This is a genomic window from Vibrio sp. C8, assembly GCF_054051265.1.
The window spans coordinates 115,343-230,685 of the sequence record NZ_JBPAOE010000011.1 but is presented as its reverse complement, the minus strand read 5'-3'; the positions used below and the strand labels follow the sequence as shown (position 1 = coordinate 230,685).

The 115,343-nt window shown below is 43.5% G+C and carries 106 protein-coding genes, 2 tRNA genes, 1 other RNA gene and 1 pseudogene (2 of these 110 running past the window's edge); 41 read left to right on the top strand and 69 right to left on the bottom strand.

All coding sequences use genetic code 11. The annotated features are described in order from the left end of the window. On the top strand, positions 1–468 hold the end of the coding sequence (gene ahpF / locus ACRQQK_RS07100) for an alkyl hydroperoxide reductase subunit F (RefSeq protein ID WP_457510605.1). Its footprint begins 1,101 nt before the window's first position; the window shows 468 of its 1,569 coding nt (coding positions 1,102–1,569); its start codon lies beyond the left edge, outside the window; its stop codon occupies positions 466–468. A gap of 102 nt (positions 469–570) precedes the next feature. Here ahpF and ACRQQK_RS07095 read toward each other — a convergent pair whose 3' ends face one another. The 5 genes from ACRQQK_RS07095 to dsrO form a co-directional block, all read right to left on the bottom strand. Next, a complete protein-coding gene (locus ACRQQK_RS07095; RefSeq protein ID WP_457510604.1) occupies positions 571–1,623 on the bottom strand; it encodes a c-type cytochrome in 1,053 nt (350 codons plus the stop codon). Positions 1,624–1,632: 9 nt separating this feature from the next. Then, the gene (locus tag ACRQQK_RS07090) at positions 1,633–2,211 is read right to left on the bottom strand and encodes a c-type cytochrome (protein WP_457511100.1); all 579 of its coding nucleotides are present in this window, start codon (positions 2,209–2,211) and stop codon (positions 1,633–1,635) included. 183 nt (positions 2,212–2,394) lie between these two features. Continuing rightward, positions 2,395–5,487 (bottom strand): molybdopterin-dependent oxidoreductase, encoded by a 3,093-nt coding sequence (locus tag ACRQQK_RS07085; protein WP_457510603.1) that lies wholly within the window; start codon positions 5,485–5,487, stop codon positions 2,395–2,397. A 16-nt stretch (positions 5,488–5,503) separates the two neighbouring features. Continuing rightward, a complete protein-coding gene (gene nrfD / locus ACRQQK_RS07080) occupies positions 5,504–6,598 on the bottom strand; it encodes an NrfD/PsrC family molybdoenzyme membrane anchor subunit (RefSeq protein ID WP_457510602.1) in 1,095 nt (364 codons plus the stop codon). Further along, positions 6,595–7,362 (bottom strand): sulfate reduction electron transfer complex DsrMKJOP subunit DsrO, encoded by a 768-nt coding sequence (gene dsrO, locus ACRQQK_RS07075; RefSeq protein WP_457510601.1) that lies wholly within the window; start codon positions 7,360–7,362, stop codon positions 6,595–6,597. The genes nrfD and dsrO overlap by 4 nt, the downstream gene beginning before the upstream one ends. A gap of 175 nt (positions 7,363–7,537) precedes the next feature. Here dsrO and ACRQQK_RS07070 point away from each other — a divergent pair, with 175 nt between their 5' ends. From ACRQQK_RS07070 to ACRQQK_RS07040, 7 genes are all read left to right on the top strand, one after another. Next, positions 7,538–9,325, top strand: a complete 1,788-nt coding sequence (locus tag ACRQQK_RS07070) for a sensor histidine kinase (protein WP_457511099.1) — start codon at positions 7,538–7,540, stop codon at positions 9,323–9,325. Between the two features lie 22 nt (positions 9,326–9,347). Continuing rightward, positions 9,348–9,965, top strand: a complete 618-nt coding sequence (locus tag ACRQQK_RS07065; protein WP_457510600.1) for a response regulator transcription factor — start codon at positions 9,348–9,350, stop codon at positions 9,963–9,965. A gap of 146 nt (positions 9,966–10,111) precedes the next feature. Then, a complete protein-coding gene (locus ACRQQK_RS07060; RefSeq protein WP_457510599.1) occupies positions 10,112–10,834 on the top strand; it encodes an AzlC family ABC transporter permease in 723 nt (240 codons plus the stop codon). Beyond that, positions 10,824–11,141 carry an AzlD family protein gene (locus ACRQQK_RS07055; RefSeq protein WP_102942637.1) on the top strand — a complete coding sequence of 106 codons (318 nt, stop codon included), beginning with the start codon at positions 10,824–10,826 and terminating at the stop codon, positions 11,139–11,141. The genes ACRQQK_RS07060 and ACRQQK_RS07055 overlap by 11 nt, the downstream gene beginning before the upstream one ends. Before the next feature lie 101 nt (positions 11,142–11,242). Further along, entirely contained in the window at positions 11,243–12,079 is an 837-nt protein-coding gene (locus ACRQQK_RS07050; RefSeq protein WP_457510598.1) for a helix-turn-helix domain-containing protein, read from the top strand. Positions 12,080–12,101: 22 nt separating this feature from the next. Next, positions 12,102–12,716 carry a LysE family translocator gene (locus tag ACRQQK_RS07045; protein ID WP_102963428.1) on the top strand — a complete coding sequence of 205 codons (615 nt, stop codon included), beginning with the start codon at positions 12,102–12,104 and terminating at the stop codon, positions 12,714–12,716. Between the two features lie 245 nt (positions 12,717–12,961). Continuing rightward, on the top strand, positions 12,962–14,842 hold the full coding sequence (locus tag ACRQQK_RS07040; RefSeq protein WP_457510597.1) for a methyl-accepting chemotaxis protein: 1,881 nt from the start codon (positions 12,962–12,964) through the stop codon (positions 14,840–14,842). Between the two features lie 165 nt (positions 14,843–15,007). Here the strand turns inward: ACRQQK_RS07040 and arsB are convergent. The 4 genes and pseudogenes from arsB to ACRQQK_RS07020 all read right to left on the bottom strand — a co-directional run bounded on the left by arsB (position 15,008) and on the right by ACRQQK_RS07020 (position 18,617). Further along, positions 15,008–16,073: pseudogene (gene arsB / locus ACRQQK_RS07035) on the bottom strand (ACR3 family arsenite efflux transporter). Positions 16,074–16,122: 49 nt separating this feature from the next. Continuing rightward, entirely contained in the window at positions 16,123–16,461 is a 339-nt protein-coding gene (locus ACRQQK_RS07030; RefSeq protein ID WP_457510596.1) for a metalloregulator ArsR/SmtB family transcription factor, read from the bottom strand. 125 nt (positions 16,462–16,586) lie between these two features. After that, positions 16,587–17,810, bottom strand: a complete 1,224-nt coding sequence (locus ACRQQK_RS07025) for an aldose 1-epimerase family protein (protein WP_457510595.1) — start codon at positions 17,808–17,810, stop codon at positions 16,587–16,589. A gap of 342 nt (positions 17,811–18,152) precedes the next feature. Further along, on the bottom strand, positions 18,153–18,617 hold the full coding sequence (locus ACRQQK_RS07020) for an HPP family protein (protein WP_457510594.1): 465 nt from the start codon (positions 18,615–18,617) through the stop codon (positions 18,153–18,155). A 98-nt stretch (positions 18,618–18,715) separates the two neighbouring features. On the opposite strand from ACRQQK_RS07020, the gene ACRQQK_RS07015 reads away from it, so the two are divergent. Further along, complete coding sequence (locus tag ACRQQK_RS07015) at positions 18,716–19,294, top strand: TetR/AcrR family transcriptional regulator (RefSeq protein ID WP_457510593.1); 579 nt, start codon at positions 18,716–18,718, stop codon at positions 19,292–19,294. Between the two features lie 74 nt (positions 19,295–19,368). Here ACRQQK_RS07015 and ffs read toward each other — a convergent pair. Together ffs and ACRQQK_RS07005 are read right to left on the bottom strand one after the other, a co-directional pair. Next, an RNA gene (ffs, locus tag ACRQQK_RS07010) (signal recognition particle sRNA small type) lies at positions 19,369–19,465 on the bottom strand. Positions 19,466–19,611: 146 nt separating this feature from the next. Continuing rightward, the gene (locus ACRQQK_RS07005) at positions 19,612–21,618 is read right to left on the bottom strand and encodes a diguanylate cyclase domain-containing protein (RefSeq protein WP_457510592.1); all 2,007 of its coding nucleotides are present in this window, start codon (positions 21,616–21,618) and stop codon (positions 19,612–19,614) included. Between the two features lie 337 nt (positions 21,619–21,955). On the opposite strand from ACRQQK_RS07005, the gene ACRQQK_RS07000 reads away from it, so the two are divergent. After that, entirely contained in the window at positions 21,956–22,258 is a 303-nt protein-coding gene (locus ACRQQK_RS07000) for an MGMT family protein (RefSeq protein ID WP_457510591.1), read from the top strand. Between the two features lie 39 nt (positions 22,259–22,297). Here the strand turns inward: ACRQQK_RS07000 and ACRQQK_RS06995 are convergent, their stop codons facing one another. Further along, the gene (locus ACRQQK_RS06995) at positions 22,298–22,732 is read right to left on the bottom strand and encodes a YbaY family lipoprotein (protein ID WP_457510590.1); all 435 of its coding nucleotides are present in this window, start codon (positions 22,730–22,732) and stop codon (positions 22,298–22,300) included. Between the two features lie 267 nt (positions 22,733–22,999). Here ACRQQK_RS06995 and tesB point away from each other — a divergent pair, with 267 nt between their 5' ends. After that, positions 23,000–23,860 (top strand): acyl-CoA thioesterase II, encoded by an 861-nt coding sequence (gene tesB / locus ACRQQK_RS06990; RefSeq protein WP_457510589.1) that lies wholly within the window; start codon positions 23,000–23,002, stop codon positions 23,858–23,860. A gap of 207 nt (positions 23,861–24,067) precedes the next feature. Here tesB and ACRQQK_RS06985 read toward each other — a convergent pair whose 3' ends face one another. Further along, on the bottom strand, positions 24,068–24,532 hold the full coding sequence (locus tag ACRQQK_RS06985; protein ID WP_457510588.1) for an Lrp/AsnC family transcriptional regulator: 465 nt from the start codon (positions 24,530–24,532) through the stop codon (positions 24,068–24,070). 119 nt (positions 24,533–24,651) lie between these two features. Between ACRQQK_RS06985 and ACRQQK_RS06980 the strand changes: the two genes are divergently transcribed. Both ACRQQK_RS06980 and ACRQQK_RS06975 read left to right on the top strand, forming a co-directional pair. Beyond that, the gene (locus tag ACRQQK_RS06980) at positions 24,652–25,719 is read left to right on the top strand and encodes a PLP-dependent cysteine synthase family protein (protein ID WP_457510587.1); all 1,068 of its coding nucleotides are present in this window, start codon (positions 24,652–24,654) and stop codon (positions 25,717–25,719) included. A 97-nt stretch (positions 25,720–25,816) separates the two neighbouring features. After that, entirely contained in the window at positions 25,817–26,284 is a 468-nt protein-coding gene (locus tag ACRQQK_RS06975; protein ID WP_457510586.1) for an AraC family transcriptional regulator, read from the top strand. 100 nt (positions 26,285–26,384) lie between these two features. Here ACRQQK_RS06975 and ACRQQK_RS06970 read toward each other — a convergent pair whose 3' ends face one another. Both ACRQQK_RS06970 and ACRQQK_RS06965 read right to left on the bottom strand, forming a co-directional pair. Beyond that, complete coding sequence (locus tag ACRQQK_RS06970) at positions 26,385–26,702, bottom strand: DUF1244 domain-containing protein (RefSeq protein ID WP_457510585.1); 318 nt, start codon at positions 26,700–26,702, stop codon at positions 26,385–26,387. Positions 26,703–26,840: 138 nt separating this feature from the next. After that, positions 26,841–27,713: a Tim44 domain-containing protein gene (locus ACRQQK_RS06965; RefSeq protein WP_042483481.1), complete on the bottom strand. Its 873-nt coding sequence runs from the start codon at positions 27,711–27,713 to the stop codon at positions 26,841–26,843. A gap of 272 nt (positions 27,714–27,985) precedes the next feature. Between ACRQQK_RS06965 and ACRQQK_RS06960 the strand changes: the two genes are divergently transcribed. The 3 genes from ACRQQK_RS06960 (at position 27,986) to ACRQQK_RS06950 (ending at position 31,644) form a co-directional block, all read left to right on the top strand. Then, entirely contained in the window at positions 27,986–28,582 is a 597-nt protein-coding gene (locus tag ACRQQK_RS06960; RefSeq protein ID WP_457511098.1) for a TetR/AcrR family transcriptional regulator, read from the top strand. A gap of 15 nt (positions 28,583–28,597) precedes the next feature. Next, positions 28,598–30,469: an MFS transporter gene (locus ACRQQK_RS06955; RefSeq protein ID WP_457510584.1), complete on the top strand. Its 1,872-nt coding sequence runs from the start codon at positions 28,598–28,600 to the stop codon at positions 30,467–30,469. Positions 30,470–30,717: 248 nt separating this feature from the next. Continuing rightward, a complete protein-coding gene (locus tag ACRQQK_RS06950) occupies positions 30,718–31,644 on the top strand; it encodes a YeiH family protein (protein ID WP_457510583.1) in 927 nt (308 codons plus the stop codon). On the opposite strand, the gene ACRQQK_RS06945 is transcribed toward ACRQQK_RS06950, so the two are convergent. From ACRQQK_RS06945 to ACRQQK_RS06915, 7 genes are all read right to left on the bottom strand, one after another. Then, positions 31,627–31,800: a hypothetical protein gene (locus tag ACRQQK_RS06945; protein WP_457510582.1), complete on the bottom strand. Its 174-nt coding sequence runs from the start codon at positions 31,798–31,800 to the stop codon at positions 31,627–31,629. The genes ACRQQK_RS06950 and ACRQQK_RS06945 overlap by 18 nt on opposite strands. A 191-nt stretch (positions 31,801–31,991) precedes the next feature. Then, a complete protein-coding gene (gene menE / locus ACRQQK_RS06940; protein ID WP_457510581.1) occupies positions 31,992–33,419 on the bottom strand; it encodes an o-succinylbenzoate--CoA ligase in 1,428 nt (475 codons plus the stop codon). Next, positions 33,416–34,411, bottom strand: a complete 996-nt coding sequence (menC, locus tag ACRQQK_RS06935; RefSeq protein WP_457510580.1) for an o-succinylbenzoate synthase — start codon at positions 34,409–34,411, stop codon at positions 33,416–33,418. Before menC ends, menE begins: the two co-directional genes overlap by 4 nt. 109 nt (positions 34,412–34,520) lie before the next feature. Further along, positions 34,521–35,387, bottom strand: a complete 867-nt coding sequence (gene menB / locus ACRQQK_RS06930; protein ID WP_042483502.1) for a 1,4-dihydroxy-2-naphthoyl-CoA synthase — start codon at positions 35,385–35,387, stop codon at positions 34,521–34,523. Then, entirely contained in the window at positions 35,380–36,204 is an 825-nt protein-coding gene (gene menH, locus ACRQQK_RS06925) for a 2-succinyl-6-hydroxy-2,4-cyclohexadiene-1-carboxylate synthase (RefSeq protein ID WP_457510579.1), read from the bottom strand. The genes menB and menH overlap by 8 nt, the downstream gene beginning before the upstream one ends. Continuing rightward, complete coding sequence (menD, locus tag ACRQQK_RS06920; RefSeq protein ID WP_457510578.1) at positions 36,194–37,906, bottom strand: 2-succinyl-5-enolpyruvyl-6-hydroxy-3-cyclohexene-1-carboxylic-acid synthase; 1,713 nt, start codon at positions 37,904–37,906, stop codon at positions 36,194–36,196. Before menD ends, menH begins: the two co-directional genes overlap by 11 nt. Continuing rightward, complete coding sequence (locus ACRQQK_RS06915) at positions 37,903–39,210, bottom strand: isochorismate synthase (RefSeq protein ID WP_457510577.1); 1,308 nt, start codon at positions 39,208–39,210, stop codon at positions 37,903–37,905. The genes menD and ACRQQK_RS06915 overlap by 4 nt, the downstream gene beginning before the upstream one ends. Before the next feature lie 215 nt (positions 39,211–39,425). Between ACRQQK_RS06915 and ACRQQK_RS06910 the strand changes: the two genes are divergently transcribed. The 3 genes from ACRQQK_RS06910 (at position 39,426) to ACRQQK_RS06900 (ending at position 42,765) form a co-directional block, all read left to right on the top strand. After that, a complete protein-coding gene (locus ACRQQK_RS06910) occupies positions 39,426–40,640 on the top strand; it encodes a pyridoxal phosphate-dependent aminotransferase (RefSeq protein ID WP_457510576.1) in 1,215 nt (404 codons plus the stop codon). Positions 40,641–40,768: 128 nt separating this feature from the next. Continuing rightward, the gene (yfbR, locus tag ACRQQK_RS06905) at positions 40,769–41,353 is read left to right on the top strand and encodes a 5'-deoxynucleotidase (RefSeq protein WP_457510575.1); all 585 of its coding nucleotides are present in this window, start codon (positions 40,769–40,771) and stop codon (positions 41,351–41,353) included. 38 nt (positions 41,354–41,391) lie between these two features. Beyond that, entirely contained in the window at positions 41,392–42,765 is a 1,374-nt protein-coding gene (locus ACRQQK_RS06900; RefSeq protein ID WP_457510574.1) for an anti-phage deoxyguanosine triphosphatase, read from the top strand. Between the two features lie 7 nt (positions 42,766–42,772). On the opposite strand, the gene ACRQQK_RS06895 is transcribed toward ACRQQK_RS06900, so the two are convergent. Next, positions 42,773–43,375, bottom strand: coding sequence for a tRNA-uridine aminocarboxypropyltransferase (locus ACRQQK_RS06895; protein WP_457510573.1), 603 nt, complete (start codon positions 43,373–43,375; stop codon positions 42,773–42,775). A 3-nt stretch (positions 43,376–43,378) separates the two neighbouring features. On the opposite strand from ACRQQK_RS06895, the gene rrtA reads away from it, so the two are divergent. Further along, positions 43,379–43,933 carry a rhombosortase gene (rrtA, locus tag ACRQQK_RS06890; protein ID WP_457510572.1) on the top strand — a complete coding sequence of 185 codons (555 nt, stop codon included), beginning with the start codon at positions 43,379–43,381 and terminating at the stop codon, positions 43,931–43,933. Positions 43,934–43,977: 44 nt separating this feature from the next. Here the strand turns inward: rrtA and ACRQQK_RS06885 are convergent, their stop codons facing one another. Both ACRQQK_RS06885 and sohB read right to left on the bottom strand, forming a co-directional pair. Continuing rightward, positions 43,978–44,397, bottom strand: a complete 420-nt coding sequence (locus ACRQQK_RS06885) for a DUF3319 domain-containing protein (RefSeq protein WP_457510571.1) — start codon at positions 44,395–44,397, stop codon at positions 43,978–43,980. 287 nt (positions 44,398–44,684) lie between these two features. Next, positions 44,685–45,743: a protease SohB gene (gene sohB, locus ACRQQK_RS06880; RefSeq protein WP_457510570.1), complete on the bottom strand. Its 1,059-nt coding sequence runs from the start codon at positions 45,741–45,743 to the stop codon at positions 44,685–44,687. An 89-nt stretch (positions 45,744–45,832) separates the two neighbouring features. Here sohB and ACRQQK_RS06875 point away from each other — a divergent pair, with 89 nt between their 5' ends. From ACRQQK_RS06875 to ACRQQK_RS06860, 4 genes are all read left to right on the top strand, one after another. Beyond that, the gene (locus ACRQQK_RS06875) at positions 45,833–46,576 is read left to right on the top strand and encodes a YciK family oxidoreductase (protein WP_102952835.1); all 744 of its coding nucleotides are present in this window, start codon (positions 45,833–45,835) and stop codon (positions 46,574–46,576) included. Positions 46,577–46,704: 128 nt separating this feature from the next. Continuing rightward, positions 46,705–47,391 carry a translesion DNA synthesis-associated protein ImuA gene (gene imuA, locus ACRQQK_RS06870; RefSeq protein WP_457510569.1) on the top strand — a complete coding sequence of 229 codons (687 nt, stop codon included), beginning with the start codon at positions 46,705–46,707 and terminating at the stop codon, positions 47,389–47,391. 2 nt (positions 47,392–47,393) lie between these two features. Next, complete coding sequence (locus ACRQQK_RS06865) at positions 47,394–48,791, top strand: Y-family DNA polymerase (RefSeq protein WP_457510568.1); 1,398 nt, start codon at positions 47,394–47,396, stop codon at positions 48,789–48,791. A 61-nt stretch (positions 48,792–48,852) separates the two neighbouring features. Then, complete coding sequence (locus ACRQQK_RS06860) at positions 48,853–51,924, top strand: error-prone DNA polymerase (RefSeq protein WP_457510567.1); 3,072 nt, start codon at positions 48,853–48,855, stop codon at positions 51,922–51,924. Positions 51,925–52,016: 92 nt separating this feature from the next. Here ACRQQK_RS06860 and ACRQQK_RS06855 read toward each other — a convergent pair whose 3' ends face one another. Together ACRQQK_RS06855 and mlc are read right to left on the bottom strand one after the other, a co-directional pair. Continuing rightward, on the bottom strand, positions 52,017–52,958 hold the full coding sequence (locus tag ACRQQK_RS06855; RefSeq protein WP_457510566.1) for a chemotaxis protein CheV: 942 nt from the start codon (positions 52,956–52,958) through the stop codon (positions 52,017–52,019). Positions 52,959–53,044: 86 nt separating this feature from the next. Beyond that, positions 53,045–54,262: a sugar metabolism global transcriptional regulator Mlc gene (gene mlc, locus ACRQQK_RS06850; protein ID WP_457510565.1), complete on the bottom strand. Its 1,218-nt coding sequence runs from the start codon at positions 54,260–54,262 to the stop codon at positions 53,045–53,047. Between the two features lie 336 nt (positions 54,263–54,598). Between mlc and pyk the strand changes: the two genes are divergently transcribed. Beyond that, positions 54,599–56,044 carry a pyruvate kinase gene (pyk, locus tag ACRQQK_RS06845; RefSeq protein WP_457510564.1) on the top strand — a complete coding sequence of 482 codons (1,446 nt, stop codon included), beginning with the start codon at positions 54,599–54,601 and terminating at the stop codon, positions 56,042–56,044. Positions 56,045–56,093: 49 nt separating this feature from the next. Here pyk and ACRQQK_RS06840 read toward each other — a convergent pair whose 3' ends face one another. Continuing rightward, positions 56,094–57,284, bottom strand: a complete 1,191-nt coding sequence (locus ACRQQK_RS06840) for a patatin-like phospholipase family protein (protein ID WP_457510563.1) — start codon at positions 57,282–57,284, stop codon at positions 56,094–56,096. 18 nt (positions 57,285–57,302) lie between these two features. Further along, positions 57,303–57,392, bottom strand: coding sequence for a cytochrome bd-I oxidase subunit CydH (gene cydH / locus ACRQQK_RS06835; protein WP_457510562.1), 90 nt, complete (start codon positions 57,390–57,392; stop codon positions 57,303–57,305). A gap of 680 nt (positions 57,393–58,072) precedes the next feature. Here cydH and ACRQQK_RS06830 point away from each other — a divergent pair. Further along, a complete protein-coding gene (locus ACRQQK_RS06830) occupies positions 58,073–59,533 on the top strand; it encodes a sodium-dependent transporter (RefSeq protein ID WP_457510561.1) in 1,461 nt (486 codons plus the stop codon). After that, positions 59,533–59,625: a MetS family NSS transporter small subunit gene (locus ACRQQK_RS06825; RefSeq protein ID WP_146029080.1), complete on the top strand. Its 93-nt coding sequence runs from the start codon at positions 59,533–59,535 to the stop codon at positions 59,623–59,625. The genes ACRQQK_RS06830 and ACRQQK_RS06825 overlap by 1 nt, the downstream gene beginning before the upstream one ends. Before the next feature lie 72 nt (positions 59,626–59,697). On the opposite strand, the gene ACRQQK_RS06820 is transcribed toward ACRQQK_RS06825, so the two are convergent. From ACRQQK_RS06820 to yceD, 16 genes are all read right to left on the bottom strand, one after another. Continuing rightward, positions 59,698–60,414, bottom strand: a complete 717-nt coding sequence (locus tag ACRQQK_RS06820; RefSeq protein WP_457510560.1) for an SDR family oxidoreductase — start codon at positions 60,412–60,414, stop codon at positions 59,698–59,700. A gap of 143 nt (positions 60,415–60,557) precedes the next feature. Then, complete coding sequence (locus tag ACRQQK_RS06815) at positions 60,558–60,962, bottom strand: hypothetical protein (protein WP_457510559.1); 405 nt, start codon at positions 60,960–60,962, stop codon at positions 60,558–60,560. A gap of 163 nt (positions 60,963–61,125) precedes the next feature. Beyond that, on the bottom strand, positions 61,126–62,556 hold the full coding sequence (gene ptsG / locus ACRQQK_RS06810; protein ID WP_457510558.1) for a PTS glucose transporter subunit IIBC: 1,431 nt from the start codon (positions 62,554–62,556) through the stop codon (positions 61,126–61,128). A gap of 444 nt (positions 62,557–63,000) precedes the next feature. After that, on the bottom strand, positions 63,001–63,768 hold the full coding sequence (locus tag ACRQQK_RS06805; RefSeq protein WP_457510557.1) for a TatD family hydrolase: 768 nt from the start codon (positions 63,766–63,768) through the stop codon (positions 63,001–63,003). Continuing rightward, complete coding sequence (gene holB, locus ACRQQK_RS06800) at positions 63,759–64,724, bottom strand: DNA polymerase III subunit delta' (RefSeq protein ID WP_457510556.1); 966 nt, start codon at positions 64,722–64,724, stop codon at positions 63,759–63,761. Before holB ends, ACRQQK_RS06805 begins: the two co-directional genes overlap by 10 nt. Positions 64,725–64,736: 12 nt before the next feature. Continuing rightward, the gene (gene tmk, locus ACRQQK_RS06795; protein ID WP_457510555.1) at positions 64,737–65,366 is read right to left on the bottom strand and encodes a dTMP kinase; all 630 of its coding nucleotides are present in this window, start codon (positions 65,364–65,366) and stop codon (positions 64,737–64,739) included. Next, a complete protein-coding gene (gene mltG, locus ACRQQK_RS06790) occupies positions 65,366–66,379 on the bottom strand; it encodes an endolytic transglycosylase MltG (RefSeq protein WP_457510554.1) in 1,014 nt (337 codons plus the stop codon). Before mltG ends, tmk begins: the two co-directional genes overlap by 1 nt. Beyond that, a complete protein-coding gene (gene pabC, locus ACRQQK_RS06785; RefSeq protein WP_457510553.1) occupies positions 66,376–67,179 on the bottom strand; it encodes an aminodeoxychorismate lyase in 804 nt (267 codons plus the stop codon). The genes mltG and pabC overlap by 4 nt, the downstream gene beginning before the upstream one ends. A gap of 79 nt (positions 67,180–67,258) precedes the next feature. Next, on the bottom strand, positions 67,259–68,503 hold the full coding sequence (gene fabF, locus ACRQQK_RS06780) for a beta-ketoacyl-ACP synthase II (protein WP_457510552.1): 1,245 nt from the start codon (positions 68,501–68,503) through the stop codon (positions 67,259–67,261). Between the two features lie 91 nt (positions 68,504–68,594). Beyond that, on the bottom strand, positions 68,595–68,828 hold the full coding sequence (acpP, locus tag ACRQQK_RS06775; protein ID WP_014204679.1) for an acyl carrier protein: 234 nt from the start codon (positions 68,826–68,828) through the stop codon (positions 68,595–68,597). A 232-nt stretch (positions 68,829–69,060) separates the two neighbouring features. Then, positions 69,061–69,795 (bottom strand): 3-oxoacyl-ACP reductase FabG, encoded by a 735-nt coding sequence (gene fabG / locus ACRQQK_RS06770; RefSeq protein ID WP_457511097.1) that lies wholly within the window; start codon positions 69,793–69,795, stop codon positions 69,061–69,063. A gap of 27 nt (positions 69,796–69,822) precedes the next feature. Beyond that, positions 69,823–70,746, bottom strand: coding sequence for an ACP S-malonyltransferase (fabD, locus tag ACRQQK_RS06765; protein ID WP_457510551.1), 924 nt, complete (start codon positions 70,744–70,746; stop codon positions 69,823–69,825). A 101-nt stretch (positions 70,747–70,847) separates the two neighbouring features. Further along, entirely contained in the window at positions 70,848–71,798 is a 951-nt protein-coding gene (locus tag ACRQQK_RS06760) for a beta-ketoacyl-ACP synthase III (RefSeq protein WP_457510550.1), read from the bottom strand. A 5-nt stretch (positions 71,799–71,803) separates the two neighbouring features. After that, positions 71,804–72,829, bottom strand: a complete 1,026-nt coding sequence (gene plsX / locus ACRQQK_RS06755) for a phosphate acyltransferase PlsX (protein WP_042483596.1) — start codon at positions 72,827–72,829, stop codon at positions 71,804–71,806. 9 nt (positions 72,830–72,838) lie between these two features. Beyond that, positions 72,839–73,009 (bottom strand): 50S ribosomal protein L32, encoded by a 171-nt coding sequence (gene rpmF / locus ACRQQK_RS06750; protein ID WP_167412096.1) that lies wholly within the window; start codon positions 73,007–73,009, stop codon positions 72,839–72,841. Positions 73,010–73,042: 33 nt separating this feature from the next. Further along, positions 73,043–73,567 (bottom strand): 23S rRNA accumulation protein YceD, encoded by a 525-nt coding sequence (gene yceD / locus ACRQQK_RS06745; RefSeq protein WP_457510549.1) that lies wholly within the window; start codon positions 73,565–73,567, stop codon positions 73,043–73,045. A gap of 146 nt (positions 73,568–73,713) precedes the next feature. Here yceD and ACRQQK_RS06740 point away from each other — a divergent pair, with 146 nt between their 5' ends. After that, complete coding sequence (locus ACRQQK_RS06740) at positions 73,714–74,295, top strand: Maf family protein (RefSeq protein WP_457510548.1); 582 nt, start codon at positions 73,714–73,716, stop codon at positions 74,293–74,295. A 51-nt stretch (positions 74,296–74,346) separates the two neighbouring features. Here ACRQQK_RS06740 and rluC read toward each other — a convergent pair whose 3' ends face one another. Then, positions 74,347–75,297 carry a 23S rRNA pseudouridine(955/2504/2580) synthase RluC gene (gene rluC / locus ACRQQK_RS06735; RefSeq protein WP_457510547.1) on the bottom strand — a complete coding sequence of 317 codons (951 nt, stop codon included), beginning with the start codon at positions 75,295–75,297 and terminating at the stop codon, positions 74,347–74,349. 604 nt (positions 75,298–75,901) lie between these two features. Here rluC and rne point away from each other — a divergent pair. From rne to ACRQQK_RS06720, 3 genes are all read left to right on the top strand, one after another. Further along, positions 75,902–78,916 carry a ribonuclease E gene (rne, locus tag ACRQQK_RS06730; protein WP_457510546.1) on the top strand — a complete coding sequence of 1,005 codons (3,015 nt, stop codon included), beginning with the start codon at positions 75,902–75,904 and terminating at the stop codon, positions 78,914–78,916. A 256-nt stretch (positions 78,917–79,172) separates the two neighbouring features. Beyond that, positions 79,173–80,732: a SulP family inorganic anion transporter gene (locus ACRQQK_RS06725; RefSeq protein ID WP_457510545.1), complete on the top strand. Its 1,560-nt coding sequence runs from the start codon at positions 79,173–79,175 to the stop codon at positions 80,730–80,732. Positions 80,733–80,888: 156 nt separating this feature from the next. Beyond that, positions 80,889–81,764, top strand: coding sequence for a multidrug transporter (locus tag ACRQQK_RS06720; protein WP_457510544.1), 876 nt, complete (start codon positions 80,889–80,891; stop codon positions 81,762–81,764). A 94-nt stretch (positions 81,765–81,858) separates the two neighbouring features. Here ACRQQK_RS06720 and adhE read toward each other — a convergent pair whose 3' ends face one another. Beyond that, complete coding sequence (gene adhE, locus ACRQQK_RS06715) at positions 81,859–84,555, bottom strand: bifunctional acetaldehyde-CoA/alcohol dehydrogenase (protein ID WP_457510543.1); 2,697 nt, start codon at positions 84,553–84,555, stop codon at positions 81,859–81,861. A gap of 631 nt (positions 84,556–85,186) precedes the next feature. Between adhE and ACRQQK_RS06710 the strand changes: the two genes are divergently transcribed. Next, the gene (locus ACRQQK_RS06710) at positions 85,187–85,822 is read left to right on the top strand and encodes a YchE family NAAT transporter (RefSeq protein WP_102940779.1); all 636 of its coding nucleotides are present in this window, start codon (positions 85,187–85,189) and stop codon (positions 85,820–85,822) included. 53 nt (positions 85,823–85,875) lie between these two features. After that, positions 85,876–86,733: an ion transporter gene (locus ACRQQK_RS06705; protein WP_457510542.1), complete on the top strand. Its 858-nt coding sequence runs from the start codon at positions 85,876–85,878 to the stop codon at positions 86,731–86,733. A 74-nt stretch (positions 86,734–86,807) separates the two neighbouring features. Here the strand turns inward: ACRQQK_RS06705 and ACRQQK_RS06700 are convergent, their stop codons facing one another. From ACRQQK_RS06700 to yejK, 4 genes are all read right to left on the bottom strand, one after another. Next, positions 86,808–88,334 (bottom strand): diguanylate cyclase domain-containing protein, encoded by a 1,527-nt coding sequence (locus ACRQQK_RS06700; RefSeq protein WP_457510541.1) that lies wholly within the window; start codon positions 88,332–88,334, stop codon positions 86,808–86,810. A gap of 286 nt (positions 88,335–88,620) precedes the next feature. Next, on the bottom strand, positions 88,621–89,733 hold the full coding sequence (gene asd / locus ACRQQK_RS06695; RefSeq protein ID WP_457510540.1) for an aspartate-semialdehyde dehydrogenase: 1,113 nt from the start codon (positions 89,731–89,733) through the stop codon (positions 88,621–88,623). Positions 89,734–90,281: 548 nt separating this feature from the next. Continuing rightward, positions 90,282–91,538, bottom strand: a complete 1,257-nt coding sequence (locus tag ACRQQK_RS06690; protein WP_457510539.1) for an Hpt domain-containing protein — start codon at positions 91,536–91,538, stop codon at positions 90,282–90,284. Positions 91,539–91,688: 150 nt separating this feature from the next. Beyond that, complete coding sequence (yejK, locus tag ACRQQK_RS06685; protein WP_457510538.1) at positions 91,689–92,690, bottom strand: nucleoid-associated protein YejK; 1,002 nt, start codon at positions 92,688–92,690, stop codon at positions 91,689–91,691. Positions 92,691–92,774: 84 nt separating this feature from the next. Between yejK and ACRQQK_RS06680 the strand changes: the two genes are divergently transcribed. The 4 genes from ACRQQK_RS06680 (at position 92,775) to ACRQQK_RS06665 (ending at position 95,317) form a co-directional block, all read left to right on the top strand. Continuing rightward, positions 92,775–92,990 (top strand): YejL family protein, encoded by a 216-nt coding sequence (locus ACRQQK_RS06680; protein WP_042483648.1) that lies wholly within the window; start codon positions 92,775–92,777, stop codon positions 92,988–92,990. A gap of 34 nt (positions 92,991–93,024) precedes the next feature. Then, positions 93,025–94,827 (top strand): DUF3413 domain-containing protein, encoded by a 1,803-nt coding sequence (locus tag ACRQQK_RS06675; protein WP_457510537.1) that lies wholly within the window; start codon positions 93,025–93,027, stop codon positions 94,825–94,827. Between the two features lie 63 nt (positions 94,828–94,890). Next, positions 94,891–94,967, top strand: a tRNA-Pro gene (locus tag ACRQQK_RS06670). A 259-nt stretch (positions 94,968–95,226) separates the two neighbouring features. Beyond that, positions 95,227–95,317, top strand: a tRNA-Ser gene (locus ACRQQK_RS06665). Positions 95,318–95,490: 173 nt separating this feature from the next. Here ACRQQK_RS06665 and ACRQQK_RS06660 read toward each other — a convergent pair. Continuing rightward, positions 95,491–97,131 carry a response regulator gene (locus ACRQQK_RS06660; RefSeq protein WP_457510536.1) on the bottom strand — a complete coding sequence of 547 codons (1,641 nt, stop codon included), beginning with the start codon at positions 97,129–97,131 and terminating at the stop codon, positions 95,491–95,493. Positions 97,132–97,599: 468 nt separating this feature from the next. On the opposite strand from ACRQQK_RS06660, the gene ACRQQK_RS06655 reads away from it, so the two are divergent. After that, entirely contained in the window at positions 97,600–98,793 is a 1,194-nt protein-coding gene (locus tag ACRQQK_RS06655; RefSeq protein ID WP_457510535.1) for an amino acid aminotransferase, read from the top strand. Between the two features lie 61 nt (positions 98,794–98,854). Here the strand turns inward: ACRQQK_RS06655 and ACRQQK_RS06650 are convergent, their stop codons facing one another. From ACRQQK_RS06650 to ACRQQK_RS06640, 3 genes are all read right to left on the bottom strand, one after another. After that, positions 98,855–99,775 (bottom strand): histone deacetylase family protein, encoded by a 921-nt coding sequence (locus ACRQQK_RS06650; protein WP_457510534.1) that lies wholly within the window; start codon positions 99,773–99,775, stop codon positions 98,855–98,857. Between the two features lie 70 nt (positions 99,776–99,845). Beyond that, a complete protein-coding gene (locus ACRQQK_RS06645; RefSeq protein WP_457510533.1) occupies positions 99,846–101,795 on the bottom strand; it encodes a DNA topoisomerase III in 1,950 nt (649 codons plus the stop codon). A gap of 88 nt (positions 101,796–101,883) precedes the next feature. Continuing rightward, positions 101,884–102,219, bottom strand: a complete 336-nt coding sequence (locus tag ACRQQK_RS06640) for a Grx4 family monothiol glutaredoxin (RefSeq protein WP_167413375.1) — start codon at positions 102,217–102,219, stop codon at positions 101,884–101,886. A gap of 360 nt (positions 102,220–102,579) precedes the next feature. Between ACRQQK_RS06640 and sodB the strand changes: the two genes are divergently transcribed. The 3 genes from sodB (at position 102,580) to ACRQQK_RS06625 (ending at position 104,676) form a co-directional block, all read left to right on the top strand. Beyond that, a complete protein-coding gene (gene sodB / locus ACRQQK_RS06635) occupies positions 102,580–103,164 on the top strand; it encodes a superoxide dismutase [Fe] (RefSeq protein ID WP_042483784.1) in 585 nt (194 codons plus the stop codon). 141 nt (positions 103,165–103,305) lie between these two features. Next, positions 103,306–103,809, top strand: coding sequence for a VC2046/SO_2500 family protein (locus ACRQQK_RS06630; protein ID WP_042483787.1), 504 nt, complete (start codon positions 103,306–103,308; stop codon positions 103,807–103,809). 198 nt (positions 103,810–104,007) lie between these two features. Further along, positions 104,008–104,676 (top strand): SDR family oxidoreductase, encoded by a 669-nt coding sequence (locus ACRQQK_RS06625; protein WP_457510532.1) that lies wholly within the window; start codon positions 104,008–104,010, stop codon positions 104,674–104,676. 41 nt (positions 104,677–104,717) lie between these two features. Here the strand turns inward: ACRQQK_RS06625 and ACRQQK_RS06620 are convergent, their stop codons facing one another. The 14 genes from ACRQQK_RS06620 to ACRQQK_RS06555 form a co-directional block, all read right to left on the bottom strand. After that, positions 104,718–105,479, bottom strand: coding sequence for an MlaA family lipoprotein (locus ACRQQK_RS06620; RefSeq protein ID WP_457511096.1), 762 nt, complete (start codon positions 105,477–105,479; stop codon positions 104,718–104,720). A gap of 75 nt (positions 105,480–105,554) precedes the next feature. Further along, entirely contained in the window at positions 105,555–106,772 is a 1,218-nt protein-coding gene (gene ccmI, locus ACRQQK_RS06615; RefSeq protein ID WP_457510531.1) for a c-type cytochrome biogenesis protein CcmI, read from the bottom strand. Next, positions 106,772–107,248, bottom strand: a complete 477-nt coding sequence (locus ACRQQK_RS06610) for a cytochrome c-type biogenesis protein (RefSeq protein ID WP_457510530.1) — start codon at positions 107,246–107,248, stop codon at positions 106,772–106,774. The genes ccmI and ACRQQK_RS06610 overlap by 1 nt, the downstream gene beginning before the upstream one ends. Next, positions 107,245–107,799, bottom strand: coding sequence for a DsbE family thiol:disulfide interchange protein (locus ACRQQK_RS06605; RefSeq protein ID WP_457510529.1), 555 nt, complete (start codon positions 107,797–107,799; stop codon positions 107,245–107,247). Before ACRQQK_RS06605 ends, ACRQQK_RS06610 begins: the two co-directional genes overlap by 4 nt. Beyond that, positions 107,800–109,755 (bottom strand): heme lyase CcmF/NrfE family subunit, encoded by a 1,956-nt coding sequence (locus ACRQQK_RS06600; protein WP_457510528.1) that lies wholly within the window; start codon positions 109,753–109,755, stop codon positions 107,800–107,802. After that, complete coding sequence (gene ccmE / locus ACRQQK_RS06595; RefSeq protein ID WP_457510527.1) at positions 109,752–110,234, bottom strand: cytochrome c maturation protein CcmE; 483 nt, start codon at positions 110,232–110,234, stop codon at positions 109,752–109,754. Before ccmE ends, ACRQQK_RS06600 begins: the two co-directional genes overlap by 4 nt. Continuing rightward, the gene (ccmD, locus tag ACRQQK_RS06590; protein ID WP_457510526.1) at positions 110,231–110,437 is read right to left on the bottom strand and encodes a heme exporter protein CcmD; all 207 of its coding nucleotides are present in this window, start codon (positions 110,435–110,437) and stop codon (positions 110,231–110,233) included. The genes ccmE and ccmD overlap by 4 nt, the downstream gene beginning before the upstream one ends. Positions 110,438–110,439: 2 nt before the next feature. Then, entirely contained in the window at positions 110,440–111,186 is a 747-nt protein-coding gene (locus tag ACRQQK_RS06585; protein WP_457510525.1) for a heme ABC transporter permease, read from the bottom strand. An 89-nt stretch (positions 111,187–111,275) separates the two neighbouring features. Continuing rightward, the gene (ccmB, locus tag ACRQQK_RS06580; RefSeq protein WP_042483816.1) at positions 111,276–111,944 is read right to left on the bottom strand and encodes a heme exporter protein CcmB; all 669 of its coding nucleotides are present in this window, start codon (positions 111,942–111,944) and stop codon (positions 111,276–111,278) included. After that, positions 111,944–112,564, bottom strand: a complete 621-nt coding sequence (gene ccmA, locus ACRQQK_RS06575) for a cytochrome c biogenesis heme-transporting ATPase CcmA (RefSeq protein ID WP_457510524.1) — start codon at positions 112,562–112,564, stop codon at positions 111,944–111,946. Before ccmA ends, ccmB begins: the two co-directional genes overlap by 1 nt. Before the next feature lie 210 nt (positions 112,565–112,774). Beyond that, entirely contained in the window at positions 112,775–113,281 is a 507-nt protein-coding gene (locus ACRQQK_RS06570) for a DUF2802 domain-containing protein (protein ID WP_457510523.1), read from the bottom strand. Next, positions 113,281–113,775 carry a chemotaxis protein CheW gene (locus ACRQQK_RS06565; RefSeq protein WP_042483825.1) on the bottom strand — a complete coding sequence of 165 codons (495 nt, stop codon included), beginning with the start codon at positions 113,773–113,775 and terminating at the stop codon, positions 113,281–113,283. The genes ACRQQK_RS06570 and ACRQQK_RS06565 overlap by 1 nt, the downstream gene beginning before the upstream one ends. Positions 113,776–113,825: 50 nt before the next feature. Further along, complete coding sequence (locus ACRQQK_RS06560) at positions 113,826–114,821, bottom strand: chemotaxis protein CheW (RefSeq protein WP_457510522.1); 996 nt, start codon at positions 114,819–114,821, stop codon at positions 113,826–113,828. After that, positions 114,811–115,343 carry the 3' portion of a ParA family protein gene (locus ACRQQK_RS06555; RefSeq protein ID WP_457510521.1) on the bottom strand. Its footprint extends 247 nt past the window's final position, so 533 of the gene's 780 nt are visible here — the last part of the coding sequence; the start codon falls outside the window, past its right edge; the stop codon is at positions 114,811–114,813. The genes ACRQQK_RS06560 and ACRQQK_RS06555 overlap by 11 nt, the downstream gene beginning before the upstream one ends.

The window sequence follows — 115,343 nt, the reverse complement described above, 5'->3', positions numbered from 1 at the left end:
GGTATCGAAGCGGCAATTGACCTAGCAGGTATCGTTGAACATGTGACGGTTCTTGAGTTCGCTGACACACTACGTGCTGACCAAGTGTTAATCAACAAGGCAAACTCTTTGCCAAACGTTGAAATCATCACAATGGCACAAACAACCGAGGTAATCGGTGACGGTAAACGCGTAACAAGTTTGAAATACAAAGATCGCAATACAGACGAAATCAAAGAGATTGAACTGTCAGGTATCTTTGTACAAATTGGCCTTGTACCAAACACTGAATGGTTAAAGGATTCTGATGTGGAGTTGTCTGCTCGTGGTGAAATCGAAGTAGGCAGCCGCGGCGAAACTAGCATGGAAGGTGTCTTTGCTGCTGGTGACGCAACCACTGTACCTTACAAGCAAATCATTATTGCTATGGGCGAAGGTGCAAAAGCGAGTCTAGGTGCGTTTGATTACCTGATTCGCAAACAAGCTTAAATCATACATTTTATCTCCTATTAACGACAAAGGGCTCTACTTCGGTAGAGCCCTTTTTTTCGGTTTTAGCAGCAACAGTGACGAGTGCCATCGCTGTATTTGTTACTTCACAACTGCCGAAGGAAAAGCATTGCTACCTAGCGTGTATCCATTCACCGATTTGCCGTAGAACCCATCATGAGCATGGTACTTTTTGCGGTTGTCTTCGAGACTGCCCTTGTATCTTGGGTCTTGTGGCCGCTCTTGGCTATTCACATAAGCGGATACATCCCAAGCTTCTTGTACAGTTAACTGAACGCTTTTACCCAATGGCATATTTTCATAAATGAAGTAAGCCGCAGTATTAATACGGTGCATGCCCGCGCCCCAGTTATACGCATTTTTGCCCCACAGAGGCGGAATATAAGAATGCCCCTCACTATCCGAGACGCCTTGTCCATCTTTCATATGGCAAGCGGCGCAATTGTCTGCATACACCTGCATTCCGCGCTCAAGTGAAGGTTCCAGTTCAGGATTTGCGATCTTTGGATAACCTCGTCCTACTAAGCTGCCACGTTTATCAACCGGAAGAGCCTGAGCGATAACGTCTGGCATGGGAAACGATTCAGCCTTACCACCAATTTGCAACTGCTTTTCGTCTAAAGCTGGTACTGGTTCATTTTCAAGACCATGCTGATCCATCAAACCACCCATGGCTAACCAATAAGCATAAGCACTCAACGCAACCAATTCCGGAGAATCATAGGCTGGCGGTTTACCGTTCATCGAATAAGTAAAACATCCTTGAATTCGATCTGCGTAGCTGTTTACGCGATCATTCTTTTTACGGTATGCAGGATAAGCCATATACGCAGCCCACAAAGGCGCTGAGTTTGCCTTGCGACCCGCTTCCATATGACAGTTCACACAGTTCTGGTCATTGCCAACGTACTTGCCACGCATCTGCTGTGAATTGACGAACAATGAGTAACCGAGTTTAACCTTCTCTCCAAATTCATCATTGGTGATAGTGGTTAAATCTCTTGGAACAAGATATTCGGCTTGACTGTTTTTCTTTGCCGCAGGTAATTCAGCCTGACGGTCAGGCAACTCAGTATTTGCTTTTGCCGATACAGAAAGCATGCTGAACGCCAACAATGAATAAATGACTTTCATAGCAAACTCCTAGTATCGAAATGACGCAAAGTAGAACGACAAATTTTCTATTTCATCGTCTGTTAGCTTTTGGGAAATGGTAGACATCATATTGAGTGGGTCGCCACTGCGGGAACCCTTCTTCCAATCATGAAGTTGCTTCTTCAGATAATAAGCATGCTGACTTGCTAAGCGGGGGAACTGCCCCACGCCCATACCACTGGCGGCATGACAAGTGGCGCACGCGGGTATATTTCTGTCCCAATCCCCTTGATAAATCAGTTTTCGATAAGGGTTGTTGATATCTGCTTGAGAACCGCGCTGTTCGAGATTGGTAAACTCATAACTAGGCAATGACGCATAGTACTCGGTCACTTCTTTACGAATTTGAGGATCACTCAGCTCTTTTGCCATTGGGCTCATCAGGGGATCTTTACGTTCACCGGATAAGAACAGCTGAATTTGGCTATCCAGATATTCCGCACTTAACCCTGCAAGCATCGGAGCAATATTTGGCTGACCTTTCCCATCCTGCCCATGACAACTGGTACAGACGCCAGCTTTAGCTGGCATTTCCACCGCCTGAATACTGGCTGAGGCCACCAGCATGGGCAAAGCGGCCCATAGTTGTAAATTTGACATGCTGACTCACTATTTCTACTTCTATTATCACTCCTACTATTGTCAGTATTATTAGTAAGTCGACTATTGTGGATTTCCACATAACGACAGAAAACACCGCCTCTATCACTACGACTAAAGGCGGTGTTGCAAGTCACTAAGTACTTTGTTTTATGCTTTATAAATCCGAGCTGGCAGTGATTGACGTGCAGCAGCACCCACCACCCAGTCAAGCAAAACGCCTTTGCCTTCTCGGGTTGGATCAATCATGCCAATATCGTTGATGTTAACACCATCGCTGGTCTTCATTTTTACAGGCTGTTGCTTGTTGCCAATCCAGTGAGCACGTTCGCCCAATTCGGTATGACCAAAGCCGTGCTCGAAACCCAATGTCCTCGGTTGAATACCATCAAGCACCATTGCTGTCGCCTTAATTTGAGCGCTCGGCGTTTCCACAACAAAAAGATCTCCAGTTTCAATACCCGCATCTTGTGCATCCTTCGGATGGATATAGACCGGATTGGTTCCTTTTATCGAATGCAGACGTGGTGACAAGTTCGAAACCGCACTGTGAATGTTCGATTTAAAGTTGGTGAGTGACATTGGCCATTCGCTCTTAGGATACTTCTCCTCCATAGGCGTACCGTCACTGAGTTTTTGCGGATGCCAGCTCGGGCAGCCAGTGTACATTTCGCCGGTCATGGTATTACGCGAAGTACCCACCTTTTCATTCCAAATCGCCACCGGACGGTTCCACTTATACTTCATTTCTTCGCCTTTATAGGCTTCCGTTGCGTTCTCAAATCTTCCTCCACGGGCAAAAATAAACGCAACTCTCTTCATCTCTTCAGGTGTTAACACTTTCTGCATCGCTGGCAGTAATCTTTCCAATCCAGACCAAGCAATGTCTTCCGCAGAAACCTCAGGCACGCCACCTTTGACATAAGCTAAGTTGGCCGCCGAACGTAAGTAAAAATCTTCGGCGCTATGAATGGCATGCCACTGCCCTTTTGCATCTTTAACGGCGTTTTCACCAAAGCCGCCCAGATGCATTTTCTTCGCTACATCGATCAAGAAATTTTCCAGACAGATTGGACGACCATCCGCTGTTATCTCGGTGCGAGGCTCAACAATTGGCCAACGTGCAGTGACTGCTTTTACCGGCACACCATGCCACGGACCTGCCATCCCCCAGCTTTCATACGTCACAGTATCTGGAACCAGATAGTCAGACAGCGATGTGGTTTCGTTGATAAAGGCATCCACAGACACAATCAAACCCAACTGATTCGGATCTTTTAGCTTATCTTCCAATAAGGTTTTTAGCCCCGGAACACCATAAAGTGGGTTCGCTATATGGTTTATCCACGCTTTTATGCGATAAGGGTAACCATCCACAGCGGCGGATAAATGTTCTGTTAAAAGCGGAGCGGATATAGGATACCAAGGCGCTCGTGTTGGGTATGGCGATTGGCCTGCTGCCACTCTTCGCTTGTATTCACTGGTTTTCTGATAAGGAAACTTGCTTCGTGATAGGAAAATACCTTTCGGGCCAACTTTACCTTCAAACTTGGTGAAATCGTAGCGAGGTCCATCCTCAGAAGTCGGGTAACCACCCGCTTTCGCCATCGCGCCACCTTTGAGGTTGATGTTCCCCACCAGCGCATTCAACATTAAAATAGTGATCGAATTATAGAAACCATTGCTATGCATATTGCCGCCGTGAGTATCGACAACCGCTTTCGTGCCATAGCTGGTAAAACGCTTAGCCAGTGCAATAATGTCTTCTTGAGCAATCCCGCATTGTTGGCTGTAAAAGTCCAAATCATATTTGAACGCCTCTTCTTTCAAACGTTGTAAAGAGGACTTCACCTTAACGAATACGCTTCCAAGCTTGACCTCTGTTTCAACAAGCAAAGCCGCAGTGTCATTCTGAGTATGTAAAGCGAACTCACCACTTGTTGCGTTAACAATCACATAAGGGTCAGTGTCTGAACGAGGCTCGCCCGTAAACGGTAAACCCATATCCGAAGCGCGAAGAAAGCTGCCGTTTCTAGGATGAGTTTCGTCACTGATGACTAAGTGAGTCGCGTTGCACCAGTGAGCGTTACCCGCCTTTTTCATTGCCTCAACACCCGGCTGGGCAAGAAAGCTTTGATTGTAACGTTGGTTTTCGATAATCCATTGAATCATCCCCAGTACTAAAGCTGAGTCAGTGCCCGGATTGATAGGCAGCCAGTTATTTCTGTCTGCGGCAGCAAGACTGGATGAACCAGCAGGCAAACTCGGCGTCACTATGGTGTATTCCAACTTGCCGCTGGTTCTGGCCTGCGCTAACTGACGCGCCTGACGCTTAAACGGATTACCCGCCTGAGCAGGCGACATTCCAATAAAAATCACATACTCCGCATTATCAAAATCAGGTTTTAGATGGGCATATTTGTCTAAATCATTGAGCAGAGCACCGCTGCCAGCACGAAACGCGTAACCACAGTACGAACCATGATGGCCAAAGTTACGAGTACCGAAACTGTTGAAAGCAAAGCGCTTGATGATATCGTCACGCCCTTCATTCGAGGCATTAGTAACCAGCAACTGGTTGGCTTTAGGACCGTATTCAGGATTCTCTGGATCAAGCGGTGTTTTTACATCACGTATCGCTCGCAAGCCATCCACATGTCCCTCACCGAAGAGGTCGCCGCCTTCGATAATCTCTTCCAGCAGTTGTTCGTAACTGATAGGAATCCAACGACCTTCGCCGCGTTTGCCCACTCGTTTTAAAGGCTGAGTAATACGATATGGGCTATTTCGAATCTCCAACATACCATTGCCACGCGCGCACGCTGTAGAGCGCCCTTCCAAGCCCGCTTCACCAGCCAAACTCAAATAAGCATCTTTAACCGGCGTCTCAAATGGAATCGCATTTTGGTGCGACAACGGGTGATACGGATTGCCACTGATACGTAAAATCTCATCAGTATTATTATCGATACGTACCCGCAAACCGCACAAAGTCCAACAACCAAAACACATTGAAGGCGCTACTCGCTGGTTTGGATTGGGAATCAAATTCCCCTTTGCGTTGACCGTGTATTCAGCTTCAAGTGAATTACCATGATGAATGTTCTTAGTTGGGCTGCCAGCTTTACCTTCAACCACGCCTTCGACAATATGTTTGGTTGTGGTCGCATAACCTGCTGCAAACGCACCTACACCACCAACGGCGAGGCCAGACTTCAAAAACTGACGACGTTTATTATCCATAGAACTGTTCCTCTAATTATTGCTGAGTAGATGTGAGTCGTGGGGCTCTGGATGAAACTAACTCGCTGGCAAGCAGAGCAAGAGCCAGCCATAGACCGAACATCCCTACAATGCCCAGTAAGCCATCAGATCCTAATGAGAGCTGATATGGAATCGGTCCAATATCGTACTTGGCAATGGTCTGAACCTGCATCATGGTGACCCAACGTACAACCCATGCAGCACCAAGAGCCAACAACGCCAGCACTAGCAAACCTGTTTTGCTGTAATGCTCATGCAGACAAAACATGCTCCAGACAACGCTCAGTAGCATCAAAACTGAAATCATTACCAGCTGATGCACCCACTCATTGCTGAGGTATAGCGAAAACGTCTGATTATTCGACGCCCAAATCGGTACAAGCACTAGGGAAAGAACGCTGCTCAATGAGACCACTTTTTTTAGCAGATTGAGATCAAAGGACGTCAGTGAATATTGCTTACTTTTGTTTGGAAAAAGCAGCCAGACAAACAGCGTAAAACCCACAGCTCCTAAGAAGGCGGAAACAAACCAAAACAATGGCGATGCAGGCTGATTCCATAAAGGGCGAGAATGTACCGCCATAATCTCAGCGCCGGTATACACCGCAATGGTTAATCCAGAAAGAGCGGTGAGCAGAGACACTACCAACATGTGCTTGGAAGAGATCTGCCATTGACCCAGCGTCAGTTTGGAAACCCATCTGAACACTTTTCCTTGGCTATCACTTAATTTCATCAAGTCATTACGCAAGTACAACCAAGCCGTGATTATCGCCATGCCGGAAAACACAGGTAACAACAGAGAACCTAACGACATCCATGACCATGGTGTGAAATATAGGTAGAAATGCCATGCTCTACCCGGCTGATGAAGATCGCCAGTCAGTGCAAGCGGGCCGACTACGGCACCAATCGCCATAGTGAGTACCAACGCAGCACGCAGACGATGGCTACTTTGCTGATCAAACTTTAACGCAATCACAAACAGTATCGCTGCTGCATAGGCCGAACCGATGTAGAAGAAATACTGAACGGCCCATGGCAGCCAAGCAACAGCCTGAGGTTGAACGAGAACTTCGGTAATGTTCATGCTGGTTCTCCTTGCGGTTCAAAAATCGCAGATTGCCCTTGCAATGGATGAACAAACCTTTCGTTCATACCGATGTAGAACACATGCGGGCGAGTATCTTCATTCGGCTTTAGAACCTTGAGCTCATCGCCATGCTCTGCAATTAACTGACTAACGTGACTGTTCGGGTCATTGATGTCGCCAATCACCCGTGCACCACCTACACAGGTTTCCACGCAAGCAGGCAATAATCCTTTTTCAAGACGATGAGCACAGAAGGTGCATTTATCAGCGGTCAAAGTGTCATGGTTGATGACGCGTGCATCATAAGGACAAGCCTGAACGCAGTAAGCACAGGCAACACAACGGCTGTTATCGACCATCACAATGCCATCGTCACGCTGAAAGGTGGCTTGTACCGGACAAACCGCAACGCAAGGTGGATTGTCGCAGTGGTTACACAAACGGGGCAAGGTAAACGCTTTTACGTTTTGCGTTGAAGAGGAGCCATCTTCCAGAGTCACTTCGTATTGTTTTACTGTGGTTCTGAACTGACCAATCGGCATTTGGTTTTCCACACTGCAAGCAACCGTACACGCCTGACAACCGACGCACTTACGCAAATCAATCACCATGGCGTAACGCTTACCGGTTTGACCTTTTCTGTCTGGCGACTGGTTATTTCGTATCACGGTACTTGCTGTTGCTGTTCCAACACCCGTGATTGGAATCAAAGCCGCGCCAGCAGTAACGGCACTCATGAAGCGTCTTTTGCTCGTATCCATCACTCACCTGCTAATTTATAAGGGGTCTGCGTTTATTGTCAGAAAAGCCCCCACTTGCCGATATAGTGGATTTCCACATACCCAGATCAAAGTTGATCTAAAACAAATGTAGCTAGCAGTAAGATGCTGTTATCCTTAGCCATATAAGGATTTCAAACGGACAATTCAGGCGATGATGAGAACGGGTATACAGCACATTGCAGCTCTGCTATTGGCAAGTATCTCTCTGCTGTTTTCTGCGTTCAGCTTTGGGCAATCAACAGAGAAAAACTCTGTTGATATTGGTGTGTTAGCCATACGAGGCAACTTGTACTCACAGCAGCGTTGGCAACCGACAATGGATTGGCTGAGCCAACAAATTCCTGATAGCGACTTTATCCTTCATCCTCTGGATCTAGAGAGTATGGCAACCGCCGTTCAGAATCAGAGCATGGATTTTATCCTGACCAATCCCGGTCAAGCGGTTCGTTTGGGCAGACAGTTTGAACTGTCGTGGTTAGCCACCCTCAACAGCGGTCTAACCGGTCACTTTAATCACACCATTGGCTCAGCCGTAGTGGTGCAAAAAGACGCTCCGTATTTCAAAATCGAAGAGTTAGCAGGAAAACCGATGGCTGCGGTTTCAGAACGCGCGTTCGGGGGGTATCTGACGCTGCGCTATCAAGTATTAGAAATGGGAATCAACCCGAATGACTTCTTCGCCAATGTTCGTTTTCTGGGCTTTCCGATCGACGCCAATCTCTACCAACTGCGAGACAAGATTGTTGACGCAGCAATAGTTCCAGTGTGCCTACTCGAATCCATGCAACAAGAAGGATTATTGGAAGCCAATGCTTATCGAGTGATCAATGCGCAGACACCAGATGATTTTCCCTGTCAGGTATCGACTCGTCTTTATCCAAACTGGTCGTTTGCAAAAACCGAGCGAGCATCTTCTAAACTGGCAAAACAGGTCACTCGCGCATTACTGGCAATGCCATCGGACAGCCAAGCGGCTATTGCTGCCGGAGCCTCTGGCTGGACATCTCCCGCCAGCCTTTTATCCATTGATAAACTTTATCAGGCGTTAGACCTCCACCCATTTCAAGAACCTTGGTGGAAAGAAGCCTTTCGTTGGCTGCGATTTCATCAGGAATGGGCATGGGCAGTATTTGTATTTGTCATCGTTTTGAACGCTTATCACTTTTGGCTTGAATACCGTTTCAGCAAAAGTAAGCAGGCTCTGTTACAGACACAATCTCGACTTAAAGAAAAAAGTGAACAGCTTGAACACTCTCAGCGCGTAGCCATTGTCGATGAACTGGGAAGCAGCCTTGCACATGAAATCAACCAACCTCTCGCTGCAATACGAAATTACAGCGAAGGTGGCTTATTGAGACTTTCTAAGCAAAGACCGAATGACGATATCGTGCCGGTCTTTCATAAAATTCAAAAAGAGGTGGATAGAGCGGATGCCATTATTCATCGTTTACGCAACCTCATTAAGAAGCGCAGCATCGAAAAACAACCGAACAATGTAGAAGATCTGATAAGCGACACTCTAGAGTTAATGCATTACCAATTACAGAAACACTCGGTTTTACTGGTGCGCCACACGGAAGGTGACGTTATTGCCGCAGACATTGATTCCGTGGGAATGCAGCAAGTGTTCGTCAACTTGTTAAATAACGCCATTGATGCCTGTATCAGCTTCCAACAACGCCATAAAACTGAAGACTATCAAGCGACAATTACTGTAGTAACTGAGTATCATCAGGACAGCCTGCTGGTTAAGATCACAGACAATGGCACGGGTTTAGCGGGAAATGAAGTAAACGACGCCTTCTTTACAACCAAAGAGAACGGACTTGGCCTAGGGTTAGCCATATGCCGAGATGTTATGGAAACCCACCATGGTCAGATTCAGTTGCAGTCTATAAAACCTCACGGCTGTATGGTTACGCTTTCGCTGCCCTATTTTTAATGGATCATCAGGAATATCACTAATGAATCACATCAATGCACAACTTCCTGTTTATGTCGTCGACGATGACGAGTCCGTCCGTGATTCGCTCGCCTTTATGCTTGAAGAACACGATTTTAAAGTGACTACATTTGCGGACGGCCAACTGTTTCTGGATTCTGTCGACATCACCAAACCAGGCTGTGTGATATTGGACAGCCGAATGCCACAACTTCGAGGTCAGCAGGTTCATCAAATCCTTAATGAAGCAAACAGTCCTTTAGCGATCATTTACCTCACTGGCCATGGTGATATCCCAATGGCAGTCGACGCTTTGCAAGAAGGCGCAATTCATTTTTTTCAAAAGCCCGTAAAAGGTGACGAACTGGTCCAAGCCATCATTGATGGACAAGCCCAATCTGCGGCCAAACTCGACTGGGTTGATGCCAAGGCTTGTTACGACTCGCTAACCAAACGTGAAAAAGACATACTCAGACTGATTATTTCAGGCAAACGCAACATCCGTATTGCTGACGAACTTTGTATTGCAATGCGCACCGTTGAAGTACACAGAGCAAGCCTGTTAAAGAAATTCTCGGCTCATACTGTTGCGGAGCTCGCCTATATCTATGGAAAGCTGACAAATAATATTAAAGAGTAACCCAAGTATCCGCTGACTTCGTCTCGTAATCCAGTTCCCCACACGCGGTTGTTTTTATTTTGTTAATGGATTGAAAAAGTTCCTTACAACCTCAACATAAGAAATCATAAGCATAATTGCCTTCTTTGTAAGCTAAGGAACTTCTTTTGTCTGAAACGGATTTAAACGATATCAAGTTTACTGCGCATCACTTTTATTCCGGTGTCCGCAAGTTTCTTCCCATCTCACTCTTTGTTGCTATCTTTGGTGCCGCTTTCGGGTTGGCTGCTTCACAAACGGGTTTAGACAACGTTTCAACCGTATTGATGAGTGCGACGGTTTTCGCGGGTGCCTCTCAGTTTGGTAGTTTGGATTTATGGGGTATTGAAGTGCCTATTCTTCCGCTGGTCGTCACTGTTTTTGCTATCAACGCCAGACATCTGTTAATGGGTGCCTCTCTCTACCCTTGGTTAAAACATCTCAATCCGCTAAAACGCTATGGCGTAATGATGGTGGCATCCGATTCCAACTGGGCGATGTCTTTGCAGGCCTTTAATCGCAGAGAATATGGCAAAGCGTTGGGCATATTGCTTGGTGGCGGGTTAACCATGTGGGTTTTCTGGATCGCAGGCACTTGGCTTGGTTTGTACTTCGGTAGTTCTATCAGCGACCCAAAAGCATTTGGTCTCGATATGGTGATGTCGTGCTTCTTGCTCACCATGGTTCTGGAAGGTAAGAAAGATCAACGTACGATGATCATTTGGGGTGGCGCTGCCGTAGCGTCGGTTTTAGCTTATTGGTATCTACCTGAAAACAGCCATGTTTTTGCAGGCGCCTTAGTCGGTGGTTTACTGGGAATTACTCTGAAGGAAGAAAAACATGAGCATTGATACCGCAGGTTCTGGCACTCTACTAATCATTCTTATTATGGCACTGGTCACTCTCGTCACTCGCTGGGGTGGCGTGTTTGTCATGAGTTTTGTGCCAATTAATCACAAAGTACAACAGTTCATTGCGGCGATGTCTGGCTCAGTGTTGGTTGCGATTATTGCGCCTCTGTTTATACAAGGTGATATGGGAGCAAAACTCGCTCTGGCGATGACAGCGATATTCGCTTTAACAACCAAAAGACCGTTAACCGCAATAGCCTTAGGCATTGCAATGGCAGCAGTAACAAGACAAATGGATATTTATTAAGTTTGATGTCCAAGAACAATAATGAGCAATTTTGTTCAAGTTTTCGATTCAGCGAGTAACTATACTGGGAACTATAGGAATCACACGTTAAGGGAATCGTTTTGAGTGCCAAACAAGAAAATCGCTTTCAGTTCAGCAGTAGTCAAAAGCAACTAGTCACCGCACTAGAAGCGACTATGAGCGATTTTTCTTATACCAAACATGCACATGAGGAGTATTCCCTTGGCGTTACTCTGAAAGGTCGCCAAGATTTTTTCTGCCAAAACGCTTTCCATAAAAGCCCAGCAGGCGGAGTACTGCTGTTCAATCCTGAAGATGTGCACGACGGTCATTCCGGTGTTAGTGAAAGCCTTGAATATGTCATGCTCTATATTCATCCCGATGAGTTTAAGCCGCTTTTTCAAGCGTTAGGTTACGGAAAAGAGGCGACGTTAAGAGTAGACCGTCCGTTACTCAATGATCCCGTGCTAAGACACCAAATTCTGGCAATGCACCAACTCGTCAGTGAGTCAAACCACTCGACTATCGAGTTTGAAAGCGGGCTATTTCATATCGCGCATTCTTTAGTACGCAAAGCTGGAAAACTCAATCATGATTTCCATACACCTTTGTCGAAAAAAGATAGCCTGTTAACCAGAGCAAAAGATTTCATCATCGACCATATTGACCAAGATATTTCCATTGATGATGTGGCTCAAGCCGCGGCTATGTCGAAATATCATTTTATTCGCTTATTTCATCGTCAGTTCGGTATTACCCCTCATCAATACGTGCTGAACTGCCGAATTAATGCTGCGCGTAAATATTTAGAGACTGGCTTACCTTCCAGCCATGTCGCACAACTATCGGGCTTTGCCGATAACAGTCATCTCAATCGTCATTTTAAAAGAACATTTGGCATGACACCTAAACAATACCAGCTACAACTCTGTTCTTAATTCCATACACTTGGAGCTTTCAATGTTAGAAATTCTCGCTTATGCCATTGGTGTAATGTACACCCCTGGCCCAATTAACCTATTAGGCCTACACAGTGGATTAAATGGTAAAACTCGTGAACATATTGGTTTTTTCGCAGGCGTGGGATGTGCCATGTTGATCCTTTTTATATTTCTCGGTTTCCTTGGGCTTAAATTTATTAATCCTTCCCTACTGCCATACATCAGTCTAATTGGTTGTATTTACATTGTTTATATTGCGTGGAAAGTGTTTCGTGCAAATATCAATATTACGGACAATAAAGCAAACGTGTCTGTATTGAATTTTAATAACGGGTTGTTTATGCAACTGCTTAACCCGAAAGCACTGGTTGCCACTATGCCAATTTCAACCATTCAATTTCCTGCGGCGGGTATTAGTGGCAGTGCGATTGTCATTTGGTCTGCATGCTTAGCCCTTCTTGCCTTTGGCGCACCGGGCAGTTATTCCTTGGCTGGCATGGTGATGGGGAAACGCATTGAAAACCCAATGTATTTCAAAATCTTCAATTTTCTGATGTCCGCGTTATTAATTTTTGTTGCTGTAAGCATTGGTTATGAGCATGTTTATCGTTCGCTACTAACATCACATTATTAACAAATTGTTTTCACTCGTTGGCTTTTTCTGATCTTGCTGATTTCTATTTAAGTTCTATATATACACACCATAAGCCCCTTGTTTCACATAAGGTTTAGCTCTTAAATTGACCCAAAATATGTTTTAGGAAAACTCTATAAACTTTGCCTACCGAATTAATGACAAAAAATATATAGTCGGCACAAATAGATTATCCATACATTGTGTATATATTTAAAGATTGCAAATTGCCAAATGAGGGGATCATGAATAGATTCAAATTACAGACTATCGGCACATTGAGTCTGCTCATTGCCGCTATTGTGATACTGATAGCAGCGTTAGATTACCGAGCTTTTAGAAATGAAAGCATTCATCAACATAAAGAATTATTGCGCGAACACAACGCAACAATTGAAGCCACTCTAAATGCCAAGTTTGAAAGTTACCGCAGTGAATTGGCAGCACTTAGCACCTTTGAAGGTGATACAGAAGGAGGCAGCTTAGCCTCACATGTTATCCGCCAGCTAAAAACGTTGCAGCGCGTTCAACAAGATGTCAGTGAATCCGTGTCAATTTTGACCAGTGATGGCAGCTTATTCAGTTCTGATGGTGAAAAACTGCCTTTCAACGCTAAAGAGATGAACCGCTCTTACTACAATGCCGTGTTTAACCAAGGCAAAGAGTTCTACGTCTCTGAACCATTTAAATCTGCGACTACAGGAAACCTAGTTATTGCGGTTATTTACAAGCTGAATAATGAAACTGCAATTACAGCTAATGTCAAAGCAAATGCTGTATTAGGTACCTTTGCAGATAAAAAAGACATGTTCCTTTATGCTCACGACGGTTCAATTTTACACTCTCCTTACCCTGAGCTTATTGGTAAAAATATCTTTGATGAGCGTCCACGATATAAAGAGTTCAGTGAGTCAAATCCAGAGCTAGGCTACACCGCAGTAGTGAGAGGAAAGGACGTTGATTTTACTGCTTTCTGGACTCACCTTGAAGTAAGCGGCTGGAACTTTGTTACCTTCACACCGAACAGTGAAATTGAACAAGGTGCGAACGACCAGCTTATTTACGCTGCAATAACCGGATTAATCTGTATTGTTTTGGCCAGCGGCGTATTGATGATGATCATCAATAAATTAGTGTTAAGGCCCGTCGGTGGAGCTCCTGATGAAATCGCAGCGCTAATGGAAGAGATGGCCACGGGTAATCTTTCGCACAACTTTACTAAAACGGGTAAAGAAACGGGTATTTACCTCTCTCTTATCAACCTATCGGCTCAGTTGTCCACATTGATCAAAAACTCGTTGAGCATTTCAGAAAATGTCTCCTCTGCAGCGCAAGAGCTGAACGTTGTGATGAATGAAACACAAAACAACGCTCAAGATGAATTGCAACAAATGGAGCAGGTATCGACTGCGATCAACGAGCTGTCTTCTACTTCGCAAGAAGTGAGCAACAAAGCCGTCATGGCAGAAGATGAAGCTAGAAAAACTCAAGGTAGCGTAGTAAGCGGTAAACAAACGCTCGAACAAAACATCGTCTTGACCGATAAGATCAGCCAATCGGTGACCAACACAGCAAGCATTGTCAGTGAGCTCAGCCAGTTGGTTTTGGAAATCGGCAGTGTTACTGAAGTTATCAATAACATCTCTGAACAGACTAACTTGCTCGCCCTAAATGCGGCAATTGAAGCTGCACGTGCTGGTGAACAAGGTCGCGGCTTCTCAGTTGTCGCCGATGAAGTCAGGGTTCTTGCTACTCGTACTCAAGAATCAACGGTCAGCATTCAGAAGATAATTGAAAGATTGCGTGGGCAGTCTGAAAAAGCCAACAAGAACATGATGGAAAACGTTGATTTAATCGAAGACTCCGTCGCTCTGGCAGATCAAATCAAAGCAGCATTTGAAGAAATCGCAGCGGCTTCACAGTCAATTTCTGATATCAACACTTTGGTTGCCACCGCATCCCAACAACAGTTTGCGGTAACCGAAGAAATTTCTCAGTCCATCACCAACACATTTGATTTGGTGAACCGAAATGTTTCCGCTATCCATCAAACTCTGCAAGCTTCAACAGAACTTGCACAGTTAGCTGAAGCTCAAACGAATGAACTGGAATATTTCAAAGTCTAGTTAAACACTCGCTCCTCTTTCTAAGTTCTTGGGAAGAGGAGTGTTTTCTATCTTCCCCCTCCAAACAGGCGGGTAACAATTTGCACCGTGTGTCACGTGAAGCAAGAACTCGATACATCTCTGACTCTGCGTAACTACTCAGACCGTAAGTCCCTGCTAGGTTACTTAAGAATAGTATTTCCGCTTCATTCTTAGGGCTACGTTAACTAATGCGATTAGCACAGGAACCTCTACTAACGGACCAATAACACCAGCAAAAGCTTGATCAGAGTTTAAGCCGAACACTGCGATGGAAACAGCGATAGCAAGTTCGAAGTTATTCCCAGATGAAGTAAAGGCGATTGATGCGTTCTGATCGTAAGGAATACCTAATCGTTTTCCTAAGTAAAAACTAGCAAAAAACATCACCATAAAATAAATGATAAGTGGCACTGCTATTCTGAAAACGTCCATTGGCAACTCAATGATCATCTCGCCCTTTAGACTGAACATCAGCACTATAGTCGCCAAAAGCGCAATAAGTGTAATTGGTGAAATGCGAGGAATAAACACATCGTTGTACCACTGCTCACCTTTTGCAGATACCAACAACTTACGGCTTAAGAAACCAGCTAGGAATGGGATACCTAAGTAAATGAGTACACTCTGAGCAATATCCAGAATCGTCACATCCACAACAAAACTTTCCAGTCCAAAGTAAGGTGGTAAGACAGTTATAAACAACCACGCCATAAAGCTGTAAGTCACAATTTGAAATGCACTATTCAAAGCAACTAACGTCGCTCCATATTCTTTGCTACCGCCGCTGATATCATTCCACACCAAAACCATCGCAATACAGCGAGCGAGGCCAATAAGGATTACCCCTACCATATAGCCCGGCTGATCTCTCAGGAAAATGATGGCAAGGGTAAACATCAAAATCGGTCCGATGACCCAGTTCATAACTAATGAAAGTGTTATTGCTCTCTTGTCGCGAGTCACTTCTCCCAACAGGCTGTAATTCACTTTTGCTAAAGGTGGATACATCATTAAGATAAGGCCAATAGCCAAAGGAATATTCGTTGAACCCACAGACATAGTCTCGTTCCACTCAGCAACTTGAGGGAACAATACTCCAACGCCTACGCCGACAGCCATCGCAAGAAAAATCCACAGCGTTAAATACCGGTCCAAAAAACTCATTTTTTTGGGAGGCACTGGCCTCCTCACAACCTACGATGTTACTCATAGAATCCCCTTCAAATTAAACTAATTTGTAAATATGTTTTGTACCGATATTAGCTAACCGTGCCATTTGAACATGGCTTACTTTTGATACTGTCCAGCTCTAGCTCAATTAGCGATAAATTGTTTTGCAACGTAAGCTCCAACACTTGTTTAACCCAAGGTTCTATATTTGGATTAACTCGGTAATAAACCCACTTTCCTCGACGTTCATCAAGAACGAGGTCATGTTTTCGCAACTCTGCAAGATGTCGTGAGACTTTCGGTTGACTAAGATTAAGCGCTTTCATCAGGTCACATACACACAACTCCCCCAGCTTCTGCATCAAAAGCATAGATTTAAGGCGAGTTTCTTCTGAAAGTGCTTTGTAGAGAGAGATTGGATAAGACATAAAAAGATTTCAGCTTCCATTACATACGAAATATCATATATGTGATTTTCCATATATGTCAATTTTAAAAGCTAGATAGCAGAGAGGATACGAACTCCCCTCTGCATCAATGGAAGCACTATGGCTTACTGAACTTTAGTTAGATCGACAATTGGCTCATGCACTTGTTTCACTGCTTTACCATCAAGAAGTTTATTCACTCCTTCAACCGCACTATCCACTTCTGCTGAAGAAGACAATACGGTATACGTTAGATCAAAATGTTTGCTTTCTCCTGCATGAATCGTCGGGACTAGGCCCAGAGGACGTTGGAACTTGGTGTTGTATGCGTAACTGGTACCAGGTTCAATTCCCGTAACATAACCTTGCTGTAAAGTATCTGTGTTTTTCCAAATCGTCAGAACTGGCAACTGGCTGGTATTGTATTGCATTGATACACCTAGGTTGCCAGCCTTGTTATGTAACACAGCTAACGTGTTTCCGCTCTTATCTGCGACAGGTTTTAGATTGTAAACCATCTCATCATACCCTTTAGTTGGGCCTAGGTAAGTTTGCCAATCTTTCAAGCCTTTATCTGCGTAGCTATTAAAGGGAGAAATTTCACTGGCAGCGGCATACACTTTTGCACCTTTTTCCAAAATTGGGCTACCAAAGTTAGAGTGATAAATAATTTGGTATTCATCGTCGTAATCAGATTTGTTGGTCAAAGTATCATTGAGCGAGAAACTGTTCTCTCCCGGAGTGATAGAAAACGACGTTTTCGTAACCAATTCGGCTTTTTTAAATGTCCTTTCCGAAATTTCACCTTCGACAGTAATAGTATGTGGAGCCTCATCGCCAATAATAACTTTAATTGTTGAACTAGGGGTATTTTGAGCCCGTCCATGCAAGCTGAGCAGTTGACCGTTTTCATCTACCCCAGGGTGGCCCGTCCACTCATACCCACATCGCACCATCATTTCGTTGAAGCCATCCAACCAACCTAACCCGTTACGACTTTCTAAATCAATGTAGACCGGATTAACAATTTCTTTTACTGGTGAATCCCAACCTAACACTCGCTTTCCGTTTTTCTTAACATCAAAAATACCCATACCTCTGGTTGGTACTAAGGTCACTTCTAGCTCACCATTCTTTATGACAATAACGTCAACGCCTTCTTGCTTACCGCCGTGTAAGCGCACTTTTTCTATGCTAAAAGGGATAGTTCCAAAACCAAGTTTTTGGTTGGTAATTTCCCAATTCTCAACATAAGTATGCGTTGCAGTATCTGTTAGGGTAAATTCTGCTGCAGTAGCATAAAGCGGTGCAACCAAAGTAAGAGCTGCAATAAGCGGTTTGATTTTCATAGTTTGATCCTTTAAATAATTTTTCTGACATTTAAGCTGAATCGTTTCAGCTATCAAAATTGCAGACAAAAGGTTGAGGATCAAAGTGCTGAACAAATAGATGTGATTCAGTTCATTGAACTGGTTATTTTTTAACCTATTAATGTTTGATGAATCACGTTCAGCATTAACTGATTGATTTGTAAATAGTAATACAGCAGCGACAAATGCTGCCGTCAGTTCTCATGTTTTCTTTATCTTTTTGTGTAGGAATGAGCAGAATGGAACAAAGGTGAGTCCATTCAAAAACAGAACACGATCTCACCTAAACTTCAGATTTGGTTACCCTTGCACTATTGGCTATCAAAACTGGGAGTTATTTAAAATCCATCTCTGCCTTACAATACCAACGCTTTTGCCAACCAATACAATGACGACAGCCCCAATCAAAACTGGACTAATCAAAAATCCCCAGCTTTGTCCCGACAACATAATTAGCAGTGGATTAGCGCCAGCTGGTGGATGCGTTGTTTTCGTTACCAGCATCAGACTAACCGCAATTCCTGTGGCCAAGGCCAAACATATTGGCGATACGCCAACATACTGAACAAAAAACACCCCAACAAAAGCTGTTAACAAATGTCCTAGAATCACATTTTTTGGCTGAGCCAATGGACTATCTGGAACACCAAACACCAGCACCGTGGTAGCACCAAATGGTGCCATCAATAAAGCGATGTCGTAAAAAGTATGCTCAAAATAAGACAATGTACCGATAGCAATACTTGCTCCAACCCCTGCAATAATTGACAAAATAATACTGTTCATACGTAATTGCTCTCCTTTTAGTAGACCACTCTGTCTACATTTATAAAATAGACAGAGTGGTCTACTTATGTCAACATAGTTTTCAAAGGAGCGTGCATATGAGTAAAAAACGTCAGATATTAGTCGATACAGCGTTAGAGCTTTTTTATCGAAACGGAATCAACAGCATAGGGATCAATGAAATTCTGAAATCCGCGGGTGTGGCGAAAAGAACGTTGTATACGGATTTTGATAGCAAAGAGGCGCTGATATTAGCGGCTTTACACCAACGTCATGAACGTTTTATTGACTGGCTAGAAAGCAAGCTTTCCGATTCAGACTCCGATGCCCGTGTCATCGAAAACTTATTCAAGTCGTTAGCCAGTTGGTTTGATAATCAAGAACCTGCGTTGGGAGAATTCAGAGGGTGTTTTTTTATAAATACATCCGCAGAATTTAGCGATACTAGTTGTGAAATTTCTCGTTTCTGTAACCAGCACAAACTGCAAGTACGCCAAGTAATTCAAAGGCATCTTCGCAGTAAAGACCCGATATTATTAGAATCAATATGTGTGCTAAAAGAAGGTGCTATTACCACCGCATATATGAGTGGTGACAACCATACTGTGATAGCCCATTGCCTTGAGGTATTGAGAGTCCTTCAAGAACGCTTTAATCCGAAAATTGAAAGTAAATGAGAGATAAACTTCTATTCAGTCTAGTTACGTTAGATAGAGGATAAAAAAGAAATTAGCGGGTTTTAGATGGGTGGAAGCCCCAGCCACATCCCGGCACACACGTCATTCGCTGTGGCTGCTTCCTTCCGGATCTGACCAGGTTTACGAACTAGTGTTGCGGGAGGACCAGGGCCCCCATAGAGCATCTTTGGTTCGTGCCAAAGAGTGGGAAGGATTATCAAGCATCGACTTCATCATTGCAAGCCTAAATCCTAGTAATGTCTTTGATTGTGAACCAATTGGACATCAATTAAACAAATCGAATGAATCTGATTCGTTTATCGATGCCTTATTCGAATCGGTGTTACTACATTTCTTTGATGTTTTGTCTCATACATCGCTTGATCGGTTTGGTGCAACACCTCTTGCAGAGACATATAGCTATCTCGATCTGTTGAAACGCCCACAGCCACTGTCACATCGAAACTCACATCACGCTCAACATCAACAAACACGAAACGTTGCAGATAAGCTTGAATATCTTCCAACTGGTCACGTTTTATATTGCCAACTAAAATGAACTCATCACCACCAATTCGATAAGTGTGCCCTTGCCACACTTGTTGGATTCTGTGCGCGAGTTGCTTAAGCACCTTGTCACCAATTTCGTGTCCATAATTGTCGTTGATTTGCTTGAAATGATTCAGGTCGAGATAAACAACGGATGTTTTACCTGCTATCCCTCTACTGTATCGACGATAGAGAGCTCTACGATTACGCAGTTTGGTTAAATTATCGGTGTTTGATTGTTTGTGTAGATATAAAGCAACGATAACTAATAGGCCAAATGCGGTCGCAAATAACCATTGACTGTGACGAGTAAAGCGCTTTTCTACCACTAAGGTTGCTCGCCAATCGGGCTGATAATCATACGTTTTTATGATTTTCTGCGTATCCATCATTTTAATCGCGCGGCTAAACAGCGATGCTAAAGTTTCGCCCAAAGGCGTTTTGGTAAAACCGATAGCCACATCAAACTTATAGAAGCCACCAATCATTGAATCCTCAACAAAAGGTAACAACTGATCGGATTCACGTAAAAAGAGATTAAAATTACCTCGGCTCATAACAATGTAGTCAACTTGCTGTGTCAGCAGCCCTTCGATTTGTTCTTCTTGCGTGAGGAATGTATGCAGTTCTTTATATGGAAGCATTCGATGCAGTAAATCTGCAAAGAAGTCGTCTTTGATTACGCCAATACGTTCTGCGATTAGTTCAGACACATTGCTGTATACAAAATCCTTATAACCTTCTCTTTTGATCATCACGGCTTCAGGATGGTAGTAGCTTTCACTAAAATTAACGATACGTTTACGCTGCTCGGTGATTGTCAGTGGGGCAATAATATCAATGTGTTGTTGGCGAATATCGTTGTACATGCTCTCCCATGTTTCGTTCGCTTTGCTGGCTAACTCACACTTCAACAGCAAAATGTCGCAAGCACGAAAAACTGTATCGGCACTGATACCACTTACTCCTCCATTCTGATGATAAATGGCATAAGGTCTGACGTTTTCCAACTTCACTTTCAAGGGGCGCTGAATGTTCAAGCCACTGTCTATCACAGCTTGGCGTAAAGCATGCTTACGAATATCAAATTGATATTTTTGAATAGATTCACGAAGCAACTTCTGCACTCGTGCGGAATGAACGTAAAGTTCGATTTCAAGCAGTAATTCTTTGTTTTCACCTTTTGGTGTCACGATAGATACAGGCTGAATAGATATTCTGTCGTTAAGAAGTTGAGCATCGAACCCCGCTAATAGCATGGGCTTTAGTTGATTTATCGCATCTACCACACCATCAACTTTGTTATTTTTAAGTAGCGATGTCGCTTCCACTGAGCCGTAGTAATCTATCAACTCAATATTGGGATAATTTTGATGAATGAGCTCTCCATAAATAGTACCCGCAGGTACCCCTACTTTATTCATATCTTCCAAATGATGGTTGGTTTTACTAAATAGATAGGTGTATTCAATGTTGGTCGGGCGAGAAAAATCGAAACGCTCAGCACGCTCAGGGGTATAAGTCACATTAGCTGCGAAGTCACTGATCCCGGCTTCAACAGATTTTAGAATGGCGTCAAAGCTCGAATAATTCACATATTCAATATCAATATTAAAGCGGTATGCAACGTCATCAAAAATGACGCGCGAAACTACATCGTCAGCTTCAGTCGCGACGAAATAGACTTTATGTGAATCATTTGTATTAGCGGCAAGTACTTGCGAAGAACACAAAAGCACCAACAACCAACCGCAAATGAGCATGGCTCTGGACATAGACGTTGTTATTAATAATTCTTATTTTTTGTATCGAATAATAGTATCGAAACTGACTTTGATTGCATAAAGCTTTTTGCAATCCGTACGGCATATTTTTGCACTAGATTTGATTTTAATCGCTGTCTTTTCGTTCAACCTGATCATAAGAACAGCGCAAAATAGAATCCGTTAACCAAGTCGTCACGGACAAGTAGTTTACCTAAGCTACCAATACAAAGTCGGGTACCGCAGTATTTGCATTCACTAACATTGCAGTACTAAACAGAAAAGTTGAAAATAACCCCCCCACTCCTTAAACCGATCCTTGATAAATCTAGACTAGGACTGACTCAGTATGGACCAATTTCTATCACATATCTTCACCGTAATTTATCGAATCCCCGAAGGGAAAGTTTCTACCTATGGTGAGATAGCGAAAATGGCTGGTTATCCCGGATATGCACGACATGTGGGTAAAGCGCTCGGCAACCTCCCTAAAGAAAGTAAATTGCCTTGGTTTAGAGTCATTAACAGCAAAGGTGAGATCTCGCTGACAGGACCGGATTGGGAACGGCAAAGAGAGCATTTAGTCGCAGAAGGTATTGCCGTAAACAGCAACGGAAAAATATCTCTTAAAAAATACAAATGGCAGCCCTAAAGCTGCCATTCTATTCACGTATTTAAAATTACAGTAGGCTTATTTCGCACCTACACCGATTAATCGCAAATCAACATGTGTCGTCGCGTTATCATCGGTAATAACTGCATATTGAGTATCAGTAATAAAGCGCAGTTTACCGTTCACTTCAATGCGAGCAGAAACACTGTAACGATGTTTTTCTTGAATCTTAGTGCTGTCGTATGCCAGATCAAAACTCAAAGGGACCTGGTGACCATTGGTAATAAATTGCTGCTTTGCAATCACCACTGCTGCAGTATCCATTTTCGATACATCTTGCAATACAACCGTGACTTGTGCGTCATCTGGTAAGGCAATTCGCTCACGGTAAGCGACCGTGCCAGTGATAGACTGGATTTTTTGTTGTGGCTTTGACGCCTCAGAACTTTGGCAACCGACCATAAATATAGACCCCACCACCAACGATGCTACCAATAGTATTACTTTTTTCATTTTGCCTCTCTTATAAGGTCTTTCGACCAAGCTAATTTCATACAAATCAGTATAGATTCAGTATCCTAGGCTGTCATATTGCTTCAGTTACCACTAATATACTTAGTACTCATTCAATAGCTGTGTTTTTAAATCAACACGTTAACTGCATATTAGCCGACATAGGTTATGGCAGTCACGTCATTAGGTCAGCTATTGACAAACAATTGACTCGATAAACAAACTAATAGCGTCAGACAAAGAATCATAAGAAAAGGGTAACAAGCTATGAGTAAACCTCTGCAAGAGTTATTGAACTTGCTGCAATTAGAAAAATTGGAAGAAGGCTTATTTCGTGGAGAAAGCGAGAACTTAGGATTACCCCAAGTCTATGGTGGACAAGTGATAGGGCAAGCGCTCTCTGCTGCGCATTACACCGTTGATCCTGATCGTACTGTTCACTCATTCCATAGCTATTTCCTATATCCGGGTGATTCAGAAAAACCAATTATCTATGATGTTGAAAACCTTCGTGATGGCAGAAGCTTCAGTACCCGAAGAGTTAAAGCAATCCAGAACGGACGACCTATTTTCTATCTCACCGCTTCTTATCATGGAGAAGCTGAAGGTTTTGAGCACCAGAACACCATGCCGGAAATCCCAGGGCCAGAAAACTTTGCTTCAGAATCCGAACTAGCCGCTCAGATAGCCCATCTGCTTCCTGAAAAGGTTCAAAAAATGCTGTGTGGTGAAAAACCAATTGAAATTCGTCCTGTTACGGTTATCAATCCTCTCAAACCACAAAAAGCAGAGCCTAAACAATATCTGTGGATGAAAGCCAACGGCCAGATGCCGAACAATCAGCTTATTCATCAATACATCTTGGGTTATGCCTCTGATTGGGGATTTTTAGTTACGGCGTTGCACCCGCATCAGCTCACACTACTTACACCTAAGTTCCAAGTGGCAACCATCGACCATTCTATCTGGTATCACCGACCATTTAAGATGGATGAATGGCTGTTGTTTGCCATTGAAAGCCCAACCGCAAGCAACACTCGAGGCTTAGTGCGTGGCGAAATCTACAATCAACAAGGCCATTTAGTCGCCACTGCTGTTCAAGAAGGCGTAATGCGATTTAAACAATAATTCCTTCTTTACTCTCCCCTTAGGTTAAGGATTACAGTAGTGGTATATCCTTAACCTAATCGGAGGAAATTATGGGCTGTTGTAACCAACCACCGAAAGGTGGTTCGACTGAAATCAAACCGTTACTTAAAGCGTTTGGCGTGATGCTGTCCGTTATTTTGCTCATTGCTTGGATATTCGGTTAACTATCTCCAGGATTGAGCAAGATCAATGGCCTAACGGTAGTTCAGTGGTGTATTTCAACGATTCCATAGCAAATGTTGAAGTCACGTTGTTAAGACCTGCAACACTGTTGACCAGTTTTTTATAGAACTGGTCATAGTCTTTCATGTCTTTGACCAACACTTTCATCATGTAGTCGTACTCCCCCGCCATACGATAAAACTCCATCACTTCTGGGAATTCTTCCACGGTTGCGACAAACTTCCGATACCACTCATGGGAATGATCGCTGGTTTGAACCAAAACAAACACGGTAAAACATAGGCCCAGTGATTCTGGATTCAGCAAAGCGACGCGCTTAGAAATGATGCCTGATTCTTCCAACTTCTTGAGACGTTTCCAACATGGCGTGGTCGTTAAGTTCACCGCTTCTGCCAAATCATTCAGTGAAACCGTACTGTCCTGCTGCAATATTGCCAATATTTTGCGGTCAACCTTATCCAAAGCCATACAAACACCCACTTAGAGAGAATTATTTTCTCCAAAATTAAACAAACACGAAAAAATTAGCAAAGTTTTTCTCCAGATAAATCGCTAGATTATGAATATAAACTTTAGGGAGAAAAAACATGTGTACCGATCATCAATGGATAAATAGTGCAATTCGAAAAATCGAAGCTGACTATCAACGTTCTGCTGACACTCATTTAATCAAACTTGATTTACCGTGTTTACAGGGTATTGATATATATCTGAAAGATGAAAGTACCCACCCAACTGGTTCCCTAAAGCACCGCCTTGCCCGCTCGCTCTTTCTCTATGCCATTTGTAACGGTTGGATTGGTCCAGAGACCCCAATTATTGAATCCTCTTCTGGCAGTACTGCTGTTTCAGAAGCGTACTTTGCTCGCTTGCTCGGTTTGCCTTTTATCGCCGTCATGCCGAAGTGCACGGCGATTAAAAAAATCGAGCAAATAGAGTTTTACGGCGGTAAGGCACATTTAGTCGACCGTTCTGATCAGATCTATGCAGAATCTCGCCGCCTAGCAGCAGAGCTGAATGGTCATTACATGGATCAATTTACCTATGCCGAAAGAGCAACAGACTGGCGTGGTAACAGCAATATCGCAGATAGCATCTATAGCCAGATGAAAATGGAAGACCACCCTGTACCAACATGGATTGTGATGAGTCCGGGAACTGGCGGCACTTCCGCAACTATCGGGCGTTTTATTCGCTATCAACAATACGACACTAAATTGTGCGTTGTAGACCCGCAGAACTCGGTGTTCTTCGATTTCTATAAAACCCGTAACCCAGACATCAAACTAGATTGCGGCAGCAAAATTGAGGGCATAGGTCGCCCACGTGTAGAACCTAGTTTTATTCCCAATGTCGTCGATGAAATGCTACAGATCCCCGACGCAGCAAGTGTCGCAACCGTTCACTGGTTAGAAGGTATTCTTGGCAGAAAAGCCGGTGCATCAACCGGAACCAACCTCTATGGTGCATTGCAGCTTGCCTGTGAAATGAAACGCAAAGGTGAAACGGGTTCTATAGTGACTTTGTTGTGTGACAGCGGAGAACGTTATCTTGATACCTATTACAACGCCGATTGGGTAGTGAAAAACATTGGCGATCTTTCTCCATACTTAGCAAAACTAGAAATTTTCTCTAGATCCGGTGAACTGGAATAATAACTTTCTCATAGCGTGAATTAAGACCCGAGAGACAGATTTATTGTCACTTTTCTTTTATAGTCTTGTTGAATAAAGAAAAGTCGGGAGAACCACAGTGCAAGTGCGAATTGTTGAATTTACGCCGAGAAAAGTAGCCATTTATACTCATCAAGGAGCTCCTGAGCAGTTGATGAAGAGTGTAGAAAATTTCGTAGCATGGCGTAAAGAAACGGGGTTGTCCCCTATCGCAACCAGTGACACCTTCGGTATTCCACACAGTGACCCTAACGAAACGGACAACAAAAATTTCCGTTTTGATATCGCAGGAAGTGTTGAAGAAGACATTCCTGACAACCGTTTCGGAGTGGTGAACGGAGTCCTTGAAGGTGGCAAATGTGCCGTACTAAGACACTACGGCAGTTTGGATCTGATCAGCCAAACAGTCTATAAGCTGTATAGAAACTGGTTACCCACCAGCGGCGAACAGCCAAGTGGCAAACCTTGTTTTTTCCATTACCTAAATATTGCTCCAGACACCGACAAAAACGCTTTGCAAACCGATGTTTACTTACCACTAAAGTAACCTGTATTGCTGCAAAGCTGAGATACAATAAAGCCGCCATTGTATTTGTACTGTTACTCAAGAACAGACAACACTGGCGGCTTTTTATTCGCTTAAGTTTCTATTTTTTCTGCTTTGCTTCAAACGCAGCGAGTTGCTCTGGTGTTGCTGGCAGTTGGTGATTTGCTTTCCACTCATCATAAGTCATGCCGTATACACGCTCACGAGCATCATCAATCGACAAGCCTTTACCTGCATTTTCCGCTTCAGCTTTATACCACTTACAGAAGCAGTTGCGGCAGAAACCAGCAAGTATCATTAAATCAATGTTTTGTACGTCTTTATTTTCATCAAGGTGCGCCAATAGACGACGAAACACTGCCGCATCAAGTTTGTCTTGTTCTTCTTGGCTTAGGTTTTTGTATTTGAATTCAGCCATGATATTTCCCTTTATTGTTTGACTTTACTACTCAACATTACGTTGTCTGGTTAGATTGTTGCTTATCATGCCAATAAAAAAACGCCCAAGACAAGCTCGGGCGTTATATAAAAGCAATTTTGTGACTTAATTGATTGATTAAGCTTGAATACCAACAATTAACCAAGGTGCATTTGGCACTGTCAGATCGCGCTCAAGGTGCCAGATATCTTCGATATTCTCTTCGATACCTTCTACAGTGTCACGGTAGCGACCGCTAAACTGAAGGCTAAGTTGAGCTTTGTCTGCATCGTAGTCTGCGCGAACAATTTCAGCATCTACATACATTACGTCTGTGTGTTGCTCACCTTCCAGTTTCGCACGCTCTTCTTTCAGATCAGCGAATAGACTTGGTGATACATACTCTTCAATAGTTTCAAGCTGATTGAAGTTCCAAGCGCCTTGAAGAATACGGTAGTGCTCGCGAGAGCCACTGATGAAAGCCGCTTGATCAAAACCCGGTGGGTAGTTGTGCGGTACATCACTTGTTGCTGTCGTACCGAAGCCGCCCGCTGCTTGTGGCTGCTCAAAGTTATGTACGTTTGGTTGCTCATGCATGTTGCGGTTTACACCGCCGAAAGCTGGCTGCTGTTGATTCTGGTTCATGCTGCCCTGTTTTGCTGCCAGCATGCTGCGCAAGAACTTAAATGCGAAGTAAGCAATCAAACCCATGATAAGAATATCTAGGAACTGAATACCCTCAAACGCTCCACCGAAGAATGCAGCTAATAAACCACCTGCTAGCAAACCACCTAACAGACCGCCCATCAGACCTTTTTTGCCTGAGGTTTGCGCAGCTTTAGAAGTATCTTTGTTGATGGTACTTGTGTTTTGGCTTTGCTGCTTAGGAGCAGGAGCTGTTTTAAAACTCTTACCAAATGACTTACCGCCACCAAACTTTTTGGCTTCAGCTATCGGTGAGACAGCGACAGAAACCATCAGCAGTGCGATCAGCGAGAACAGACGTTTCATACTTATCCTTCACGTTATATTTGTACGAGGGTGCAATAGTGTTTATACCCAAACTCATTGGAGTGCAGTAAGGCGACTATCTGTAGCCAACACTGCTACGGCTTCAATGAAGACGGGTTTACCTATATTTGTAACACATCATATCCACTTCACTCAGACAATAAAACGCTTTTACAGTGAGGACTTGTATCAGAATATTGCAAACCTAATGTTTGACGCCCCAGACCATGCTTATTAGAATATCGAACGTTGTTCATTATTCTATTCCGGCTATGGCGAGACGAAACGATCACACACGAGAGGAATTGATCACTCTCACACTCAGTTCCGTAAAGGATTTTTTAACTGAACATTCCTATCACGAACTCAGTTTGCGTAAAGTAGCAAACATGATTGGTTATGTACCAAGCACATTAGTCAATGTGTTCGGCAGCTATAACTTATTGTTACTTCATGTGGTTGCTCAGACTCTAGATGAACTGGCTCTGGAAGCGAATGAAGTGGTCAGCCAGTGTCACGATTCTGAACAAGCCCTCTACGAACTTGCCTATTGTTACCACGATTTCGCGCAGAGAAACCCTCACCGTTGGCAACTAATTTTCGAGCATAAGATGAACGGTGAAGCTCTCCCAGAATGGCAATCTGAACGCATTGATAACATGACCAGTATGCTGGAAGATTTGCTTACAATATTTGCACCTCAGCGCTCTCCTCGCGAAGTATTACAAGCAAGCCGTGTGCTTTGGGCTGGTGTGCATGGTATTACCTTGCTGAGCGTCGACGACAAATTTTTCGCAGACGAACCGATTGATGGCAAGAAGCTGATCCAGAATCTACTCTCTAACTACTTGAGTAAATGGTCACACTAATAATAAGGACATAGGATGTCACAACATCACACACCGTTGCTCAGTCAGCGACGTTTTCTTCCGTATTTTGTGACGCAGTTTTTTGGCGCTTTCAATGACAACATTTTCAAAAATGTTTTGCTGCTCTTCGTCGCCTTTTCAGGCAGTGCCATTCTGCCCATTTCAAGTCATCTGTTTATCAATTTAGCGGCAGGATTATTTATTCTTCCGTTTTTTCTTTTTTCAGCTTCCGCTGGAGTGCTGGCGGATAAATATGAAAAATCATGGTTTATCCGTAAGGTCAAACTGATTGAAATCGCCATTATGTGTTTGGGCGCAATCGGCTTTATTACAGAAAGCTACCTTGTGCTGCTATTGATGCTGTTTTTGATGGGTACACAATCTGCGTTCTTTGGCCCTGTAAAATATGCGTTGCTACCTCAACAACTTAAAGCCAACGAACTGGTCTCTGGTAATGCTCTGGTAGAGGCAGGAACTTTCCTTGCCATATTAATCGGTACAATTGGCGCAGGCGTTATCGCCTCGCTTGACCACGCAAAATACATTGCTGCAGGTTGTGTGGTTCTGTTTTCACTTTGTGGTTATCTGGCAAGCCGCTTCATACCACAAGCACCTGCGGGTAACCCGCACATTCATTTTACTTGGCGCCCTATCCGTCAGACTCGCCACACTCTAGCCATTGCCAAAAGCGATCGCACCATATTGCTATGTATTATGGCAATCAGCTGGTTTTGGTTCCTCGGCGCAACTTATTTAACTCAGTTTCCAAACTTCACTAAGCTCCACCTCAATGGCACTGAGAGTGCGGTTTCTTTCTTGCTTGCCCTGTTCTCGATAGGGATTGCTATCGGTTCATTAAGCTGTGACAAATTGTCAAATCACCGAATTGAAATTGGTATCGTACCTATCGGCAGCTTAGGCATTACCGTGTTCGGCTATTTGATGGCGACCTGCATTCCAGAATCACTGCCTATCTTTCATCAGCTTAGCGAGTTCGTTCTTTATCAACCCCTCTGGCCTTTGTTCTGCTATTTACTGCTATTAGGCGCTTCTGGTGGTGTATTTATTGTGCCGCTTTATGCATTAATGCAACAACGCGCCCAAGAGACTCAACGAGCACAAGTTATCGCAGCGCTCAACATCTATAACTCGTTATTTATGGTTGGCAGCGCCATTCTTGGAATTGTGTGCTTGTCTGTATTAGAACTTTCTATAATCCAGCTATTTGTCGTTATCTCGGTGATCAACCTATTAACGTCGGTATTTGTGTTCTTACAAGTCCCTATATTTGCTGTCCGTTTTTTGGTTTGGGCACTTACCCATACTCTCTATCGTGTGAAACACAAAAATCTCAATCACATTCCCGAACACGGCGGTGCGTTGCTCGTCTGTAATCACGTTAGCTATATGGATGCTTTGCTCCTCAGCGCGGCCAGCCCTCGCCTGATTCGTTTTGTGATGGAAGAAGACTATGCAAACCTGCCTGTTTTAAGAGGCTTTTTAAAGCGCGCTGGTGTGATCCCTATCTGTGCTCGCAACAGACGTTCCATACTCCGAGCGTTCAATGATGTTGAACAGGCTTTGAATGAAGGTCATCTGGTGTGTATCTTCCCTGAAGGCCGTTTGACGGCAGACGGTGAAATGAATGAGTTTATGAGAGGGTTAGACATCATCTTAAAACGCAGCCCTGTTCCAGTAATACCCATAGCGTTGAAAGGATTGTGGGGCAGTTACTTTAGCCGATGTAAAGGTCGTGCCTGTAAAGGATTACCGAGTCGGTTCTGGTCACGCCTAGAAATAGAAGCTGGCTCGCCAGTAGCTTCAGAGCATGCGTCCTCAGCGGTAATGTTCGAAAAAGTCGCTCAATTGCGCGGAGATTGGCGATAAGCTCTGGGTCTATCAAATAATATCTTATTGGAAGGCTTCTTTTGAGAAGCCTTCATTGCATCGCCTAACACTGAAAACGCCACTGTTCAGTTTATCTAAACATATGTTCAATACATTAAGATTTTCTGACCAACCACTTCTCGTTACAATGCCCCTCCAAACGGTTCAAATCCCCCCGTTTAGCAAAATCGTGCTGAAAGGCGGGACTTAAAAACATTGTCTGTGAATGTAGTTGTAAGGTAGTCACTATGAACATCAAACCTATTCACCTTCCATTTTGGCTAGGTGGCGCACTTTGCCTTTCTCCTTGGATTACATCTCCAAGCGCTTTGGTTATGGGTTTTTTGATTGCTTCCTTAGGCTGGGTTCCCGCGCACATTCCTATCGCAAAGCTCACCAAGAAACTGTTGGCTTACTCTATCGTTGGCTTAGGTTTTGGCATTCCTCTGCAACAAGCGTTAACTGTCACCAGTGACGGTATTGGCCTTATTCTGGCAACCATCTGCGGCACACTCGTTATAGGTACTTTTGTTGCCAAAGCAATGGGACTTGAAAAGAAAACTGGGCATTTAATCGCTTCTGGTACCGCAATTTGTGGTGGAAGTGCGATTGCAGCCGTAGCGCCAGCAATTAATGCCGATGATGACCAAACTGGCTTAGCTTTGGGTACTGTTTTTGTACTGAATTCTATCGCGCTGTTTATCTTTCCGATGATCGGGCACGCGTTATCACTCGACCAACATACGTTTGGTACTTGGGCAGCGATTGCAATTCATGATACTTCTTCTGTTGTTGGTGCCGCTTCAGCCTACGGAGAAGAAGCACTTAAAACAGCAACCACACTTAAATTGGCGCGAGCGCTTTGGATTGTACCAGTGGCATTGTTGAGTGCTTGGATGTTCAAGAGCCATTCACGTAAGCTCGCTATCCCTTACTTCATTCTTTTCTACTGTCTGGCAATTGGGTTCAGTGACTTATTTCCACAGTGGCAACAAATCTATCAAGGTGTGTTTTCGATTGCTAAACAGGCTCTGGTGATCTGTCTGTTTCTGATTGGTTGCAGTATTTCACCTGCACGTTTGAAAGCGTCGGGACCTAAGCCACTGCTGTTTGGTGTGATTCTTTGGGTTACGATATCGGTGTCGTCTTTGAGCTGGTTACTTCTGACGGCTTAATGGCTCATGCTTGGTGGTAAACGGTTTAACCGCAAGGCTGAATAATACGACTAATAAGAACGCACTCAGCTCCGCCACCGAGCGTACCCAGCCGTTTTGTGTAAGAGCAATCAATAGTTGCAGTGCGATGGTGACAATAAAAAGCCCTTTGAACATAACAGCCCCTTGAATATAGACACTATAGTCTTAAATTCTCAAAAATCTGGGTCTATTATGCTCATGAGTTATAAGAAGAGAAATTCTGTTTTGGACTAACTCATAACCACAGCTTTTAACTTACGGTTGTAAGTTCACAAACGTTCGGTTATGAGTTCACAGACTCCTGATCTTCAGTTCACAAGTGCCGTTCATAGCGGAATGTATTGGTTCTGATGATCCTTCAACCAATCTTTAACCGCTTTGCGAGAGACTTTTATCCCTGTTTCTAACAGTTCGTCCGGCATCTGAAAATACGCGACCGGCCACTTGAATTTTTCAAGTTTGCCACTGCACAACATATCGCCATGCGGCTTTTCGAACAGCTTTTGACAGCGAATCACCGCTACCGGACGAGCGCCGTACTCTACATCCGTTACCGGAACAACCATCGCAAGTTGAATGTCTGGATGTTGATTCAACACGCTTTCAATCTCTTCACAGTGAATGTTTTCTCCACCAGAGATAAATAAGTTGTCAGCACGACCAATAATCACTAATTCATCACCTGTCCACTGCCCCAAATCTTTACTGTCAAACCACCCTTGTTCATCCACTATCGGTGTCATTGAGCCCTGAAAGAAGTAACCCTGAGCAAGCGTATTTCCGCCGATATAAACACGTTTGCCTTCTAACTTAACTTTCCTCTGAGAAAGTACCTTACCAGTCGTAGCCGTTTCATCAACTCGCTTCGCCGTCACTGTGGAGGCGGCTTCCGACATCCCATAACCAAGCCAGGTTTCAATCCCCAATGCCGCGGCTTGCTGGCTAAGCTGATGTGGAATATGGCTTCCTCCAAGCAGCACATGGCTAAGAGTGAGTACCTGCTTACTATCCAACAAGCGCTTTAATTGTGTGGGGACTAAGGAAGCGTGAGTGACATCTTGGATATCTTGAACAAGCTCTCCCGTACCGATTTTCAAACAAGCTCCTGAGCATAGCCAACGATATACAATCGCTAATCCAGAAACATGGTACATAGGCAGACTTAGCAACCAAGAATCACCGGTTTGAAAGCGAAATACTTCGAGTAACCCCTGCGCCGAGGCAAGATGTTGACTGTGATTATGGGCGACGGCTTTAGGTTTGCCTGTGGAACCTGACGTAAAAATGATGCTGGCTAAATTTTCAGCCTTGTATTGAGAGTGAAGAGAAACAGAATTAGTGTTGCAAAGATGAGCGTCAAACTCGATGAACGCTATTTTTCTCTCAATGTGTTGAAAGTCTTCAGCTCGACATTGAGCGCTATCCGCCAACCACAAATAAGCCGTTTGAGATGGTGTGTAGAGGGTATCTAGTTTGTCCGTCAGCTGAGAAATCGTTTGAGGCATCGCAAAAGCGCACACTACCCCAGATTGTTGGGCAGCCAAAAACCACATAAGCATCTGTATGTGATTCTTTCCCACTAAGGTTAGTACTTCACCCGCTTTGATTCCCTTTGATAGTAGAGACGCTTGGTATTGGTCTACATGATGGCTAAGTTGCTGCCACGTCAACCGCTGCTCTCTACCCCGTGGGTCATAAAAGCAAAGTGCCACCTTATCTGGGTGACACTGTTGATAATGTTGCCAAGGGGTCATGCTGTCTCCGATGACCAGATAAGCTCTTGGTCTTCGAGATTCGCAACCGGAATATTGCAATCCGGCCATGAGGTAACAAGCTGAGCCTTAAACAGTCCTATCGTATCTAGCCCCGGAATTTCTTCCGGCATCAGCCATTTAGACAGACGAGCTAACTGAGTAAGACCTAAACTTGATTCAATACTTGAACTGACCACTGCTTGAATTTTTAACGCCTTAGCTTTTTCAATCAATGTGTTGCAACGCTCGACAGAACCTATCAGCGTTGGCTTGATAACAATGGTTTTCGCCCCTACCAGTTGCTCAAGTTTGAACTCATCACTGCGAACCGCGTGTTGCAAGGTTTCATCCCACGCAATGCCGATACCGGTATCAATAGCAAAAGCCAGACTGTCACTTGGCGACATACACGGCTCTTCAAGGTAAGCAATTCTACTGCGTCTTGAAGGCGCGATATATTGGGCAAATTTCGCGGCTTTTTCTTTTGTCCAAGCTCGATTGGCATCCAAGCGGAGATAAAGATCCGGCATAGATTCTAAGAATAGATTCACCAGCATGCCGTCACGAATCGGTTCGTACAAACCCACTTTGATTTTCGCCACTTTTCTGCCTGGCATATTGTTCAGCGTTGGAATGAGATCATCAGGATCACCAGTACAAAGCGGTGCCGCGTTATACTCCCCCTCTTGCGGTAAACCACCAGCTAACTCTAACTCCGCCACCGATAACCCGAAGGCAACTGATGGAAACAGCTCATCGTAGCTCAGCGATTGCCCTTGAACCCAGAGTTCAAGCTGCTCTTTTGCTAACGCACCCGCTTCATCTGGCGTCTCGACACTGAATCCTTTTAAGGGCGCTATTTCCCCGAGCCCTACTTTTCCATCTTCACGAAGTTCAACAACAAAACCTTCGCGTACAGTCAGTTTCTCTTCACGAAGAATCACTCCGCTATCCATGGGTAATGCATAGCGGTACAGTTTTGCACTGCGCATATAAAACCTAATTTGTTCACTATGGGTCAGAGTAACGAGACTACTGACCCTAATTTCGTACGGCTAATAATTAAAAACTGTTAGCCATTAACCATAAGCGTCTGCAACATTAAGGGTTGCGAGGGAACTTGTTGAAGTCCGGACGACGTTTTTCATTAAACGCATTACGTCCTTCCTGCCCTTCATCAGTCATGTAGAACAACATCGTTGCGTTACCCGCCAGCTCTTGAAGACCTGCTTGACCATCACAGTCTGCATTCAGTGCTGCTTTCAGACAACGAAGCGCCATAGGGCTGTGTTGCAGCACTTCACGGCACCAACGTACCGTCTCTTTTTCAAGATCAGCCAGTGGAACAACAGTGTTGACTAAGCCCATATCCAACGCTTCCTGAGCATTATAGAAACGGCAAAGGAACCAGATTTCGCGTGCTTTTTTCTGACCCACGATGCGAGCCATGTAAGAGGCACCCCAGCCGCCATCGAAAGAACCCACTTTTGGCCCTGTTTGACCGAACTGCGCATTTTCTGCCGCGATAGTAAGATCACACATCATGTGCAGAACGTGACCACCGCCTACCGCCCAGCCCGCAACAGATGCGATCACAGGTTTTGGACAGGTACGAATTTGGCGTTGGAAGTCCAACACGTTTAGGTGGTGAGTGCCAGTGTCGTCTTTGTAACCGCCGTAGTCGCCACGAATCTTCTGGTCGCCACCAGAGCAGAATGCATCTTCACCTAAACCGGTAAGGATGATGACACCCACGCCTTCGTCGTAACGAGCATCTGCTAACGCATTGATCATCTCTTTTACGGTTTGAGGGCGGAATGCGTTACGGACTTGAGGACGAGCGATGGTGATTTTCGCGATACCATCTTCAGATTTGTGGTAGTGAATATCTTCAAAACTACCGCTGCAATCATGCCACGCCACTGGTGCGTAAAGTTCTTCTTCTGAAATGCCTACTGTTTTAGCCATGGTGATTCCCAATATCGTTGCTTCTCACTTCTTTGTGGAGTGAGTCTATAAATCGCTGAATTGTCTTCGCAAAAGCACTTGGTTGTTCCTGATGAACATTGTGCCCTGCGCTTTCAATCTGACTGTAAGTCAGCCCGCTCTGTTCGGCGAGTTGACGAAATTTGTCATCGTTTGCTCCACACACATAAAGCACTGGCAACGAAAGTTGCTGCAATGCAGGTAGTAAGTATGGTTGATTTGCTAACGATGTCGATAACAGCATATTTGCTATCTCGTTCCCAAGATTAGCACTACGCTTTGTGATCAGAGTTTGTCTTTGCTCATCATTTAGTGAACTAAACACCGCTTGCTGATACCAATCGTTCAATACTTGCTCAATCGGTTCCATGCGAAATCTCTGCGCCCAATGGCTATCATTTTCCCAGCGCGCTTTTTTCTCTTGTTCATTCTGTAAACCAAAATTCCCACCTTCGATAACCAATCCAACAAGGTTGAGATTCGAAAACAGCTCAAGCGCAGCGCCTAACATCGCAATGCGACCACCCAATGAGTATCCAATCAAAATAATGGGTGTATTAGGTTCTAGTTGGGAAAGAATTGTGTGAGAAATTTGTTGGCAGCACTGAAAAAAATCAGCACAGGCATACTCTTGACTTTGACCATGCCCAGGAAGGTCTATGGTGATCCAATTGCTGTTAGGCAGTTGTTCAATCGAGGATTGCCAGTCTTCGCCGCTGCCAAGCAAACCATGCAAAAAGACCAGTACTGGCTCGCCTTCTGTGGTGGTTTGCTTAAAGCAAGAGTGACTATAAAGCATGAATCTGAGCGGTCAGTTGCTTGATTTGTGCTGAAGCTTGTTGAGGTGGCGTGATGACCTCCACCAGCAGACATCCCTCACCCGACTGCAAATGTTCCTGCACCAAAGAGTGATAAGCTTGAAGCGTCTCAGGTTGCGCATAGTGCAAACCAAATTGTGCTGCTGCGGCTTTAAAGTTCATGCCATGTGGCATCTGGTAAAGCGCTTCACGCTTCTCGGCGGGTACCGGAAGCAAATCGAATATCGCGCCACCATCGTTATTGCAGACAACGATCACCAGCGGATGTTTACTTGCGCGCACTAACGCCAACGAGTTGAGATCGTAAAGTAGCGAGGTATCACCCAATATCATCAACATAGGTTTATCAATTGCGCGATGTACGCCAGCCGCTGTCGCAACAAGTCCATCAATACCAGACGCTCCGCGATTTGAGTACACGTCACGTTGATCTATCACGCTGAACATATCCGCTAAACGCACAATCAAGCTGTTGCCCAAGAACAACGCTGCGTCCGTATCACCATCACTCAACTCAAGTGCGACTGCGATTTCGGTTAAATGTTGCTGAGATAAATGCAACTTCGCCAATTGTGAAATGGCCGTTGAATACGCTATTAGTGAATCCGCCCAACCAAATTGTAGCGGCGTTAGCGCTGTCCACTGTTCTATGGCAGAAGCGACCCAGTCAGAAATATCTGCGACCCAATGTTGCTGAGGAAGATGCGCGGGATTGTTTCTGTCCGAACTAGGGGAAACATAACCATATCGGCAATTTCTTTGACTCACTTGCTCCGAGAGCCACTGATTTAAACGCTTGGAGACAATACGAGAGCCAAACTGGATAATCTGCTCACATTGATTGAGCTGAGTTTTTGCTGTGGCATTTTGCAGCCATAAATCAAAGTGTGCCCATTGGCTGTTGATTCCTGATTGAGGGTCACACAGCAGAGGCCAACCCAGCCTTTGGGCGAACCGCTTCGCCGCCAACGCCTCTTTTAAGCTAACCGAGCCAACAATAACGACGCCTTTGTTACTCAATATGTCGTTAGAAATAAGAGAAACTTGCGAAATGCTAAAGTGTCGTTGGCAATAAATTTGTTCAGATTGAGACCATTCACCAATCGTAGCGAGGTAATCCTGATACTGTGAATCGTCACCATTGGAATACAAGGGTTCAGGGAATGGGCAGTTAATATGGATGGCACTGCTCGCTTGCTCCTGCTGGTAACAAGCATCATCAATCGTAGTCAACAACCAGTTAAGTGAGACGCCAACATCAGGGCTAGGCAGGTAAACCGCTTTTGTCACATGCGAAGAAAAAATGTCATGCTGCACAATTGCTTGGTTCGCGCCACAACCTACCAGTTCAACAGGACGGTCAGCAGTAAGCACGATCAGTTTTTCACCAGTTAGTTTTGCTTCTGCAATAGCAGGAAGTAAATTCGCTACTGCCGTGCCGGATGTGACGATAACTGCGACAGGTTTGCTGCTTGCTTTCGCTAAACCTAATGCAAGAAAACCAAGCCCGCGTTCATCATAGTGAGTGTGAAGGTTTAACTTTGCGTTCGCGTCAGCTTCAAGCGTTAAAGGTGTAGAACGAGAACCCGGAGCCACGCAAACTTCAGTCACACCAAATCGCGCCAACTCTTCTAAGATAACCTTGCACCAAATTCGGTTCAGTACCGCTTGACCTTCGCTCATGAAGCCACTCCTAAAGGCAGCTTGTCTGAGATTAAACTCAACAGCGTCGACATTTTCTTATCCAGTTCCTGCCACTCATGTTCTGCAACCGAGCCGGGAACAATACCTGCACCGGCAAAAAGCTGAACTTCTTTTTCCAGCACTAATGCGCTGCGAATCGCGACACAAAACTCGGCTTTTTGATGGCTAAAGTAACCCATAGAACCTGCGTACCAACCGCGCGCAAAAGGCTCGTTTTGGGTGATAAAATCCAACGCTTCTTTGCGAGGTAACCCTGCCACGGCGGCTGTCGGCTGCAACGCACTTAACAATTGAATGCCGTTAATGCCCTGTTTCAGCTCTGCGCGAATAGAACGTTTCAAATGTTGGACTTTACGTAAGCGAACCAATCGGGCTTCCTCTTCAACAAACACTTGATGAGAATGCGGTTCTAAACGCTCAACAATGTCATCCACAACCAGCTGGTTTTCATTCAGATTTTTTGTATCTTGCGTTAACCAATTTGCCAGTTCTAAATCTTGGCTGGCATTATGGCCTCGGCCAATTGTGCCAGCCAACGCTTCTGTCTGTAATTCACTGCCTTGGCGGTAATACAAACGTTCCGGCGTAGAACCCATGAAGCTGTGCTTTGTATCAATCGATAACAGGAAGTGGAAGCTGTGATGATTCTGCGCATAGCTTGCTTTTAAAAGCTGAGCAGCACTTAAGTTGCTGTCTAGCTGCAAGCTTGTTTTTCGTGCCAGAACCACTTTTTTGAACTCTTTCTGTTCAATACCATGCAAGACTTTTTCTACAAGGTGATTCCAACCGTTTTCATCCGGTGTATGTGTCACATGCACAATCTCACTTTGCAGCGTCCGAATTGGCGTAACGTCCACCAGCAGTTTGTTGAGCGTGGCTAATGTGCGGTGTTTTTCGTGGCTCACATTTGCAGCTAACGACCATTTATCGTCGAAACGGATTAACTCAATCTGTGGCAGAAAGAAAAAAGAAGCCATGCAGTAGCGGTTCTTCTCCGTCCGTCCATCAAAAGAACGTCCGCCCCATACTCGCTGGCCTTCGCCCAGAATGGCGTAAGCAGGCTCTGGCTCAGAAAAAGTGTATAACTGCCCTAATGCGACCACTTCGTCACGAGTGTCTCGTGATTGCCAGTAAAATTTGGGGAAAATAGGTTGGGCTTCAAGCCAATCTATAAACGCGAATGGTGGCTTGTTTGCCAACTCTTGGACAAAACGAACATCGTTTTCTCTCGCGTTACTTACTTGCTCAATTAACTGAGCAACGGCTTGATAAAATTTAGACAAAACAACCTCGTAGTTAAGGAGATTTGGTATACCTTTGGCTACTCTATTGAGAGAACTTATTTAAATCAAGGTTATGCTCTATCTTTTACGTCACTTAAACAAAATAGCTTTCAGCTCACTCACCATAAAGTAGACTTTTTACAGATTTATATTCTAAAAAATTTCTATTTGAGTTAGTTTAATAAAGAAATTCAACCTTTCTCAGGAATAAAAAAATGCAAAATATCGGGATGTCGTCAAAACTCGATAATGTCTGCTACGACATTAGGGGTCCTGTACTCAAACATGCTAAACGCATGGAGGAAGAGGGGCATAAAATACTGAAGCTAAATATCGGTAACCCGGCCCCATTTGGCTTTGACGCCCCAGACGAAATCCTGGTTGACGTGATCCGTAATATGCCGACGTCACAAGGCTATTGTGATTCGAAAGGTATTTATTCCGCTCGTAAAGCTGTTGTTCAGCACTATCAGAAAAAAGGTATCCGCAGCCTAGACGTTGAAGACGTTTACTTAGGCAACGGCGCATCTGAACTGATCGTAATGTCTATGCAGGCCCTACTGAATAATGGCGACGAAATGTTAGTGCCAGCGCCTGACTATCCGTTATGGACAGCTGCTGTGTCTCTTTCTGGTGGTACTGCGGTGCATTACATTTGTGATGAGCAAGCCGACTGGTATCCAGATCTGGATGACATTAAAAAGAAAATCACACCAAAAACTCGCGGTATTGTTCTGATAAACCCGAACAACCCTACTGGTGCGGTTTATAGTCGCGATTTTCTGTTAGAAGTGATTGAAATTGCACGTCAGCATAAGTTGATCATTTTTGCAGATGAAATCTACGACAAAGTGCTTTATGACGGCGCAACACACACTTCAGTGGCAACACTAACAGAAGATGTTCTGGTTGTGACGTTCAATGGTCTGTCTAAGGCTTATCGAGTTTGTGGTTTCCGTAGTGGCTGGATGTTCTTGACTGGCCCTAAACATCAAGCTAAAGGCTATATCGCAGGTCTTGAAATGCTGGCCTCGATGCGTTTGTGTGCCAACGTACCAATGCAGCATGCTATTCAAACGGCATTAGGCGGTTACCAAAGTATTAATGAACTCATTCTTCCTGGTGGTCGTCTGTTAGAACAACGTGATAAAGCATGGGAAATGATTAACCAGATCCCTGGGGTTTCTTGTGTGAAACCGAAAGGCGCGATGTACTTGTTCCCGAAAATCGACACTAAGATGTACAACATCAAAGATGACCAAAAAATGGTGTTGGATTTCTTAGTTCAAGAAAAAGTACTGTTGGTTCAAGGCACTGGCTTTAACTGGCCGAAACCTGACCATTTCCGTATCGTAACGTTACCACACGTTGAAGATCTGGAAATCGCCATCGGACGCTTTGAACGCTTCCTAAGCACTTACAGTCAATAATTTGATCTTACAAATATCATATTCGAACCCTTGAGCGGCACGCCAAACGGTAAGAGTATTAGAATTAACGGGCTCTCTTCTGTACACTCAAGAGAGCCCGTTTTTAATGCTGAACAAGTTGGAATGTTATGCAAGAGAGTCATTTTTTCGCCCACCTCGCCCGAATGAAGCTGATTCAACGCTGGCCATTAATGCGTTCAATTTCTAAGGAAAATATCTCAGAGCACAGCCTGCAAGTGGCTTTTGTTGCTCATGCTTTGGCGGTAATCAAAAACAAAAAATTTGGTGGAAAGCTCAATCCTGAGCGTATAGCCATTTTAGCGATGTACCACGATAGCAGCGAAGTGTTAACCGGCGATTTACCAACGCCTATTAAGTACTACAATCCAGATATCGCTAAAGAATACAAAAAGATAGAAGCGGCGGCAGAAAAACGCCTTCTGTCTATGTTGCCTGAAGAACTCCATGAAGACTTCGCGCCTTTTTTAGTCTCAGAATCTTCACACCCAGATGATGCCGCTATCGTCAAACAAGCAGACTGTATCTGTGCTTATCTCAAATGCTTAGAAGAGCTAAGTGCGGGTAACCACGAATATGCGTTAGCAAAAAAACGCTTAGACGTAACGTTGAAAGAGCGTTATTCGCAAGAAATGGAATATTTTCTCCAGACCTTCGCCCCTAGCTTCGAATTAACACTGGACGAAATCAGTTAACTCGCTGTAAGTTTTATAAAACGTCCTAGGAGTTCGCTATGCAAGCATCTGTTCCAAATGAAAATCATAAAGAGAGCGATCCGCAAAACAACCTCGAATATGATGCTCTATGGCAAGAGCGCAAGAACGACGAACATAAAATTCGCCGTAATGATCACCGTAGCCCTTTCCAACGAGACAGAGCACGCATACTCCACTCCGCCGCTTTTCGACGCCTGCAAGCAAAAACTCAAGTGCACGGTACCAGTCTTAATGACTTCCACCGCACTCGCCTGACTCACTCTTTAGAAGCCGCGCAAATCGGCACAGGCATCGTGGCCCAACTCAAACTTAAACAACCCGAATTCAGCGAATTATTGGGCAGTGACACATTAATTGACTCACTTTGTTTAGCGCACGATATTGGGCACCCACCTTATGGGCACGGTGGTGAAGTCGCCTTGAATTATATGATGCGTGAACATGGTGGTTTTGAAGGCAACGCTCAGACGTTCAGAATTGTCACCTGCTTAGAACCCTATACTGAACATCACGGAATGAACCTTGCGCGACGTACGCTGCTCGGGCTATTGAAATATCCTGCCCTGTTGAGTTCAACTCGTGCAGAAAAAATACCGGAATCCGTTCCTCATCAACGTCAGTTAAAAGCGAAAGACTGGTCGCCAGCGAAAGGGGTCTATAACTGTGACAGCTTTGTTTTTGACTGGGTCTTAGAGCCTCTTGATGCTCATGACAGAGCACTGATTAGCCAAATGCGTGACGGAATACAGTCACCTTACCAACATCAGAAAACTCGCTTCAAGTCGCTCGATTGTTCCATTATGGAACTGGCGGATGACATTGCTTACGGCGTTCACGATTTAGAAGATGCGATTGTACTTGGTATGGTCACTCGTCAGCAGTGGAGTGAAGCGGCTGTCCAGTTGGAGAAATGTGGCGACCCTTGGTTTGGCGAGAATACAGGCAAGCTCAGTGATATGCTTTTTTCTGGCAAACACCATGTGCGCAAGGATGCTATAGGCGGCATAGTCAATGCTCTGCTTACCAGCATTAGCATCCAGCCCGTCAATGCGCCTTTCCACTGTGAACTGCTCGCTCTAAATGCTTACTTGGAACCTCACATGGCAACCGCTTTGGAAGTGCTAAAGCACTTTGTTAGCCAATATGTCATTCAAATTCCTGAAGTGCAGCGTGTTGAGTACAAAGGGCAACAAATCATTATGGATATGTTTGAAGCTTTAGCCGCTGATCCTGAAAGATTGCTTCCTTCCGCCACCAAGGAAAAATGGCTTAATGCAGAGCAGACATCAGGCGATGGGTTACGGGTTATTTGCGATTATATTTCTGCAATGACCGATGCCTATGCACAGCGTCTGCATCAGCAGCTATTCTCTGCTCACACTCATTATTAGCACACACTTAGGAACGATAGTTACGCTCAAATACGCCAGCAGGCATTTGCTGAATTTGATAATCGATCATGGCTTCAAATGCGTCTAAAAGAGGCGAAAAGTCTTTCTCTGGTTGCATCATGCTGAGAACATGAAAACCGGCTTCAACGGTTGACAGCGCATTTTCGTTTGGCGCTTTGCGAATACGATAATTACCTTTCAAATCTTCTGGCAAATGCAAGCAAGGCAAATGGTGAAGCTGAGTATTTAGCTGCCACATCTTGAATGCTTTTTTCCATGTTCCATCCAGCAAAATGATGCGGATTTTTTTCTCAATTGGTAACGCTACATCCGCTGCCGATAGAGAGACATCACTAGGATATAGAACAAAATGCTCAACATCCGGCTCTGTTAATAGTTGGTTTAGTTCACCATGTTCGCGGAAGTCTTCCCCGACTAACAGACGACTGTTGGCCAGTGACAAACTTAAAATTCGCGCCGTTCCCATAGGTCGGTGTTCTTCTGTTGGGTGTTGAAGGATGATAAGCTCGACCTGCGTATCAAGCGCAACAATGTTGTCACAGATACACGCTTTACGAGCCTTTCCACACTGAGAACAATAACGAGACATTTTGTGAATCTTTACCTGCTGTTATCTATAGTCACCGCCGTTTGCTTTGGGCTTCAATTTGAGCCTTTCAGCCACGTAATGGCTTGGCAAGCCGATGCGATAGAAAATGGTCAATGGTGGCGGATCGTAACAGGAAACTTCACTCATACCAACTTTGCTCATTTGGCGATGAATTTGTTAGGTTTGTGGGTCATTGGCTACCTATTCCAACCCAAATCTCGATACTTTGCTCTGCTCACTTTACTTATCAGCACTTGGATAGGAATCAGCCTGTTATTTACCAACATGGTGAACTACGTGGGTTTATCAGGCACTCTGCATGGCTTATTTGCTTTTTATGCTTTGAATGAAGCATTAGGTGGACGTAAAAACAGTTGGTTATTAGTGATTGGCGTGATGTTAAAAGTCGCCAGTGAGCAGCTATTTGGGGCATCTGCTAGTACAGCTGAAATGATTCATGCGCGTGTGGCAACCGAAGCGCATCTGGCTGGTTTACTCGGTGGTTTACTGCTAGCATCAATTGCCGAAATGAAAAATCGTCAATACTTAAAGAAGTAAAAACGTCCTATATTTATACCTTAATTACAGAGATAGGTAGCCAACTATTTAATGGCAGATACCCTTTCTTCTATCCGATCAATCACCTGAATGATTTTATCTTTAGAGCCTTTCATTAATTTCCCTCGGTAAATGATATACCAATCATTCTGCCCACCAAGGTCATTAATTATCTTAAAATTTTTGTAATCAAAAGTTTGCCTATTCGATGGATCATCATTGCTTTCAAAATATTCTGGGGGTACATATGTTCCCGTATCTGCCCAATGATCGATGGTCATTTTAATGTATTTTATTTCACCTACCGCCATTTTCTCACCTAATACCACAGACCAACGCTCTGAACTATCAGCATTGCGTTTTATGAAATGACCTCGATAAAAGTCTGTTCTAACTGTATGTGCTTTCTTAGATTTGGGTTTAGCCGAAGTAAAGATACTCAGAAATGATTTCATCTTATCCATTATTTCTACCTAATGTGAGAGTCAGTGACTACGCTTTCCAAATGAAACGACATTGCCAAACCTGACCATCTTTATCTCGGCATGTTTCTATTTCATCTACCGCACTGTAAACCCTAACATTTTCATTCCACCGATAACTGTGAGCGTATAGAGGTTCTTTGACTTCTGATACATTCCACCAGCCATTTCCATAACGTTAATTTTCGACAGACAATAAAAAACCTGCCTAAGCAGGTTTTTTATCAACTAGGTAGTTTTCAGAATGTTCTTCAGACTTATTCAAACAACTACACTATCGGACGTTGGCCTCGGTTGATCAGTTTTAGTAGAACACTGTCAGCCGCTTCTCCGGCAACACCAGCCAATTTGTCGGTCAATTTTTTCTTCTGAACATAGCGAAGAGCTAATACCGTCTTCTCTTTGCACGCTTCAACAATTAAATCGTCCGATGTTTTGATTTCATCTACCAGACCAAGCTCTTTTGCTTGCGTACCAAACCAGTGCTCACCGGTTGCCACTTTATCTAGGTCTAACTCTGGGCGACGTTCACGGATGAAATCTTTAAACAATACATGCGTTTCTTCCAGCTCTTGTTTGAATTTCTCGCGAGCTTTATCCGTATTCTCACCAAACATAGTTAATGTACGTTTATACTCACCTGCGGTCAGTTGCTCGAATTCGATATTGTGTTTTTTCAGCAGTTTATTGAAGTTAGGCAATTGTGCTACCACACCAATAGAACCAACAATAGCAAACGGTGCTGAAACAATTTTGTCCGCAATACAGGCCATCATGTAGCCACCGCTTGCAGCCACTTTATCTACCGATATGGTCAGTGGTAAGCCTGCGGCTTTAATACGATCCAATTGTGAAGATGCCAAGCCATAGCCGTGAACCATACCTCCACCCGTTTCAAGGCGAAGTAACACTTCGTCACCTTGCTGTGCCACAGCCAGAATCGCGGTGACTTCTTGGCGCAGTGAAGACACTTCTTTGGCATCAATACTGCCGTGGAAATCTAAAACAAATAAGTGAGGTTCACGTTCTTCTTTTAACTCGCCCGCTTTTGCGGCTTTCTTAACAGCTTTTTCGCGTTGCTTATGTTTTTCTTTCTCGCTTTTCGCTTCTGCTTTATGGCGAGCTTTCAAAAAAGATTCATCGTGTAAGTGCGCTTCCAAATGTTCAGCGTTCTCTTTGTTCTGCTTAGTTAAGTCAGTCACTTCCAACTCACCTTTAGCCGCACCTTTTCCGCCGACGGATTTAGCAATGACTAACAACACAACGATCGCAATCACAACTGTCGCGATCTTGGCTAAAAATAAGCCATAGTCCAACAAAAATTCCAATGTACTCATCCTCTTCAATGCGAAATGGTGTATTGTAACCACCTTGTCATCATGACTTAAAGTAAATCATAACAATAAGGATACGTAACGTGGATTATTCAGTGTCTGCAAACGCCCTAAAAGATAAAGTAATTTTAGTTACAGGTGCTGGTGACGGCATTGGTAAACAAGCAGCCATCACTTATGCGGCACATGGTGCGACAGTGATTTTGCTTGGGCGCACTGTGAAGAAATTAGAACAAACCTACGATGAAATTGAAGCCGCTGGCTATGCTCAGCCTGCTATTGTTCCTTTAGATATGAAAGGAGCAACAAAACAAAACTATCTGGATATGGTGGATACCATTGAAGGCCAGTTCGGCCGTTTGGATGGTGTCTTACACAACGCCAGCATTTTGGGCGTACTTAGCCCGTTTGATCAAATCGGTGAAGATTCTTACGACGATGTGATGCAGGTAAACGTCAAAGCACAGTTCCTGATGACTCAAGCTCTCCTTCCTCTGCTGCACAAATCTGAAGATGCTCGCATCATTTTCACCAGCTCGACGGTAGGCCATTCTGGTCGCGCGTTCTGGGGGACTTATGCGATATCCAAATTTGCGACTGAAGGCATGATGCAAGTGCTTGCCGATGAGCTTAGTGATACTAATATTCGCGTCAATGCTATCAACCCAGGCGGTACTCGCACTGGTATGCGTGCAAAAGCTTTCCCTGCGGAAGATGCAGGCCTACTGAAAACTCCACAAGACATTATGCCGTTATACCTGTATTTGATGGCGCCAGAAGGCAAAGCTGTCAATGGTCAGTGCATTGATGCTCAACCGAAAAAATAATCACTGAGTTTCATCAAACGATTCAAAGCCTTGCTAACTTAGCGAGGCTTTGTTGTTTCTAAACCTTACTTTTTTCTTGAATGTTCTAAACAACAAAATATACTGTACAAATATACAGGTAAATTATTATGTATGAACTGATAGAACACCTCAAGAACAAACACTGGCTATGGCAAGGCTCAGAAACAAAATATGAGCAAAGCGCCCACACGACCGGATTCAATGCACTGGATGACAAACTTGCCGGAGGCTTTCCTCCTCATGGTGTGGTTGAAATTCAGTCTCTGTCGGGTATTGGTGAATTACGCCTTATCTATCCTTATCTGAAACAACACGATAAGCGATTAACGGTATTTATTAATCCACCAGGCATAGTGCAGGCTGAAAGTCTGAAGTGTGAAGGTATAAACCTTGAACACGTATTGGTTTTAACACCAAAAAACCACAAGGAAGCCTTGTGGGCTGCTGAACAATGCCTAAAAAGTGGTGCATGCAGTCAAGTATTGCTTTGGCAAGATAAGCTCGAAGTTCATCAGGTTCGTCGCTTAAATGTTGCCAGTGAAACGGGTAGCTGCTTGCAATTTCTTTTCCGTTCACCGCAAGAAAGCGTATTTTCGCTACCAGTATCACTCAGTTTATCGTTACAAGCCGATCCACAAGGTCTGCAGATTAGTGTCCCAAAACGCAAAGGTGGATGGCCTTTAAGCGCATTCAAGCTATCTATGTATGAGCGCTGGCCAAACTTGGTGATCCCGCTGGCTTCTTCAAAACCGTCTTCACAAGTTATTGCCTTTCCTCAACGTATGCAGGGCTAACGATGACGCTTTGGATCTATCTTCATTTTCCAGCACTACAACTGGATACCTTATACGCCGAGCAAGAATACCCTCTGGTTATCATCGAAGGTCGTGATAACCATGTTGTTCAAGCCAGTACTTGTGCATTAAAGCAAGGCATAACAATTGGGATGGGGCTAGGCAGTGCGGCATCTATGTGCAGCGATCTACAAGTACATCCTTATGATGAGAATGTTGAAAATCAAACCATCGAAGAGATAGCACAATGGTTGTATCTGGTAACCTCAGACATCGTGTTGCTGCCACCAAAAGGCATATTGCTAAGGGTCACTAACATGCTGTCTCTGTATTCGGGTCTGGATAACTATTGGCACACATTAAGCGCTCATCTTCGTTTACGTAAAACACGTTACTACTATGGTTCCGGTTTTTCGCCACTTTCGGCTGTTTTGCTTGGAAAAAGCGGTTCAAACATCATCATTGAGGATAAAGACAAGATTCTTGCCGCCATTAACGATTACCCACTCAGTGCCACAGAACTTGACTTTAAACAGGTAGAAAAACTCACCAGAGTCGGGATTAGAGACATCAAAGCCCTCCTTGCCGTACCAATACAAGATCTGGCAAGACGGTTTGATATCGATTTAGTGAACTACGTAGGCAAGCTCTTGGGGCAGTTTAAACACCCTGTGAACTTCTATCACCCACCAGAAGCCTTTTGTAGCCACTTAGAACTGCTGTATGAGATTGAGAATGTTCAATGGTTAGAGAAGCCTTTATCTCGTTTGCTAAAACGCTTAGAGCAATTTTTAACACTGAGAAATCAGGCCGCTTTTGAGCTTGAACTGATACTAACTCAGCGAGATAACATCAAAAACAGTCTGCATTTTACTTCAGCACAGGGAGAATATGCTTGTGCAAAATGGGCGAAGCTCTGTCAGCTCACTCTGGAGTCAATACAACTTTCCCACCCCGTTCTGGCAATGACGTTAAAAGTCATTCGTTCTGGGGAAATGAACCAAAGCGTGACGGACATTTTTGATGGCGAAAAAGGTCAGACGACAGCACTGGAGCTGATCACTCTGCTACAAGCCAAGCTTGGTCAGGAACATGTCAATAAGCCGAACCTGAGTGATGACCCTCGTCCAGAGAAGCGCAGCCAATACATAGCAGCAACAGAACCTACATCGCAAACATTACGCAAACCAGAGTTGCGCCCTAGTCTGCTGCTTCCTGAGCCTGAACCTCTGTGTGAAATTGTATCGCTCATCCATGGGCCTGAAAGACTAGTCACTGGGTGGTGGGACAACCAGCCCATCACTCGTGACTATTTCATTGCCCACAGCGAACAAGGCCGCTGGCTTTGGGTATTTCGCAACCAAGATAAACGATGGTTTCTGCATGGCCAGTTTAGCTAAAACGCAGGCTTGTTTAGCAAACGTGCCTCTTTGATCAGACGATTTTTATAAGAGTAGTGACATGGCTTACGCTGAACTATTTTGCCAAAGCAATTTCTCATTTCTGACAGGTGCTTCTCATGCTGAAGAACTTATTCAGCACGCAGATTTTCTACGCTATCGTGCTCTCGCGATTACCGACGAGTGCTCAATCGCTGGTGTCGTGAGAGCTCATACCGCCATCAAAGACCGAAAGCTTGGTATCAAACAAATTGTCGGCAGTATGTTTTGGCTCAATGGTGAGTGCCAAGTTGTACTTTTGTGCCCAAATCGCCAGGCATACGCTGAGCTGTGCCGAATCATTACCAATGCGCGCAGGCGCAGTGAAAAAGGCAACTATCAGCTATCTGAATGGGATTTAATGTCCGCAAAGCACTGCTTTATTCTCTGGCTTCCAACCGAGGAAGACAACAATGCCTATTGGGGAAAGTGGCTGAAGCAATATCATCAAGGTCGTTTATGGATTGCCGTTCAACGTCATCTCGGCGCGAACGACCATCACTATATTTCGCACTGTCAGGAACTGGCTCAACAACTGAGTTTGCCGATCACTGCATGTGGCGGTGTTCTTATGCATACGGCCACGCGTCTTCCACTGCAACATGTTCTGACGGCCATCAAGCACAACCAAAGTGTCGAACACATTCAGGCTCATCTAATTGGCAATACTGAACGGGCACTGCGCAGCAAAGCAAAGCTCGCCAAAATATTCCCAAGTGAATGGTTGGAAGAGAGTGTACGTATTGCTGAACTGTGTCACTTCAAACTGAGTGATTTGAAATACGAGTACCCAAGTGAATTAATTCCAGATGATGTCAAACCTATGGAACATCTGCGTCAAATGGTTGAAAAAGGCAAGCTTGTTCGCTTTCCCGAAGGCGTCCCTGACGATATTCAGGCAACTATAGATAAAGAACTATCTCTTATTGAGGAACTCAACTATCCGTTCTACTTTCTTACCATTCACGACATCGTTATGTTCGCCAAAAGCAGAGGCATTCTATACCAAGGACGAGGCTCTGCCGCTAACTCTATTGTCTGTTACTGCTTAGAGATAACCGCTGTCGACCCTCGCCAAGTCGCGGTGCTATTTGAACGCTTTATTAGTAAAGAACGACAAGAGCCGCCAGATATTGATGTCGATTTTGAACACGAGAGACGTGAAGAAGTCATTCAATACCTGTATCAGAAATATGGAAGAGAGCGGGCCGCACTGGCTGCAACTGTGATTACTTATCGCTTAAAAAGCGCCATTCGAGATGTGGGGAAAGCGTTGGGGATTGGCGAAACTCAACTCGATTTCTTTATCAAAAATATTAACCGCAGAGACAGTAAGCTCGGCTGGCAAGCCCAGATCATTGAGTTAGGGCTACAACCACAGTCTCACAAAGGGCAATTGTTTATTGATCTGGTTAACGAAATTCAGTCGTTCCCTCGTCACCTCTCACAACATGTGGGCGGCTTTGTTATTTCCTCTGGGCCTTTGTATGAACTCATCGCCGTCGAAAACGCAGCCATGCCTGAGCGAACCATTATTCAGTGGGATAAAGACGATTTAGAAAGCCTCGGGCTAATGAAAGTCGATGTGCTGGCGTTAGGTATGCTTACGGCGATTCGTAAATGTTTCACTATGATTGAACACCACCATCAACGAAAGCTCAGTATTGCTGACATCACACGTCTAAAAGACGATGAAAATGTGTATGGGATGATACAACGCGCCGATACAGTGGGGGTGTTTCAGATTGAGTCGCGCGCGCAAATGAGCATGCTGCCACGCTTAAAACCTCACACCTACTATGATTTGGTCATACAGATCGCCATAGTTCGCCCCGGTCCAATTCAGGGCGATATGGTGCACCCGTTCCTTAAGCGGCGTAATGGCATTGAAAAAACCACTTTCCCATCTCAAGAAGTGAAAGAAGTTTTAGACCGTACCATGGGAGTGCCTATTTTTCAGGAGCAAGTGATTAAAATTGCTATGGTTGCAGCCGGTTTCAGTGGAGGCGAAGCAGATCAGCTTCGCCGTGCTATGGCGTCTTGGAAGAAAAGTGGCGAGTTGGATAAATTCAGACCTAAATTGATAAATGGCATGCTCGCACGTGGCTATGAGAAGGAGTTTGCCGAACGGATTTACGATCAAATTTGTGGCTTCGGGGAATATGGTTTCCCAGAGAGTCATTCGGCGTCATTCGCGGTTTTGGCATATTGTTCTGCATGGCTAAAATACTATTATCCAGAAGCATTCTACACCTCGTTGCTCAATAGTTTACCTATGGGGTTTTATAGTCCTTCACAACTGATTCAGGATGCTCAAAGACACGGCATAGTTATTCTGCCAGTTTGCGTTAATCATTCCGCTATCGAACATCAAGTTGTGCGCTACCAGCAAGGCTTTGCTATTCAGCTCGGTCTGCGTCTGGTAAAGGGATTAAGTGATTCAGGATGTGAGCAACTGCTGCGCGCTCGCCCTACTGGCGGATTTCAGCATGTTAACCAGCTAAAAAATGCAGAAATTAACCAAAAAGATATGGAATCACTGGCCTCTGCCAATGCCCTGCATCGTTTGACTAATAACCGCTACGACACCCGTTGGGCGATCATGGATTCTCTTTCTGACCTGCCATTATTTGAACACTATCAAGAAGATGAACGCCTAATTCAACACTCACCTACAGCGATGGAAGACCTGATAGAAGATTATGCTTCGTTAGGATTGTCCCTCAACCAGCATCCGATCACCTTATTAGACAAAGCTGGTCTATTGGGCAAATTCACCCGCCATAAAGACCTGATAAATCTTCCACATAAATCACTCGTGACCGTTGCAGGCGTTGTCACCGGACGACAAGCTCCCGGCACTGCCGCTGGCGTAACGTTTTTCACACTAGAAGACGATACCGGAAATATTAATACCGTAGTTTGGCAAGCCACAGCCAGAGCACAGAAAAGCGCTTATATCAGTGCCAAGGTTTTAATGGTAAAAGGGATTGTCGAGAAAGAAGAGAATGTAGTGCATGTTATCGCGGGGAAACTGATTGATATCACCCATCACCTCACACAGCTACAAAGCCGCTCGAGAGATTTTCATTAAACCAGATACTAATAAATACTGTAAGACCGTGTTTCAAGATACAAAAAAGCGCTGAATATTCAGCGCTTTTATATCCTGATACAGCTTCACTCTTATAAAACTTCGCGGAGTCGTTCCTGAGCTACCTGCACCAGCAAATCTGGCTGGAACTTAGAAATGAATCGGTTACAACCGACTTTCTGAACCATTGCTTCGTTAAAGCTACCACTCAGAGAGGTATTCAAAGTAATAAACAGGTCTTTCATGCGAGGGTCATTGCGAACTTCATGAGTTAAGCGATAGCCGTCCATTTCTGGCATTTCAGCATCAGTAATCATCATCAAAAGCTCATCGTTAATATTTTTACCCGCATCACACAAAGATTTGAGGAAATTCAAAGCTTCCAAGCCATCTCTGCATTCAATGATGTTAAGCCCTAGCTGTGACAAAGTATCTTTAATCTGGTTTCGTGCGGTTGACGAATCATCCACGATCAAAACATTGCGACCTACCATTTCACCCAGAATATTGTGGTCAAGCATCTCTTCGGAAATAGAGACATCATATTGAATGATTTCTGCAAGCACTTTCTCAACATCAATGATTTCAACGATATTGGTTTGGTTTTGCTCTTTAATTTGAGTAATCGCAGTCAAGTAATTTGAGCGCCCCGCTGATTTTGGCGGCGGCTCAATTTCTGTCCATGCAGTGTTAACGATGTTGCGAACTTGGCCAACGAGAAACCCCTGTGTTGTACGGTTATATTCCGTAATAATGAGGTTTTGCTCTGGCTTTTCTAATCGAGATGGAGGGAAACCAATCGCTTGACGTAAGTCTATGATCGGTACTGGCACACCGCGAAGTGTTGCTACACCAGTAATATTGTGGTGTGAGCCTGGCATTTTAGTTAGATGAGGAACTTTAATAACTTCTCTAACTTTAAATACGTTAATAGCAAACAGTTGACGGCTGTTTAAGCTAAAAAGCAATAACTCAAGTCGGTTTTCGCCAACCAAGTTAGTACGTTGATCGACTGAATTTAAAACACCTGACATAGAAAATTCCGCAAACTATTAAAACCCAATAACAGTATAGCTACAAAGGATAAATGTAAATGATACTACTCAAGGTAATGTGATAATTATCCTTCTACCACTTTCATCAGCAACAAACCATCATACAATGCTTGCTTAACAAGCGCTGCACCTGGCATCGTCGCCTGTTTGTAAAAACGAGACTCCACCAGCTTCAAATCTTGATGATAAACAGGAAGGCTTTGTTGTTCGATACAATGCTGAATAGCCGGATACAACACACTTTTTGCCTGATTGATAACACCACCGATAAGAATTTTTTCTGGGTTAAATAGGTTTATAACGATGGCAATCGCCGCACCTAAATAAGCACCAAGCTGCTCAATCACTTCAACTGCAAGAGGGTCCCCTTCTGCTGCCGCAGAACAAATATCTTCTATCGTGATTTCTGCAATTTCACTTAAGCTTGATGTTTCACCGTTGGCAATTCGTTCTGCGACTTGTTCTCGAATCGCTTGAGAACTGGCAACCGTTTCAAGACAGCCAATATTCCCACACTGGCAACGCTTACCATTGCGGTCAATTTGGATATGCCCCAATTCACCAATATTTCCGTTACGACCTTGAAGTACTCGACCGTCAAGTATGATGCCAGCGCCTAAACCATGGTGTATTGAAATGAGGATTGAATTATCAACGTCTTGCGAATGACCAAATAACTTTTCCGCCAAAGCCCAAGCACGGGTGTCGTTAGCAATAAATACAGGCAGTCCAGTCGCTTTATAGATTTCAGGGCCTAACGCTAGATTTTTCACATTGTAGTGAGGCATCTGTAAAACGATGCCTTTTTCCGAGTTAACTAAACCCGGTAAAGTTATAGCAATGCTCGTGACACGATCGAGTTGGTCAGCATAAGTTTGGAAAAACTCTTCAACTTCAAATAAGAGGCGTTGAAGCACATCGTCTTGATCGATTTCATGAATTTCAATCTTAGTATCAATAAGGACTTCGCCACCAAGCTCATGAAGGGCTATGGTTAGATATCCGCGTCCCAGACGCATAGAAAGAAACTGCCAGCCTTCATTGTTGGTCTGTAAACCTACAGCAGGACGACCACGGCTGATAGCTTCTTGAACCGTTGTTTCATGAATTAGGTGCGCATCAATAAGCTCGCGAGTAATTTTGGTAATACTTGCAGGCGCGAGTTCGCTCTCTTTCGATAAATCGATACGAGATATAGGACCTTTTTGGTCAATCAATTTATACACACGACCAGCATTGACCTGCTTAATGTGGTCAATATGGCCAGGTTGAGCCATGTACATAGTACGCTCCAAAAAACAACAACCTGCCAATTTTTTTACTTTGCGAACTAATTGTGAAGGGCTTTGGTAAATACCCGTGACCAGCATCACGTATATACTCGGAACTTTGTGTATTCAGTCAAATTGTCGGGTTTGGATAGGCTCGATATCTGTGTTTGAAAAACTTATTTTCAGAATAAAATTATTTTAATTCTATTGAGCATTACAGCCAAATTCCTACAAAAATCTCAGACTTATGTAACAATTTTACAACCTTCACCTCAAGTAGTATGAGGTCTTGTTTATACTTATAGAATCCTCGATACCTTATCTGCCCGATCACTGTAGGAGATCACCATGAGTTTAGGTCAAAGACGTACCAAAATTGTCACCACACTCGGCCCATCCACAGATAAAGAAAATGTACTAGAGCAAATCATAAAATCAGGGGCAAACGTAGTACGAATGAATTTTTCGCACGGTTCTGCGGAAGACCACAAGCTAAGAGCACAAAAAGTTCGCGAAATCGCAGCAAAACTAGGAAAAAATGTCGCGATTTTGGGTGATTTACAAGGCCCCAAAATCCGCGTATCCACATTTAAAGATGGACCGATTCTACTAACTGAAGGTGACCGATTTATCCTTGATGCCGAACTGGCACCCGGAATGGGCGATCAGGACTCAGTCGGTATTGACTACAAAGCCTTGCCAAATGATGTCAAAAGAGATGACATCCTTCTGCTTGATGACGGAAGAGTACAGCTACAAGTATTGTCTGTTGAAAACAATAAGATCTTTACCTCCGTTCTGATTGGTGGCCCTTTATCAAATAACAAAGGTATCAACAAAAAAGGGGGAGGTCTTTCTGCTGATGCTCTGACCGAGAAGGACAAACGCGATATCCTTCTCGCCGCTGAAATCAAGGTTGATTACCTCGCTGTTTCATTTCCTCGCAATGGGGCTGATATGAATTATGCTCGCCGTCTAGCTCGAGATGCAGGCTTGGAAGCAGGTTTGGTAGCCAAAGTGGAACGAGCAGAAACCGTCTCATGCGATGAAAATATTGACGATATCATCATGGCATCTGACGTGATCATGGTTGCTCGAGGAGATCTTGGTGTTGAAATTGGCGACCCAGAACTCGTGGGAGTGCAGAAAAAACTGATCCATCGCGCGAAAGCTCTCAACCGAGTAGTGATTACCGCCACTCAAATGATGGAGTCAATGATCACAAGTCCAATGCCAACCCGTGCCGAAGTTATGGACGTGGCGAATGCCGTCCTTGATGGCACCGATGCCGTAATGTTGTCAGGAGAAACGGCGGCGGGGAAATATCCCGTTGAAACGGTAAAAGCGATGGCTGAAGTCTGTATTGGTGCAGAGAAAACCATTGAGTCGAATCAACAGAACTATCGTATTGATCGTTCCTTTGCCACCTCAGAAGAAACCATCGCCATGTCTACCATTTATGCAGCTAACCATTTGGAAGGTGTACAGGCGATGGTCACTTTGACGGAATCGGGACGGACAGCACTAATGACGTCTCGTTTAAATTCCATCTTTCCTATCTTTGCCATGTCACGTAATGAACGCGCGCTTAATCGCTGTGCACTATACAGAGGAGTTACTCCATTCTATTTCGACAGTAAGCATGAAGAAGGATTTATTGCGGCACAATCTGCTTTGAAATCTCTCAAAGATAAAAAGCTGCTCGAGTTTGGCGACTTGGTTATCATCACTCAAGGCGATGTGATGGAGGTTGAAGGTTCAACCAACTGTATGCGTATCCTGCCAGTCTTCTAACTGGTATATCCCATAAAGCAATAACTCACTTTACTTGTTCTAGAGTGAGTTATTCGCCGATTTCCAGAGAATTAAAATCTGCACGAATAATGCGTTCCGCTTTTATCTCCCTAGCCTGCAAAAACAAATTGATAAAGCGGTTTCCGGCTTCGACACCTAACTCATAGTCATGTAGTAGGTCTTCTTTATTGCTCATCAAAGAGGTTGATTTCAGAGGGCTGCTTGGTGCAATTTGCACTATAAACACATCATCAGGTGGTGAATTCAGAAACTCGCTAGTTAGGGAGTAAGTCTGGTAATGTACCATCAACATATCCGCCAGCCCTGAATCAAATTTGTCTCCAAGCAAATGACTCAATCGATAAATATCGTCCGCTCCAAATAACCAACGACCGCCGTTGAGTGTTTGTAGGTGTTTATGTTCACTTTTCAATTCTTTGGAATGCGCAATTTGTTGTTGGAAAAAACGATTCCAGTCTTGTTTCCATTGTCCTAGTCTGTTCTGCCACTGATTTTGAATACTGTTAAAAGAATCTCTGAACCATTTAATTTCTTCCTGACGAGCTCTTTCATCCTGAATGATTAGATCTGATTCAGAATCAATTTCTTCAGTTCTGATCACCGTAATAAAACGGGCTTCTCGACGCCAAGCCTCCTGAACGGGAATAGAAGCAGAAACTCCGCCATCAATGTAAAACTTATTGTTCAACTCGACTTGTTTGGGATATAAGCGAGGAATCGCGCATGTCGCTCTCATTACATCCTTCCAATTACCTCCCAGCATAGGAAAGTATTCATCACTCAGAGTTAACGATGATGTAACAGCCGCCATTGCTTTGCGTGAGCCTAATGCCCTACGTCCCATGTCTATATCCATATGAAATGGGAAGTCACAAATTTTTTCCAACGCCCAGTCAAGATCCATATATTGTTTTCTACGGATGTAACCAAAAAGGTGGAAAAACTCGGGTGTAGTGGTGAGTTCTGTAATGAAAGCTTTGCCTAGGCCATGCTGACGGCAGAGAAAAGCGCTGAGATTTAACGCACCAGCAGAGGTACCATAAAATTCATCGAATGGGTCGAAATTGGCAAGATTAAATGCGTCTAATACACCGGCAGTAAATATTCCCCTCTGACCACCGCCTTGAGCAACCAGAGCGTTTTTACCGCCGATGAATTTGGATAGTCGAATCACATCGACTTTGTTATCTAGATTAGAAACAGTTCCACTATTAGACATAAGTAGAACCCTTATCAGTTAGTGTGTTATTGCGATCAATCCAAAACCGACAAGTACCGTGAAGATAACGACAGTAGCAATTACTGCAAACTTTAGATCATGTTCCATACAGACCTCCTTTACTTAACAAATTAATAACATTGGTAAAGAAAGCCATCAAGAATTGTCGATTTTTCAACTACAATTATGCAGTTGCCCTCACAATAACTCAATCGCCATATCACGTATTAAGCTAATCTGGACAACAAAAAAGCAAACCTCAACGACTCTGTGCTTAATGAAGTCTGTATTTCTTCTCCTTATTTTAGATAAAGAGCAAACAGTGGAGGGATTCACTGTCGATTGTTTATTTTTCAGTCATACACTCTACTGTTTTTAATAGTGATATCAATTGCAAATAAACAAAATAAACACTAATCGAGCCATTAATTGTCAAATTTACAACACTTTGAACCACCCACTAGCTGAAAAACCACCCAATAAAACTATTTAACCACAAAAAACCAACATTTATGATCTATTGCTATTAACAGAACAAATCTGTAGTCTCAATACCATGCGTAGCTGATTATTTCAGATTTCGCAAACACACATCAGATAATAAAGAATAAAACTCTAGGTTTTCTTAAGGCAAACAAAATTTAATACTAACTTTTCACCAGATCATGGATGATAGATAAAATATTAAGCAGTTCTATAGAATGCTAAATAATCTCGACAGTAGCCATGTTCGACAGTGATAGCCATAAAGAAGCTTCAGACCTCAGAGTGTCGTAAAGGAGTAAAACATGAAGCGAGAACAATGGGGATCCCGAGTAGGGTTTATCCTAGCAGCAGTAGGCTCTGCAATCGGTCTTGGAAACATTTGGCGTTTCCCTTACATGGCTTATGAAAACGGCGGCGGCGCATTTTTCATTCCTTATATCTTCGCACTACTTACTGCGGGTATCCCATTCATGATCCTTGAGTTCAGTATGGGTCAGAAAAATCGTGGTTCAGCACCTTCTACGCTAGCAAAGATCAATTCTAAATTTGAATGGTTAGGCTGGTTCCAAGTAGGTATTGCTGCGCTTATCGCAGTGTACTATGTGGCTGTTATTGGTTGGGCGATCTCTTACTTTGGTTTGTCATTTACTCAAGGTTGGGGTACAGATACTAACGCATTCTTCTTTAGTGAATACTTGGCGCTTGGCGACAACTCACCAACCAACCTTGGTGACATCCAATGGAATATCGCATTCGCTATGCTCATCGCTTGGGCAGTCACTTATGCAGCTATTGTAGGTGGTGTAAAAGCTGGTATTGAACGAGCTTCTAAGATCATGATGCCGATTTTGTTCATCATGGTATTAGGTCTGATTGCACGTATGATTTTCCTTCCTGGTGCGCTTGATGGCGTGAACTACATGTTCGAACCAGATTTCAGTAAGATTTGGGATGTGAAAGTTTGGGCGGCAGCTTACGGTCAGATCTTCTTTACGCTAAGTATCGGCTTTGCGATCATGCTTGCCTACTCAAGCTACCTACCAGAGAAATCCGACATCACGAACAATGCGTTTATGACGGTATTGATCAACTGTGGTTTCTCTATCCTTGCAGGTATCATGATTTTCTCTGTATTGGGCTACATGGCTCAAGAGCAAGGTAAACCTCTAACAGAAGTTGTTTCGGCAGGTGTTGGTCTGGCATTCGTAACGTTACCAGCAGCAATTAACCTTCTACCAGTACCATACATTTTAGGTCCACTGTTCTTCCTTGCATTGGTTGTTGCGGGTCTAAGCTCACACATTTCTATCATGGAAGCTGTTACGTCAGCAGTGATCGATAAGCTAAACTGGAGCCGTAAGAAAGCTGCAAACATCGTTATTGGTTCAGGCTTAGTGATTTCTATGGCATTTGCGACCAACGGTGGCCTACTGTTACTTGATCTAGTTGACCACTTCGCAAACAACGTAGGTATCATGGCAAGTTGTTTCGTTGAAATCGCACTAATGACTTGGTTGCTAAAAGTTTCTGACGTACGTAAATACGTGAACAGTATTTCTGATTTCAGTGTGGGTGTTTGGTTTGACATCTGTTTACGCTTTATCACTCCAGTGATGTTAGCTGTTATCATTTCAACAAAACTGATTGCACTGTTCACTGAAGGCTATGGTGGTTACGACCTAACTCTAGGTTGGGCTATTATTGGTGTTCTACTTGTATTTGGTGTCCTTGTTAACCTAACCAGCCGTAAGGAGGCAAACTAATGACGACTAGCGCAATTATTATGATGATCATTGGTCTTGGTATCACTTGGGGTGGCGCTGCTATCTGTATCAAGAAAGCGATGGACAAGTAAGTCATCCTGTTAAAGAAAAACCGGCATAACGCCGGTTTTTTTATTTCGTTTGGATAAAAGAATGTCCTACTTCTAGCAGTAATTTTTCTCGACCAAAGGCCGAATAACTAATTCATCTACGCTAGAAATGCCGTCTTGACTCGCCATAAACAAGATTGCATCCACCACTTGCTCTGGATCTAAGTACTCAGGGCGCTCTACTGATCGGAAAGGTGTATCCACGCCACCGGGATAAATCGCACACACTTTCACGCCACGTTCCCTAACTTCTTTTCGGAAAACCTTCGTTAGGGCATCTATACCGGCTTTTGAGGCTGTATAAGCACCGTTTCCTTCATTGGAAAATCCGCACACCGTTGACAGAACGTTGATAACAATGCCCTGCCCTCTATGCTTCATCGAAACGTTGTAGACTTCCTTCATAAAAACGAATGGGGACATCATGTTCAGTTGAACTAACCCCATAAGGTCATCTACTGATAAATCTGCGATAGCACTTCTCGATGTATTCGCACCAGCACAATTCACCAATACATCAATGCCACCCAGTTTCTCACTGGCATCAGCAACAAACTGATTGATCAATTCCAAATTTGTCGCATCAAATGATTGAAAATACGTTTGACTATCACAAGATATGATTTCAGAAACTAACTCACTGAGTTTGCTTTCAGAGCGCCCACAGAAAGCCACATTAGCACCAAGTTCTACCAATCGCTTTGTCAGCAAACGTCCAATACCGGATGTCGCTCCTGTGACAATAAAGTTTTTATTTTTAACACCCAACATTAGGTATCCATCCACGCTCTAGTTCAAATAGGTCTAAATTCAGCCATGCCAAGCAAGGCTATTACAATTTGACTATATGATACGTTTAACTACCTAAGTGAGAAAAGGCGGGTAGTCACATAACGGACTAAAGAGTATTAAGACTAAAAATGATACGTCAAACCCAAAGCTGCACCGATTTGCAGTTCAGGACCGCCATAAAAGTTGATTTCAGGATGTACCTGACCATAAAGGTTAAAACGGTTATTGAATTGCCAATTAATACCTAACGGTAGACGAGCACCAAAATCATCTTCCCATTCAGCCCAAGCACCAACTCCAACGTACCAGTTAAAAGGCACATCTGGATTATTGAAACTTCCTTGAGCGAAAATGTAATCGAACGCTGCGCCATCATTTCCCAGAATGAAACGATATTGGTCGTCGATTTCAAAAACAGCACTGAGCTGCTGATCAACCGCCATACCAACTTCGAAACTTTTTCCTTGCTGTGCGTGAACAGCGTATGAAATGCCAAATAATAAGGCGACAATCCCTAATTTCTTCATATTTAACTCCAGATACCATTGCTATACAAAAGAAACACGGTATCCAAGCGGCTACTGAATTGTGTCATTGTCAGGTAAGAGAGTATTCGGTGTTTGTAGGAATTTGAGTACAAAAAAAGGAGACCGAAGTCTCCTTTTCTATAGGGGAAGAAATATCTGAGGATTAACCGTGGTTACGGATCCACTCATCCATATCTGTTTTAAGGTTGTCAGACTTAGTACCGAAGATAGCTTGAACGCCACCAGATACTACAACTACGCCTGCTGCACCAAGTTTTTTCAGTTTATCTTGGTCAACAACTTCAGTATCAGCAACTGATACACGTAGACGAGTGATACATGCGTCTAAGTTAGTGATGTTCTCTTTACCACCGAATGCAGCAACAAGTTCACCAGCCATTTCAGTACCAGTAGTCGCTGTTGTAGTTTCTGTTTCGTCTTCACGGCCTGGAGTTTTAATGTCCATCGCACGGATAACGAAAGTGAATACTACGTAGTAAAGTACTGCGTAAGCGATGCCTAGACCAACAAGCAGTAACATGTTTTCAGCACGTGGTGATTGAACCACGAAGTCGATGAAACCGTTAGAGAATGTGTGACCGTGAACAACACCTAGAGAGTTCGTTAGCATGTATGCAACGCCAGCTAGTACTGCGTGGATTGCGTATAGTACTGGAGCGATGAATAGGAACGAGAACTCAATTGGTTCTGTAATACCAGTTAGGAATGAAGTCAGTGCTGCAGAAGCCATGATACCCATTACTTTTGCACGGTTTTCAGGTTTAGCGCTGTGTGCAATTGCAATTGCAGCAGCTGGAAGACCGAACATCTTGAATAGGTAACCACCAGCTAGCTGACCGAAACCATTACCCGCTGCGCGAGAAGCGTCATCAGCAGTAAGGAAACAAGTCATGATACCGTGTGCAACTTCACCAGCAGAGTTTGTACAAGTACCAGCTTCGTAGAAGAATGGTACGTTCCAAATGTGGTGTAGACCGAATGGGATTAGAGAACGCTCAACAATACCGTAGATACCAAAAGCAGTAACAGGGTTTTGGTTTGCTGCCCAATCAGAGAAAGAAGCAATCACGCTACCAATTGGTGGCCAAATGATAGAAAGAATTACACCAAGACCAATTGATAGGAAACCTGTGATGATTGGAACCGCACGTTTACCTGCAAAGAAACCGAGGTACTCTGGAAGTTGGATTTTATAGAAACGGTTAAATGCCCAAGCAGCAACACCACCAGCAAGGATACCACCTAAAACACCAGTTTCGATGTGGCCAACACCCATTGCATCGCCCATCACGTTTAGCGTAGCAATCATGATGCCGTAGCCAACGATCGCAGACAGACCTGAAACACCATCGTTGTTAGTGAAACCTAGAGATACACCGACAGCGAAAAGAAGTGCCATTTGACCGAACACTGAACCGCCAGCTTGCTCCATTAAATGTGATACTACTTCTGGTAGCCAGCTAAAGTTCGCCGCACCCACACCAAGCAAAATACCTGCAACTGGTAGTACTGATACTGGTAGCATCAAAGACTTACCAACTTTTTGCAGGTTAGCAAAAGCGTTTTTAAACATGTTTATGCTCCTGATTAAGTTATTAGAATTTTTGGGTTCTAACGGCACACCCCCGTAGCCTAAATGTTAGCACCCAATGAAAATGTAACCACAAAATGTATTATATTTTCTGCCTCTAAATATATATTGATGCTCCTCATGGATTCTACTTAGTTACGAAATTAAGTTTCAAAGTATTAGGCAGATCACAATCAGATCTGACCTCTGAAAAGCATTACACAGCACTTATCCATTTGTTTTTAAAAGATTTAAAAGTTAAAACCAATAATTTTACAGCGTAAATAAAATTGAGCATCATGTTATTTTATGTAACAAAATTACATTGCTTTAATTTAACCTCTCAAAATCAACACATTTAGTAAACAAGCAGCCAGGCATGGAAGTTTTCTGATTTTTTCAATAAAAAAAGGAGCAAACGCTCCCTTTTTAACCAAATGTTGATTTCTATCGCAAAAAAAGATCATGGTAGTTTTGGGTCGTTTTTTCCGCAATTTCAGAAAGTGAACATCCTTTTAACTGAGCTATGTACGCAGCGACCTCAACAACATAAGCTGGTTGATTCTCTTTTCCGCGATGTGGAACAGGTGCAAGGTATGGAGAATCCGTTTCAATCAGTAAGCGCTCAATAGGCAGTACTTTCACAACTTCCTTCAGCTCTGTTGCCTGTTTAAATGTGACAATCCCTGAAATAGATATATAAAAACCTAAATCCATCGCGGCTTCAGCAAAAGCTAAATCTTCAGTGAAACAGTGAATCACGCCTCCACAGCACTCAGCGCCACCTTGCTTTAGCATTGCTAAGGTGTCTGCTCGCGCATTGCGGGTATGAATAATCAGTGGCTTATTAAGTGCTACTGCGGTTTCTATTTGTTGGGAGAAACGTAACTTCTGCAACTCTGCAGTTTCTGGTTGGTAATGATAATCCAAGCCAGTTTCACCAATCGCCACAACCTTAGGGTGTTTCGCATATTCGTGAAACTTATCTAACGCGAACTCACTTTCCACATCTAATGGGTGAACTCCACAAGTGGCATGTACATTCTCAAATGGCGCGATCATTTCAATCATGTCAGGGAAAGAATCAAGCGTAACTCCAACCGACAATAGCTGTTTGACATTCGCTTGAGCGGCTTTGTTCACGACATCCGATATATCAGTGTGTAAATCTTGATAATCCAGTTTATCCAGATGACAGTGGGAATCTACAAACATGTTTCCTCGTTAAATTTAAATATCCAATCCATTATTAAAAGCTCGCTATTTAGACCAGTGAAATGACGTAGCTGTTCAATTAAAGTCGCAAGTTCTGAACTTTGCTTTTCTAAAACAACATAGCCCAATACTGACGATAAAGTATGGCAGCCGGGAGTAAAGTTTGGCTGCACAACACCAAAATGTGCTTTTTGAGCATCGGTTAGCAAATACCAAAGCCAAGTTAAACGCACAATAGGAGACACATTAATTTTGCTCACGCATTTGAGCGCAGCTTCCGTATTGCCTTGCACCGCGGCAATCAGGCTCTCTTCAATAGATTTATAGGCTTCTAAATCACCTGCCTGAATAAAAGCTTTAGTCTGTACTGGAGCATCACCATTAATATGAGCGACATAAGACGGAACTTGCTGCCCCAATTCATTTTGTAACCATTGAGTAACGACTGAAGATTGCGGGTCGGGAATCGTAACTTGCTGGCATCGACTCACAATAGTAGGCAGCAAAGCACTGGCTTTTGAAGCGATGAGAACAAACACGCACTTCTCTGGCGGCTCTTCGAGTGTTTTCAATAATGCGTTAGCAGCAGACTCGTTCATCGCCTCTGCAGGTTCAATCACAAATAGACGGTAGCCTGAGAGCTGAGAGGACTCCTGAGCAATGCGATTACACTGGCGTATCTGCTCTACTGTAATCGCCTTCCCTTCCTTCTCCGGCTTTACGACATGGTAATCAGGGTGATTACCTGACTGCATTAAATCGCAGCCATGACAAAAGCCACAAGGTTCACTGTTGGAAGTGCTACACATCAATGAACGAGCAAACTGCTGGGCCAACTGAAACGTTTCTAAACCGGGAGAAGATGACAGCAAGGTAGCCGAAGCGAAGCTATTATTATCTAGCTGATGCTTCCAGTTATCCCAGCTGCTTAGTAACCAAGAATGGAGTTCTCGCATATTGCTTGCTCCTTAGACGCTCTTCAACCATTGTTGTAGCGCAGACTTAATATCCTGTGCCACTTTGTCTATGGTTTGTTCTGCGTTCACAACAATAACCGAATCGTCTGAACCAGCTATTTCAAGGTATCGTTCTCTTGTGCGCTCAAAAAAACTAATGTCCATTTTCTCGATACGATCAAGCTCACCACGTCCGCGAGCTCGCTCAAGACCGACTTTAGGATCAATATCAAGATAAAGAGTTAAATCTGGCTTAAAGCCACCCAGAGTCGTCTGTTTCAAACTTTGCATGGTTTGACGTGAGATTTGACGCCCTCCCCCCTGATACGCTTGAGAAGACATATCATGGCGATCTCCAACAACCCAACTTCCTTTCTCTAGAGCAGGCTTTATCACGTTCTCAACTAACTGAACACGTGCAGCATACATCAAAAGCAGTTCAGTCATGTCTTGCAGCACTTCACCTTCGTGTTCTTGCTTAACCAATTCACGCATTTTCTCTGCCAGTACGGTGCCACCAGGCTCTCGAGTACGTGTAATTTGGTCGACACCAAATTCATGTAAGGTTTCTACAATCGCTTGAATAGCGGTACTTTTACCAGCCCCTTCTAGGCCTTCAACTACGATAAATTTTGAGTTCATTATTGGTTACGAATCTGTTTTAGATAGGCGCGTACTGCGCGGTTATGCTCTGCCAGTGTCTTAGAAAACACATGACCACCGTTACCACTGGCAACAAAGTACAAATAACTACTTTGATCTGGGTTTAGAGCTGCATTGATTGAAGCAGGGCCAGCCATAGCAATAGGCGTTGGTGGTAATCCAAAAATCACATAGGTGTTATAGGGTGTAGATGCTTTCAAGTCTTTCTTGCGAATATTCCCGTCATAATTTTCACCCATACCATAAATCACAGTAGGGTCAGTTTGTAGCCTCATGCGCTTGTTAAGTCGATTAACAAATACCGATGAGATCTGTGTTCTCTCATCTTCAACTGCGGTTTCTTTTTCAATGATTGAGGCCAAAATCAGTGCTTCGTATGACGATTTCAGGGGTAAACCAGTTTGTCGTTTGTCCCACTCAGTAGTCAGAATGTCATTCAGTTTTATATGCGCCCGCTTTAAAATATCTAAGTCACTCGCACCATGAGTAAAATGGTAAGTTTCAGCAAGAAACAAGCCTTCTAGCTTATCTCGTTCAATCCCTAATTTTTGAGCAATCCCTTTTTCTGATACACCATCTAATGTGTGTTTCAGGTAAGGATTATTCGTAAGAATATCTCTCCATTCAGAGAAACGGCTACCTTCAACGAAGGTGATAGCAAACTGATGTTCTTTTCCAGAAATCACAAGATTCAGCGCTTGGTTTAACGTCATACCTGGTGTGAGCTGGAAAGTTCCCGCCTTTAAGCCAGCGAGCTCAGGGTGCAAACGATGGATTAGAGAAGTAAAAGGCGTAGTCTCGATCCAGTTCTTTTCTACCAGCATAGACATAGCGCGATTCAAACTGGTGCCACTTTGAATAGTGACGATTTGCGGCTCTTCTATTTTTAAAGGTTGGGCAAGATAGCTGTTTACTTCACTTTGTACATAAAAATAAGTGCCAGCTACACACAGAAAAAGAACGACCAATAGAAAAGATAACTTTTTAATCACGAATTAAATTTCTCCTGAATTCTTCGCATCTGTTGTCCAATAGAGTACTTACGTTCCGATATTTGGACCACAGGTGCGATCTCTAACAGTGAGTTAGAGATAAATACTTCTTCGGCATTATCAAGATGATCGAGTTCAAAATCACCTTTCACCACTTTCAAATTAAGTTGCTGGGCGTATTCTAATATAATTCTGCGGGACACACCTGAAACACCTGCATTTTTTAACGAAGGCGTATACAAAGTAGCACCTTTTACCCAAAAAATATTGGCGGCGGTGGTCTCGACAATATGTCCTTGAATATCCAAACATAAACCATCGAGATAGCCAGCCAAATCCATTTCGTTTTTGAGTATAACCTGCTCGAGGCGATTGTTATGTTTGTGCCCCGCAAGCATAGGATTTAATCCCATACGCTGGGAACAAATCCCAAGTTGCAAACCTTCAGCTTGCCATTGTGCATAGTGAGAGGGAAAAGAAAAGTTGCTAATCGTAACGTTAGGTTGCGTGACTTGTGCGGGGCTGTACCCTCGTCCACCAGTACCTCGGGTAATATGCAATTTAAGGCCAGCCCTCTCATCTGTATGAAGAGCTCGTTTCAACCATTGTTCGACTTGCTGCCAGTCGGGAAACGGAATACCGAGGACTTTTAAGCACGCTTCCATTCGGTCAAGATGAAAATGCCAATGCTGTATTTCACCATGCTTGGTCAACATAGTTGTAAAGCATCCATCACCGTATTGAAATGAGCGATCATTGACTGAAATAAGATCACTCTGCTCACCATTTATCCAAAACATATTTCCGCTCCCTGAAAATAAAGAAACGGCCTAATGCTAAGCATCAAGCCGTTTCAAAACAAGTACAGTTCGATGAACTTTATACGCGTTTAAAGATCAATGATCCGTTTGTACCACCAAAACCAAACGAGTTACACATTGCGTATTCCATACCTTCCACTTTACGTGCAGTGTTTGGAACAAGATCAACGTCTAAACCTTCTTCTTGGTTTTCAAGGTTAATTGTTGGTGGAACCATTTGATCAACTAGCGACATAACTGTGATGATAGATTCAACAGAACCTGCTGCACCTAATAGGTGACCAGTCATTGACTTAGTAGAAGAGATAAGAACTTGTTTCGAACCTTCTTCGCCTAAAGCACGTTTAATGCCTTTCACTTCAGCAACATCACCCGCAGGAGTCGATGTACCATGAGCATTGACATAACCAATTTGAACACCAGTTAAGCCAGCATCACGTATTGCCGCTTCCATCGCTAGCGCGCCACCGGAACCGTCTTCGCTTGGTGAAGTCATGTGATAAGCATCACCAGACATCCCAAAGCCAACGATTTCTGCATAAATTTTAGCGCCACGAGCTTTAGCATGTTCGTACTCTTCAAGCACCATGATGCCCGCACCATCGCCTAGTACAAAACCGTCACGGTCTTTATCCCAAGGGCGAGAAGCTTTTTGAGGTTCATCGTTACGAGTCGATAACGCTTTTGCGGCACCGAAACCAGCCATACCTAGCGGCGTTGATGCTTTTTCTGCACCACCAGCAACCATAGCTTCTGCATCGCCGTATGCAATCATACGAGCTGCATGACCAATGTTGTGCAAACCAGTCGTACATGCTGTTGAAATAGCGATGTTAGGGCCACGTAGACCACGCATAATAGATAAGTTACCAGCAATCATGTTGACGATGGTTGACGGTACAAAGAATGGGCTAACTTTACGTGGGCCTTTTTCTAAAAGTGAACGATGGCCACTTTCAATAAGCTCTAGGCCACCGATACCTGAACCAATAGCAACACCAACACGTGGAGCATTTTCTTCAGTGATCGATAAACCAGAATCGTCTAATGCTTGAATGCCTGCAGCAATGCCATATTGGATAAACAAATCCATCTTGCGGGCTTCTTTTTTAGACATGTAATCTTCGCAATTAAAGTCTTTAACTAGACCTGCGAAACGAGTTGAAAAATTGGTTGTATCAAAGTGATCAATATTAACAATACCACTTTGACCAGCTAGCAGGGCTTTCCAAGAAGATTCTACTGTGTTGCCCACTGGTGACAACATACCCATGCCAGTGACAACGACACGACGCTTGGACACGATCATATTCTCCGGGAATTGAAAAATTCTATGAGAGGTAAAGATGAGTGAGAAAAACTCAGGCGACCAGATGGCCGCCTGGGAAGAGACATTACTGAGCGCTGTTTACGTAGTCGATCGCAGCTTGAACAGTAGTGATTTTCTCTGCTTCTTCATCAGGAATCTCAGTGTCAAATTCTTCTTCTAGAGCCATAACTAGTTCTACAGTGTCTAGAGAATCCGCACCTAGATCTTCAACGAAAGAAGCTTCGTTTTTAACTTCTGCTTCGTCTACACCTAGCTGTTCAACAATGATTTTCTTTACGCGTTCTTCGATGTTGCTCATTTTTTCTTTTCCTTTACAGATTTCGCCTAATGCGATGATTCCGTAGTTTATTCTAACTAGGGAAAGTTGCAAGGGGGTCCTTGCTGGTCAAACCACAAATTTGGCGATTTTAACCGAAATTCACACCATTTTTGACATATATCATGCACAAATGTTGCGCATTTTTATATCAATTAATGTACAAAGTTGCTCACAATTAAAACTCTGTTTCCAACTTAGCACAAAAATGGCATTAAACCATATACATGCCGCCATTTACGTGCAAAGTTTCGCCCGTAATATAAGCGCCTTCTGGTGAAGCCAAAAATGCAACTGCAGAAGCAATTTCACGTGGATCACCTAAACGACCAGCTGGTACTTGTGCAAGTGTAGCAGCACGTTGCTCATCATTCAGTGCTTTTGTCATATCTGTTTCGATAAAACCTGGAGCAACGGTGTTTACAGTCACACCACGAGAAGCAACTTCACGCGCCATTGATTTAGTAAAACCAATCACGCCTGCTTTTGCTGCTGCATAGTTTGCTTGTCCAGCGTTACCCATAGTACCGACAACAGAACCTACGTTGATGATACGGCCATTACGCTTTTTCATCATGCCACGTAGTACAGCTTTCGACATACGGAAGATAGAAGTCAGGTTAGTATCTAAGATATCTGACCATTCGTCGTCTTTCATACGCATCAATAGGTTATCACGAGTGATACCTGCATTGTTCACTAGAATATCGATTGCACCAAACTCATCGTTGATTGCTTTCAATACTGTCTCGACAGATTCTGCATCTGTAACGTTAAGGGCTAAACCCTTACCGTTATCACCAAGATAAGCGCTGATCGCTTGAGCACCGCTCTCGCTAGTTGCTGTACCAATTACTGTGGCACCGCGTTCTACAAATAGTTCAGCGATAGCTTTACCAATACCACGGCTTGCACCAGTAACTAGTGCAACTTTGCCATCTAAACTCATGAATTGACTCATGTTTGGTTCCTATATTTACTTAGCTGCTTCTAGTGAAGCAATATCGTTCACTGCTGCTGCGTCTAAGGTTTTTACAATACGTTTAGTCAGGCCAGTCAGAACTTTACCTGGACCCATTTCTAGTAATTTCTCAACGCCCTGTTCGCTCATTTTCTCTACGCCTTCAGTCCAGCGTACTGGGCTGTATAGTTGACGAACAAGTGCATCTTTAATTTTTGCAGGATCTGTTTCAGCAACAACATCCACATTATTAATTACTGGGATTTGAGGTGAATTAAATTCGATTTCCGCTAATGCTGCAGCTAGACGTTCAGCCGCTGGCTTCATCAATGCACAATGTGAAGGAACCGAAACAGGTAGAGGCAACGCACGTTTAGCGCCAGCTTCTTTACACAGTGCACCAGCGCGTTCAACTGCGTCTTTTTGACCAGCAATCACCACTTGACCTGGCGAGTTGAAGTTTACTGGAGAAACCACTTCACCCTGCGCCGCATCTTCACAAGCTTTAGCAATCGCTTCATCATCAAGACCAATGATCGCATACATGGCACCAGTACCAGCAGGAACTGCGTCTTGCATCGCTTTACCACGAAGCTCAACTAGGCTGATCGCTTGTTTGAAGTCGATAACACCCGCACACACTAATGCTGAATACTCACCCAAGCTATGGCCTGCAAGAACCGCTGGCTGTTCCAAGCCAAGTTCTTGCCATACACGCCAAATAGCAACAGACGCTGCAAGTAATGCAGGTTGCGTACGGAAAGTTTGGTTTAGATCTTCAACAGGGCCATTTTGAACCAACGCCCACAAATCATAGCCCAATGCATCAGATGCTTCTGCAAAAGTTTGGTTAACTACATCATACTGCTGCCCAAGCTCTGCAAGCATACCAATAGCTTGAGAACCTTGACCTGGAAATACGATAGCAAACTTGCTCATTGCTGTTTCCTCAAAAATGATTAAGGCGTTATTTCAACGCCTTAAAGACTAATAGTAACGATAAATTATTACAAAAATCGATTAGCTAAAATCTAACGTTGTTAAAATTTAACCAAAGCTGAGCCCCAGGTGAAACCGCCACCAAAAGCTTCTAATAATAAGTTCTGACCACGTTTGATACGACCATCACGAACCGCTTCATCAAGCGCTGTTGGAACAGTAGCCGCCGAAGTATTACCGTGTCTGTCCAAGGTTAATACTACTTGGTCTAGAGACATAGAGAGTTTTTTCGCTGTCGCAGAAATAATGCGATAGTTCGCTTGATGCGGAACCAGCCAATCCAACTCAGACTTATGCATGTTATTTGCTTCTAACGTATCTTTAACCAGCTTAGACAACTGAGTCACCGCAACTTTAAAGACTTCGTTACCAGCCATGTACAGCCACTTGTCAGCGTCACCACCTCGCTCAGCGACTGGTAAACTCAATAATTCACCAAATTCACCATCTGAGTAGATGTGGGTTGAAAGAATACCCGGCTCTTTACTTGCGCCCAGCACAACCGCGCCTGCTGCATCGCCAAATAAAATAATGGTTGAGCGATCCGTCGGGTCACAGCTTTTCGACAATGCGTCTGCACCAATAACCAGTGCATTTTTACACATGCCTGTTTTAATGTGCTGATCTGCAACAGAAAGCGCGTAAATAAAGCCAGAACACGCCGCTGCTAAGTCAAATGCTGGACAGCCTTTAATGCCCAATTTCCCTTGAACCTGACAAGCAGATGAAGGGAACGTATGGCTGCTGCTTGTGGTCGCCACGATAATGAGATCAATGTCGTGTTTATCAATGCCCGCCATTTCGATCGCATTTTGTGCTGCATAAAACGCCATATCTGCAACTGTTTCATCTTCAGCTGCAATACGACGCTCGCGAATACCGGTACGAGTGACAATCCACTCATCACTTGTATCTACCATTTTCTCTAAATCAGCGTTTGTACGCACTTGAGATGGCAGGTAGCTGCCAGTACCTAAAATTTTGCTATACATGAAGACTAATAATGCCTCTCGAGTAAAACCGCTTCCAAACGATCGCTTATACGGCTGGGTACTTGTCGTTTAACTTCATGCACCGCCTCTGATATCGCATTCACGACAGCGGATACATCAGCACTTCCATGACTTTTTATTACAATGCCGCGCAATCCTAGCAAACTTGCGCCGTTATACTGGTCGGGGTTCAGTGTTTTTAACTCAGTAAATAGTTCAGAAAACAGCTTTTTCGCAATCCAACCTTTTATAGATGAGCCTAAAAACTTATTTTTTAGCCTATCGATAAAAAGTTGTGCCGTTCCTTCACACGCCTTTAAACAAACGTTGCCTACGAAACCATCGCATACGACAACATCTGCTGCATCAATTAATAATTGGTTCCCTTCAATGTAGCCGATAAAATTCACAGCGTGTGTTTGACTCAGCATTTCTGCACAACGTTTAACTAAATCATTGCCTTTAATCTCTTCTGCACCGATATTCAAAATCGCTACACGAGCAGGTCGACCTAAATGTTGTTCAGCTAATGCTGCTCCCATCACTGCAAATTGAAATAAAGAATCTGCATCACTAGAAACATTTGCGCCTAAATCCAGCATCCATGTTTTACCACCTGACGCGGTGGGTAACGCTGAAACCAAAGCCGGACGATCAATACCTGGCAATAGTTTAAGCCTAAAACGGGATAACGCCATCAATGCACCAGTATTGCCAGCACTCACACAAGCGTCGGCTTGACCGTCAGCGACAAGATCAATAGCCATACCCATAGAGGTACCAACACTGTGGCGCAATGCCAAAGAGGGTTTTTCTGAATTCGAGATGACGCGGTCACTATTTACGACACTCAAGCGAGCATTCGGTTCGCAACCTAATAAAGAAAGTTGTTGGGCGATCTCAGTTTGATCACCGATGAGAGTCACTTTTAGCTCTGGGAAATGCGACAGTGCCTGCACGGCGGCAGGCACTGTTACGCGAGGACCGAAATCCCCGCCCATTGCATCAAGTGCAACGGTTAAATTTTGCAAAGGTCAACCTTACTTGTTGATAACCTTTTTGCCACGGTAGTAACCTTCAGCAGTTACATTGTGACGTAGGTGTGTTTCACCTGAAGTCGCGTCTACAGATAGTGCAGCTGCAGATAGCGCATCGTGTGAACGACGCATACCACGCTTAGAACGTGTTTTACGGTTTTTCTGTACGGCCATTGACCCTACTCCTATGTTAATGGTCTCAAAGAATTACTTCTTCAAACTTTTTAAAACATCGAATGGATTCGGCTTTTCTTCCAAAATCTCTTCTGGAATATCACCAAACACCATATTGTCTGATTTAACGCTGCAATCCGCATCTTCATGCATTGCTACTTGAGGCAAACTTAAGATGAACTCGTCTTCAACTAGCTGAATCAGGTCTACTTCACCGTACTCATTAGGATCTACCAAATCGTAATCGTCGGGAATTTCTTCATCACTTTTCTTACCCGTAATCGGAGAATAAGTGAATTCAACTTCGCACTCATGTGCGAAAACCTCATTACAGCGCTGACACTCTAAATCAACTTCGATGTTAGCTTTACCAGAGATAACTACGAGTTGTTGTTCATCAAGCCCAAATGACAATGAGACTTGTGCGTCGCGTTTTACGCTAGCGACTGATTCCTCTAAACGCTTCAAAAGACTCATTTGGATGATGCCATCGTAATCAAGTCGTTTTTGAGCCGCTTTGCCCGGATCAACCGTTCGCGGTATCTTTACCTTTTGCATAGGGCGCGAATATTATCTTCCAAAACAGATTTAGTCAAAGAAAAAGGTAAAAAATACATTTTTTCCCCTTTTCGCGGAGAGAATTATGGTCAACAACATTGAATGCTATATGCTGCACATAAACTTAACGATAATTGTAAAGTAAAATGCAAAATTACCAACTAGTTTTAGCTTCCACTTCGCCTTTTCGTCAGCAATTACTGAAAAAGCTCGATATCCCTTTCATTACCGCACAGCCCAATTGCGATGAAACACCCCAGACAAACGAGTTGCCTGAAGCTTTAGTACAAAGGTTGGCGGTTCAAAAAGCACGCTCTTGTGTTGTTAAAACACCCAGTTTAATCATCGGTTCAGATCAAGTTTGTGTGATTGAAGGACTAATTGTCGGCAAACCACATACTAAACAAAAAGCGATTGAACAGCTAATGAGTCAAAGTGGTAAAGCGATTACATTTTACACAGGTTTAGCACTGTATAACTCTGAGACGCAAAAAAGTCAGATTACGCTAGATACGTTCACAGTGCATTTTCGCCAACTCAAACAGCAAATGGTCGAACGTTATGTCGAAAAAGAAACGCCTCTAAACTGCGCAGGTAGCTTTAAGAGTGAGGGATTGGGAATCGCCCTGTTTGACAAGCTCGAAGGTGACGACCCTAATACATTAATAGGACTTCCGCTTATCAAGCTTATCCAGTTGCTCGAAAACGAACATTTCCCGGTCCTATAAACTTCTCGATATTGCAAATTGAAAAAGGCTTGTAGAACACAAGCCTTTTCTTTACTTAGCTTTCCGCATTTGAGCAAGTGCCTTCTCTAGTTTGCTATCCAGAGGGGCGTTAATTTCCATTTGCTCCTCGGTCGCTGGATGAACAAATCGAATGTTTGCAGCATGTAAAAACAAACGGTCAATACCGAATTGGGCAGTATAGGCATCAAAACGGCGATCACCATATCGGTCATCCCACGCAATTGGGTGTCCCATATACTGAGTATGAACGCGTATCTGGTGAGTTCGCCCAGTAATTGGGCTCGCTTGAATCAAAGTCGCCTGTTCAAACTTTTCAAGGATCTTAAAACGCGTTTCTGACGACTTACCGTTAGAATTAACTCGAACAATACTATTCACTTCGTTCTTTAGCAGCGGCGCGTTAACAACCTTCCATTTGCTTTCCCACTCCCCCATCACCAGAGCAAAATAGTATTTCTGCACTGTTTTCTCGCGAAACTGAGCTTGTAGATGACGCAATGCCGAGCGCTTTTTAGCAACCAGCAAAATACCAGATGTGTCCCGGTCAATACGATGTACCAGTTCTAGGAAGCGAGCTTGCGGACGCAGCGCACGTAAGGCTTCAATAGCACCAAACTTTAGGCCACTACCTCCATGCACCGCTGTACCTGACGGTTTGTTCAAGATCAGTACATGGTCATCTTCATGGATAATGCAATGTTCAAGTTCCGCAACTTTGTTCAGTTTGGTACTTGGCGCAGTAGCTTCTTCTGCCTTCGCTTCAATCGTTACTGGTGGCACACGAACCACGTCTCCAGCTTCCAACTTATAATCAGCTTTCACTCGTTTTTTGTTTACGCGCACTTCACCCTTTCGCAAGATTCGATAAACCATGCTTTTAGGAATTGATTTTAATTGGTTACGCAAAAAGTTATCGATGCGTTGACCAGCCATATCTTCATCTATGTCGATGAACTGGACTTGGGTTCTGATTTCGTTCATGGCAACTATTCTAACTGAATCTGCGTGAATTCACATTTTCTTCGTGATTAAAAATCGCTTTTCGGATGCTTTTTTTTAATAACTCGTTGAAATAAACATCACATTGCTCATTGAGCCCGAAAATTGGGCAATTTACTATTGATAAAATGCAAACTTCTCTTCCATTTTGCTCAGATTTGACACTGACTAGGAAACACTTTTGGACATGGCTTGAAATTTTTAAGCGCTTTCTAATAAAGCACATTGCTGTGACTTGCAGTCACTGCTATAGTTCACACCTGCAATAATTGAACTGGTATGTTTCTATTTTTACCGTTTTATTAAAGCAATAAACGAGTAGTAAACCTATAACTTGGTGCTGCATTGGCGTAAGACATTTCAGGTTAAGGTTTCTTGTTGCTCTACTCTTCGCCTTTCATGATGAGTAAATCCGCCTCTATGCGGATCACAGGCTGCTTATGCTTGTGATGACTGACGTGCCCTCAGAGCATCCCTCCAGCCGGGAGGCTGTAATGAATTAAGCCATGGGATCTGGCACCGTGAAAGCGAACCAAACGCGACAAGAACAATAATCAAAACAAAGAAAAAATTACGAGATTTTTAAATGAAAAGAATGCTAATTAACGCGACTCAGAAAGAAGAGTTGCGTGTCGCTTTGGTTGATGGCCAGCGATTATTCGATCTTGATATCGAAAGTCCTGGACATGAATCTAAAAAAGCGAACATCTACAAAGGCCGTATTACCCGTATTGAACCAAGTCTAGAAGCAGCTTTCGTTGATTACGGCGCTGAAAGACACGGTTTCCTTCCTCTTAAAGAAATTGCCCGCGAATACTTCCCAGATGGTTATACCTATCAAGGCCGCCCAAGCATTAAAGAAGTGCTTAAAGAAGGCCAGGAAGTTATCGTTCAAGTTGAAAAAGAGGAACGCGGTAGTAAAGGCGCAGCTCTAACAACTTTTATATCTCTTGCTGGTAGCTATTTAGTTCTGATGCCTAACAACCCACGTGCCGGCGGTATTTCTCGTCGTATCGAAGGTGACGAGCGCACGGAATTAAAAACAGCGTTGAGCTCTTTAGAATTGCCACAAGGTATGGGCCTCATCGTTCGTACTGCAGGTGTTGGCAAAAACGGTGAAGAGTTAGAGTGGGACTTAAACGTTCTACTTAACCATTGGGCTGCTATTAAACAAGCGTCTGATTCGAATCCCGCGCCATTTTTGATCCACCAAGAAAGTAACGTAATCGTGCGAGCGATTCGAGACTACTTGCGTCGTGATATCGGCGAAATTCTAATTGATAGTAATACTATCTATGAACGTGCCTTAGACCATATTGGTTTAGTTCGCCCTGATTTCGTAAACCGTGTTAAAAAATACGAAGGTGAAGTGCCACTATTTAGCCACTTCCAAATCGAAAGCCAAATCGAATCTGCATTCCAACGTGAAGTTCGCCTTCCTTCTGGTGGTTCAATCGTGATTGACCCTACAGAAGCTTTAACTTCTATTGATATCAACTCAGCTCGCGCAACCAAAGGCGGCGATATCGAAGAAACGGCACTGAACACTAACTTAGAAGCCGCAGACGAAATTGCACGCCAATTACGCCTACGTGATTTAGGTGGTCTAGTTGTTATCGACTTTATCGATATGACACCAGTTCGTCACCAGCGTGAAGTAGAAAACCGCTTGCGTGATGCTGTTCGCCTAGATCGTGCTCGTGTGCAAATTGGCCGCATTTCACGTTTTGGTCTGCTAGAAATGTCTCGTCAACGTTTGAGTCCTTCTCTGGCCGAAGCAAGCCACCACATTTGCCCACGTTGTTCAGGCACAGGTGTGGTGCGTGACAACGAGTCTTTAGCGCTATCAGTTCTTCGCCTCATCGAAGAAGAAGCATTGAAAGACAATACAGCACAAGTATTGGCTGTCGTGCCGGTGTCAATTGCTTCATACCTACTGAATGAAAAACGTCGTTCTATCAACCACATTGAACGCATCCAAGAAGTCAGAATTACTATCGTTCCGAATTCAGACATGGAAACCCCTCATTTCGAGGTAGTTCGTGTGCGTGAAGGTGAAGAGCATGAAATTCTCTCTTACTTGATCCCAAGAAAGCTGGAAGCACTAAAAGAAGCTGAAGGCAAAGAAGTCGGTGAACCTGACTTACGTCCAAAACGCATCGAAGAACCAGCTCTGAAAGGTTTTGCATCACCAGCACAGTCAGCACCAGCGCCTGTTGCAAAGCCACAAGTAGAAGCCCCTAAAGAAACGGTTATTACTGAACAAAAACCTGGACTGGTTAGCCGCTTCTTTAAAGCATTGTCTGCTATGTTCGCTTCTTCAGAAGAAGAGAAGAAAGAACAGGTAAAAGAAACAAGCGAAACAGAGAACGAGCGTAAGAAACAGCCTCAACGTCGCGAACGTAACGACCGCCGTCGTAACAACAACTCTCGTGACAGAAATCGTCGTAAGCCAAATGATAAGGCGAACGATAAAGTTGAGACCGAACAACCTGTTGCAACTACAGAAAGCAAACAGCAAGAGCGTAAGCCTAAGCAAGAGCGTCGTAATAAGCGTGATCGCAATGAAACGAAGTCGAACAAACTTCAGCAAGAAGGTCGCCAATTAGCAGTTGAAGCGCAACAAGAAGTGGTTGAAAAGCCAGCAGGCGAAGCTCAACAAACCAAAGCTGCTGCAGTTAAAGAGCGTCGTCAACGCCGTAAGCTTAACAAGCAAGTTCGAGTGAACAATCAACAATCTGAAGAAGCAGAAATCGTTGAGAATTCATTGAATGCAGATGTTCAAGCACCTGTTACTCAAGAACCTAAAGTCGAGTTGACTCAAGCGAATGTTGATACTGATAACAATGTAGAGCAACAAGATGAGCAGAAACAGCGTCGTAACCGTCGTTCACCTCGTCACCTACGAGCAAGTGGTCAGCGTCGTCGCCGTGGTCGTGATCGTCGCCCTAACCCATTCCGCCTACGTAAAGGTGGTGTAGCATCTCCAGAGATGGCTATGGGTAAAGTGATGCCACGTTACGACTTAGCTAAACCTGTTGTTAAATCTCAACCTCAAGTTGAAGCAATAGTTGAACAAACAGTTGCATCAACACCAGTATTAGGTGGCTACGCGTTCCCAGAAATGGCAATGGGTAAAGTGATTGTTCGTCATGAAGTAGCTGTTGCTGAAGCACCAGTTGAGAAAGCTCCAGAACCAGTAATTGAAATGCCTGTCGTTGAACAACCAGTTGTTACACCAACTGCTGTCGAACAAGCACCGGTTGCTCAAACTGAAGTGGAACAAGCCCCAGCAGTTGAAACCATTGAACAACCGACAACAGAAGCGCCAGTAGCTCAAGTTGTTGTGGAAGATGTGGTAGAACAAGGGGCTGAGATCCCTGTACCAGTAGTTGAACCAGCGAAGAAAGCGAGTGTTACAGCTCCAGCAAAAGGTCATGCATCATCACCAATGACTAAAGCTTCTGGTCCACAAGAGGTGAAAGAAATCGCAGTTAACGCAGCGCCTTTCCGCACTGAGCGGTACGCACCTATTGGTGCAGGTAGCCAAGTTGCTCGTAACCAAGCCGGCTCTGCAATGGCGAAACCTCAAGGTTACTAATTAAAAACCATGTAAAAGCCACCTTCGGGTGGCTTTTTTATTATTGCAACAGACTCATTGCTCTTGATTATTGGTTCAATATTGAACTTCATCACACAATTCTGTAGCATCCGCCTTTCATCTTTAACTTAACGCGTTCAGCCTATTGAATACCCTTTTTGCCAAGCAACGTTTATTTGGCACATCCCATTTCGATTCAAAGAACGTTTTAGATAAAGTCAGTTCACCATTAATTATCAGGAAAAACACTCAACTCATGTTTGAATTTCCCCAGTTTTCCAAACACTCTGTAAAAAATGACGTTCTTTCGGGTCTTACTGTTGCTTTAGCACTAGTACCAGAAGCGGTTGCCTTCGCGTTCGTAGCGGGTGTTGACCCTATGGTTGGTCTGTACGCCGCATTTATTGTTGGTCTTGTGACTTCTATTTTCGGTGGACGCCCGGGCATGATCTCGGGAGCGACAGGCGCAATGGCCGTAGTAATGGTCAGCCTAGTATCAAGCCATGGTGTCCAATACCTGTTTGCCGCCATTTTGTTAACGGGAATACTGCAAATTGCAGCCGGCCTATTTAAACTCGGTAAGTTCATTCGCATGGTCCCTCACCCTGTAATGATTGGTTTCGTGAATGGCTTGGCAATTGTTATCTTCCTAGCACAATTAGGTCAGTTCAAAGCACCAGATATGAGTGGCGCTCTTAGTTGGCTTCCAAGCGAACAGTTGTTCCTAATGTTAGGCTTAGTCGCTTTGACGATGGCTATCATTCACTTTCTTCCTAAAATTACCAAGGCAGTTCCATCTTCATTAGCTGCGATTGTTATCGTTACTTTGCTGGTTCAAGGGCTGGGATTAGAAACTCGCACCGTTGTCGACTTCTTGCGCGCAATGTCGGGTAATGAAGGCGCAACACTTGCTGGTACGCTGCCAACGTTTGCATTCCCTATCGTTCCAATGACACTTGAGACTTTACAAATTATTCTTCCGTATTCTGTCATTTTGGCAGCTATTGGTTTGATAGAGTCATTGCTGACACTGACTGTTCTGGACGAAATGACTAACACTCGTGGTAAGTCTAACCGTGAATGTATGGGACAAGGTCTTGCGAACATTACCTGTTCTGTATTTGGCGCTATGGGTGGATGTGCGATGATTGGTCAGTCAATGATTAACATTAACTCCGGTGGTCGTGGACGCCTGTCAGGTATTGTGGCTGCTGTGATGTTGCTGGTCTTTATCCTGTTTGCTTCCTCACTGATTGAAATGATTCCACTAGCTGCGCTAGTTGGCGTAATGTTCATGGTAGTAATCGGTACGTTTGAATGGGCAACATTCAAACTTGCTCGTCGTGTACCTAAGCAAGATTTCTTTGTCATCGTACTGGTAACGATTGTTACAGTATTTACCGACTTAGCTATTGCGGTAGGAGTTGGGGTAATTACTTCTGCACTTATGTTTGCTTGGGAACATGCTAAACACATCTACGCAAGTAGCCAGCTCAATGAAGAAGGCTCTAAAGTTTACAAAGTTAATGGACCTATTTTCTTTGGTTCTGCTGCGAACTTTTTAGAGTTATTTGATGCGCCAAATGATCCTCAAGATGTGATTGTCGATTTCGCTCAGTCACGTGTTGCTGACCACTCAGCCATAGAAGCCATTGAAACCTTAGCTGAACGCTACGCTTCTGTAGGGAAAACACTTCATTTACGCCATTTAAGCCAGGATTGCCGCGCATTACTGCATAAAGCAGGCAGCCTAGTCGAAATTAATGTTAAAGAAGACCCTAGTTATAAAGTTGCTACAGATGTGCTTGCGGGCTAACTGACACCCTCTCAATCAACATTTCTAAGCCTCTCAAACGAGAGGCTTTTTCTTATCTCTCCATTTGATATAAAAACCAATTAGTTGCATAGTGAGAAGCCTGTGCACCTCTTGTGTCGTCTCTGACACGGCATTATCTCTTTGGACGTTCTTAACATGACATGGATTCTGTTCACTCTATTCGCTGCTTTTATGCAATCTTGGCGCAACGCTTTTCAAAGTCACTTATCTGGCGATGTAAAAACGGCTGGTGTTACTTTGGCGCGTTTTCTTTGGGCAAGTCCTATAGCCGCTCTGTATTTAGTCGCTTTATATGTCATAGAGCCCATTGCTCTACCCAACATTAATTCACTCTTCATCACTTACATCGTCGGTGCTGCGACAATGCAAATCGTTGCGACAGCGCTTATGGTTAGACTGTTTAAATTTAATAATTACGCTGTAGGAGCAGGACTCGCCAAGAGTGAAGCATTAGTCGCTGCGTTGTTGGGTATGCTTTTCTTCGGCACTCAACTGACTTTGTTAGGATGGTTCGGGGTATTTGTAGGCGGTGTTGGTGTGTTTTTATTAAGTACTCAAGGTAGTTTTCGTCAAATATCCTTGCCTACCGTTATTTTGGGGATAAGCTGCGGCAGTGCTTTCGCGTTAACTTCTTTATGGGTTCGAGAAGCCAGCATTGCTCTAGGATTACCCTTTCCTTACGGTGCCGCTTGGGTTTTGTTGTTAGTTATATCCCTTCAAACACTCATCCTAGTCGCATATTTGGTCCTCAGAGATGTGGATACGCTAAAAGCCTTATTCGCGAGACCTAGAATAGTCTTCTTAACCAGCTTTACCAGTTGTTTAGGTTCAATAGGCTGGTTCAGTGCGATGTCTTTGCAAGCGGTTCCTTATGTAAAAACTCTAGGACAGATTGAAATCTTTTTTACTATGTTGATATCGGTTCTCTGGCTTAAACAAAAAGTCCGAATCAAAGATGGTTTTGGATTAATTCTCGTTGCTCTCGCCGCTATTCTAGTCATGTGGACTTAAACTTTTACTTAAAAAATAGACAAAAAAAACCCCACCGAAGTGGGGCTTTTTATTTGTTGATTTGGTTATCGTGCTAGCGAAAACCTATCTCAAATTAAGCTTTTGCTTTTTTATCTGCTTTAGCAGCTGCTGGAGCTACTTGGTCAGCTTTCTTCTTGATTACAGTAGTACCTTCGAAAGTTTCACCTTCAACAAATGCTTTACCGTAGTAAGAAGCTTTAAGTACTTCTTGTAGCTCAGTGATTAGAGGGTAACGTGGGTTTGCACCAGTACATTGGTCATCAAACGCGTCAACCGCCAATTCTTCAACTTTCGCTAGGAAGTCAGCTTCATTAACACCCGCAGCTTGGATAGACAATGGGATATCAAGATCTTTCTTAAGCTCTTCCATCCACGCAAGTAGACGTTCAATCTTCTGAGCAGTACGGTCGCCTGGCTGAACTAGACCCAAGTGCTCTGCAACTTCTGCGTAACGACGGCGTGCTTGTGGGCGGTCGTATTGAGAGAATGCAGTTTGTTTAGTTGGGTTATCGTTCGCGTTGTAACGTACAACGTTAGAGATAAGCAGTGCGTTAGCAAGACCGTGTGGTAAGTGGAACTCAGCACCAATCTTGTGAGCCATTGAGTGACATACACCCAAGAAAGCGTTCGCAAATGCTACACCAGCGATAGTTGCTGCGTTGTGTACTTTCTCACGAGCGATTGGGTCGTTTGCACCATTCTTGTAGCTTGATGGTAGGTACTCTTTAAGCATCTTAAGTGCTTGAAGAGCTTGACCGTCAGAGTATTCGTTCGCAAGAACAGATACGTATGCTTCAAGAGCGTGAGTTACTGCATCGTAACCACCAAACGCTGTTAGAGACTTAGGCATGTTCATAACAAGGTTCGCATCAACGATAGCCATGTTAGGAGTTAGCTCGTAGTCAGCTAGTGGGTATTTAGCACCAGTCTTGTCGTCTGTAACAACCGCGAATGGAGTAACTTCTGAACCAGTACCTGAAGTAGTAGTGATACATACCAACTCAGCTTTTTGACCCATTTTAGGGAACTTGTAGATACGTTTACGGATGTCCATAAAGCGCATTGCTAGTTCTTCGAAGTGAGTTTCTGGGTGCTCGTACATAACCCACATGATCTTCGCAGCATCCATTGGTGAACCACCACCTAGAGCTAGAATCACGTCTGGTTGGTAGCTAGCCATTTGAGATGCACCTTTCTCTACGACAGATAGAGTTGGATCTGCTTCTACATCAAAGAATGTTTGAACTTCCATACCTTGAGCTTTAAGTAGTGAAACAACTTCATCTGCGTAACCGTTGTTGAATAGGAAACGGTCAGTTACAAGGAATGCGCGTTTTTTACCTTCTAGATCGCTAAGAGCGATTGGAAGGCTACCACGACGGAAGTAGATTGACTTAGGTAGTTTGTGCCACAACATGTTTTCAGCTCGCTTAGCAACAATTTTCTTGTTGATTAGGTGTTTAGGACCAACGTTCTCAGAGATAGAGTTACCACCCCATGAACCACAACCTAACGTTAAAGATGGAGCAACGTTGAAGTTGTAAAGGTCACCGATACCACCGTGAGTAGTCGGAATGTTGATAAGAATACGAGCAGTCTTCATCTTGTCACCGAAGTAACGAATACGATCTGCGTTTACATCTTGGTTAGTGTAAAGACCAGAAGTATGGCCGATACCGCCGATTTCAACCATTGTTACAGCTTGGTCAACAGCGTCTTCGAAGCTATCTGCTTTGAACATACCTAGACATGGAGATAGTTTCTCATGTGCGAACTCGTCTTCATAAGCAACTTTACCAAGACCTTCACCAATAAGAACTTTAGTATCAGCTGGAACTTTAACACCCGCCATTTCTGCGATAGCAGAAGCAGGTTGACCAACGATTTTCGCGTTTAACGCACCGTCGATTAGGATTGTTTTACGTACTTTGTCAGCGTCAGCTTTGCTTAGTACGTGTGCTTTGTGAGAAGCAAAACGCTCTTTAACTTCTTCGTAAACGTCTTTATGAACGATTACAGCTTGTTCTGAAGCACATACTACGCCGTTATCGAAAGTTTTAGACATAAGTACAGATGCTACTGCACGTTTGATGTCTGCAGTTTCGTCGATAACAACTGGAACGTTACCCGCACCAACACCGATAGCTGGTTTACCAGAAGAGTAAGCCGCTTTAACCATGCCTGGACCACCAGTAGCAAGGATAAGAGCAATACCTTCGTGTTTCATAAGAGCGTTAGATAGCTCTACAGATGGTTGATCGATCCAACCGATGATGTCTTTTGGCGCGCCTGCTGCAACTGCTGCGTCTAGAACCAGTTTAGCTGCATCATTTGTAGAATTTTTAGCACGTGGGTGTGGTGAGAAGATAATACCGTTACGAGTCTTCAAAGAAATCAAAGATTTGAAGATTGCTGTAGACGTTGGGTTAGTTGTTGGAACGATACCACAGATGATGCCCACAGGCTCTGCGATAGTCATTGTGCCCATGCTGTCGTCTTCTTCTAGAACACCACAAGTTTTTTCATCTTTGTATTTGTTGTAGATGTACTCTGAAGCGAAGTGGTTTTTGATTACTTTATCTTCAACGATACCCATGCCAGATTCCGCTACCGCTTGTTGCGCTAGAGGGATACGAGCTTGGTTAGCTGCAAGAGATGCTGCACGGAAGATTTTGTCTACTTGCTCTTGAGAGTAAGTAGCAAACTCAGCTTGAGCCGCTTTAACGCGTGCTACTAGAGCATCTAGTTCAGCCAGATTAGTTACAGGCATAATGGATCTCCTAAAATAAAAAAATTTAAATTTAAAAACTCTTTATTAAGCATGTTGTATATGTATTTTTATCAAAACTTCAGCGACTTAATAACAACGAACTTAGTAAATTGCTTTCATGGCTGAGTATAATATTTCACTACGTGAAAAAAATTGACTCAGATCAGTTATGAAAAACTAATTATCCCTTTATAGGTAGAAAGCACCAAAGATACCACATAACCAACTGAATTAATTAATAAAAACCAAAAGAAATAAACTGCTTAAAAATACCGCATTCGAACCAAAAATCTAAAAAAAATACAACATCGTGTAAAAAAGTTTCATTTTTGTACAACATTACTACATGTAGACAAGTTTTGATGTGCTACTCACAGTATATCCATTTCATTTCGACTCTCCAGTAGATGCTCTTTTTTTTATCAAAACTGGGGGGATGTTAAAAAAACCATAAACAAGTCAATTAATAGATACATGTTTGAAACAACTAGTTTTCAATTATCGACCATAATTAGTTTTTCTCACGTATAAGCTGCAAAAAACAGCAAATTTTTTCATTCGCGATTTTGCTATGTTTGACTTAGATTACGCGCAATTAATTTCAATCCTGTGAAAAATAAGAGAACCTAACATGTCGTTCGAAATTGCTATTTTTCTCCAGTTCTTTCTGGGTTTAGTTGCTGCAGTTAACCCTGTAGGAATCATGCCGGTGTTTGTTTCCCTTACTGGTCATATGACTCCAGAGGAGAAAAATAAAACCGCGGCCACAGCGAACATTGCTGTAGCTGTCATTCTGATTACTGCGCTTTTGGGCGGCCAAATGCTACTAGACATGTTCAGCATTTCTCTAGACTCGTTCCGTGTAGCCGGTGGTTTACTGCTTATGAGCATCGCCTTTTCGATGATGAGTGGTAAGTTGGGTGAAGATAAACAAAACAAACAAGAGAAATCTGAATACATCAGCCGTGAACAAATTGGCGTAGTTCCGCTGGCAATGCCTCTCATGGCAGGTCCAGGTGCCATCAGTTCGACCATCGTATATGGCTCACGTTACCCAGGCTTAATGGATACCACAGGTATTGTTGTCACTATCGCTTTCTTCGCATTGTGCTCTTGGTTACTGTTCCGTTCAGCTCCTTATATTGTGAAATTGCTAGGCCAGACGGGTATCAACGTGATCACCCGTATCATGGGTTTGATACTTGGTGCGTTAGGCATCGAATTTATCACTAATGGCTTACGTAGCCTGTTCCCAGGATTGGCTTAAACGCTGCCCTAAGGCTATGATAGAGCGATAAAAAAACGTTAGGTCGCTCTATCATGTCTTTCTCAAATGAAAATTTAAAACATCAGCTCTATGTCATCATCTTTGGTACTCATACCAAAGCGGGTAAAATTTTCGACATTGCACTAATCATCGCTATTTTCACCTCTTTGATCGTATTGGTCCTAAGTTCCATCCCAAGTTTTGATGCAAAATGGCGTGAAGAGTTCAAGCTGATTGAATACGGATTCACTGCCCTATTCACCATTGAGTACATAACGCGACTCTACTGCTCACCAAAACCCAGTGCATACGCAAAAAGCTTTTATGGTGTAATCGATCTTGTCGCGATATTGCCGACATATCTCGTTATCTTGTTCCCTTCGGCATCATTAGTTGGTGTTGTGCGAGCTCTAAGAGTTATGCGTATATTCCGTATACTCAAACTGGTTCGTTACCTACAGGATTCAAACCTGTTGTTGAGATCATTGTTAGGTGCCAGAAGGAAAATCATTATTTTCTTCAGTACAGTAGCGATACTGGTCACTATCTTGGGTTCCTTTATTTATATCATTGAAGGACCAGAAAACGGTTTTACCAGTATTCCGCAAAGTATCTATTGGGCAATTGTAACAATTACTACTGTAGGTTATGGCGACGTTGTACCACAGACAACACTAGGTAAAGGCTTAGCAGCACTAACCATGTTATTGGGTTATTCAATACTTGCTGTACCGACGGGCATTATTACTGCGGAGCTACATCAAGAAATGAGTGCACACAGAGCATTAGTGAAATGTCCTAATTGCTCTTTGTCGGGACATGAGTCAGATGCCTTGTTTTGTAAGCATTGTGGAAGTGAATTGGCAGATCCTGATAAACGAGTAGTACCAGTTAATACAACTAAAACATAGCGGATATTAGACTTGTAATAAATCGAAACATCGTCGACCAGTAGGGGAATGAGATAAACCATCTCCACTTTTGTTTATGCGGCAGCGGATTGCTCCTCAAAGATTTCATATCCCCCTTCAGGATAATTACGCTTAGCCAAATACATCATCTGATCAGCGTGTTGAATCAAAGCCTCAGTATTAAGCCCATTGGCTGGGTAGAATGCGACGCCGATGCTCGGTGGAACGACAACATTAGCATTCTGTGCGTCTTCTAAAATGTGAGGTTCGCACAAAACATTCACAAATTTATTCGCGATAACAGAAGCATCTGCGAAACATTTCAGACCTTTTATGATGACTGCAAATTCATCACCACCAAGACGGTAAACATTGTCTGAGCTACGAAGAACTTTTTTCAACCTCTGTCCAACATTCTTAATGACCAGATCTCCAGCAGCATGCCCATACTTATCATTGACGCACTTGAATTTGTTTAAATCCATGTAAAACAGCCCATACTGATGTTCACCCTCTTGCATCATATCAAGTTGATGATGGAACGAGCGTCGGTTGGGGATCTCCGCAAGTTGATCCGTGTTTGCGTATTGGTAAAGCTGGCTATTGAGCTCTTTTTGCAAAGTAATATCTTGATAGGTGCCCGCAACAGTAAGTGGTGTTTGAGTGCTATATGTCCTTTTGATGACTTTTCCCCTCACCAGAATCCAAACCCAGTGACCGAGCCTGTGTCTTACCCTTATTTCGGTCTGAAAAAATGTCACTTCACCTGCCAATTTAGCTCGCATATTTTCTTGCGCATCAGCCCAGTCTTCAGAATGACAAAGGGGCTGAAGGCTTCTTCTTTTGATTGGGAAATCCGCCCAGCGTTGGTAGCCAACCATAGCGTAGGCATAATCATTCAAAGCTAATTGGTCACTTTGAATATCCCACTCCCAGGTTCCAATGTTCGCAGCCCAAATAACATCTGAGAGACGTTTCTTCTCGTTTTCGAGCTGGGCTTTTGTATTTCTCTGTTTTATCAATAGCCGACTTAACCCAGCCAATGCAAAAGCCAAAAAAGTCGATAAGACTGCAAAGGTAATTAATTGATGCTGATGGGTAGATGTTAGTTGTTCTGATTGCTCTTTAACCATATCGTCGAGTCGATGTTGAAAGTGCCAGAGGCCTTCTTGAGCCGCACGGTATTCAGAAATATCTCGGACAATTGAATAAAGAACAGGTCTACCATGATAGAAAATAGGTATAGACGACACTTCAACGGTTTTTAAATTTCCGTTTTTTAACTGGTGCTTGAAAATGAAGTAGTTTCTTTTCTCTTTTCGAGCCAGCTGCATTTCAGCTCGAGTCGCCTCTTTGCTTAGGGTGTTAATCTCTTGAATCTTCATAGATTCCAATTCTGAAATTGAGTAGCCGTAAAACTCCGAAGCAGAAGCGTTAGCTTTGACAATGTTCCCTGTTTTGGGATGAATTAGCAACATCACCATTTGGTGCTCTTCAAATGCTTTAACCCCATCTAGAGCATAGACATCGAAAGAACCTAGAAATGTAACCAGGACAATGATAACGAAATTTTTAACGCGAAGTATAAGTGACATAAACATAACGACAGCCATCAGCAAGGTACATTTCAAAATCATTCAGTGCACACATGGTACATATTCAGCAAAATGATCTTTTTGTATTATTTAGCACTTCTATTTATGGCTGTTAATGCTAGCAATCATAGAGACAATAAAAATAGGCGCATGCATTTTGCTATGTAGGATATATCTCTCACTGCGTGAGTATTCTCCTCTGCAAATAGTGGAAGATTAATCAGACTCCACTTTGGTTAATTTCACACACAAAAAAAGCGCCCTGAGGCGCTTTTGATATTTGAACATTGTATTATTTTTCAGAAAGGATAATACGCAGTGTACGACGTAGCGGCTCTGCAGCACCCCATAACAGTTGATCACCAACTGTGAATGCATTCAGGAAGTCATCGCCCATTGCCATCTTACGTAGACGCCCAACCGGAACAGACATAGTGCCAGTAACTTTCGCTGGTGACAGTTCTTTAGCAGTAATGTCACGTTCGTTAGGGATCACTTTTACCCACTCGTTGTGAGAAGCAATGATCTCTTCAATCTCATCCATAGGCACACTTTGTTTTAGCTTGATAGTCAGTGCCTGAGAGTGGCAGCGCATTGCACCAATTCGAACACAAGTGCCGTCGATCAATACTGGAGAGTCTTGAGTGCCAAGAATTTTGTTCGCTTCAACACCCGCTTTCCACTCTTCTTTGCTTTGACCATTATCACGCTTCACGTCAATCCAAGGAATCAAAGAGCCAGCAAGTGGGACACCAAACTGATCGGTTGGAAAAGATGAAGAACGCATGGTTTCCGCAACTTTCTTATCGATATCAAGAATAGAGCTAGATGGGTTAGCAAGCTCAGAGCTCACTGAATCATTAATCACACCCATTTGAGAAATAAGTTCACGCATGTTCTGTGCGCCTGCACCAGAAGCCGCTTGGTATGTCATCGCGCTGGTCCATTCAACCAGACCTTTTTCAAATAGACCACCAAGACCCATTAGCATCAAACTAACAGTACAGTTACCACCAACAAAGGTGTTAGTACCCGCGTGGATACCTTGTTGAATTTGCTTCAAGTTTACAGGGTCTAGCGTGATGATCGAGTCTGATGCCATACGTAAAGTTGAAGCAGCATCGATCCAGTAACCTTTCCAACCTGCTTGACGCAATGCTGGGTATACCTTTTCGGTGTAGCTACCACCTTGACAAGTAATGATAGCGTCAAGCTGTTTAAGGCTATCAATATCAAAAGCATCCTGAAGCATGCCAGCGTCTTTACCTAAGTTTGGCGCAGGGATACCAATTTGTGAGGTACTGAAGAATACTGGTTCAATTAGATTAAAATCACCTTCTTCAACCATACGTTGCATGAGTACCGAACCAACCATACCACGCCAACCTACTAAACCTACTCTCATCGCACTAATTCTCCGTGTGTTCTTGAAAAAACAATTGACCATCTATAAGTGGTTCAGACAAAAATCTCAAGCGTTTCTTATAAAAATGATTATTTTGTTGCTTTATGATAAGGAAAACGAGGCAATTCGCTTCCCTAAACAACTAAATCTTATAAGTATAATAACTTAACACAACTAAGCGGCTTTAAAAGGCATATTAGTAACAAAATGTTCGCCATATTCCGGATAATCGACGATAAAACTTTGAATAAGAACGATAAATAACCACTAAAAAATCAGCTAACATTTCTTTGAAAGATGAAAACATCAAAAAAATAACCTTTAATAACAACACATTAAACAAAAATAAATATTATCACCTCAAAAATACTTTTCATATTGGTAGATCATTCAACAAATTAATCAGGAATTAACTAAAGTTGAGTTGAATATTTCATCTAAAAACAGATATCTCTAACACTACTCTACAAAAACAACATAAAAACGACTCACAATAAGTTAACTCGAACGTTGCAAACCAAAAAACAACATTTAATAAGAATTAACAGCTAAAAAGAGGCTTGCTCCAACCAAAACTGAGCGCTTTTAACCGTTTCATCTAAAGATTTTGCCAAATTCTGAATTTCTTCATCCGTAGGCATTTTCTCTTGTTTCAATTTCGCTTCAATATCTATTGCTATAATTCTTAACTCATTCGCACCAATAGTACTCGCTACGCCTTTTAGACTGTGTGCTGTTCTCATTGCTGCACCTAAATCAGAAGAGATTTGCATCTGGAGTTTTTCACAATCTTCATAATGGTCTTCAATAAATACACGCAGCAGCATTTTCACAGATTCTTTATCATCATTAAGCGAACTTAACATTTGCGGTATATCTATCTTGGACTCAAAAGGTTTATCAGCAACTGGCAAATGCTGTCCATCGGCCAAAACTTCTTTTTTCCCTTTATTTTTCTCGTTACTTTTTTCAATAAAGGATTCATTCTCGTCACTGTTGAGTGACTCAACGACTCGTCTGCATTGCCTTTGGTAAAAAATCGCAACAATAAACAGGCTTGCAATGAGCAAACCACTTAGAACCAACAACAACACATTAATAAAGCCGAATAGCTTAAAATATTTATTCTCAAGGGTGTGTAACTCTTGATATATCTCGTGTTGTAGCAACCTATTTACTAGGTTTCCGCTTTCCGCATACTGACTTAATAGTTTGGAAACCTTTGAGAGAGTAAGTTGTAAATGCTGTCGATCATCTGGAGACATCGATTGTGACGCAACCATGGTTTGATCTAAAGATCGATAAATTTCAGGACTTTGCTCACCTTCGGTAAATAACGCTTCAAAAAGATAAGCTCCTAACTCTACATAGTAACGTCTTATTTCAGGCTGATGATCATACTCTGAGCGCAACGATTTAAGCTGCTCAACCATGTTAAGAATGTCTAAATCCGAGCTCAAGAATAGTTGGCTTTTTTCGATGAATTTATCAATAACATAAACTAAGTGCGTCACATCGGGTTGAAATACAGAGTGTTCATAATCTGCTTCTAACTGCACTCGTAACGAATAAATTAATTGGACATTGAGAGACATGTCATTAGTGTGAATAACACGATAGGGAGATCTAAAATGCAATGAGTTATGAAATGACATGATGTGATTGCCTAATTCGACAACATCGTCACTCATTTTGGCCGTTTGCCTGTATTGGACAAATATGACCGACACACAGAGCAACCAAATAACCCCGATGATGGCCATTGCTTTATAAACAAATTTACTTTGATGATGCTCTAAAACCATTCCTTGTCCCAGCATTCAATATTGATTAAATACAATCATATACCTTCCGCATTCATCTTGCGTAGATTGGTTCTCAAAACTGGTGAGTTAATGCGAAATAAAAAGAGAGCTCATATGGCTCTCTTCCTAGATAACACTATCTGACCATGACTAGCTCTTACGCGTTAGCTGATCTCGCAAGTTCGGTGGTGTACCTTTGATGGTCAGAGTGTCGGTTTCTGGATCGTAGAAAACACGCTCACCCATTAATAAGCTGTCAAAACTGATATTCAAACCACCACCAGCACCGACATACTTGGTCAGTTTTCTCATCGTTGAACGATCGCCAGGGAAACTGTCTTCTAGTTCATAACCATGCTCACGCGTATAGTCCATAAAGTTGGTGCCATCCTGAGCTGGAGGTAACTCACCTGACAACTCTTTCACCTGAACTTCTTCACCCGCTTTTATTTGATCGTTGCAGTAATCGTAAACTTGTTTTTTGTAGCTAATCGCTTCACTTTTTTCCAGCTTTGAATCACTACAAAAATCTTCAACTGCTTGCATCAGAACTTTGTTTTGCACTTTCGCATCAAGACCAACTTCCGCTTGAAGGAAGTCCAAAAAGAAATCTGAAACTTTACGTCCGACACGACCTTTAATATAGGTAAGGTATCGATTCGACTCCTTATCCGTTTCAAAGCTCGACAAATCCACACGTGCAACAATGTCCATTTTATTGATATCGAGATAATCCGTTGCACTTATATCTAGCCCTTCTGTCACCTTTAAACTTTGATTCAAAGGAAGTATGCCAATCAAAAGATATTCGGTCGCTAATGACTGATATTCAGCCATCACCAAGATACCTTCATCGGCAAACGGATATTTCGACAGTTCGTCTTTGAGACGTTGCGCACTGATTTGAGAAAAATCGTAAAACGAACGCTGACTTTGACGCATTTCTTGCAACCAGTTTTGAAAATCACTGTCAGACTTGAAAGAGCCAAAGCCTTTACCCGCTTTCGCATTAAAAACGCGATGTAACTCGGATACTAGGTTTTCTGTTGATGTATCATTATCAAGAGATTGAGCACGGAAGTTAACCGTTAGCTCGTCGTTATTATTTTTGCTTAGTTGATGCAAAATGACATTGGAAAGGTGCAGACTCATAGTGAAATAATCATCGTTCTGGTTTCAGTTGTAAGGCATAGTAGGTTATCATAAGCCGTTTTTACTATCATCATTAGAGTGTTTATGCCTATTACATCGAAATACAGCGACGAAAAAGTTGAAACTATCCTGACCGAAATCGCTGCCGTTCTTGATAAACATAATGCGTCTCCTGAACTTTCCCTGATGATTGCGGGAAATGTCGCGACCAACGTTTTGAATCAAAATGTTGCTGCATCGCAACGTAAAGCTATCGCGGAAAAGTTTTCTCAAGCATTGATGTCTTCGTTAGCAGACTGAATTTAAATATAAAAACGGATAAATAGAAAAGTACATGGTAGATAGCGGAAACACATACGGCGAACGCGTATCACGTCTAGTAGGTTGGGGGCATTGGTTTGCCTTCTTTAACATCATTGCAGCAATGCTGATTGGTACCAGATACATCGCACAATCGCCGTGGCCAGAAACTTTCTTAGGACAGCTCTATCTTGCGCTTTCTTGGGTGGGGCATTTTGGCTTTTTAGTATTTGCTATCTATCTGTTAACGCTTTTCCCGTTAACGTTTTTGATCCCCTCAAGATCACTATTCCGTTTTATGTCCGTCTGTTTCGCAACATTCGGACTCACTGTACTGCTGATTGATACCCAAGCTTACCAAACCATCAACTTGCACTTAACGCCAGTGGTTTGGGAGTTGTTATTCAGTGATGAAAGCAGCGCGGTAAGAACAGACCTTCAGCATTTATTCGTTGTGCTTCCGCTTGTTTTCCTACTGCAACTTGGTTTATCTGAGTGGGTATGGCGTAAACAGCGTAAACTCAGCCACAAACGTGTCGGCCGCCCTCTTGCCGCGGTATTCTTCGTCAGCTTTATCGCAAGCCATCTGATTTATGTGTGGTCTGACGCTTATTTCTATAGCCCTGTTACAAGCCAAAAATCGAATTTCCCGTTGTCATACCCTATGACTGCGAAATCGTTTATGGAGAAACACGGTTTATTGGATCGAGATGAATATCTCAAGCGACTAGAAGAAACTCAAAATACCGTTGATTTGGTTAACTACCCGATTGAAGAAATCAAGTTTGGTCGTCGAGCCAACAACCTTAATATTCTGTTGGTCAGCGTAAATAACCTGCGCGCTGACGTATTAACACCAGAGCTGATGCCTAATACCTATCAGTTTGCTTCTGAGAATCTCAACTTCACCAATCATTACAGTTCAAGTAACGATACGTTTGGTTTATTTGGTCTTTTCTACGGTTTGCCTAGCAGCTATGCGAGCAGCATTGAAGCTCAAGGCGCAGCACCAATTATGCTGGATGTCCTTGAATCGCAAAAATACCAGTTTGGCCTCTTTAGCGGCGATAACTTTGAAGATCCTCTCTATCAGGAAACTATCTTCCGCAAGTTACCAATGTCTAAAGCGCCGTTTGATCCAGAAACAAGCAACGATGAACAAACTATTGCTCGCTGGTCTACTTGGGTTGAGCAGAAGAAACAGCCTTGGTTTAGCTACTTAGAACTTTCTACCGTTGATAACTTCGATCAATACGACAGCGCAGCATCAAACGGTTCAACCAGTGACAGATTGCGTGCTGGCTACAACCATTCCGTCACTTTAGCGGATAACGAACTTCATTTACTCTTCACTAAACTCTCTGAGTTAGAGCTATTAGACAACACGGTTGTGGTTATTACCTCTAACCATGGAACAGAGTTTAATGAGACGAAAACAAACAGTTGGGGCTCAAATAGCAACTACAGCCGTTTCCAACTGCAAGTACCTATGATTGTCCATTGGCCTGGAAGAGTTTCTGGTGTCTATAATCACCGCTCAAGCCACTTAGATTTCTCTGTCACAATCATGCAGGATCTATTGGGAGTATCTTCAAACCCAAGTGATTTCAGCAGTGGTCGAAACATGTTTAACGAAGCGAAGAGAAAGTGGATTCTTGCTGGTGATTCACGTGAACTCGCCCTTATTACTGATGAACAAACAACAGTGATAGATAAGTTTGGCAACTTCAAACTTTACGATGATAACTATCAACGCTTAAAAGAAGCGAACCCGACTCTACCTGTATTAATGCAAGGGTTCACTGAACTGCAACGTTTTTACGCGAAAGATAATTAAATCAGCGGGTTAAAAATACTTTCGTATTGACGACCAGAAAAAAACTGATTAGATTACGCGAATCGGACTGTAGCGCAGCTTGGTAGCGCACCGTCATGGGGTGTCGGGGGTCGGAGGTTCAAATCCTCTCAGTCCGACCATACACCTAAAGCCCGTAGCTGAATAAGCTACGGGCTTTTTCATTGACGCTAATAAACTTTATCGCGTAAAAGTTAAAGCCAATTCCCTCGCTATGATTTTCTCTTCATTTTCACAATAAATGTTCAACTTATTCATAACATTCAAACTGTTAAAAATACCGAGAATAAAAAAAATCGCTAAAACGTTCATTATTAGAGCAAACAGTTAATTAAGGGCTTTACAAGATTCCAAGAGGTCGTTAATATGCGCTTCAACAACGGAGAGATGGCTGAGTGGTTGAAAGCACCGGTCTTGAAAACCGGCGTACGTTAATAGCGTACCTAGGGTTCAAATCCCTATCTCTCCGCCACATTCTAGAAAAAAGCCTCTGATTTCAGAGGCTTTTTTCTTTTCTAATCAAATAAATTCTTCTCTTGCTGGTGCCTTTCAACTTCACTACTCAACAGAATCTATCGTTGCCCTCCTAAACAAATAACAGCAATAGAGAACTTCTCAGGATGGAAATTGAACCAATACGTAGCTCTAATTCGCGAGAACTAAAGAGATATTTTTCTTTGCGGCTTCGTATTGAATTAGGCAATTCGCTTCAACTAGTTCTTCTTCCGTAGATAATTTAACGATAACCTCATGGCACTCTTTTATCTTGTCAAAAATCTTATAGTTGCCGTCATACTCGAAAGAGCATTGCGCGATGAACTTAACGATAGCCATACATAACTTTTTAGAGTTAGGTGACAGCTCGTGCAAACGAAAATAAAGGTCAATATACTGCGTCATTGCCTCTGAATCCCCTGGCATTATTACAGCGTCAGAAATTTGCTTGCGTAGCGCCTCTATCTCTTCAATCACATCCTGCAATCTCGATTCAAAGCTCAACAGCATATGAGTTTGGCTTCGCAAAATACTTGGATGTTGGTTTTCATCCATCGCAATGCGGCACTGTGGCAATATCTGCTTAACCTCATTAAAGTACGAGCACTGTTCGAGCAAATACCCAAGATGGTAAATGTCGTAGAAATGCATACTTTTGATGTGTTGAATTACGGGCTTAAGTTCACTGATCGCTAATTTTAGATCCCCTCGAATCAACGCGATGTGTGAAATGATCAAACGATGCACATGTTCAAGACTAGGCCGTTTTCTCACTTCATCAATCAATGGATTTAGTGACTGTAACTGACGTTCAAAAAGACTCTGATTCTTTATGCCTTTCGATTTATACAAATAGCAACGCACTAAGTTGAGTTGGGTATAAACACTACCTCTAAAGGTGTTTTTATTTTTTTCGTAGTAACGTGTCATGTAAGTTACCGCATCACCATAGTTTTCGTTAGCCAATGATAGGTTTGCGATCACTAACTCACGCTCAGCGCCAGAATCTAACAACATGGCTGACTGCTTAAGGTGCATGATGGCTTGCGGAAGCTCGTTGTTCAGCACGGCAATACTCGACATTTCATCGTGATAATAAGGGTTTTCATCCTTACTTTTGACCGTTTCGAGAATCTCTTTCGCTCGATTTACATCGTCAGTTTCAATGAAGGTGTTAGCCAATGCCGTCTTTATCCAATCAAAGTTGTCTTCGTTGAGCATTTGTTCATATTCGGTCCGTGCACTGTGATACTCCTTGCAGCGAACCAAAGCATTAGCCTTGTATTTGCGGATTAATTTGGTGTACTCAGGACGAGTTTCCAAACATTCTTTACATGCTTCGATAACGCCGTAGTAATCATGCTTAATCAATTGTTCATAAATAGGTAGCAGTGCCAGCTTACGTTTAATCGCATTGGTTAAACGGTCTATAAAGAACTGATTTTTGAACGGTTTTAATAAATAGTCATCCGGTTCGGCATCAATAATTGAACGCACAACACGTAAGTCATTCTCTCCAGTAAGGAACATAAAAGCCGTATGGGAAGGAAGTAGTTTTAAGTGGTTAAGCTCTTCTAACAACTGGAATCCATTGATAAAACTCTGAAAATTGTAATCACAGATAATCAGATCAAACTGGTTCTGCCTGCACTTCGCGATCACATCCAACGGTTTATAGGCACAGTGAATCTGCTCGCAGCCAAGCTTTTTGAGCAAAGATGTAATAGTACTTGTCACCAACCTTGAATCATCAGAAACCAATATGGTGTAATTTTTGAAGCTTAAAGACATTTGAAACCCCTCCGTCGCTTCATAGTATCAGACGGAGTCTATGCGTAAGATAAGGTCTTGCAAAACAAGAAAATACCTACATCTATTGAATTAATTCTCCTTCCATAACTTCCCAAATACTGACCAAAAAACAGCCAGACCATTTCTATAACTTCTTTCAACGTCATAGAGTATAGAATTGAGATGTGGTTGGCGTTGATAAGTGAAAGCAACTTCAACTTCAACCTCAACTTAAAATTGAGCATCGATTTACTAGTATTCGTTAATCATATTCTCTCTGTATTTCGCTTGTTTCACGTCGGTTTTTGATGGCTGTCAATGTAACAATTATGTTAGTGTCGCTATCCGTGTTCTGACACCTAAAAAACCTTTGTCCATTGAATCTGGACCGGTAAACAACTTAATAAAATTGAATTCAACCATTGCTCAGATCGTTATCAAGTAACAAATATATTAAGGAGAATTTCTGTGCTTAACCATGTAACCGCTTATGCTGGAGATCCTATTCTGTCCCTTATGGAACAGTTTATGGCTGATGACAGATCTGAAAAAGTGAACCTAAGTATTGGTCTTTACTATGATGAAAACGGCAAAATCCCTACACTAGATTCTGTCGCTCAATCTCAAACACAGCTAGTTCAAGCTGAAAGCCAACCTTGTATTTACCTTCCAATGGATGGCCTATTGCAATACCGCTCAGCAGTACAACAATTAGTATTTGGTGAAAAACACCCTGCCCTTGAAGCGAATCGTATTGCGACAATTCAATCTTTAGGCGGCTCAGGTGCACTAATGATTGGGGCTGATTTCCTACACCATTATTTCCCCCACTCCAAAGTTTGGGTTAGCAATCCAACTTGGGAAAACCACCACGCAATTTTTGCTGGTGCTGGCTTCGAAGTGAACACTTACCCTTACTTTAGCCCCGAAACCAAAATGCTTGATTTCGGTGGCATGCTTTCTACTATCGACTCTCTGCCAGAACAAAGCATTGTCCTGCTACACCCATGTTGCCATAACCCAACAGGTGTGGATTTAACGAATACTCAATGGGATCAAGTGATTGAGGTTGTTAAGAAAAACAAACTGATTCCTTTCTTCGATATGGCTTATCAAGGCTACGGCGAAGGTATCGGTGAAGATGCTTACGTTATCCGTAAAATTGCATTGGAAACAGACGTCGTCAGTTTTGTCAGTAACTCCTTCTCTAAAACCTTCTCACTTTACGGTGAGCGTGTAGGTGGCCTATCAGTGGTTTGTGGTAATGAAGAAGAGGCGTCTCGTGTTCTAGGTCAACTAAAAGCCACTGTACGTCGTAACTACTCAAGCCCGGCAAAACATGGGGCTGTAGTAGTATCGAATGTATTGAATACCGAAGTACTTAAAAACTTGTGGTTTGGTGAAGTGGAAGGTATGCGCACTCGTATTGAGACCATGCGTAAAACTCTACACGACCAACTAGCAGTGCTACGTCCAGAATCAGACTTCAGCTTCCTGATTAAACAAAAAGGCATGTTCAGCTACACTGGTTTTAGCCAACATCAGGTAGAAACACTACGCAACGAACACGCGATATATCTAATCAACAGCGGTCGTATGTGTCTTGCTGGACTGAACGAGCATAACGTTGAACGAGTCGCTAAGGCGTTTGCTGCTTTATAAAAATGAGCGTTAATCATATTGGGAAGCCACTGTCTTGCAGTGGCTTTTTTCTTTCTGGAAGCTATAAAGCGATTGTCAATGCAGCCTCAAACAACTGCATATGAATGGGTACTAAGGTTTGATGTTCATTTCGATAGCCACCACCAACAACGCAGGCTATTGGTATCTGTTTGTTTTGAGTCAGCTGCATCATAAAGCAGTCTCGATGGTAAATGGCTTGCGTTGATATGTTGAAATAACCGAGTTCATCATCACGATGAATATCAATTCCTGCATCATAGATAATCAGATCAGGCTGATAAAGATTCACCGCCATTTCGACCACCGACTTAAAATGACTGAGAAATTCTTCATCCCCAGTTTCTCTGGGAAGAGCGACATCTAGGTTCGATTCAGGCTTACGAGCTGGGAAATTTTTATCGCAATGAAATGAGAGCGTGATGATGTCATCTCGTTCTGCACAGAGTGTTGCGGTTCCATCACCATGATGCACATCACTATCGACGATCAACACTTTATCAATTTCAAAGTGGTCAATTGTGTGTTGAGCAGCCAGTACCAAGTCATTAAAAAGGCAGAAGCCACTGCCAAACTCTTTGTGTGCATGATGATAACCGCCGCTTAAGTGCAAAGCTCGGCCGTATTTCAAAGCCAGTTCAGCCGTCAAACAGGTTCCACCCGCAGAGGTCAGTGTCCTTTCAATAAGCGACTCACTCCACGGAAATCCAATACGGCGCATTTTGGCTGCTGGAAGAGAGCCAGAGCAAAGATCGTCAACATACTGCGCATCATGGACTTGCTTTACTTCGCTTAACGTAAGAGGTTTCGGCTCCATGAACTGAAATTTTGTTTGCCATTCTTGATTGTGACGTTGCTTCTCAACCACGGCTTCATATAACAAACGGTATTTATTGATGGGATAACGATGCCCTTCAGGTAAAGGCAGTTGAGAATAAATAGAGTGATAAACCAGTGGGATCATGTCTGCTACTTGATTACTCCAGATACGAGCATGTTAACAAGCCAGTTTTAAGAATGAAATGAGACACGCATTAGGATGCAGCATTCGGTTTTGTTCTTCCTTTCGCATAACTACGCTTTTTACGCTTAAAGGCAGGTCGTTCTACTGCTGGCAGCGACCTTAATGATTCGGGTACAGGCCCAGTTTTCACTTGTGCCATCAGCTGTTCAATCCGTTGTTGAAGAGCCTGCATAAACGGTTGATAAGCTTGTCCTCGTTCAGCCATCGCTTGTAGTTGGTGCTCCCAGTGAGCTGTCATATCAGGATAAGTAGACTCACTAGGCAATGCATGAATTAAGCCTCTTCCTGCGGGTGTACTACGAATGATTTTGCCATCTCGCTTTAATAACTGACGCTTAAAAAGCGTATCTAATATCCCAGCCCGTGTAGCTTCCGTTCCTAAACCATCAGTTTCTCGCAGAATCTTTTTCAGTTCTTTATCTTCAACAAAGCGGGCAATGCCTGTCATTGCTTGTAACAAGGTGGCTTCAGTAAAGTATTTTGGTGGCTCTGTTTTTCTATCCTTAATTTCACCTTCTCTGCAAATCAGTTCAGTACCAACGGCTAACGGTGGCACGGTATCAACGCCATCGTCTTGTTCGTCTGACTTACCCGTCAGTGCTTTCCAACCTGCAGACACCAGCTGACGACCAGACGCAATGAAAGTACCGCCTGCGATATCAAACACCAATTTTGCCTCAGCATAGACCGCATGCGGATAGAACTGCATCAGATATTGACGAGCAATCAGTTGGTATACTTTCATTTCGTAGCTGGAGAGCGCATTAACTGAGGCTTGCTTAGGTGTCGGGATGATTGCGTGGTGAGCATCCACCTTGGTGTCATTCCACGCTTTGGATTTTAGAGATAGATTTGCGCCAGATACCGCCGAAACCAGCTCCTTGGCATTATTGGCGATAGCATCGACCACAGAAGAAGCCTGAAGCAAATGCTCTTTTGGAAGATAGCGACAATCTGAACGCGGGTAAGTAATCAACTTATGTTTCTCATACAAACTCTGACAGGTATCAAGTACCTGCTGCGCACTCATGCTATAGAGTTTGGCTGCATCTATTTGTAAAGCAGAAAGCGAGTAAGGTAATGGCGCAGACTGCTTAGTTTGATTCTGCTCAGACTCCATCACTTTGGCAGGTTGACCGGCAATACGTTGGGCAACGTTTTCCACCAGCTTACGATTAAGCACTCTACCCTCTTCATCTTGCCAAGGCTTACACGCTTCACTCGGCTTCCAACGAGCTCGGATATCAAATGCTCCGTTACCGTCTTGATAGGGAATTAAGGCGTGTAGGGTAAAATAATCCCGTGGAATGAAGTTCTCAATCTCTTCGTCACGACGAACCACCAGACCCAAAATAGGTGTTTGCACACGACCAACCGACAACACGCCCTGATAGCCAGCTTTTTGTCCTAACAAGGTGTAGGCTCGTGACATGTTCATGCCATAAAGCCAATCAGCGCGAGAACGTGCTAATGCAGAAACAGATAGCGGGATGAATTCGCGATTGCTGCGCATATTGGAAAGCGCGCGCTTTACCGCTGGCAAATTGAGGTCACTAATGAGAAGGCGTTGAATCGAAGCTTTTTTGTTGCTGGCAACTTTGCAGTAATCAATGACTTCATCCACCAGCAATTGCCCTTCTCTATCCGGGTCTCCCGCGTGAATGATTTCATTGTGTTCTTTAATCAGTTTACGTACGACAGTCAGTTGTTTGCTGGCGGTTTTTCTAGGCCTTAATTGCCACTGCTCAGGAACAATCGGCAGGTCAGCCAGGTTCCATTTCTTATAACGTTCGTCATAAGCATCTGGCTCTACTTGCTCAAGCAAGTGCCCGATACACCATGTCACCACATCACCATTTGCACATCGAATAAAACCCTGATCTTTTTTATGAGGTTTAGGCAATGCATCCGCAATTGCTCGACCTAGACTGGGTTTCTCTGCGATGAATAATCGGCTCATGGTTTCGTTATAGGTAGCTGAAAAAAATAAGGCCACATTATCGAATGTGGCCTTAATAAATCAAGAAAAACTGTAAATTTAAACAGTATTACTCTTCGTTGCTTGCAGAACGTGCTGCTGCTTCTTTAATTAGAGGCTGAAGTTCACCTTTTTGGAACATTTCCAAAATGATGTCACAACCACCAATCAATTCACCTTCAATCCAAAGTTGTGGGAATGTCGGCCATTGAGCGTACACAGGTAGTTCAGCACGAATATCTGGATTTTGTAGGATGTCTACATAGGCAAATTTTTCACCACAAGCCATTAGTGCTTGCGCAGCTTGAGAAGAGAAACCACAGCTTGGCAGCTTAGGTGAGCCTTTCATGTAAAGAAGGATCGCGTTTTCTTCAATTTGCTGTTTGATCTTGTCGATGGTTTCCATTGCTTCCTCTTAATGGGGTCGTCTTTGATGCCCACATTCTAAATCATTAAATGAGAATAAAAAGCACATTATCAGTATGGACTTTAAACTTCATCTGCTCCATATCATTCGAAACTATTAAAAGCTTAGCCTACTATTTTGGTGGACTAAGCTTAACCAACTCTCACGGATACCCATTTGCGTTTAAAACGCCTTAGTACTTGTTGTTCTGATATAAAACACTTTTATTATGAATTGGGGTTTTAATAAAGTAAAAAGTTGCTAAAATAGCTAGCAGTCAGTCGTACCGACGAAAACAAAAAACGACATTGGAAGCAATCGAGAGAGTTCTCTCTCTTCACCTATATGGAGAATCGAGCAATGGCATTTGAACTACCAGCTCTTCCTTACGCAAAAGACGCACTAGAACCACATATCTCTGCAGAAACTCTTGAGTACCACTACGGTAAGCACCACAACACTTACGTTGTTAAGCTTAACGGCCTAGTACCAGGAACTGAATTCGAAGGCAAAACTCTAGAAGAGATCATCAAAACTTCTACTGGCGGCGTTTTCAACAACGCAGCACAAGTTTGGAACCACACTTTCTACTGGCACTGTCTAGCGCCAAACGCAGGTGGCGAGCCAACAGGTGCAGTTGCTGAAGCAATCAATGCAGCATTCGGTTCTTTCGAAGAATTCAAAGCAAAATTCACTGATTCAGCAATCAACAACTTCGGTTCTTCTTGGACTTGGTTAGTGAAAAAAGCTGACGGTTCTCTAGCTATCGTTAACACTTCTAACGCAGCGACTCCAATCACAGAAGAAGGCGTAACTCCACTTCTAACTGTTGACCTATGGGAACACGCGTACTACATCGATTACCGTAACCTACGTCCAGACTACATGAATGGTTTCTGGGCTCTAGTTAACTGGGAATTCGTAGCTGCTAACCTAGCTAAATAATTTCTAGTCGCTGCTCAAGCGATTAAAAAACAAACGATGCTAAGCCTGCAGATTTGCAGGCTTTTTTTTATTTTTTAGTGAGGTTTATATCTAAAGATTTTGCGTCCGTTGCCGTTATAAGTGCATCAAGCGGAGAGCAAAATGCAAGTACATACTTTAGATAAAGCGGGAATCATCAATGAACTGAACATAGGTTCAGGGATTTGTCACGCCGTCCATCAAGGACGACGAGCCGACTTTTCTTTACTTGTCGCTCTGTTTTCGAATGATGTTCGTGACAACACGCCTGTTGAGCATATAGAGCAGCCTCAGACCACTGACGAACTCTTGCGCGAACGTTTCGAACTGGCTACACCGCAGCCGCTAAGGAACGATCAAAGTTCTTATGCGATATCGGCGAAGCAAGCAGAACACTTCCATCATGGAGGGCTCGCGAGCGCCAAACTCTGTCATTACCTCACCCCTGAAGTACTGACTTATCTGCCTGAGGATACGCAAGATCTGCCGGAAGATGTTTATCTCAACCTTTCCGGACATGAAAGGCGTCATCTAGCGGTAAAATCACCGCCAAAGACATTGCCATTTGATTTGTACAATAAGCTGACAACCGCTTATCGCCATGATCAGTTGAGAGCACAGACCTAGATCGCTATATGCGCTGATTTAGTGCGAACATTCTCAGCTCATTGCTTTAGAGTGTGAAACACTGCTCAAAATGATCACTGATAACAGAAACTAAACCTTTTCTTTGAGTTCATTCACACAAAGTGTCACATCCTTCACCCATTCTTACTGTTCAAAAGTTAATCGAAATAATTAAAAACCAAACAGAAGGTGCGCACTATGGAAATTAAAAGCGCCATTGTTTTAATAACTTCAGCAAGCTCACAGCTAGGTAGTACTCTCGCGACACATTTCACTTGTCTAGGTGCGACCGTCATTTTATGTGATACCGATAAACAAGGCTTATATGAAACCTTCGGTCGCTGTAAAGAACTCTCAAGTCACGTTGATTGCTATCACCTTAGAGATTACTCGCAAGAGAGTCTCAATAGAATGCTCGACAGTATTGAATCGAGTTACCACTCTGTACCCGACGTTCTGATCAATAACTGGCCTTCTTCGCCAATGCCTTCTTTGATCGATGAAAAACCGACAGAACTATTTATTCAAAGGCTGGCTTTAATGGCTTCCTCACTTTTTTCTTTTGGTCAGGCTTGTACCGAGCGTATGCGCCAAAATAACATCAAAGGAGTTATTGTGAATGTCATTTCATTGAATGAAAGCCGCGACTTCTCCGGCATAGAAAATGCCAGTTGTATGGTGTCTGGATTTACACAAAGCTGGGCAAAGGAACTCGTTCCTTTCAACATTCGAGTGGGTGGTGTTGTTCCTATGCCTTCAGCCAGTAAACATAAAAGTCATTGGGCAGAAGTTCAGGATGAGCTCATTCGCAACACGGAATATATTGTTGCGAATGAGTATTTCAGCGGACGAGTAATGTCAGCTTAGTTAACTGTAATGTTGGCTGACTAACAGGGATACGCAGACGACTAAAAACCTTCTTCCATGTAGGAATCAAGGTAATCTTCTTCACTGTTATCTACTTCTGCAGGTGTTTCTACTTCAGCAGTAAAGTCTCTGCGTTGCAGATAAGCAGCGCGAGTGAAAGAGTAAGAATCCGGAGAATTCTCTAATAGCGCTTCCTGGTTTACTAATGCAGCGCGGGTTTCCATACCTTCCAGTGCCCATTTGCCTACCGATGCCCAGATATTTAAATAGGAAAGTGGTGCATAGAAGCTATCAACTACATCACCGGCTTCGCGAACCACAACTGGACCGTAACCCGGAACCATAACATAGGGCCCTTTACCCACACCATGATGACCAATTGCATCACTAAAGACCTTTTCACCATGCTTTGTAATCCCGGCTTCTGAGGCAATATCAATCAGGCCAAGTAGGCCAAAAGTTGAGTTAATCCAGAATCGGTTGAAGTGATCGAGTGCTTTCTTACCATTTCCCATCAATAAGTTATTGATCATGCTCGAAGGTTCATCGAGATTCGAAAGAAAGTTAGAGATACCGTGACGAACAGGGTCTGGCGTGTATTCCACATAAGTAAGAGAAACAGGACGCACAAAATAAGGGTCTAGATAATCATAGTTAAATGCCCACATTGTGCGGTTGAATCCTTCAAAAGGGTCATTTACCTGCGGGTCTGACATGGTTTGATCATCAGGAACAGAACTACACCCAGTGATGACAACCACCAAGCTCAGTAAGACAATCCTTGTTAATCGGCTGATCATTATTATTATTTCCTTAACCAATCGACAGAAGGCCAATGAGAACATTGGCCTTTGGCTTTTTTTTATAAAGGTACAGTATTAAAACTGCTTATTGATTTCAACCTTTACCTCGCTTCCTAGCTCAACGACTTGGCTTTCCCCAAACCAATCGCCGTCTCGCGTAGCTACATTCCCGTCAGAATCGATTCGAACACGAATGATTAGTTCTTGTAAATCAGACAACTTACGTCCCTGCATCATGCTGTTCGAGTCATCCATGATAACCGTGAATGGGAAGTTACCTAGCGGATATCTCGCTGCGGCAATCGGCATTGGCGCACCATCGGCTGAATGCACAGACACAATCACAACGCCTTGATTCGGAAGTACCACTTCGCTGCCTAATGAAATGGAAACTGACACCGCATGTTCGTCCAGCACTGCAAGCTCCATTTTAGCTTTGGCACTGGCGATGCTACGTGACAACATCTCGTAGCGCCCGTCATTCGGACCAATCATTTGTTGCATAGACTGCCAGTGTTCAATCGCCGTTGGGTAATCCTGACGTTCAAACGCATCAAATGCCAGTAACGAATAGACGCGTAAATCGACATACTCCGCTTTCAACATTTTATTCAGCAGCGTGCGGGCACTTTGCTGGTCAATCTGATCATTCGAGAGCATCAGCGCTTGCGCATAACCCAGCTTAATATCACCATCTTGTGGTTCGATTGCGTAAGCTTTCTTCATAGCACCAATCGCGGTTTCCATATCACGATTCGCCAATCCGATACGGCCCAACAGTAACCAGCCTGTTGAATCTTGCGGTTCATAATGAAGTCGCGTTCTTAGAGCTAAGGTTAAGTCTTCCATCTCTTTATCGGTCAACTCAACCCCTTGAGGGTTCATCAGCTTTTTCGATAGTTCTGGAAGGTTCTGGCTGATATCTTGCCAGTGCTGCACTTTCTGGTAATTGCCAAAAACGGCGTACAAACCGTAGCTCAACGCCACAACAAGGATAAGCGAAGGTACAAGTACCATAGACGTTGATAACGTTCGTTCTTCGGTCTTGTTCTGGTCATTTGGAATGTCGTCCAGAAGCGATTGTTTAAGATCTGCCACCAGCTCTTGTTGGTCTTCAACTAAGCCTTCATCGGTTTCGACCGCTAATTCAGCAAGTCGATCTTTATAGAAAGCTTTGTTGAGGTCGTCGCGCAATGCAGCATCATTATTCGCTTTTGGTTTAAGCATTGGAATAGCGACAAAGACACACGCAATCGCGACAAGAATTAGCGTTAACACCCAAAATAAAGTCATTACTGCTTATCTCCGTCTTTATCTTCTTCCAATAAGGCTTTTAAACGTTGTTCTTTGTTTTCGTCCCATTCTGCAACTTCAGCACTGGCTTTACGGCGCTTGGTTCGCAAAACGATAACAACGAAACCAACCACTAATACAGACAGCGGAGCCACCCATAAAATAGCGGTTGATAGGGTTAACGGTGGATTGTAAGTCACGAAGTTGCCATAACGGGCAATCATGTAATCGACGATCTCACTTCTGGATTTACCCTGCTTGGTCATCTCATAGACTTTTTGACGTAAGTCCTGAGCTAACGCAGCGTTCGAGTCTGCAATAGAGTTGTTCTGACACTTAGGGCAACGCAATGTATTACTCAATTCATGAAACTGCGCTTCTTGCTCTGGTGTATCGAAATCATAAACATCAATAGCAGCAATGACCGAAAAAGAAAGCAGAGCGGCTGCGATTAAAGCGAATAACTTAGCTTTCATTGCTTCGCCTCCAGCAACAACTGTTCATACATCGGAGCCAGTGTTTGTTTCCAGTTTGTCGGGTTGACATCACCAACATGGCGATAACGAATAACACCATTGGCATCAATTAAAAACGTCTCTGGCGCACCGTAAACCCCCAGATCCAACCCCAGCATACCGTTGCCATCAAACAGGCTGATAAGGTACGGGTTACCTAATTCATTCAACCATTGGACGGCTTTATCACGTTGGTCTTTATAGTTTAAGCCAATGATTTTCACATCTTGCTTTGAAAGCTCATTTAAGTATTGGTGCTCGGCGTAGCAGGTTGGGCACCAAGTCGCCCAGACGTTAAGCAGCAGCGGCTCACCACGAAATATCGCTTGGTCGTAAAGCTTACCGGGTTCGGCCAGGTCTTCTAGGCGAAACTCAGGTACTTGTTTGCCGACAAGAACTGATTCCAACTTGGTTGGGTCATCACCTTCTGCATTTCTGAGTAGTTGTGTGGTAAAAACCGCCACTAAGCCAAGAAAAATAACCAGAGGGATAAATAATATCTTCTTGTTCATTTAAGCCTCCTTCTCTGCTGTTTTTCTAAAGCGGTAACGTTTATCACTGATTGCAAGAATGCCACCGATAGACATCAATAGACCACCAGCCCAAATCCAACGTACAAACGGTTTATAATACAGACGTACTGCCCATGCATCGCTGTTATCAAGACGCTCACCCATTGCGATATAAAGATCGCGAGTGATTCCACGGTCAATCGCAGCTTCTGTCATCATAGACTTAGCCGTATTGTAGAAACGTTTTTCCGCATTCAATGTATTGACGTACTGACCATTCTTTGTGACTTCGAACTGAGCGACATAACCGTCATAGTTCGGACCATCACGATCAAGTAAACCTTTGAAATAGAAATCGTATTCGTTCAGTTGGAAATGCTCACCCGGTGCCAAACGCACATCACGCTCGATACTGTAATTTTGCACCATAGCAATACCGATAATCGAAATCGCCAAACCAATGTGACCAAGTACCATTGACCAATGGCTACGATGAACCTGCTTCACACCAACCATAAAGGTATGACGGTGAGTGGCACGTTGATGAATCTCATAGCCATGCAACAAGATAATCCACCATGCCATTACCCAGCCCATGAAAGCCAGACCTGTAAACGACTCTGCGGTTGCAAATACACAAGCAGCCGCCAGTGCCAAAGACCCGGCAGCGGAAATAGCCATAGGTTTGGCTAAAACAGAGAGATTATCTCGCTTCCAGCGAACCAATGGACCAATACCCAATAATAAAGCGAATGGCACCATCAACCAGCTAAACAAACTGTTAAAGAATGGCGCACCAATCGAAACAGAACCAAGACCTAGCTGCTTATGAACCAGTGGTAACAGCGTACCAATCAAAACAACAACCAAAGCGGTAATCAGTAGTACGTTATTTGCTAGAAGCGCGTTTTCACGTGATACCAGCTCATAATTTCCTCGCGCTCGTACCGAAGCACCTTTTACTGCAAACAGCAGTAAAGAGCCGCCGATAACAAATACTAGGAACGCCAAAATGAACATACCTCGAGCAGGATCGGAAGCGAATGCATGCACAGAAACCAGAATGCCCGAACGCACTAGGAATGTACCCAGTAGGCTTAGTGAGAATGCAGAAATCGCCAGCAAAACCGTCCAAGCCTTAAACGTGCCACGTTTTTCCGTAACAGCAAGCGAGTGAATTAACGCGGTACCCGCCAGCCAAGGCATAAATGATGCGTTTTCTACTGGATCCCAGAACCACCAGCCACCCCAGCCAAGTTCGTAATACGCCCACCAAGAGCCAAGAACGATACCCATTGTCAGGAATAACCAAGCTGCTGTTGTCCAAGGACGAGACCAACGAGCCCAAGCGGTATCAAGGCGTCCCGTCATCAGTGATGCAATCGCAAAAGAGAAGGCAACCGAAAAGCCCACATACCCCATGTATAACATCGGTGGGTGAATGATTAGACCCGGATCTTGCAGCAATGGGTTCAAATCGCGCCCGTCGATAGGGAAATAAGGCAATGTGCGTAAGAACGGGTTAGAGGTAACAATGATAAACAGTAGGAAACCTACCGAGATCATACCCATAACAGCAAGTACACGCGCCACAGATTCTTGCGGCATACCACGGCTAAAACTTGCAACCGCAACAGTCCACGCAGCTTGAATTAACACCCATAACAGAAGCGAACCTTCGTGCGCTCCCCAAACCGCAGTTAAACGGTAATACCACGGGAGCAAGCTATTCGAGTTACTTGCTACGTATTTAACCGTGAAATCATTGGTATAGAATGCCCAAAGCAAAATGCCGAATGACAATAACAAAAATGAGAACATCCCCCACGCCAGAGGACGGGCTGAGTTCATTAATAAGGTGTTATTTCTTGAAGCACCAACCAGAGGCAATAGGCTTAGCAATACCGCTAAGCCCAACGAAATAATCAGGGCAAAGTGACCTATTTCTGCAATCATTGATCACTTCCTTGTTTTTGTTCCGGAGTGTAAGTCAGCGGAGCATGATTCTTTTCCATCGCTTCTGCAATTTCAGGCGGCATGTATTCTTCATCATGCTTAGCCAGCACTTCAAAAGCTTCAACGGTGGTCGCATCCACTAATACACCTTGAGCCACAATACCTTGCCCCTCGCGGAACAGATCGGGAAGAATGCCTTCGTAAACCACAGTAACCGATGGGCCAACGTCGTGTAATAAGAAGCTGACCTTAAGAGAGTTAGAATCGCGTTTCACCGACCCCACAGTGACCATACCGCCAATTCGTAAGCGCTGACCAATCTCTGGTTTTTTGCCATCTTTACCGTTAACCAATTCTGTCGGCGTATAGAACAGGTCCATATTTTGGCTTAATGCATAGAGAATCAAACCTGTTGTAGTGCCTAAACCAATGAGAATAGCGAGGACAATACCGAGCCTCTTTTTACGTCTTGGGTTCACAGTGTGTTCTCCATATGTTTAGCCGCTTCGATACGCTCTTGACGCTTCATTTTATTTCTGACTTCTTTCATAAGCGCCTTACTACGATTAATACTCAAAAACCATAAAACGGCCATCGATAAATAGGTAATGCCGAAACCACCCCAAACGTAGCTGGCGTAGCCGCCCATCGCAAAAAAATCTGACCAAGTTTCAAAATACATGGTTACTCTCCTTTCTCTGCTTGGGCTAGCTGGATAACCCAAGGGCGATGACTCTCTTTACTAATAATTTCATTTCTTAAACGTGCAACCGTCAACGCAGCAAAGAAAAAGGCAAAGCCAAAAATATTCAACAATAGAGGCCACAACATATTGGCCGAGATAGAAGGCTTCTCAAACTTAGTGATCGTTGCGCCCTGATGTAACGTGTTCCACCACTCCACAGAGAAATGAATGATCGGCAGGTTAATCACACCAACAATTGCCAAAATACCTGCCGCTTTCGCAGCGGTTTTTTGATCATCAAATGCGTGATAGAGAGCAATAACGCCAAGGTAAAGGAAAAGCAGAATTAATTCTGAAGTTAGACGAGCATCCCAGACCCACCAAGCTCCCCACATGGGTTTCCCCCAAACAGCACCAGTGATAAGCGCAATAAAGGTGTAAACCGCACCGATAGGTGCCATGGCTAGTGCTGCCATGTTGGATAATCTTACCTGCCAGACGATGCCGATAAACGCAGCAATTGCCATAGACATGTAAGCACCCATGGACCAAATGGCTGAAGGCACATGAATATAGATAAGCCTAAAACTATCACCTTGCTGGTAGTCTGATGGAGCGAATGCAAGCCCCCAAACGGTACCAACCGTCAAACAGGCAAAAGCTAAAATAGTGAACCACGGGAAAAACTTCCCGCATAACTGGTACGCAGATTCTGGCTTAGCGTAGGGATGGAGCCATTTCCACATTGTTTGTCCTCACTTTGCTTCTAATACTTAACTTATTCGTGTTAAGTTTTTTGTGTAAATTTGGGCTAAATAAAAAAGTCGTTCTTAAGTTAGTTAACACTTACTCGTAACGCCGCACTGATCGCAAACGGTGTTAGCGTCATCGCTCCAACCAACATTGCCGCTAAGATGGCCAACTGACCGTTATAGGCCATTCCCAAAGAAGCAGCATCTATCGCTGATGTAGCGAAAATTAAAATGGGTATATACAAAGGCAAAACCACTAAGCTGAGCAACACGCCGCCTTTTTGCAGACCAACCGTTAATGCCACGCCGATGGCGCCAATAAAGCTGAGTGTCGGTGTACCAAGCAACAGGGTAGCTACCACACCAAGCCAAGTGTCAAAATTCAGCGACAACAGAATAGCTAATAATGGGCTTATTAATATCAGAGGCACGCCAGTAAGTAACCAATGAGCAATCACTTTTGACAAAGCAACCACAGAAAGTGGTACTGGCATAATCATCATTTGCTCAAGGGCTCCGTCTTGAAAATCATCACGAAACAAACGTTCTAAAGAGAGCAAAGCTGACAAGAGTGCAGCAACCCAAACAATACCTGGAGCAATCCTAGAAAGCAGTCCCGGCTCTGGGCCAATGCTGAGCGGAAACAATGTAATGACGATGATAAAAAACCACAGTGGGTTAAAAATATCGGCTTGGCGTCGGAATGCGATTAGGAGTTCACGCTGAATGATCATCGCCATGGTTGAAAACATTAGGCGTCTCCTAGTTTGATTTTGCGTAACTTGCTGTGGTTGGCGAACATATCTTGGTGTGTGGTTAAAATAACAATACCACCATTTTCCGCATGTTTTAAAAACAGGGCTTCCAATACTTTCACACCTTGTTTATCAATGGCAGTCAGCGGCTCATCCAGAATCCACAACTTATGTTCGCTGAGCCATAATCTCGCTAAAGCTACGCGTCGCTGTTGTCCAGCGGACAACTTAGCCACTGGTACGTCTTCACGCCCTACAAGTCCAACTTGTACTAATGCTTGATAAATATCTTCTTCGCTACTGGTTGATGAGTGAACAGATTGGTAAAAATGCAAATTTTCATAAGCGGTTAACTCACGCTTAATACCAGTTTGATGCCCCAAAAACAGCAAATCCGTATGGTAGCTGTCTCTGTCTTCTTCGATATTAACCTTATTCCAGTAAATCTCACCTTCGTCGCGGTCAGCAAGGCCTGTGATAATACGCAGCAAAGTCGTTTTACCTGTGCCATTTCGGCCTTCAATCTGGACGAGTTCGCCCGCGTCGATATTGAATGATAAATGCTCGAATAGCACCTTTTCATCGCGAATTGCAGTGAGATTGTTAACGTCCAGCATGAGCTTCTATATAGCAAATTAGGGGCTGCTATATTAACACACCACAGTTTAGACAGAATAGGAGAAGGGTATTACGAATCACGAAACTAAGTAAGAATCTGTTAATTTTTAGCGATTTGTTTTTTCTTTTACCACTTTGTAGTTACAAATGAATATCACGTAAAACAAAAAAGGAAGCGAATGGCTTCCTTTAAGGCTTAATGGATGTTTCTAACGAGATTGTTTTCGTACAGGTGGTCTACTCTGCACCGCACGTGCTTTGCCTTCGGGATGACTCGCTAATGGCGGGATCGCCTCTTTACCTTGCAGTTTTTTCTGCAAAGACATCATCAGTTCAGCTTCAGCTTTCGGTAATTCACACTCTTCGATCAGTTCGTCAAGATCTGCGCCGAGTTTGACCATTTTGCTTGCCCGACTGTACAGACGTGCATCTGTATCAGCGTTTTCCAGTTCTTTCAATCTATCGTTTAGGTGCTTGATAATATCTTGCTGATCGTTGACTGTTTTTCCAAGGCCAACAACAACTGAGCGAACTTCTAGCAATTGTTTGCTAACTTTCTGCTGTTCTTTATCAGCATTTCGAAGCTGCTGCCTGAAATAGTCACCCTGACGTATCAAGGCTCGGCGTAGGCTTACCCACACCAAACCAATCAGCATCACTAACAGTGCAACACCACCCGCTAAAAACGGAGATGCATAGGACATCAACTCATTCATTATAGATGAGCCATTTCGTCCCATTCTTCGTCAGAAAGCAGTTTATTTAAGTCAACCAAGATCAGAAGTTTACCGTCACGGTTGCTTACGCCTTGGATGAACTTAGAGCTTTCATCAGTACCAACACTTGGAGTGGTATCAATTTCAGAAGAGCGTAGGTATACAACCTCAGCCACGCTATCCACCAAGATACCGATCACTTGACGTTCAGATTCGATCACTATGATACGAGTGTTGTCACTGGTTTCACCCGGCATCAAACCGAAGCGAGAACGAGTGTCGATAACCGTCACTACGTTACCACGTAAATTAATAATACCTAGTACATAGTCAGGTGCACCCGGTACAGGGGCGATTTCAGTGTAACGAAGTACCTCACGCACTTGCATTACATTTATGCCATAGGTTTCTTCTTCTAGTTGGAACGTCACCCACTGAAGTACTTCATCCTTCGAGTGTTCTTTTCTAACTTCGACTTCGTTAGCTTGAGACATACCTTTTCCTCTCTAAGTCGTTACCGACAAAAATATTATTTTATCCAGAGCTATTTATCTAATGCTTTTACATCAAGCCCTGCATTAAGCATAGCTATCAATGCTTCAACATGGATCAAAGCACACATTTTTTCTTTAACCATACCAGCAAGCCACGGACGTTTACCGACCTGTTCTCGCCAGCGAATTTTTTCACTGCTTAGCGTTTCTGTTCCCAACAGTTGAGAACACGCCAGACCCCACATGCTCTCACCTAACATAACGATATATTGGTACGCTTCTTTGTAGCTGTCATCACGCAGCTTTTCCGCCATGACCCACTTTGCCGTATCAACAACATCAAGTTTAGAGTCACGGTTGGTTTGTAAACCTAAGTACCAAGTGGGGCGACCGATCAGATGATTAAGCTCAGCCTTACGATGGATACCACCCAGTTCATCTAACGGAACCGCAAATGTCACTCCATTGACATCAAAGTATAGAACTTGAAAGTTCTGCTCACGGATCGGGGTTTCCCAATGGCCGATATCCGCAGCGCCTGATTGAGTTTGTAGTTCAACAGCGACCTGCTCTTCAACCACAATTTCAGGTTGAATATCTGCAACTTCGCTTTCTGTTACTTCGACCTCAGGTGTTTCAACTTTAGCTTCAAGTTCAACTTCTGTGATGTCGGTTGCTACATCCCATTCTTGAATCTCTTCAACAATAGGTTCTTGAATATTCGGCTCTTGTACAACAGGCTGTGTCACAACCTGAATATCGAGCGTGTTCTGTTCCAATACCTGTTCGAGATCGAGTTCAGCCACAGGATTACTTGCTTCCATCTGGCTTAACAGACGCTGAACATCTTCCAGATTTGGCATCTCTAATTCTTGTAAGTCGTCTAGAGAATCATCCAAATAACTTTTTTCTGGAACAGATTGAACCATAGGAGCCAGTTCCGGCTCTTTTTCAACAGGCTGCTCTTCGATCAACTCTTCTTCAAGAAGAGCTGTAAAATAATCATCTAATGCTTGTTCACTTGATAGTGAATGGCTACTGCTCATTAATAGCAAGCCTCTCCAAATACAATAGCAACTGTTTATAAGCAAATACGCCGCGACTACCGTCGGCGAAATGGGATGCAGGTAAGCGCTTCAAACTCGCATCTCTAAATTTTGTATCAATCGGTACTGCTGAAGACCACACCTGTTCTGGGTAGTCTTTCTTAAGCTGGGTCAAAGTTTGCAAAGAAGCACGAGTACGTTTGTCGTACATGGTTGGTACGATCGTCACTTTAAATTCGCGACTCCGTGACTTCTGCATAATTGCCAATGTTCGAACCATGCGCTCTAGCCCTTTCATCGCTAGAAATTCCGTCTGTACTGGGATAAGTATTCGGTCACTTGCTGCCAGCGCGTTAACCATCATCACTCCCAAAATTGGCGGGCAATCAATCAGTACGTAATCGTAACGTTGACGCAAAGCCATTAAGGCGCGCTTAAGGATTAACCCCATCCCGCTACGATTACCCATAACACGGTCTAACGTCGCCAGTGACATATGCGCAGGAATAAGGTCAATACCTT

Coding starts and splice junctions, on each gene's coding strand:
- ACRQQK_RS06840 (WP_457510563.1), bottom strand. CDS start 57,284: ATGTCTAATAGTGGAACTGTTTCTAATCTAGATAACAAAGTCGATGTG.
- ACRQQK_RS06640 (WP_167413375.1), bottom strand. CDS start 102,219: ATGGAAACCATCGACAAGATCAAACAGCAAATTGAAGAAAACGCGATC.
- ACRQQK_RS07090 (WP_457511100.1), bottom strand. CDS start 2,211: ATGCTGGTGGCCTCAGCCAGTATTCAGGCGGTGGAAATGCCAGCTAAA.
- ACRQQK_RS06995 (WP_457510590.1), bottom strand. CDS start 22,732: ATGAAAAAAGTAATACTATTGGTAGCATCGTTGGTGGTGGGGTCTATA.
- rpmF (WP_167412096.1), bottom strand. CDS start 73,009: ATGGCCGTACAGAAAAACCGTAAAACACGTTCTAAGCGTGGTATGCGT.
- ACRQQK_RS06600 (WP_457510528.1), bottom strand. CDS start 109,755: ATGATTGCAGAAATAGGTCACTTTGCCCTGATTATTTCGTTGGGCTTA.
- ACRQQK_RS07085 (WP_457510603.1), bottom strand. CDS start 5,487: ATGGATAATAAACGTCGTCAGTTTTTGAAGTCTGGCCTCGCCGTTGGT.
- ACRQQK_RS06570 (WP_457510523.1), bottom strand. CDS start 113,281: ATGAATGAGTTGATGTCCTATGCATCTCCGTTTTTAGCGGGTGGTGTT.
- menB (WP_042483502.1), bottom strand. CDS start 35,387: ATGGCTAAAACAGTAGGCATTTCAGAAGAAGAACTTTACGCACCAGTG.
- ACRQQK_RS06985 (WP_457510588.1), bottom strand. CDS start 24,532: ATGGCTTTGGATAAGGTTGACCGCAAAATATTGGCAATATTGCAGCAG.
- ACRQQK_RS06705 (WP_457510542.1), top strand. CDS start 85,876: ATGTCTTTCTCAAATGAAAATTTAAAACATCAGCTCTATGTCATCATC.
- ACRQQK_RS06585 (WP_457510525.1), bottom strand. CDS start 111,186: ATGTGGAAATGGCTCCATCCCTACGCTAAGCCAGAATCTGCGTACCAG.
- ACRQQK_RS06970 (WP_457510585.1), bottom strand. CDS start 26,702: ATGGCTGAATTCAAATACAAAAACCTAAGCCAAGAAGAACAAGACAAA.
- imuA (WP_457510569.1), top strand. CDS start 46,705: ATGTATGAACTGATAGAACACCTCAAGAACAAACACTGGCTATGGCAA.
- ccmD (WP_457510526.1), bottom strand. CDS start 110,437: ATGTATTTTGAAACTTGGTCAGATTTTTTTGCGATGGGCGGCTACGCC.
- ACRQQK_RS06860 (WP_457510567.1), top strand. CDS start 48,853: ATGGCTTACGCTGAACTATTTTGCCAAAGCAATTTCTCATTTCTGACA.
- dsrO (WP_457510601.1), bottom strand. CDS start 7,362: ATGGATACGAGCAAAAGACGCTTCATGAGTGCCGTTACTGCTGGCGCG.
- ACRQQK_RS07030 (WP_457510596.1), bottom strand. CDS start 16,461: ATGTCTTATCCAATCTCTCTCTACAAAGCACTTTCAGAAGAAACTCGC.
- ACRQQK_RS06815 (WP_457510559.1), bottom strand. CDS start 60,962: ATGAAGAAATTAGGGATTGTCGCCTTATTATTTGGCATTTCATACGCT.
- ACRQQK_RS06630 (WP_042483787.1), top strand. CDS start 103,306: ATGCAAGTACATACTTTAGATAAAGCGGGAATCATCAATGAACTGAAC.
- ACRQQK_RS06650 (WP_457510534.1), bottom strand. CDS start 99,775: ATGATCCCACTGGTTTATCACTCTATTTATTCTCAACTGCCTTTACCT.
- ACRQQK_RS06725 (WP_457510545.1), top strand. CDS start 79,173: ATGTTTGAATTTCCCCAGTTTTCCAAACACTCTGTAAAAAATGACGTT.
- ACRQQK_RS07045 (WP_102963428.1), top strand. CDS start 12,102: ATGTTAGAAATTCTCGCTTATGCCATTGGTGTAATGTACACCCCTGGC.
- ACRQQK_RS06720 (WP_457510544.1), top strand. CDS start 80,889: ATGACATGGATTCTGTTCACTCTATTCGCTGCTTTTATGCAATCTTGG.
- ACRQQK_RS06825 (WP_146029080.1), top strand. CDS start 59,533: ATGACGACTAGCGCAATTATTATGATGATCATTGGTCTTGGTATCACT.
- menH (WP_457510579.1), bottom strand. CDS start 36,204: ATGCTTTATAGTCACTCTTGCTTTAAGCAAACCACCACAGAAGGCGAG.
- ACRQQK_RS06560 (WP_457510522.1), bottom strand. CDS start 114,821: ATGAGCAGTAGCCATTCACTATCAAGTGAACAAGCATTAGATGATTAT.
- nrfD (WP_457510602.1), bottom strand. CDS start 6,598: ATGAACATTACCGAAGTTCTCGTTCAACCTCAGGCTGTTGCTTGGCTG.
- yceD (WP_457510549.1), bottom strand. CDS start 73,567: ATGCAAAAGGTAAAGATACCGCGAACGGTTGATCCGGGCAAAGCGGCT.
- ACRQQK_RS07020 (WP_457510594.1), bottom strand. CDS start 18,617: ATGAACAGTATTATTTTGTCAATTATTGCAGGGGTTGGAGCAAGTATT.
- holB (WP_457510556.1), bottom strand. CDS start 64,724: ATGCGAGAACTCCATTCTTGGTTACTAAGCAGCTGGGATAACTGGAAG.
- pyk (WP_457510564.1), top strand. CDS start 54,599: ATGAGTTTAGGTCAAAGACGTACCAAAATTGTCACCACACTCGGCCCA.
- fabD (WP_457510551.1), bottom strand. CDS start 70,746: ATGAGCAAGTTTGCTATCGTATTTCCAGGTCAAGGTTCTCAAGCTATT.
- ccmA (WP_457510524.1), bottom strand. CDS start 112,564: ATGCTGGACGTTAACAATCTCACTGCAATTCGCGATGAAAAGGTGCTA.
- ACRQQK_RS07040 (WP_457510597.1), top strand. CDS start 12,962: ATGAATAGATTCAAATTACAGACTATCGGCACATTGAGTCTGCTCATT.
- ACRQQK_RS06675 (WP_457510537.1), top strand. CDS start 93,025: ATGGTAGATAGCGGAAACACATACGGCGAACGCGTATCACGTCTAGTA.
- ACRQQK_RS07025 (WP_457510595.1), bottom strand. CDS start 17,810: ATGAAAATCAAACCGCTTATTGCAGCTCTTACTTTGGTTGCACCGCTT.
- ACRQQK_RS06855 (WP_457510566.1), bottom strand. CDS start 52,958: ATGTCAGGTGTTTTAAATTCAGTCGATCAACGTACTAACTTGGTTGGC.
- ACRQQK_RS06605 (WP_457510529.1), bottom strand. CDS start 107,799: ATGAACAAGAAGATATTATTTATCCCTCTGGTTATTTTTCTTGGCTTA.
- ACRQQK_RS06900 (WP_457510574.1), top strand. CDS start 41,392: ATGCAAGCATCTGTTCCAAATGAAAATCATAAAGAGAGCGATCCGCAA.
- ACRQQK_RS06955 (WP_457510584.1), top strand. CDS start 28,598: ATGTCACAACATCACACACCGTTGCTCAGTCAGCGACGTTTTCTTCCG.
- ACRQQK_RS06740 (WP_457510548.1), top strand. CDS start 73,714: ATGCAAAATTACCAACTAGTTTTAGCTTCCACTTCGCCTTTTCGTCAG.
- ccmB (WP_042483816.1), bottom strand. CDS start 111,944: ATGTTTTCAACCATGGCGATGATCATTCAGCGTGAACTCCTAATCGCA.
- ACRQQK_RS06700 (WP_457510541.1), bottom strand. CDS start 88,334: ATGTTTATGTCACTTATACTTCGCGTTAAAAATTTCGTTATCATTGTC.
- mlc (WP_457510565.1), bottom strand. CDS start 54,262: ATGTACATGGCTCAACCTGGCCATATTGACCACATTAAGCAGGTCAAT.
- ccmI (WP_457510531.1), bottom strand. CDS start 106,772: ATGACTTTATTTTGGGTGTTAACGCTAATTCTTGTCGCGATTGCGTGT.
- adhE (WP_457510543.1), bottom strand. CDS start 84,555: ATGCCTGTAACTAATCTGGCTGAACTAGATGCTCTAGTAGCACGCGTT.
- ACRQQK_RS06865 (WP_457510568.1), top strand. CDS start 47,394: ATGACGCTTTGGATCTATCTTCATTTTCCAGCACTACAACTGGATACC.
- ACRQQK_RS06830 (WP_457510561.1), top strand. CDS start 58,073: ATGAAGCGAGAACAATGGGGATCCCGAGTAGGGTTTATCCTAGCAGCA.
- ACRQQK_RS06625 (WP_457510532.1), top strand. CDS start 104,008: ATGGAAATTAAAAGCGCCATTGTTTTAATAACTTCAGCAAGCTCACAG.
- menC (WP_457510580.1), bottom strand. CDS start 34,411: ATGCGCAGTGCAAAACTGTACCGCTATGCATTACCCATGGATAGCGGA.
- ACRQQK_RS06950 (WP_457510583.1), top strand. CDS start 30,718: ATGAACATCAAACCTATTCACCTTCCATTTTGGCTAGGTGGCGCACTT.
- asd (WP_457510540.1), bottom strand. CDS start 89,733: ATGAGAGTAGGTTTAGTAGGTTGGCGTGGTATGGTTGGTTCGGTACTC.
- ACRQQK_RS07070 (WP_457511099.1), top strand. CDS start 7,538: ATGAGAACGGGTATACAGCACATTGCAGCTCTGCTATTGGCAAGTATC.
- rne (WP_457510546.1), top strand. CDS start 75,902: ATGAAAAGAATGCTAATTAACGCGACTCAGAAAGAAGAGTTGCGTGTC.
- sodB (WP_042483784.1), top strand. CDS start 102,580: ATGGCATTTGAACTACCAGCTCTTCCTTACGCAAAAGACGCACTAGAA.
- ACRQQK_RS07015 (WP_457510593.1), top strand. CDS start 18,716: ATGAGTAAAAAACGTCAGATATTAGTCGATACAGCGTTAGAGCTTTTT.
- ACRQQK_RS06680 (WP_042483648.1), top strand. CDS start 92,775: ATGCCTATTACATCGAAATACAGCGACGAAAAAGTTGAAACTATCCTG.
- tesB (WP_457510589.1), top strand. CDS start 23,000: ATGAGTAAACCTCTGCAAGAGTTATTGAACTTGCTGCAATTAGAAAAA.
- ACRQQK_RS07095 (WP_457510604.1), bottom strand. CDS start 1,623: ATGAAAGTCATTTATTCATTGTTGGCGTTCAGCATGCTTTCTGTATCG.
- tmk (WP_457510555.1), bottom strand. CDS start 65,366: ATGAACTCAAAATTTATCGTAGTTGAAGGCCTAGAAGGGGCTGGTAAA.
- ACRQQK_RS07065 (WP_457510600.1), top strand. CDS start 9,348: ATGAATCACATCAATGCACAACTTCCTGTTTATGTCGTCGACGATGAC.
- ACRQQK_RS06965 (WP_042483481.1), bottom strand. CDS start 27,713: ATGAAACGTCTGTTCTCGCTGATCGCACTGCTGATGGTTTCTGTCGCT.
- ptsG (WP_457510558.1), bottom strand. CDS start 62,556: ATGTTTAAAAACGCTTTTGCTAACCTGCAAAAAGTTGGTAAGTCTTTG.
- ACRQQK_RS06820 (WP_457510560.1), bottom strand. CDS start 60,414: ATGTTGGGTGTTAAAAATAAAAACTTTATTGTCACAGGAGCGACATCC.
- ACRQQK_RS06690 (WP_457510539.1), bottom strand. CDS start 91,538: ATGGTTTTAGAGCATCATCAAAGTAAATTTGTTTATAAAGCAATGGCC.
- menD (WP_457510578.1), bottom strand. CDS start 37,906: ATGAGCGAAGGTCAAGCGGTACTGAACCGAATTTGGTGCAAGGTTATC.
- rluC (WP_457510547.1), bottom strand. CDS start 75,297: ATGAACGAAATCAGAACCCAAGTCCAGTTCATCGACATAGATGAAGAT.
- ACRQQK_RS06610 (WP_457510530.1), bottom strand. CDS start 107,248: ATGAAAGCTAAGTTATTCGCTTTAATCGCAGCCGCTCTGCTTTCTTTT.
- ACRQQK_RS06910 (WP_457510576.1), top strand. CDS start 39,426: ATGCAAAATATCGGGATGTCGTCAAAACTCGATAATGTCTGCTACGAC.
- ACRQQK_RS07055 (WP_102942637.1), top strand. CDS start 10,824: ATGAGCATTGATACCGCAGGTTCTGGCACTCTACTAATCATTCTTATT.
- ACRQQK_RS06760 (WP_457510550.1), bottom strand. CDS start 71,798: ATGTATAGCAAAATTTTAGGTACTGGCAGCTACCTGCCATCTCAAGTG.
- ACRQQK_RS06805 (WP_457510557.1), bottom strand. CDS start 63,768: ATGTTTGTAGATTCCCACTGTCATCTGGATAAACTGGATTATCAAGAT.
- yfbR (WP_457510575.1), top strand. CDS start 40,769: ATGCAAGAGAGTCATTTTTTCGCCCACCTCGCCCGAATGAAGCTGATT.
- ACRQQK_RS07000 (WP_457510591.1), top strand. CDS start 21,956: ATGGACCAATTTCTATCACATATCTTCACCGTAATTTATCGAATCCCC.
- ACRQQK_RS06710 (WP_102940779.1), top strand. CDS start 85,187: ATGTCGTTCGAAATTGCTATTTTTCTCCAGTTCTTTCTGGGTTTAGTT.
- yejK (WP_457510538.1), bottom strand. CDS start 92,690: ATGAGTCTGCACCTTTCCAATGTCATTTTGCATCAACTAAGCAAAAAT.
- ACRQQK_RS06645 (WP_457510533.1), bottom strand. CDS start 101,795: ATGAGCCGATTATTCATCGCAGAGAAACCCAGTCTAGGTCGAGCAATT.
- ACRQQK_RS06960 (WP_457511098.1), top strand. CDS start 27,986: ATGGCGAGACGAAACGATCACACACGAGAGGAATTGATCACTCTCACA.
- ACRQQK_RS06945 (WP_457510582.1), bottom strand. CDS start 31,800: ATGTTCAAAGGGCTTTTTATTGTCACCATCGCACTGCAACTATTGATT.
- ACRQQK_RS06895 (WP_457510573.1), bottom strand. CDS start 43,375: ATGTCTCGTTATTGTTCTCAGTGTGGAAAGGCTCGTAAAGCGTGTATC.
- cydH (WP_457510562.1), bottom strand. CDS start 57,392: ATGGAACATGATCTAAAGTTTGCAGTAATTGCTACTGTCGTTATCTTC.
- ACRQQK_RS06885 (WP_457510571.1), bottom strand. CDS start 44,397: ATGGATAAGATGAAATCATTTCTGAGTATCTTTACTTCGGCTAAACCC.
- ACRQQK_RS06565 (WP_042483825.1), bottom strand. CDS start 113,775: ATGTCTCAAGCTAACGAAGTCGAAGTTAGAAAAGAACACTCGAAGGAT.
- ACRQQK_RS06980 (WP_457510587.1), top strand. CDS start 24,652: ATGTGTACCGATCATCAATGGATAAATAGTGCAATTCGAAAAATCGAA.
- fabG (WP_457511097.1), bottom strand. CDS start 69,795: ATGAGTTTAGATGGCAAAGTTGCACTAGTTACTGGTGCAAGCCGTGGT.
- ACRQQK_RS07005 (WP_457510592.1), bottom strand. CDS start 21,618: ATGTCCAGAGCCATGCTCATTTGCGGTTGGTTGTTGGTGCTTTTGTGT.
- acpP (WP_014204679.1), bottom strand. CDS start 68,828: ATGAGCAACATCGAAGAACGCGTAAAGAAAATCATTGTTGAACAGCTA.
- menE (WP_457510581.1), bottom strand. CDS start 33,419: ATGACCCCTTGGCAACATTATCAACAGTGTCACCCAGATAAGGTGGCA.
- ACRQQK_RS06660 (WP_457510536.1), bottom strand. CDS start 97,131: ATGTCTTTAAGCTTCAAAAATTACACCATATTGGTTTCTGATGATTCA.
- pabC (WP_457510553.1), bottom strand. CDS start 67,179: ATGTTTTGGATAAATGGTGAGCAGAGTGATCTTATTTCAGTCAATGAT.